This window comes from Streptomyces sp. NPDC055189 (genome assembly GCF_053606765.1).
This window is the reverse complement of record NZ_JBSGSG010000001.1, coordinates 281,282-394,945: the sequence shown is the minus strand read 5'-3', so window position 1 is coordinate 394,945 and position 113,664 is coordinate 281,282. Positions and strand designations below refer to the sequence as shown.

98 protein-coding genes and 3 pseudogenes (2 of these 101 only partly in view) are annotated in these 113,664 nt (G+C 70.2%); 47 read left to right on the top strand and 54 right to left on the bottom strand.

What is annotated here, in order from left to right:
* The 4 genes in view from ACWFR3_RS01765 to ACWFR3_RS01750 are tightly spaced (at most 29 nt apart) and all read left to right on the top strand, a layout consistent with a single transcriptional unit that may run on beyond the window.
* Positions 1-327, top strand: the 3' portion of a protein-coding gene (locus ACWFR3_RS01765; RefSeq protein ID WP_453732518.1) for a VirB4 family type IV secretion system protein. Its footprint begins 1,632 nt before the window's first position; the window shows 327 of its 1,959 coding nt (coding positions 1,633-1,959); its start codon lies beyond the left edge, outside the window; the stop codon is at positions 325-327.
* A gap of 29 nt (positions 328-356) precedes the next feature.
* Complete coding sequence (locus ACWFR3_RS01760) at positions 357-2,882, top strand: type IV secretory system conjugative DNA transfer family protein (protein ID WP_453732517.1); 2,526 nt, start codon at positions 357-359, stop codon at positions 2,880-2,882.
* Positions 2,879-3,916, top strand: a complete 1,038-nt coding sequence (locus ACWFR3_RS01755; protein ID WP_453732516.1) for a replication-relaxation family protein — start codon at positions 2,879-2,881, stop codon at positions 3,914-3,916. Before ACWFR3_RS01760 ends, ACWFR3_RS01755 begins: the two co-directional genes overlap by 4 nt.
* A 6-nt stretch (positions 3,917-3,922) precedes the next feature.
* On the top strand, positions 3,923-4,876 hold the full coding sequence (locus tag ACWFR3_RS01750; protein WP_453732515.1) for a C40 family peptidase: 954 nt from the start codon (positions 3,923-3,925) through the stop codon (positions 4,874-4,876).
* A 403-nt stretch (positions 4,877-5,279) separates the two neighbouring features.
* Here ACWFR3_RS01750 and ACWFR3_RS01745 read toward each other — a convergent pair whose 3' ends face one another.
* The 8 genes from ACWFR3_RS01745 to ACWFR3_RS01710 form a co-directional block, all read right to left on the bottom strand.
* The gene (locus ACWFR3_RS01745; protein WP_453732514.1) at positions 5,280-6,296 is read right to left on the bottom strand and encodes a DUF932 domain-containing protein; all 1,017 of its coding nucleotides are present in this window, start codon (positions 6,294-6,296) and stop codon (positions 5,280-5,282) included.
* Between the two features lie 130 nt (positions 6,297-6,426).
* On the bottom strand, positions 6,427-6,765 hold the full coding sequence (locus ACWFR3_RS01740) for a hypothetical protein (protein WP_453732513.1): 339 nt from the start codon (positions 6,763-6,765) through the stop codon (positions 6,427-6,429).
* A 171-nt stretch (positions 6,766-6,936) separates the two neighbouring features.
* Positions 6,937-7,500 carry a hypothetical protein gene (locus tag ACWFR3_RS01735; RefSeq protein ID WP_453732512.1) on the bottom strand — a complete coding sequence of 188 codons (564 nt, stop codon included), beginning with the start codon at positions 7,498-7,500 and terminating at the stop codon, positions 6,937-6,939.
* 95 nt (positions 7,501-7,595) lie between these two features.
* Positions 7,596-7,790 carry a hypothetical protein gene (locus ACWFR3_RS01730; RefSeq protein ID WP_453732511.1) on the bottom strand — a complete coding sequence of 65 codons (195 nt, stop codon included), beginning with the start codon at positions 7,788-7,790 and terminating at the stop codon, positions 7,596-7,598.
* 178 nt (positions 7,791-7,968) lie between these two features.
* Positions 7,969-8,757, bottom strand: a complete 789-nt coding sequence (locus ACWFR3_RS01725) for a hypothetical protein (protein ID WP_453732510.1) — start codon at positions 8,755-8,757, stop codon at positions 7,969-7,971.
* A 553-nt stretch (positions 8,758-9,310) separates the two neighbouring features.
* Entirely contained in the window at positions 9,311-9,799 is a 489-nt protein-coding gene (locus ACWFR3_RS01720; protein WP_453732509.1) for a hypothetical protein, read from the bottom strand.
* A gap of 281 nt (positions 9,800-10,080) precedes the next feature.
* Complete coding sequence (locus ACWFR3_RS01715; protein ID WP_453732508.1) at positions 10,081-10,278, bottom strand: hypothetical protein; 198 nt, start codon at positions 10,276-10,278, stop codon at positions 10,081-10,083.
* The gene (locus ACWFR3_RS01710) at positions 10,275-10,532 is read right to left on the bottom strand and encodes a hypothetical protein (protein ID WP_453732507.1); all 258 of its coding nucleotides are present in this window, start codon (positions 10,530-10,532) and stop codon (positions 10,275-10,277) included. Before ACWFR3_RS01710 ends, ACWFR3_RS01715 begins: the two co-directional genes overlap by 4 nt.
* A gap of 349 nt (positions 10,533-10,881) precedes the next feature.
* Here ACWFR3_RS01710 and ACWFR3_RS01705 point away from each other — a divergent pair, with 349 nt between their 5' ends.
* The gene (locus ACWFR3_RS01705) at positions 10,882-11,463 is read left to right on the top strand and encodes an XRE family transcriptional regulator (protein WP_453732506.1); all 582 of its coding nucleotides are present in this window, start codon (positions 10,882-10,884) and stop codon (positions 11,461-11,463) included.
* Between the two features lie 302 nt (positions 11,464-11,765).
* Here ACWFR3_RS01705 and ACWFR3_RS01700 read toward each other — a convergent pair whose 3' ends face one another.
* The 3 genes from ACWFR3_RS01700 to ACWFR3_RS01690 form a co-directional block, all read right to left on the bottom strand.
* Positions 11,766-14,549: a hypothetical protein gene (locus ACWFR3_RS01700; RefSeq protein ID WP_453732505.1), complete on the bottom strand. Its 2,784-nt coding sequence runs from the start codon at positions 14,547-14,549 to the stop codon at positions 11,766-11,768.
* Between the two features lie 277 nt (positions 14,550-14,826).
* Positions 14,827-16,293 (bottom strand): CpaF family protein, encoded by a 1,467-nt coding sequence (locus ACWFR3_RS01695; protein WP_453732504.1) that lies wholly within the window; start codon positions 16,291-16,293, stop codon positions 14,827-14,829.
* Positions 16,294-16,576: 283 nt separating this feature from the next.
* The gene (locus ACWFR3_RS01690; protein ID WP_453732503.1) at positions 16,577-16,969 is read right to left on the bottom strand and encodes a hypothetical protein; all 393 of its coding nucleotides are present in this window, start codon (positions 16,967-16,969) and stop codon (positions 16,577-16,579) included.
* Between the two features lie 590 nt (positions 16,970-17,559).
* Between ACWFR3_RS01690 and ACWFR3_RS01685 the strand changes: the two genes are divergently transcribed.
* Entirely contained in the window at positions 17,560-18,408 is an 849-nt protein-coding gene (locus ACWFR3_RS01685; protein WP_453732502.1) for an oxidoreductase, read from the top strand.
* On the top strand, positions 18,408-19,022 hold the full coding sequence (locus ACWFR3_RS01680; RefSeq protein ID WP_453732501.1) for a TetR/AcrR family transcriptional regulator: 615 nt from the start codon (positions 18,408-18,410) through the stop codon (positions 19,020-19,022). The genes ACWFR3_RS01685 and ACWFR3_RS01680 overlap by 1 nt, the downstream gene beginning before the upstream one ends.
* Positions 19,023-19,383: 361 nt before the next feature.
* Here the strand turns inward: ACWFR3_RS01680 and ACWFR3_RS01675 are convergent, their stop codons facing one another.
* Entirely contained in the window at positions 19,384-19,779 is a 396-nt protein-coding gene (locus ACWFR3_RS01675; protein ID WP_453732500.1) for a hypothetical protein, read from the bottom strand.
* A gap of 558 nt (positions 19,780-20,337) precedes the next feature.
* Positions 20,338-21,351 carry a phosphotransferase gene (locus ACWFR3_RS01670; RefSeq protein ID WP_453732499.1) on the bottom strand — a complete coding sequence of 338 codons (1,014 nt, stop codon included), beginning with the start codon at positions 21,349-21,351 and terminating at the stop codon, positions 20,338-20,340.
* Between the two features lie 403 nt (positions 21,352-21,754).
* On the opposite strand from ACWFR3_RS01670, the gene ACWFR3_RS01665 reads away from it, so the two are divergent.
* From ACWFR3_RS01665 to ACWFR3_RS01655, 3 genes and pseudogenes are all read left to right on the top strand, one after another.
* Positions 21,755-22,948 carry a glycosyltransferase gene (locus tag ACWFR3_RS01665; protein WP_453732498.1) on the top strand — a complete coding sequence of 398 codons (1,194 nt, stop codon included), beginning with the start codon at positions 21,755-21,757 and terminating at the stop codon, positions 22,946-22,948.
* Positions 22,949-23,045: 97 nt separating this feature from the next.
* On the top strand, positions 23,046-23,273 hold the full coding sequence (locus ACWFR3_RS01660; RefSeq protein WP_453732497.1) for a hypothetical protein: 228 nt from the start codon (positions 23,046-23,048) through the stop codon (positions 23,271-23,273).
* A 13-nt stretch (positions 23,274-23,286) separates the two neighbouring features.
* Positions 23,287-23,533 (top strand): annotated as a pseudogene (locus ACWFR3_RS01655) (VOC family protein); the annotation flags it as partial.
* Positions 23,534-23,605: 72 nt separating this feature from the next.
* On the opposite strand, the gene ACWFR3_RS01650 reads toward ACWFR3_RS01655, so the two are convergent.
* From ACWFR3_RS01650 to ACWFR3_RS01630, 5 genes are all read right to left on the bottom strand, one after another.
* The gene (locus ACWFR3_RS01650) at positions 23,606-25,861 is read right to left on the bottom strand and encodes an ABC transporter ATP-binding protein (RefSeq protein WP_453732496.1); all 2,256 of its coding nucleotides are present in this window, start codon (positions 25,859-25,861) and stop codon (positions 23,606-23,608) included.
* Between the two features lie 347 nt (positions 25,862-26,208).
* Positions 26,209-26,454, bottom strand: coding sequence for a DUF5132 domain-containing protein (locus tag ACWFR3_RS01645; protein WP_453732495.1), 246 nt, complete (start codon positions 26,452-26,454; stop codon positions 26,209-26,211).
* A gap of 362 nt (positions 26,455-26,816) precedes the next feature.
* Positions 26,817-32,120, bottom strand: a complete 5,304-nt coding sequence (locus tag ACWFR3_RS01640) for a type I polyketide synthase (RefSeq protein ID WP_453732494.1) — start codon at positions 32,118-32,120, stop codon at positions 26,817-26,819.
* A gap of 520 nt (positions 32,121-32,640) precedes the next feature.
* Positions 32,641-32,856, bottom strand: coding sequence for a hypothetical protein (locus ACWFR3_RS01635; protein WP_453732493.1), 216 nt, complete (start codon positions 32,854-32,856; stop codon positions 32,641-32,643).
* A 172-nt stretch (positions 32,857-33,028) separates the two neighbouring features.
* Positions 33,029-33,298, bottom strand: coding sequence for a hypothetical protein (locus ACWFR3_RS01630; RefSeq protein ID WP_453732492.1), 270 nt, complete (start codon positions 33,296-33,298; stop codon positions 33,029-33,031).
* A gap of 134 nt (positions 33,299-33,432) precedes the next feature.
* On the opposite strand from ACWFR3_RS01630, the gene ACWFR3_RS01625 reads away from it, so the two are divergent.
* The 7 genes from ACWFR3_RS01625 to ACWFR3_RS01595 all read left to right on the top strand — a co-directional run bounded on the left by ACWFR3_RS01625 (position 33,433) and on the right by ACWFR3_RS01595 (position 44,473).
* Entirely contained in the window at positions 33,433-34,683 is a 1,251-nt protein-coding gene (locus ACWFR3_RS01625) for a helix-turn-helix domain-containing protein (RefSeq protein WP_453732491.1), read from the top strand.
* Between the two features lie 207 nt (positions 34,684-34,890).
* Complete coding sequence (locus ACWFR3_RS01620) at positions 34,891-35,172, top strand: NUDIX domain-containing protein (protein ID WP_453732490.1); 282 nt, start codon at positions 34,891-34,893, stop codon at positions 35,170-35,172.
* A 314-nt stretch (positions 35,173-35,486) separates the two neighbouring features.
* A complete protein-coding gene (locus tag ACWFR3_RS01615) occupies positions 35,487-35,936 on the top strand; it encodes a hypothetical protein (protein ID WP_453732489.1) in 450 nt (149 codons plus the stop codon).
* Between the two features lie 648 nt (positions 35,937-36,584).
* Positions 36,585-40,268: a CHAT domain-containing protein gene (locus ACWFR3_RS01610; RefSeq protein WP_453732488.1), complete on the top strand. Its 3,684-nt coding sequence runs from the start codon at positions 36,585-36,587 to the stop codon at positions 40,266-40,268.
* A gap of 68 nt (positions 40,269-40,336) precedes the next feature.
* Positions 40,337-42,256, top strand: a complete 1,920-nt coding sequence (locus tag ACWFR3_RS01605; RefSeq protein ID WP_453732487.1) for a caspase family protein — start codon at positions 40,337-40,339, stop codon at positions 42,254-42,256.
* 93 nt (positions 42,257-42,349) lie between these two features.
* A complete protein-coding gene (locus ACWFR3_RS01600) occupies positions 42,350-43,060 on the top strand; it encodes a Crp/Fnr family transcriptional regulator (RefSeq protein ID WP_453732486.1) in 711 nt (236 codons plus the stop codon).
* A gap of 33 nt (positions 43,061-43,093) precedes the next feature.
* Positions 43,094-44,473: a hypothetical protein gene (locus tag ACWFR3_RS01595; RefSeq protein WP_453732485.1), complete on the top strand. Its 1,380-nt coding sequence runs from the start codon at positions 43,094-43,096 to the stop codon at positions 44,471-44,473.
* A gap of 108 nt (positions 44,474-44,581) precedes the next feature.
* Here the strand turns inward: ACWFR3_RS01595 and ACWFR3_RS01590 are convergent, their stop codons facing one another.
* The 3 genes from ACWFR3_RS01590 to ACWFR3_RS01580 all read right to left on the bottom strand — a co-directional run bounded on the left by ACWFR3_RS01590 (position 44,582) and on the right by ACWFR3_RS01580 (position 47,242).
* Positions 44,582-45,370, bottom strand: a complete 789-nt coding sequence (locus tag ACWFR3_RS01590; protein ID WP_453732484.1) for a hypothetical protein — start codon at positions 45,368-45,370, stop codon at positions 44,582-44,584.
* Positions 45,370-46,515, bottom strand: coding sequence for a hypothetical protein (locus ACWFR3_RS01585; RefSeq protein WP_453732483.1), 1,146 nt, complete (start codon positions 46,513-46,515; stop codon positions 45,370-45,372). Before ACWFR3_RS01585 ends, ACWFR3_RS01590 begins: the two co-directional genes overlap by 1 nt.
* Positions 46,516-46,951: 436 nt before the next feature.
* Positions 46,952-47,242, bottom strand: a complete 291-nt coding sequence (locus tag ACWFR3_RS01580; protein ID WP_453732482.1) for a hypothetical protein — start codon at positions 47,240-47,242, stop codon at positions 46,952-46,954.
* Between the two features lie 668 nt (positions 47,243-47,910).
* Between ACWFR3_RS01580 and ACWFR3_RS01575 the strand changes: the two genes are divergently transcribed.
* The gene (locus tag ACWFR3_RS01575) at positions 47,911-48,129 is read left to right on the top strand and encodes a hypothetical protein (RefSeq protein WP_453732481.1); all 219 of its coding nucleotides are present in this window, start codon (positions 47,911-47,913) and stop codon (positions 48,127-48,129) included.
* 206 nt (positions 48,130-48,335) lie between these two features.
* Here the strand turns inward: ACWFR3_RS01575 and ACWFR3_RS01570 are convergent, their stop codons facing one another.
* The gene (locus ACWFR3_RS01570) at positions 48,336-48,980 is read right to left on the bottom strand and encodes a DUF6461 domain-containing protein (RefSeq protein ID WP_453732480.1); all 645 of its coding nucleotides are present in this window, start codon (positions 48,978-48,980) and stop codon (positions 48,336-48,338) included.
* Between the two features lie 547 nt (positions 48,981-49,527).
* On the opposite strand from ACWFR3_RS01570, the gene ACWFR3_RS01565 reads away from it, so the two are divergent.
* Positions 49,528-50,739 carry a hypothetical protein gene (locus ACWFR3_RS01565; RefSeq protein ID WP_453732479.1) on the top strand — a complete coding sequence of 404 codons (1,212 nt, stop codon included), beginning with the start codon at positions 49,528-49,530 and terminating at the stop codon, positions 50,737-50,739.
* 74 nt (positions 50,740-50,813) lie between these two features.
* On the opposite strand, the gene ACWFR3_RS01560 is transcribed toward ACWFR3_RS01565, so the two are convergent.
* Positions 50,814-51,986: a serine/threonine-protein kinase gene (locus ACWFR3_RS01560; protein WP_453732478.1), complete on the bottom strand. Its 1,173-nt coding sequence runs from the start codon at positions 51,984-51,986 to the stop codon at positions 50,814-50,816.
* Between the two features lie 190 nt (positions 51,987-52,176).
* Here ACWFR3_RS01560 and ACWFR3_RS01555 point away from each other — a divergent pair, with 190 nt between their 5' ends.
* Positions 52,177-52,578 carry a hypothetical protein gene (locus ACWFR3_RS01555; protein WP_453732477.1) on the top strand — a complete coding sequence of 134 codons (402 nt, stop codon included), beginning with the start codon at positions 52,177-52,179 and terminating at the stop codon, positions 52,576-52,578.
* Positions 52,579-53,024: 446 nt separating this feature from the next.
* Here ACWFR3_RS01555 and ACWFR3_RS01550 read toward each other — a convergent pair.
* The 7 genes and pseudogenes from ACWFR3_RS01550 to ACWFR3_RS01520 all read right to left on the bottom strand — a co-directional run.
* Positions 53,025-53,171 (bottom strand): annotated as a pseudogene (locus ACWFR3_RS01550) (aldo/keto reductase); the annotation flags it as partial.
* Between the two features lie 491 nt (positions 53,172-53,662).
* Positions 53,663-54,604 carry a LysR substrate-binding domain-containing protein gene (locus ACWFR3_RS01545; protein WP_453732476.1) on the bottom strand — a complete coding sequence of 314 codons (942 nt, stop codon included), beginning with the start codon at positions 54,602-54,604 and terminating at the stop codon, positions 53,663-53,665.
* A gap of 203 nt (positions 54,605-54,807) precedes the next feature.
* Positions 54,808-55,803, bottom strand: coding sequence for an amidohydrolase family protein (locus ACWFR3_RS01540; RefSeq protein WP_453732475.1), 996 nt, complete (start codon positions 55,801-55,803; stop codon positions 54,808-54,810).
* A gap of 4 nt (positions 55,804-55,807) precedes the next feature.
* The gene (locus ACWFR3_RS01535; protein ID WP_453732474.1) at positions 55,808-56,335 is read right to left on the bottom strand and encodes a 3-hydroxyanthranilate 3,4-dioxygenase; all 528 of its coding nucleotides are present in this window, start codon (positions 56,333-56,335) and stop codon (positions 55,808-55,810) included.
* On the bottom strand, positions 56,332-56,772 hold the full coding sequence (locus tag ACWFR3_RS01530; protein WP_453732473.1) for a RidA family protein: 441 nt from the start codon (positions 56,770-56,772) through the stop codon (positions 56,332-56,334). The genes ACWFR3_RS01535 and ACWFR3_RS01530 overlap by 4 nt, the downstream gene beginning before the upstream one ends.
* Positions 56,769-57,590 (bottom strand): 2-keto-4-pentenoate hydratase, encoded by an 822-nt coding sequence (locus tag ACWFR3_RS01525; protein ID WP_453732472.1) that lies wholly within the window; start codon positions 57,588-57,590, stop codon positions 56,769-56,771. The genes ACWFR3_RS01530 and ACWFR3_RS01525 overlap by 4 nt, the downstream gene beginning before the upstream one ends.
* Positions 57,587-59,065 carry a 2-hydroxymuconic semialdehyde dehydrogenase gene (locus tag ACWFR3_RS01520; protein ID WP_453732471.1) on the bottom strand — a complete coding sequence of 493 codons (1,479 nt, stop codon included), beginning with the start codon at positions 59,063-59,065 and terminating at the stop codon, positions 57,587-57,589. Before ACWFR3_RS01520 ends, ACWFR3_RS01525 begins: the two co-directional genes overlap by 4 nt.
* A gap of 268 nt (positions 59,066-59,333) precedes the next feature.
* On the opposite strand from ACWFR3_RS01520, the gene ACWFR3_RS01515 reads away from it, so the two are divergent.
* The 3 genes from ACWFR3_RS01515 to ACWFR3_RS01505 all read left to right on the top strand — a co-directional run bounded on the left by ACWFR3_RS01515 (position 59,334) and on the right by ACWFR3_RS01505 (position 62,436).
* Positions 59,334-60,212: an alpha/beta hydrolase gene (locus ACWFR3_RS01515; protein WP_453732470.1), complete on the top strand. Its 879-nt coding sequence runs from the start codon at positions 59,334-59,336 to the stop codon at positions 60,210-60,212.
* A gap of 62 nt (positions 60,213-60,274) precedes the next feature.
* Positions 60,275-61,519: an MFS transporter gene (locus tag ACWFR3_RS01510; protein ID WP_453732469.1), complete on the top strand. Its 1,245-nt coding sequence runs from the start codon at positions 60,275-60,277 to the stop codon at positions 61,517-61,519.
* Positions 61,516-62,436, top strand: coding sequence for an MBL fold metallo-hydrolase (locus ACWFR3_RS01505; protein WP_453732468.1), 921 nt, complete (start codon positions 61,516-61,518; stop codon positions 62,434-62,436). Before ACWFR3_RS01510 ends, ACWFR3_RS01505 begins: the two co-directional genes overlap by 4 nt.
* 28 nt (positions 62,437-62,464) lie before the next feature.
* Here ACWFR3_RS01505 and ACWFR3_RS01500 read toward each other — a convergent pair whose 3' ends face one another.
* Positions 62,465-63,394 carry an NADP-dependent oxidoreductase gene (locus ACWFR3_RS01500; RefSeq protein WP_453732467.1) on the bottom strand — a complete coding sequence of 310 codons (930 nt, stop codon included), beginning with the start codon at positions 63,392-63,394 and terminating at the stop codon, positions 62,465-62,467.
* A gap of 90 nt (positions 63,395-63,484) precedes the next feature.
* Between ACWFR3_RS01500 and ACWFR3_RS01495 the strand changes: the two genes are divergently transcribed.
* Positions 63,485-63,865: a winged helix-turn-helix transcriptional regulator gene (locus ACWFR3_RS01495; RefSeq protein WP_453732466.1), complete on the top strand. Its 381-nt coding sequence runs from the start codon at positions 63,485-63,487 to the stop codon at positions 63,863-63,865.
* Positions 63,866-63,965: 100 nt separating this feature from the next.
* On the opposite strand, the gene ACWFR3_RS01490 is transcribed toward ACWFR3_RS01495, so the two are convergent.
* From ACWFR3_RS01490 to ACWFR3_RS01460, 7 genes are all read right to left on the bottom strand, one after another.
* The gene (locus ACWFR3_RS01490; RefSeq protein WP_453732465.1) at positions 63,966-65,306 is read right to left on the bottom strand and encodes an MFS transporter; all 1,341 of its coding nucleotides are present in this window, start codon (positions 65,304-65,306) and stop codon (positions 63,966-63,968) included.
* Positions 65,307-65,418: 112 nt separating this feature from the next.
* A complete protein-coding gene (locus ACWFR3_RS01485; RefSeq protein WP_453732464.1) occupies positions 65,419-65,604 on the bottom strand; it encodes a hypothetical protein in 186 nt (61 codons plus the stop codon).
* 123 nt (positions 65,605-65,727) lie between these two features.
* Positions 65,728-67,356 carry an ATP-dependent acyl-CoA ligase gene (locus ACWFR3_RS01480; protein ID WP_453732463.1) on the bottom strand — a complete coding sequence of 543 codons (1,629 nt, stop codon included), beginning with the start codon at positions 67,354-67,356 and terminating at the stop codon, positions 65,728-65,730.
* Positions 67,353-67,664, bottom strand: a complete 312-nt coding sequence (locus ACWFR3_RS01475) for a zinc ribbon domain-containing protein (RefSeq protein ID WP_453732462.1) — start codon at positions 67,662-67,664, stop codon at positions 67,353-67,355. Before ACWFR3_RS01475 ends, ACWFR3_RS01480 begins: the two co-directional genes overlap by 4 nt.
* Complete coding sequence (locus ACWFR3_RS01470; RefSeq protein ID WP_453732461.1) at positions 67,661-68,815, bottom strand: thiolase family protein; 1,155 nt, start codon at positions 68,813-68,815, stop codon at positions 67,661-67,663. The genes ACWFR3_RS01475 and ACWFR3_RS01470 overlap by 4 nt, the downstream gene beginning before the upstream one ends.
* A 55-nt stretch (positions 68,816-68,870) precedes the next feature.
* Positions 68,871-70,520, bottom strand: a complete 1,650-nt coding sequence (locus tag ACWFR3_RS01465; RefSeq protein ID WP_453732460.1) for a thiamine pyrophosphate-binding protein — start codon at positions 70,518-70,520, stop codon at positions 68,871-68,873.
* Positions 70,517-71,323: a cyclase family protein gene (locus tag ACWFR3_RS01460; RefSeq protein ID WP_453732459.1), complete on the bottom strand. Its 807-nt coding sequence runs from the start codon at positions 71,321-71,323 to the stop codon at positions 70,517-70,519. Before ACWFR3_RS01460 ends, ACWFR3_RS01465 begins: the two co-directional genes overlap by 4 nt.
* Positions 71,324-71,433: 110 nt before the next feature.
* On the opposite strand from ACWFR3_RS01460, the gene ACWFR3_RS01455 reads away from it, so the two are divergent.
* From ACWFR3_RS01455 to dmpG, 5 genes are all read left to right on the top strand, one after another.
* Positions 71,434-72,375 (top strand): LysR substrate-binding domain-containing protein, encoded by a 942-nt coding sequence (locus ACWFR3_RS01455; RefSeq protein WP_453732458.1) that lies wholly within the window; start codon positions 71,434-71,436, stop codon positions 72,373-72,375.
* Positions 72,376-72,476: 101 nt separating this feature from the next.
* Positions 72,477-73,241 carry an IclR family transcriptional regulator gene (locus ACWFR3_RS01450; protein WP_453732457.1) on the top strand — a complete coding sequence of 255 codons (765 nt, stop codon included), beginning with the start codon at positions 72,477-72,479 and terminating at the stop codon, positions 73,239-73,241.
* A gap of 115 nt (positions 73,242-73,356) precedes the next feature.
* The gene (locus tag ACWFR3_RS01445) at positions 73,357-74,181 is read left to right on the top strand and encodes a 2-keto-4-pentenoate hydratase (protein WP_453732456.1); all 825 of its coding nucleotides are present in this window, start codon (positions 73,357-73,359) and stop codon (positions 74,179-74,181) included.
* Entirely contained in the window at positions 74,178-75,125 is a 948-nt protein-coding gene (locus ACWFR3_RS01440; RefSeq protein WP_453732455.1) for an acetaldehyde dehydrogenase (acetylating), read from the top strand. The genes ACWFR3_RS01445 and ACWFR3_RS01440 overlap by 4 nt, the downstream gene beginning before the upstream one ends.
* Positions 75,122-76,135 (top strand): 4-hydroxy-2-oxovalerate aldolase, encoded by a 1,014-nt coding sequence (gene dmpG, locus ACWFR3_RS01435; RefSeq protein ID WP_453732454.1) that lies wholly within the window; start codon positions 75,122-75,124, stop codon positions 76,133-76,135. Before ACWFR3_RS01440 ends, dmpG begins: the two co-directional genes overlap by 4 nt.
* Before the next feature lie 940 nt (positions 76,136-77,075).
* Here dmpG and ACWFR3_RS01430 read toward each other — a convergent pair.
* The 3 genes from ACWFR3_RS01430 to ACWFR3_RS01420 all read right to left on the bottom strand — a co-directional run bounded on the left by ACWFR3_RS01430 (position 77,076) and on the right by ACWFR3_RS01420 (position 79,589).
* On the bottom strand, positions 77,076-78,047 hold the full coding sequence (locus ACWFR3_RS01430) for a quinone oxidoreductase family protein (RefSeq protein ID WP_453732453.1): 972 nt from the start codon (positions 78,045-78,047) through the stop codon (positions 77,076-77,078).
* Between the two features lie 230 nt (positions 78,048-78,277).
* Positions 78,278-78,511 (bottom strand): hypothetical protein, encoded by a 234-nt coding sequence (locus ACWFR3_RS01425; RefSeq protein ID WP_453732452.1) that lies wholly within the window; start codon positions 78,509-78,511, stop codon positions 78,278-78,280.
* Between the two features lie 778 nt (positions 78,512-79,289).
* Entirely contained in the window at positions 79,290-79,589 is a 300-nt protein-coding gene (locus ACWFR3_RS01420; RefSeq protein ID WP_453732526.1) for a WhiB family transcriptional regulator, read from the bottom strand.
* Positions 79,590-80,354: 765 nt separating this feature from the next.
* On the opposite strand from ACWFR3_RS01420, the gene ACWFR3_RS01415 reads away from it, so the two are divergent.
* Complete coding sequence (locus ACWFR3_RS01415) at positions 80,355-80,780, top strand: SgcJ/EcaC family oxidoreductase (RefSeq protein WP_453732451.1); 426 nt, start codon at positions 80,355-80,357, stop codon at positions 80,778-80,780.
* A gap of 90 nt (positions 80,781-80,870) precedes the next feature.
* Here the strand turns inward: ACWFR3_RS01415 and ACWFR3_RS01410 are convergent, their stop codons facing one another.
* Together ACWFR3_RS01410 and ACWFR3_RS01405 are read right to left on the bottom strand one after the other, a co-directional pair.
* The gene (locus tag ACWFR3_RS01410) at positions 80,871-81,566 is read right to left on the bottom strand and encodes a L,D-transpeptidase family protein (protein WP_453732450.1); all 696 of its coding nucleotides are present in this window, start codon (positions 81,564-81,566) and stop codon (positions 80,871-80,873) included.
* Between the two features lie 148 nt (positions 81,567-81,714).
* On the bottom strand, positions 81,715-82,893 hold the full coding sequence (locus ACWFR3_RS01405) for an acyl-CoA dehydrogenase family protein (RefSeq protein ID WP_453732449.1): 1,179 nt from the start codon (positions 82,891-82,893) through the stop codon (positions 81,715-81,717).
* Between the two features lie 351 nt (positions 82,894-83,244).
* On the opposite strand from ACWFR3_RS01405, the gene ACWFR3_RS01400 reads away from it, so the two are divergent.
* Complete coding sequence (locus tag ACWFR3_RS01400) at positions 83,245-84,714, top strand: NucA/NucB deoxyribonuclease domain-containing protein (protein WP_453732448.1); 1,470 nt, start codon at positions 83,245-83,247, stop codon at positions 84,712-84,714.
* A gap of 93 nt (positions 84,715-84,807) precedes the next feature.
* On the opposite strand, the gene ACWFR3_RS01395 is transcribed toward ACWFR3_RS01400, so the two are convergent.
* The gene (locus ACWFR3_RS01395) at positions 84,808-85,254 is read right to left on the bottom strand and encodes a hypothetical protein (RefSeq protein ID WP_453732447.1); all 447 of its coding nucleotides are present in this window, start codon (positions 85,252-85,254) and stop codon (positions 84,808-84,810) included.
* A gap of 696 nt (positions 85,255-85,950) precedes the next feature.
* Here ACWFR3_RS01395 and ACWFR3_RS01390 point away from each other — a divergent pair.
* Both ACWFR3_RS01390 and ACWFR3_RS01385 read left to right on the top strand, forming a co-directional pair.
* On the top strand, positions 85,951-86,448 hold the full coding sequence (locus ACWFR3_RS01390) for a DinB family protein (RefSeq protein WP_453732446.1): 498 nt from the start codon (positions 85,951-85,953) through the stop codon (positions 86,446-86,448).
* A gap of 334 nt (positions 86,449-86,782) precedes the next feature.
* The gene (locus ACWFR3_RS01385; RefSeq protein ID WP_453732445.1) at positions 86,783-87,520 is read left to right on the top strand and encodes a D-Ala-D-Ala carboxypeptidase family metallohydrolase; all 738 of its coding nucleotides are present in this window, start codon (positions 86,783-86,785) and stop codon (positions 87,518-87,520) included.
* Between the two features lie 216 nt (positions 87,521-87,736).
* Here ACWFR3_RS01385 and ACWFR3_RS01380 read toward each other — a convergent pair whose 3' ends face one another.
* Positions 87,737-88,606: a hypothetical protein gene (locus tag ACWFR3_RS01380; RefSeq protein ID WP_453732444.1), complete on the bottom strand. Its 870-nt coding sequence runs from the start codon at positions 88,604-88,606 to the stop codon at positions 87,737-87,739.
* 133 nt (positions 88,607-88,739) lie between these two features.
* On the opposite strand from ACWFR3_RS01380, the gene ACWFR3_RS01375 reads away from it, so the two are divergent.
* From ACWFR3_RS01375 to ACWFR3_RS01365, 3 genes are all read left to right on the top strand, one after another.
* Positions 88,740-90,377 carry an NAD-dependent malic enzyme gene (locus ACWFR3_RS01375; RefSeq protein WP_453732443.1) on the top strand — a complete coding sequence of 546 codons (1,638 nt, stop codon included), beginning with the start codon at positions 88,740-88,742 and terminating at the stop codon, positions 90,375-90,377.
* 584 nt (positions 90,378-90,961) lie between these two features.
* Positions 90,962-92,539 (top strand): MFS transporter, encoded by a 1,578-nt coding sequence (locus ACWFR3_RS01370; RefSeq protein WP_453732442.1) that lies wholly within the window; start codon positions 90,962-90,964, stop codon positions 92,537-92,539.
* Positions 92,540-92,596: 57 nt separating this feature from the next.
* Positions 92,597-93,094 (top strand): FBP domain-containing protein, encoded by a 498-nt coding sequence (locus ACWFR3_RS01365; RefSeq protein WP_453732441.1) that lies wholly within the window; start codon positions 92,597-92,599, stop codon positions 93,092-93,094.
* 63 nt (positions 93,095-93,157) lie between these two features.
* Here the strand turns inward: ACWFR3_RS01365 and ACWFR3_RS01360 are convergent, their stop codons facing one another.
* Positions 93,158-93,748, bottom strand: a complete 591-nt coding sequence (locus ACWFR3_RS01360; RefSeq protein WP_453732440.1) for a TetR/AcrR family transcriptional regulator — start codon at positions 93,746-93,748, stop codon at positions 93,158-93,160.
* Between the two features lie 135 nt (positions 93,749-93,883).
* On the opposite strand from ACWFR3_RS01360, the gene ACWFR3_RS01355 reads away from it, so the two are divergent.
* Positions 93,884-94,615 carry an SDR family oxidoreductase gene (locus ACWFR3_RS01355; RefSeq protein WP_453732439.1) on the top strand — a complete coding sequence of 244 codons (732 nt, stop codon included), beginning with the start codon at positions 93,884-93,886 and terminating at the stop codon, positions 94,613-94,615.
* A gap of 47 nt (positions 94,616-94,662) precedes the next feature.
* Positions 94,663-95,322 (top strand): annotated as a pseudogene (locus ACWFR3_RS01350) (transposase).
* Positions 95,323-95,340: 18 nt separating this feature from the next.
* On the opposite strand, the gene ACWFR3_RS01345 reads toward ACWFR3_RS01350, so the two are convergent.
* On the bottom strand, positions 95,341-95,601 hold the full coding sequence (locus tag ACWFR3_RS01345; protein ID WP_453732438.1) for a hypothetical protein: 261 nt from the start codon (positions 95,599-95,601) through the stop codon (positions 95,341-95,343).
* Positions 95,602-95,927: 326 nt separating this feature from the next.
* Here ACWFR3_RS01345 and ACWFR3_RS01340 point away from each other — a divergent pair, with 326 nt between their 5' ends.
* Complete coding sequence (locus ACWFR3_RS01340) at positions 95,928-97,031, top strand: NAD(P)/FAD-dependent oxidoreductase (RefSeq protein WP_453732437.1); 1,104 nt, start codon at positions 95,928-95,930, stop codon at positions 97,029-97,031.
* Between the two features lie 109 nt (positions 97,032-97,140).
* A complete protein-coding gene (locus ACWFR3_RS01335) occupies positions 97,141-98,367 on the top strand; it encodes an FAD-dependent monooxygenase (RefSeq protein WP_453732436.1) in 1,227 nt (408 codons plus the stop codon).
* Between the two features lie 29 nt (positions 98,368-98,396).
* Here ACWFR3_RS01335 and cynR read toward each other — a convergent pair whose 3' ends face one another.
* Positions 98,397-99,308: a transcriptional regulator CynR gene (gene cynR / locus ACWFR3_RS01330; RefSeq protein WP_453732435.1), complete on the bottom strand. Its 912-nt coding sequence runs from the start codon at positions 99,306-99,308 to the stop codon at positions 98,397-98,399.
* A 136-nt stretch (positions 99,309-99,444) separates the two neighbouring features.
* Here cynR and ACWFR3_RS01325 point away from each other — a divergent pair, with 136 nt between their 5' ends.
* Both ACWFR3_RS01325 and ACWFR3_RS01320 read left to right on the top strand, forming a co-directional pair.
* Entirely contained in the window at positions 99,445-99,954 is a 510-nt protein-coding gene (locus ACWFR3_RS01325; protein ID WP_453732434.1) for a nucleoside deaminase, read from the top strand.
* Positions 99,955-100,303: 349 nt separating this feature from the next.
* Entirely contained in the window at positions 100,304-100,774 is a 471-nt protein-coding gene (locus ACWFR3_RS01320) for an RICIN domain-containing protein (RefSeq protein ID WP_453732433.1), read from the top strand.
* Between the two features lie 122 nt (positions 100,775-100,896).
* Here the strand turns inward: ACWFR3_RS01320 and ACWFR3_RS01315 are convergent, their stop codons facing one another.
* From ACWFR3_RS01315 to ACWFR3_RS01295, 5 genes are all read right to left on the bottom strand, one after another.
* On the bottom strand, positions 100,897-101,535 hold the full coding sequence (locus ACWFR3_RS01315; protein ID WP_453732432.1) for an NAD(P)-dependent oxidoreductase: 639 nt from the start codon (positions 101,533-101,535) through the stop codon (positions 100,897-100,899).
* A 549-nt stretch (positions 101,536-102,084) separates the two neighbouring features.
* Positions 102,085-103,149, bottom strand: a complete 1,065-nt coding sequence (locus ACWFR3_RS01310; protein ID WP_453732431.1) for an amidohydrolase family protein — start codon at positions 103,147-103,149, stop codon at positions 102,085-102,087.
* Positions 103,150-103,233: 84 nt separating this feature from the next.
* Positions 103,234-104,247 (bottom strand): VOC family protein, encoded by a 1,014-nt coding sequence (locus tag ACWFR3_RS01305; protein WP_453732430.1) that lies wholly within the window; start codon positions 104,245-104,247, stop codon positions 103,234-103,236.
* Positions 104,244-105,119, bottom strand: a complete 876-nt coding sequence (locus ACWFR3_RS01300; protein WP_453732429.1) for an alpha/beta fold hydrolase — start codon at positions 105,117-105,119, stop codon at positions 104,244-104,246. Before ACWFR3_RS01300 ends, ACWFR3_RS01305 begins: the two co-directional genes overlap by 4 nt.
* Positions 105,120-105,127: 8 nt before the next feature.
* A complete protein-coding gene (locus ACWFR3_RS01295) occupies positions 105,128-106,735 on the bottom strand; it encodes a bifunctional 3-(3-hydroxy-phenyl)propionate/3-hydroxycinnamic acid hydroxylase (RefSeq protein ID WP_453732428.1) in 1,608 nt (535 codons plus the stop codon).
* 128 nt (positions 106,736-106,863) lie between these two features.
* On the opposite strand from ACWFR3_RS01295, the gene ACWFR3_RS01290 reads away from it, so the two are divergent.
* A complete protein-coding gene (locus ACWFR3_RS01290) occupies positions 106,864-107,496 on the top strand; it encodes a TetR family transcriptional regulator (RefSeq protein WP_453732427.1) in 633 nt (210 codons plus the stop codon).
* A gap of 258 nt (positions 107,497-107,754) precedes the next feature.
* Here the strand turns inward: ACWFR3_RS01290 and ACWFR3_RS01285 are convergent, their stop codons facing one another.
* Entirely contained in the window at positions 107,755-109,530 is a 1,776-nt protein-coding gene (locus ACWFR3_RS01285; protein WP_453732426.1) for a PP2C family protein-serine/threonine phosphatase, read from the bottom strand.
* 309 nt (positions 109,531-109,839) lie between these two features.
* On the opposite strand from ACWFR3_RS01285, the gene ACWFR3_RS01280 reads away from it, so the two are divergent.
* The 4 genes in view from ACWFR3_RS01280 to ACWFR3_RS01265 are tightly spaced (each overlapping or abutting the next) and all read left to right on the top strand, a layout consistent with a single transcriptional unit that may run on beyond the window.
* Positions 109,840-110,958: a PIG-L deacetylase family protein gene (locus ACWFR3_RS01280; protein WP_453732425.1), complete on the top strand. Its 1,119-nt coding sequence runs from the start codon at positions 109,840-109,842 to the stop codon at positions 110,956-110,958.
* Positions 110,951-112,039 (top strand): ATP-grasp domain-containing protein, encoded by a 1,089-nt coding sequence (locus ACWFR3_RS01275; protein WP_453732424.1) that lies wholly within the window; start codon positions 110,951-110,953, stop codon positions 112,037-112,039. The genes ACWFR3_RS01280 and ACWFR3_RS01275 overlap by 8 nt, the downstream gene beginning before the upstream one ends.
* A complete protein-coding gene (locus ACWFR3_RS01270; protein WP_453732423.1) occupies positions 112,036-112,779 on the top strand; it encodes a PHP domain-containing protein in 744 nt (247 codons plus the stop codon). The genes ACWFR3_RS01275 and ACWFR3_RS01270 overlap by 4 nt, the downstream gene beginning before the upstream one ends.
* A protein-coding gene (locus tag ACWFR3_RS01265; RefSeq protein ID WP_453732422.1) for a glycosyltransferase crosses the window boundary here: on the top strand, positions 112,767-113,664 show its 5' portion. It continues 602 nt past the right edge of the window; the window shows 898 of its 1,500 coding nt (coding positions 1-898); its start codon is at positions 112,767-112,769; its stop codon lies off the right edge, out of view. Before ACWFR3_RS01270 ends, ACWFR3_RS01265 begins: the two co-directional genes overlap by 13 nt.

Here is a 113,664-nt window from a genome sequence, read left to right as displayed (position 1 = left end):
CTGCGCCAGGCCCCCCAGGCCATCGACGAGATCACCCGCAGTTTCCACCTGTCCGACGGCGAACGCCAGTTCCTGCTGACCGCCGAGCGCGGACAGGGACTGCTGGCCGCCGGCAGCCAGCGGGTGGCCTTCCACAGCGTGGCCTCGCCCACCGAGCACCACCTGGTCACCAGCGACCCCGCCGAACTCGCCGCCTACGCCGCCCAGCAGCCCACGCCCCCAGCGGGCCCGGACGCCGACGCCCCGGGGAACCTGGATGCCCCAGAGGGCCCGGGGCCCGGCCTCGAAGTCGATGCCTACGGCCACATCTTCCTGGATCCCGTCTGACCCTTCCCCCTGCGAAAGGCGGCCCGGTGATGGTTCGCCCCCTGCGCCCGGCGCCCGGCCCGGGCCCCCAACTCGCCGCGCACCCCTCCCCGCTGGAGCACTTCGTGCAAGACCCCTACGGAGCGGCGCAGTCGGCCCTGGACCAGCTGGCGGGGCTGCTGCGCCCGTGGGCACTGCCGGCGCTGGGCGCCCTGCTCCTGGCCACCGGCCTGCTGAGGGTCCTGCGCCGCGGCTGGCGCCGCCGGTGCCACCGGATGCTGATGCACGAGGCGCGGCTCGTGCGGGTGCTGCCCCCGCCCCGGGTCGATGCCGCGGGCGCCGCCGCACTGTGGGCCAACCTGGTCGGCCTGCTGCGGCCGGCCTGGCGCCGGGTGCTGTCCGGGCAGCCGCATCTGGCCTTCGAGTACGTCCTCGACCGCGACAGCGTGCACATCCAGCTATGGGTGCCGGGCAGCATCCCGCCGGGCCTGGTCGAGCGGGCCGTCGAAGCGGCCTGGCCCGGCGCCCGCACCCACAGCCGCCCCTGCCCGCCCCGCCCCGCCGCACCACTGCAGGCAGCCACCGGGGAGTTGCGCCTGGCCCGCAGCGAGGCCCTGCCGCTGCGCACCGACTTCCCCGTCGACCCCCTGCGCGCGCTGCTGGGCGCCCCGGCCGCGCTGGCCCCCGGCGAACGGGCGGTGGTGCAGATCCTGGCCCGGCCGGTGACCGGACACCGGGTCGCCAAAGCCCGGCGCCACGCCCGGCGCACGCCCGCCGCCGCGACCACGCCGGTGCTGGGGCGGCTGCTGGACGGGCTCACCCCCGGCCCGGCCCACCGGACCCGCACGCCGGCACCCGCCGGCCGGCAAGCCGTCCTGGAGACCTCGGCCGCGGATAGGGCCACCGTCGCCAAACAGCGCGGCCCGCAGTACGAGACCCGCATCCGCTACGCCGTGACCACCCCGGCCACCGCCAAGGCGGGCCCGGGCGAGCGCAGCCGGATGCGCGCGGCCCTGCGCGGGCGCGCCCACGCGATCGCCGGCGCCTTCGCCCCCTACACCGAGCACAACTTCTACCGCCGCACCCGTCCGCGCCGCCTGCTGGACCAGCTGGTCCAACGGCGCCTGGACCGGGGCGATCTGTTGTCGGTGGCGGAACTGGCGGCCGTGGCCCACCTGCCCTGGGATCACGCCGTGCCCGGCCTGCAGCGCGCCGGGGCCCGCGCCGTACCCCCGCCGCCCGGCATCGAGGCCCCCGGCCCCGCGGCCAAACCCCTGGGACTGACCGACACCGGGCGCCCGCGGCCCATCGGCCTGCGCATCGCCGACGCCCGCCACCACACCCACATCCTGGGCGCCACCGGATCGGGCAAGTCCGAACTGCTGGGCCACATGATCCTCGCCGACGCCGCGGCCGGCCGCGGACAAGTAGTGATCGACCCCAAAGGAGACCTGGTCGCCGACGTCCTGGCCCGCCTGCCCGCCCACCTCGGCACGAGAATCGTCCTCTTCGACGCCGACAGCACGCTGCGCCCCCCGGTCCTCAACCCCCTGGAGGGCCCGGACCCCGCACGCACCGTCGACAACCTCGTCTCGATCTTCTCCCGGGTCTACGCCTCCTCCTGGGGCCCGCGCACCGATGACATCCTGCGCGCGGGCCTGCTCACCCTGCGGGCGCTGCCGAGCACCCCGACCCTGGCCGACCTGCCCCGGCTGCTGTCGGTGCCCGCCGTCCGCCGCCGCGCGGCAGGACAGATCCACGACGAGGTGCTGCGCGGCTTCTGGTCCTGGTACGAGGACTTGACCGCCCCCGGCCGCGCCCAGGTCACCGCCCCGCTGATGAACAAACTGCGCGGCTTCCTGCTGCGCCCCTTCGTCCGCCAGGCGCTGGCCGGGGGCCCCTCCACCGTCGACATGGAACACGTACTGGACCACGGCGGGATCTGCCTGGTGCGCATCGCCCGCGACACCCTGGGCGCCGAAACCGCCCACCTGGTCGGCTCGGTCATCGTCGCCCGCACCTGGCAGGCCGCCACCGGCCGGGCCCGCCTGCGCCCCAGCCGGCGCCCCGACGCCTCCCTGTATGTCGATGAGGCGCACCACTTCCTCAACCTGCCCTACCCCCTGCAGGACATGCTCGCCGAGGCGAGGGGCTATCGCCTGTCGATGACGCTGGCCCACCAGTACCTGCGCCAGCTGCCCCCGGATCTCGCCGAAGGCATCAGCACCAACGCCCGCACCAAAATCTTCTTCACCTCATCGCCCGAGGACGCCCGCCACCTCGCCCGCCACACCGAACCCCGCCTGGGCGAGCACGACCTGTCCCACCTCGACGCCTTCCACGCGGCGGTGCGCCTGGTCCTGCACGGCGCCGAAGTCCCCGCCTTCACCGCCCGCACCCAGCCGCTGCCGCCGCCCACCCCCGGCCTGGCCCGGCGCAACCGCGCCGCCGCCCACCACCACGCCCGCCCCGCACCCGCACCCCTCGCCCCGCACCTGCCGGGCCCCCGGCCCGCCGACCCGCGCCGCACCGCCCCACCCGCACCCACCCCACCTCCGGGAGGCGAACCACCGTGATCACCAGCCCCGGGCCGCAGCGCTCCCTGCGCGGCCACCGCCCCCAGCGCCCGGGCGGCCGCACCGCCGCCACCGGCGAACACCTGGCCCGCCTCGCACCCCGCCTCACCCCCCGCGACCGCTGGCTGGCGCGCCTGCTCCACGAACACCGGGTGCTGACCACCCACCAGATCACCGAACTGGCCTGGCCCTCCGCACGGGCCGCCAACCAGCGCCTGCTCCAGCTCTACAAGTGGCGTGTCCTGGACCGCTTCCAGCCCTTCCTCACCTACGGCTCCGCCCCCATGCACTACGTCCTGGACATCGCCGGAGCCGCCGTACTGGCCCGCGAAGACGGCGTAGAGATCAGCGACCTGCGCTACCGGCACGACCACAGCATCGGAGTGGCCCACTCCCTGCAGCTGGACCACCTCCTGGGCACCAACGGCTTCTTCACCGCACTGACCGCCAGCGCACGCAGCCGGCCCGGCACCGGCCGGCTGACCGCATGGTGGTCCGAGGCCCGCTGCCGCCGGCACTTCGGCGACATCGTGCGCCCCGACGCCTACGGCCGCTGGCAGGAAGAATCCCGGGAGCTCGAATGGTTTTTGGAATACGACAGCGGCAGCGAACGCCCGGCCGCCCGCGTCAGCGGCAAACTGCCCCGCTACGCCCGCCTCGCCCACCAAACCGGCATCACCACCCCCGTCCTGATCTGGACACCCAGCGCCCAGCGCGAAGCCCGCCTGCGCCCGGCCCTGGCCGCCGCGCTGATGGCCCTGGCCGACCCGGCCTGCGTGCCGCTGGCCACCGCCAGCGCCGAGCCGCTCCCGGACACCGCACCCGGCCCCGCCGGCGCACGCTGGCTGCCCCTGACCCCACCGGACCGCCCCACGCGCCGCCTGCGCCTGAGCGAACTGCCCGCCGCCTGGCCCCACCTGGCGCCGCTGTCCGCTCCCCCGGACCAGCAGGCCGCCAGCGCCCCCGCCTGCCAGATCCTGCCGCCGGCCGGCCCCGGGACCTGGAGTCCGGGGATCGACGGCCAGAAAGGGTGACCCCCCATGGGCAAGATCTTCGCCGCGGTGGGCGCGGTCCTCCTCCTGCTCATCATGGCCATCGCCGCCGGCGCCAGCAGCCTGCTCGCCCCCCTCACCCCGGGCGCCACCCACCCCAGCGCCCGCGCCCTGGCCGACATCCCCGCCGGCTACCTCACCCTCTACCGCACGTCCGCCGCCACCTGCCCCGGCCTGGACTGGTCCACCCTGGCCGCCATCGGAAAGATCGAAACCGATCACGGCCGTTCCCCGCTGCCGGGCGTGCGCAGCGGATCCAACTACGCCGGCGCGCAGGGCCCGATGCAGTTCCTGCGCCCGACGTTCGACAGCGTCATCGCCCAGCGCCCCCCGCCCCCCGGCGGTGCCACCCCGCCCTCCCCCTACAACCCCCACGACGCGATCCACACCGCCGCCGCCTACCTGTGCCAGTCCGGAGCACGCCACAACGCCGACCTCCGCAAAGCGATCTTCGCGTACAACCATGCAAACTGGTACGTCTCCCAAGTCCTGGCCCAGGCCCGCAAATACCGCAGCAGCCACCCCGTCGACGCCCGGGCCACCGCAGCCGCCGCGCCCGCCCGCCCCGCCCTGCGGGCGCTCAGCTACGCCCGCAACCAGCTCGGCCTGCCCTACATCTGGGGCGGCGACGGTCCCGCCGCCGGAGACCGCGGCTTCGACTGCTCCGGCCTGACCAAAGCCGCCTACACAGCTGCGGGCATCACCCTCCCGCGCACGGCCCAGCAGCAATACGCCGCCGGCCCGCGCCTGCCCTGGGGAGCGCCCCTGCGGCCCGGTGACCTGGTGTTCTACGGCCGCCCGGACGGCGGCATCCACCACGTCGGCCTGTACATCGGCGACCGGAAAATGATCGATGCCCCGGGGCGCTCCCGGAACATCAGAATCGCCCCCTACCGCTACCCGGGCGATGACTATGCGGGCGCCACCCGGCCCGCCACGTGATACGGACGGAGGGCCCGCGTGGTCACCACGCTAACCGGCGGCGCGGGCTGCGCTCGCGGGCCGGCCCCTCACCCCCTGATGCGGTCCTGGCGCACCCCGTAGGGCGTGACAAGTGTCCGTGATCTCGACGGAGGCGGGGCGCCCGGGTGGGACAGGTACAGCAACGTGCCTCTCCGCTCGGCCCGTTCACGCCGCCCTGCTCGCGTCGGGATCGGGTGCCGCAGCGCTGCGTCGGGTTCCCCGAGCGTGGCGAGCAGCTCCGCTGCCGTGCTCCCTGCGCAGCTCCCGCCACGCCCCCGCCCGCATCGCCGAGCGCAGACGCGAACCCAAAGTCGCAAACGGCTAAGGGGCGGTGGCCCCGGCGTGCTCGGCCACCGCCCTCTGCGTGCTGCCGTCCTGCGGCTCAGACCGCGGCGCCCGCCAGTACGTCGTCCAGCGTCCGCAGCGTGCCGAGATCGAGATCGTCGACACCGCCGGTGACGGCCCGCAGCATGTTGCGCTCCGCGCGGACGGCTCCGCGCACCGTCTGTTCGTGGTGCGTGAAGGTGTTGACGGCCTGCAGCACCCCGTAGGCCGTGTGCTGCCAGGGCGCGACCCGCATGTCGTTGCGCCACAGCCGCTCCAGGCTGTCGCGCTTGTGCTCGGCCATCGTGCGCGAGCGGCCCGGCTCCTGCGGCAGCGGGGCGTGCGCGTCGAGGAAGTCGGCCCACTGCCGCTCGCTCACGCTCGTCTCGCACAGCCGCTTGACCTCGGCCGCGAAATCGTCCGCGATCTCGTAGACGATGTTCAGCGCCTGGCGGGCCTCACCGAGCCGCAGTTGCGAGTAGCGCGAGTGGCGGATCTTGAGCTGCTGGCCGGCTTCGGCCAGTCCCGCGCACATCGAGTTATCGCACACCACGTTGGTCACGGCCCGCTTAAAGGTCGTCGCCAGCGAGCCGTCAAAGCTCGTCGCACCGAACAAGTGCGGCCTAAATTCCACCCCTTCCGGGGTGACGACGTTCTCCGGCACCTCCACCGACACCCAGGCGACCGCCCCCTGCCGCAGCAGACCGGCCGATCCGATGGCCAGGTCCGCGTCCAGCAGCTGCGCGATGGTGTCGATCAGCCACTCCTCGTAGGCGTGTGCCTGATACCCGTCGCCGAAGATGCCCAGCACATGGCCGGTGTCGCTGCGGACAAAGGCCCGGCGCTCGGGGACGGGCACCAGCCCGCCGGTGACGGGACTCTCCACGTACACAGGGCTGGCCACGGCCTGCCATCCGAACAGCCGCCGTTTGACGTCGTCCACGGGGATGGCACCGGGGTAGTGATTGGTCTCGGCGCTCTGCAGGTTCGCGCGGTAGTGCCACGCGCTGCCGCGCTGGTCGGTGAACCCGATCAGTGTGTTCGCGTTCAACCATTGCAGAGATTCCTTGGACATGGCCTTTCTCCCTTCCGGGTTGACGATGCACAGGACGCAGAGGGCGGGCGGCAGCGGGCCGCCCGCCCGCTCCGCGGAGGTCCGCACCGGGCCGTGCGCCGGCGCACCCGAGTGCTGCCGGCATCGTGGTCTACCCGGTGCACAGCAGGCAGTTGCAGGCATGTGTCTCGTGCGGGCAAGGTTCTGCTGCGCCGTTGCACGGCCGGCCGTTGTCGGCCTGGCAGGGCTCGTCTCCGTGGCACATGAGGGTGTCGCCGCTGCACGCGACGGGGTCATCCCCGTTGGCGGCCGTATAGTCGCCGCCGCCCGGATCATCGGCGCAGGGCCGCAGTGCGTAGACGGCGCCGCAGGTCATGCACCGTTCGCACGACGCACCGTCGAGGTGGCCGTCACAGCCGCCGTCGCTGGAGAAGCGGTGACCGAAGCTGGACCACACATGCGTGATCGCTGAGAGTTCGGGTGTACTCATGCGGTGCGCCTCCGTTTCCGGAGCAGGAGCCCGGGCGTCCGGCCGCGAGGATCTACCGGAACACCCGGGCGCTGGGACAGGCACCCGGCGCCGCGATCATCGCGGCACGGTGCGCGCGCCGCCGCCCACAGGGCGGGGAAACAGCCGACCGGGCGGGGCGTTCAGGGCGTTTCAGCGCTCGCAGCTGTAGGCGAGATCGGGCGCACCCAGCAGGCTGGGCGGCCCGGTGAAGCCCACTTCCGGGACAGCGTCGTCAGCCAGTGCGCTCTCGCTGCACGCGCGCGCCGCGACCTCATCCGCCGGCACGGGCCAGGGCATGTCCCGGACGTCCGGCGGCTCTCCGCAGCGCGCCACGACGCACAGATCGCGGATATAGCGCGGGTGCAGCGCGGATCCGAGATTGTGATACGCCGTGATCTGGAAGGTTTCCTCGAATCCCCGGAGGCCCCGGTACGTCGCGCAGCAGGTGCGCACGGTGGCGGCCGGGTAGGTGCAGAACAGCAGGAACAGCACGTCCCGGTAGGCGTGCCAGCAGGCGTAGGGGCCGTGCCGGCCGGATGCGGCCGTGCGCGCGCCAAAGCCTCGGCTGTCGGCCACGCGCAGGCGTGCCACGGTGGCGCAGTTGCCTGCGACGTGCGCGTCCGGGGCGACGATCACATTGGTTTCGTAGCGATCGCCGGACACGTCGGCGGTCAGTGCGCGGAAGTCGTTCGGGGAAACGCCTTGGATGTTCATGGCGTCGTGCGCCTCCTTGGCAGGCAGCGGAGGGCCCCTCCCCCGCGCGCCGGCGAGGGAGGGTGTAACTGCGGTTCGGGGCAGCGGTCGGCCTGCTAGCGGCCGGGCCGGGCTGCTGCATTCCAGTCACCGGGCAGGAAGCCGCCGCGGCTGATCCACTCGTCGAGGGCCGCGACGTGTTCCAGGACGTCGATCAGTTCGCCGCTCCAGTCCTGTGCAGGATTGGCGGCAACGGAATCGAGTCCGTCAACGGCACGCCGTAAGCTCGCCAGTGCGGCATCGGGATCCATGGGAAAACCCCTTCTCTTCGCCCTCGTTTCGGATTCGGGCGCTTTCTCGGTTTCACATACATACGGGCCGCGGACGGCCCCGATTACCGATCGCCGGAGACATTTCCCATGATTTTCGGGAATAGCAAAGGGCTCCGGAGGGGATCTGCCGTATCCTCCGGAGCCCTTTGCGCGGCTGCTATGCGGCGCGGCTCATTTGTGCGCCGCGGTAGACAAGTTCATCGCGTGCCGTATCCAGCCGCCCCCTCAAGTCACGCCATTCCAGGGCGGCGGCATCCCGTGCGCGCTGCACTTTGGACGACGAATTCCGCGGCCCCCCGTACAGCGCCTGCGCCGCTTTGCCGAACACGGCCTCCCGCCCCAGATCGTCGGCCTGGCCGGCTATTCCCAACAGCAGCGCAAGGGTCCGGTAGCCGCTTCCGCTTCCCCACGCCGCCCGGAAGATGGCCGCGCTGTGCGCGGCCAGGTAGGGCGCCACGGCCAGGGTCTGCAGCGTGTCGGCGTGCCGGATGCCGCGCATGGACTGCGCACCGGGCTGCGCGTCGGCGTCGTCGGGCCGCACATCCAGCCGGTAGCCGTTGGCTGCGGCCGCGTCCCGGACGGCCCAGTACTGGAGGGTGGCCCGGGTGACGACGATGGTGCGGCCATCGCGCTTCTCGTACTGCCAGGCGGCCGGCGCACGCGTGGCGATCCAGTGTGCGGCAACAGCGCACCGCCCGGTGATCTCCCCGAGCCGTTTGGCGAACCGCAGGACGGCATCCTGCGTGACATCGTCGCTCACATCGTCCGTTCCGTACGGCGCGAATCCGGCGCCCGATACGGTGGCGCTGCCGTCCATCCGCTTGCGGGAGCGCGTGCCGTCCACGGCGCGGCAGTACGCGCGTGACTTGCGCTGGATTTCCCTGAAATCGTCCGGCGTCACCTGCGCCATGTGTTCGGCTGTGACGCTGAGAGTCGAATTGCTCACGATCGCTCTCCGATCGTCCGCGACGTGCACCTATTGCACTACGCCTCGACAATTCAATTGTCCCGCATTCTCGCTGCAATTCAATAGGCTGCGCGAAGATGATGAATTCCCGCCGAGGCGGCCAAGCGGACAGTTAACGGAATCCGATTACCTGCCCTCGGCCCGGGAAAATGGATATCCACCCAGAGAGCGATCAGACCAGGAAAGGCCGTAAATTGCACCATGAAACAAGAAATGAGGAAAGTTATAAGAAGATGGGAGGGCAGAACTGGACCGACCGCACCAACACCGCCCCCGCCCGCCGACATGTCTGTCCAAGTGCCCCTGCGGGACATGGAGTTGCGCGCCGCGCAGGAAGACGGGACGGCCCGACGACCTGCACCAAGACCCGGAGAGGGGGCTGCTGCTCTAGCAGGCAGGCGCGCAGGCAGACCGCTCGGACCGTGGAAGCGACCGGCCGGCGGAGGCTCTGTGTTGAAGGAATGCGCGGCGAGAGACGCGACCGGGGCGGGTGGCCGCGGTCGGCAGCACGCCGTCCGCCGCCGTTCCCATCTCACCGCGGTGCGGCTAAATCACCGGCTGCCCGCCGATGGCCGGGCCACATGTCGCCGTAGGCCGCGTCAAAGAACTGTGCCTGCGGTCGGCGCAGCGTGGACGCGTCGGATATGCCGTCCCTGGCCGCCTCCGCGAGGCGGGCCGCATAGCGGTAGGCGGCGCCCCGCAAGGATTCGCTTCTGGCCGCCAGGTCGATTTCCGCGTGGGCCAGCCACAGGTCATCGACGAGGCGGCCGAGGTCGGGATCGGCTGACGCGTCACCACCGCCCGAGCGGGCAAGCGCGGTTTTCTCCGCCTGCGATGCGAGAGCCAGGAATTTCAGGACGGCGTTCTTGATTTCTGCCCGGTGCGCGGCTGACTCCTGTGCTTCGAGCTGGCGCGCGCTTTGTCGGGCCACGAGGTGCTGGCCGAACAGCGATCCGCCCGCGCCGAGCGCCACACCGGCCAAGGACAACAGCGCCGGCCCCAAGGCTCCCCAAGATCCCATGAGGAGAGTCTCTCAACACAGCGTTCGTCACCGTGCGGGAAGCCCCGCCCTCAGCGAACCGCCCCTGCCACCCCGGTGGTAGGGGCGGCTTCAGGCTCTCTCCTCTTCGTACCGGAGGCTGCCGTCGCTGCCCCGGGGGTGCTCAGAGAGCGGCACGACCCGGAGGGTGAGCCGGCACGGCGGGCAGAGGTAGACGACGCGGCCCGCGGTGCTCGCCACGTGTTCCAGGGCGACCGGGACCGGCGCGGATGTCGGTGCGTCGCACGCACGGCACACCCTGGTCACGGGCCTGAACTCCCCCGGCAGTCCGGGGCGCACGCCCACAGTTCGACGGTCTCGCCCGGCGTGTACGGATGGCGCACCGTGCCGAGCAGGCGGTCGCGGAACAGACGGGCCCCGCACAGCGCGCACGCCTGCTCGTGGAGCTGCTCGTAGTTCAGGCTCTTGGGGTCGGGCAGCGGCCCGGTCTGCACACTCACGGCGTCTGCCCCCGCACGGTGGTGCCCACTTCGGCGACGCTCGCCCGCAGCACCTCCTCCTCGCGGGCCGGCCGGACGTCCTCCGGCCTGGCGTCCCACTCGCGTCCGCCGCCCGGCGGCCGCAACTGCACATACGGACCCTCGTGCCCCATCACCCGGCCCAGCCGCATCCGCCGGGTATCGATGACGAGCTGTTGTTGCAGGGCGTCCTGGTGGGTCGTTCGCCCGGTGTCCCGGGGCTGGTTTTCGTCCATGGTGGCGGCTCCCTGTCGGTCGGCCACACCCCCGGTCTGGCTACGCCGCGGGTGCGGGGACGGTGTGCACGACGGAGCGTCGCCCGTCAGGACGGACGTATCTCCTGTCCTTTCGCGGACACTTGGGCCCGCCGGGCGCTACCGTGGAAAAGGCCCAAATGTCCTGGGGGATACCTTGAACAGGAACCTACGATCAGCTATGGATTCGGCCGGGCGGTCGCCGCGCCGGCTCGCAGCCCGCATCGGGGTAACCGGCAAGACCATCGAGCGCTGGCTCTCGGACGAAGAGCTGGTGCCCCATGCCAGGAACCGGCAAGACGCTGCACAGGCGTTAGGAGTTGACGAAGAGATGTTGTGGCCCAAGGCCGTGAAGGACCGCATCAAGGCAGGAGGAGACCTCGAGCTCGTCCAGTCGTATCCGTACCGCTCTGCGGCTCCGTCCACCGTGTGGAGCGACCTGATGGGCGCCGCCTCACAGGACATCTTCTTTGCCGGGTACACGAACTACTTTCTGTGGACCCAGCTCCCGGCCTTCTCCGATGCTTTGCGCCGCAAGACGGAGGCGGGGTGCCGCGTCAGGTTCCTGATCGGCGACCCTGAGGGCGAGGTGACGCGACAGCGCGAGATCCTCGAGGACGTCACTCTGACGGTATCCACACGCGTGCGCATGACCCTGGAGGCACTGTCCCGGCTCGGGCCCCTGGACGGCATGGAGGCGCGCTTCAGCGCCCCCGAGGACGCCCCCAACCACGTCGCCCTGAGCGTTTTCCGATTCGACCAGGACGCTCTGGTGACGCCGCACCTAGCGCGCCTGGTCGGGCATGACTCCCCCCTCCTGCACCTGCACCGCCGGAGCGAGGGAGGCATGTTCGACCGGTTCGCGGAGCATGCCGAGGAGCTCTGGAGCAGGGGCGTGCCGACCGGCTCGTAATCGTTCTGCTGCAGCAGTTCCCCGGCCCTCGTCCGTGAGGGCTGGCCGCAGTCGGCGATGCTGTGAACCTGGCCTCGCACGCGGCGATCCGCCAGGTCAGGGCCGTGACCGTCGTCCTGCCGCTGCCCTCAATCCGGGCAGGCCTGACAACGTACCAGTTGGCACCTCGACCCAGGAGCTGTTGACGGTCGTGGCGCCGGCCGCCGCGTGGGCAGAGAAACACGCCGCCCTCGTGGCACGCACGCCCCGGGACTGCAGAAGCGGGCACCCCGAGGACAGGCCTTCTGCCGGCACCCCTCTCCTCAATTACCCGGTTCTGGGGTGCGGTTGTCGGGTCTTCCTCCGGCCTCCAGCATCTCGAAGTGCGTCAGCGTCGCAGCGCCGGGCAGCTGGTCCAGCTCGGCCAGGGCCCTTTTGAGCAGCTCCAGCGTGCGCGGGATCGCGTCGTACTCCTCGAGCTGCGCCTGCACGCGTGCGATGTCGCGGTAGATGGCCTCGTTGTAGCGGTCTCGCTCCCGGGCCTGCTCCAGCAGATCAAGGGCACGGTCCGGGTCCGTTCCCCGCAGCACCCGCACCAGCGCACTGACCGCGTCGAGGTACTCACGGCGCAGATTCTCCCGCGGTGCCTCGGCCCACTCCCCCGCCACGTCATCCGCGAAGTCTCCCGCGTAGCGATCCACCACCTGGCGCAGGGCCGCCTGGCGGCCTCCCTCGCCCTCCTGTGTCCGGGCGGCCCGGAGTGCGTCTTTGAGCTCCCACAGATCGACACTGACCTGCCGCTCGTCCAGCCCGTAGCGGGTGTCGTCGCGCCAGGTGATGCCGGTGATCACCCCGTGTGTGGTCGTGCGCAGGACCCGGCGCAGCTGGCTCAAGGTGGCGTGAAACGCGTTGAACGGCCGGGTGTAGGGGGCGTCGGGCCAGATCGCCGCCGTCAGTTTCTCGCGTCGCGCCCCCTCACGCTGCAGGGCGAGGTGGGCCAGGAGTTCACGCTGTTTGGGGGGCATCATCCCCGTGACATCTGCCGGTTGTGCCCCTCCTGGTGCACGGTAGGTGACGGTCACGCGCCCCAGAACGCAGATGCGGATCAGTCGATCGCCGTCCCCGGACCGCCGGACCGGGTTGGCATCTCCCCGAAGAGCCGGCGCCCTGTCCTCCGCGGCGCCGGCTGCTCTTTGCTCGCCCGCGCCGGGCGGTGCCGGCGGCTGTCGGGAGTCGGCGGCACGCGGTGGGGGCACGGATGGCGATGCTCGGGGGTCCTGGCCGAACGGGTGCGTCGCGCTCTCTTCGGCGGCCGCCTCGAGGAGGAGGTCGAGGATCGCTGCGGCGGGCTCGGGCGGCACGGTGAACAGCCGGGCCCCCGCGAAGGCTTGGGCGTGGGCGGGGCTGGCGGCCCCCACGGTTCCATCATCCCGCACCCGCAGGGTTCCTCCCGGGCGCCACTGGCCGATCAGAATGCCGGCCATGCCGAGCGCTGCACCGCTGTCGAGGATGGCCTGCACCCGGCGTTCCTCCTCGGCCGGCACCACGGCGATAAGCACGATCTGCGGTGTGACGCGGGCGGGGCCGGCCGCGGTGGCGTCCTCGGAGCGTGCCCGGGTACGGGAGAGGATCTCGGTCTCCATCAGCTGCAGCGCCTGGGGCAGATCCGCGACGATGCGCAGCCGCCGTCCGGCGGCACCGGCGGTGCGCCGGCCCAGAAGCCGTTGTGCTTCCCCTGCCCCCATGAGGAGCTCCACCTCCGCCGCCCCTTCTCCTGGCCGCTCGGCCATCAGGCTGAGCAGGAGCGCCCGGGTCGCGTCCAGTGCGCCGGGACCCGTGAGACCCAGGCCCCGGCTTCGGGCCAGATCCCAGGCCAGGTCCTGGCCGTCTTTGACCCCCAGGACACGGGTCGTGGCCTGCGCCGCCCGCCGCGCGCGGCCGCACCCCACGGCGTCCCGGCCCGGCCTGCCGGCCCCGGCACCGGTTGCGGCCGCTGCGGCCTGCGGGGTCCGGGCCGGCCTGCCCTCGGATCCGGCGGGCTGCGCGCTCGCCCGGCGCAGGGCGCGGATGACGGGCGCGAGGCGGAGGTCCTCGCGCGCGCCGCTGCCCGGCCGGTAGCGGACCCTGCGGCGACGGCGTGCGAACAGGAGGGCCGCAGCGATGACGGCGGCGGTCCCCGCCCCGATGAAGACGCCTTCGGGCAGGTCCAGGCCGGAGCCGCCGGGGGGCTGCGGCGCCGCGGACGACGGCGTGCTGGGGGACGTCGGGGTCTCTGTTCCTCCGGAGGGCGGCGCCGGGCGGGACGGGGGCACGGGAGGATGCCCGCGCCCGGGGTCATCCCCGGGGTCCGGGCGCGGGGCGGGGAGCCGCAGCACCCATCCGGGGCGGATGAGGCCGGGATCGATCAGTGCGTGGCCGTCCGCCTGGCGGCGCCCGTAATTCAGTGCGTAGATCTCCGGCCAGCGGCCGCCGTCGTCCAGGTGCCGGTCGGCGATGCGCCAGAGACTGTCGTGGACACCGTTGAGCGGGGGGCGCACCAGAGCGGTCGTGTCCTTCTCCCAGGGTGCGGCGGGGTTGCTGCCGTCCTGCTCTGCCCGCGGCAGCCGGAGGGAGGTGCTCGGCGCGTCGGCGGTGATCTGCCGCTTCGGTGCGGCCAGGGACGCCTGGGGGACCCGGCCCGGCAGGAGCGCCAGGGCCGCTGCGCCCAGCAGGGCGGCAGCCAGCACTGTCAGCGGCCCGCCCGCGACCGCCGGGCGGTGCCCGCCTGTGGCGCGCCGCAGGCCCTCGACGGCGGTGCGCAACACCCCGCCCAGGAAGGCCAGCCAGGTCGCCCACAGCACGCACGCCAGGACCTTCAGCAGCAGCGACGCGTTCAGCGGTGCGGTCAGCGAGGCAGCGGCTTCCCGCCCGGCCGGGAGGTGATCGGGCAGCGGCCATCCGACGTACCGGCAGAGCCCCCAGGGAAGGCCCGCCACCAGCGCGACGAGAAGCAAGGCGGCCAGGGTGCCACGTACGAACAGCTCGACGCGGGCGGCGAGTTGGGCGGACAGCGTCCCGTGCTCCCGCCGGTGTCTGCGCCGTCCCGGTCTGTGCCGTCCGCGGGCCATGGCAGCGCGGCCTACGGTTCCGTGGTGTCCGCCCCGCGTACGGGGCGGGCGCGTCCGGGGGCGGTTACGGTCAGGCGCTCCGCGGCGATCAGGCCCGGCAACGGCATGCACGGTCGCATGGTGGCGCTGACCGTGACGGAGGTTGCCGTGGCGCTTACGGTGCGGGCGCTTTCGGTGGCCGAGAGGGAGGTGTGCGTGCGGATCCGGGTCTCGTCGGGGAGCAGGAGTCCTGCGCCGATTGGGGCAGCACGCCGGGCCGCCGGGGGTGGAGAGGGGTTCACCGCGGCCACCCCGGCCCGCCGTGGTGCGTCTCGAGGCCCTCGGCCGTCAGGGCGCCCAGGGTCTGGGAGCGCAGCGGCATGCCGGGCTCGGCCCGCAGGCCGGGCCCGGGGCGGTAGACCTCGTTGGAGATGATCTGCCGGCCGTCGGCACCGATGACTTCGCGCACGGAGGACACCACGCGCTGGGCGGGTTCGTCCCGTGACCGCTCCAGATGTACGACGAAGTCCAGCGCCGAGGCGACCAGGAGATTGGTGGCTTCCGGCGGCATCCGCTCGGCTCCCTGGACGGCGTAGGCGGCGAAGCGGGTGAACGCTCCGCGGCTGGTGGAGGTGTTCACGGACGCCATGGAGCCGTCGCTGCCCTGGCTCATGGCGTTGCACAGCGGGATCACTTCGGGCCCGCGGACCTCGCCGACGATGACCCGGTCCGGGGCCATCTGCAACGCCCAGCGCACCAAGTCGCTCTGGCTGACGGCTCCCTGCCCGCCGGCACGGGCCTCGCGGGCCTGCAGCGCCACCACATCGGGATGGGCCTGCGGGTCGCCGTCCAGGCCCAGCTCGAAGACGTCCTCGATGGTGATCAGGCGCTCGGCGGGCGGGATCTCGGCGGCCAGCGCGCGCAGCAAAGTGGTCTTGCCCATCGCGGTGCCCCCGGTCACCAGCATGTTCTTGCGGGCCCTGACCGCCGCGCCCAAGAACGCCTCCAGGCTGCGGTCGATGGTGCCAAGCTGGCGCAGCTCCGCCAGCGAGACGATCGGGTGGCGGTGGCGGCGGATGGACACCGAGGGCCGGGCGGACACCGCCATCACCGCAACGACCCGCTCGCCTGAGGGCAGTTGGAAGCGGACGCTGGGGCTGCCCCGGTCGAAGCAGCGCTCCTGCGCCCCCGAGCGGGCGGCCAGGCTGCGGATCAGCTGGATGAGCTCGGCGTCGGAGCCCGCGACGGACGGCAGTTGTGCGCGGCGTCCGTCGACGTAGCGCACAAAGACACAGTCGCCGTTGATGTTGATGGTCTCCAGGTCCGGGTTGTGCAGCAGCGGCTCGAGTCCGGCCAGGCCGCACACTTCGTCGAGCACCGCTGTGATCACCTGCTGCTCGGTCTCGGGCGGCAGCATCTGCTCGCCGCGGGCCAGCTGGTGGCGCGCATGTTCCTCGGCGGCCTCGGCCAGGATCGTCTCGGCCGCAGCGCGCTGCTCGGCGCCGGTCCACCGGGCCCGGCCGGCAGCCGGGGCAGGGTTGCTGCCGAGGCGCTCGGACAGCCGCTGCGAGAGCTCGCGGTGCAACTGCTCCTGGAGCTGCTCGCCCACGCCGTTGCCGGCCATCGCCGCCGGGCCTGCTTCGGGCAGGTCGGGGGGTCTGCTGACGGCCGCTCGCGGATCAGCGCGGTGCGTGCCGGTGTGCGGCAGAGGTGCTCCCGCTGCGGTGCCCGGCGGCGCCGGGTGCCAGCCCGTGGGCCCGCTCACCGCACGCTCTCCGGGCCGCCCGCCGCAGGGCCGCCGCAGGGCTCTCTGCTCGCCGGCAGGCCGGCTTGGTCACCGGGCACGGCGCCTTCGGCGGGCCGGACGGTGCTGCGCGGCGCCTGCTGCCGCCCGCCCTGGCCGTCCTTCCCGGCACCGCGCCCGCATCCCGGATGCGGATGCTGCGCGCCGCCGGCGGGCCCCCGGCCGCCGCCACCCCCGACCGGCCCCGCACCCGCAGCCGACGGCTCCACGGCCGGGCCTGCCGCGCTGCCGCACGCCCGGCTGCTCACCACGATCCGGCCCCTTGGCGTGCGAAGCGCGCAACCTGCCACTCCCCGTGCTGCTGCATGTTCACCTCGGCCTTGATCGCCTGACGTCCTCGGGTCTTGTCGGCGGCGAACGCGCCGTTCTTCTTGCGGTACTTCGGCCAGCGGGAGGGCGCCCCGCAGTCAAAGGCGATCACCGAGGCGTAGCCGGCGGGCGGGTCAGCCCGGGGCACGCGGGGCGGGCTCTGCGGATTGCGCCGGGGTGCCAGATCGCTGCGGCTGTCGGCGTACCTCTGACGGGAGAGCGCACCCCGCGCATCTTCCATGGCCTGCCGGGCCAGTTGCGGCGGCTTCCAGTCCGGGGCCCTTCCCGCCTCCGCCCCGACCCGCCGCATACCGAGGGACGCAGACATCGCCCGTAGTTGCGCTGGCTCCGGGGGAACTGCGGTACGTGCCGCCCCCGTCTGCACAGGACTTGGCGCCCGGCTCCCTCCCGGGTGCTCATCCCTCTTCGGGTCATGTCCCGAGTCGCTGCAGGCCGCCACGATCAGCAGCCCCGTTGCGCAGATTCCGGCACACGCCGCTAACCGCCGTCTGCTCCACAGCCGACGCTTCTGACACACCACGACCACCCCGCCTCACGACAGACGCAGATTCGGGCCCGGCGTACGGGAGTGCGCGGGCGCAGGTACCCATACTCCCGACTCCGGCACACATTGCAAGATGCTGATGCGAAGCAGTTTGAGACTGCACACGAGAGCGCAAGGTCATTTACGCCGTTAAATCCCGCTATATCGAGTAACTGAGACCTTCTTGCGCTCACAAGCAAAGATTAAGTATCGCAATCCTCAACGGGCGGAGTCCGTCTGCAGCAGCCCACCCGCGCTCGCCTCACCGAAATCCCGTCGCCCAATTTCGACGCAGCAACGATTAAAATCGACGCGGTGTAGACTTTCACTGCGGAGGGCGCCCCGGCTCCTCGTGAGACCTCTCTGGAGGAACTATGGACAAGCGGAACTGGCTCATCACCGGCGTCAGCACAGGCCTGGGGCGCGCTTTCGCCCAAGCCGCCCTGACGGCCGGGCACACCGTCATCGGCACCGTTCGCTCCGAGGAGGACCTGCGGGCCTTCGAAGAAGTCAGGCCCGGGCACGCTCACGGCCGCATCCTGGACGTGACGGACGGTGACGCCGTCTCCGGCGTGGTCGCGGAGGTCGAGCGGAGCGTCGGCCCCCTGGACGTCGTCGTCGCCAACGCCGGATACGGCCTGGAGGGAACCTTCGAGGAGACGCCGCTGGCCGAGGTGCGGCGGCAGTTCGAGGTCAACGTGTTCGGGGCGGTGGCCACCCTGCAGGCGGCGCTGCCCTACATGCGCGCGCGCCGCCGCGGGCACCTGATGGCCGTCACTTCCATGGGCGGCCTCATGGCCGTGCCCGGCATGTCCGCCTACTGCGGCAGCAAGTTCGCGCTGGAAGGCATCCTGGAGGCGCTGGGCAAGGAGGTGGCGCAGTTCGGAATCCACGTGACGGCGGTCGAGCCCGGCTCCTTCCGCACCGACTGGGCCGGACGGTCCATGACACGCACCGCGCGGACCGTCGACGACTACGACGAGTTGTTCACCCCCATCCGCGAAGCGCGGCAGAAGGCCAGCGGGAACCAGCTGGGCAATCCCGCCAAGGCCGGAGAAGCCCTTGTGCACATCACCTCGGTCGAGCAGCCGCCGGCTCACCTCGTCCTGGGCTCGGACGCGCTGCGGCTGGTCACCGCCGCGCGCACGGCCGTGGACGAGGACATCCGCGCGTGGGAAGCGCTCTCCCGTACGACCGACTTCGCCCAGGGCGCTCAGCTCTGATGCCCGGCCACCATTCCGCGCGCGGCCGTCGCACCACCGAGCGCAAGGGGGATGTCCGGGAGCGGGCCATCCTCGACACCTGCGAGGCCTTGCTGGCGCACAAGGGCTACGACGCCATGACCGTCGGCGACGTAGCCCAGGGCGCCGGTATCACACGTGGTGCCCTGTACTTCTACTTCGGCTCCAAACAAGAAGTGGTCACGGCACTCGTGGCCCGGACCGTCGAGCATCTGTGGGAACGGTCCCGGGTCACGGCGCAGACGGACGAGCCGCGTCAGGCCATCGCGGCGGCCATGCAGCGCACGGTCGAGCTGTGGAACGAGCACGGCCGGGTCATGCGCACGGCAATCGACCTGTCGTTGACCGTGCCGGAGATCGGCGAGCTGTGGAACCACACAGCTGACCTGTTCATCGCGGCCATCACCGCCGTCCTGGAACGCGCCGGCATCCAGGCCGGCGCCGCACCGGACCAGGCCTCGGCGATGGCACGCGCCCTGTGCTGGATGATCGAGCGGACCTTCTACCACGCCTCACAGGAATCCCGCGAGAAGCTCCAGGAGGCGTCGGCGACATGCGAACACATCTGGCTGACCAGCGCCGGCCTGACCACCTGAGGCATCTGCCGTGATCGCGGCGAGGCGCGCAACCACGAAGTTCCGGTCGGCCCTTGCCCGCGAAGGGGGCGCCTGTTCGTGTCGTTATGCGGCGAGGTAGTCGCAGACGAACGCCGTACGCACCGCCTTCCCAGCCCTGGTGGCCGTCTGGTGCTTCGCAGGCAAGTTCTTCGCCACCCGTCCCGTGATCGCCAAGGCACTCAGCCGCTGAGGCCACATCCTCCTGCCCGGTGTCCTCATCGCGATCGGCCTGCTGATCCTCATCGAAGGCGGAGACTTCAGTCTGCAGCCCACCGGGGGCCAGGAGCCCGCCCCTGGCCCCGCCGCTGGGGGCGCTCGGGGTACGGACAGGCGAACCAGCTCATGGGCAAGTGGCTGCCGTATCGATCCTGATGCCGGTCACGGTGTATGCCGAGGAAAAGTTCACGTGGTGATTCGGTGAGAGGCAGAGGTACTGCGTTGCGCCGCTGCTGTTGACGACATAGCGGAGGTACGCCCGGTCGTCGTTGCGAGTGTTGTTGACCCAGTCCGCGCCACGGCTGTTGGCGCCGAGGTTCTGGTAGGCGGTAGTGACATCTTGGTACGCGGCTGTGGGACTGGCGCTGTTCCACTGGCTGTTGGTCTGGTAGAAGCAGACCCGGGGCCATGCGCATCCGTTGTAGGAGTCGGCCGATGCGGCGGGAGCCGTAGCCAACGCCGTGGCGGCGAGCCCGGCAACTGCCGTGCAGACAACCGCGATTCGCTTCGACGAGTTCATGGCGTTCAACCTGGCAGCGGAATACCCGGTTCAGGAGAGGGCTTTCTGGCCGCATCGCTGCGACTGCCGCCGCCCGAGTGCAATACGAGCCAGGTGGCATGCCCGTTGGCGCAAGCGTCAGGTCAGCAGTACCCGCACCAGCAGAGACTCCCTGGGAACCGCGCGACTGGGCGAGGTCATCCACGCCTTCATCGACGCGAGCCCGCCCACCCGGCCTTCGGGCACAGCCGCGGGGCGGGAGCCGGGCTATGGGCAACCGTCAGCCGCGACCGTGGATCGTGTCGGCCGAACTGTGTTCGCTCATCGCGCCGTTCCTGCCGGAGCCTGCTCCGAAGCTGGCGAGGCGGACATCTACCACAGCTTCCGGGGGCCGGCGTGCACACGGGCCAGAGGTGGTTCCAGCTCGAAGGACAGGTGCAACCGTAGTTCGCTTCTCGTCTCGGCCTTCCGGCTTCCACGGTGCATGCGGTGCTCGATCGCTGCAGCCTGGACCGGCTCACCCACATCGGCGACATGGCGCGGGGGCCTGTCATCCGCGGGCAGAACCGCCCTGCGCGTTCACAGGACTGCGAGCGCGTCCCAGTCCTCGATCGCCGCTACCCATTGCCGCAAGTACGGGAGGAACGCGGCCTCCCTGTTGACACCACAGGTGATGATTTCCCGCACGTACAAGGCAAGCGGGGTGACAAGGCTCCACAACAGCGCCGCGCGGATGTCGTCCGCCGACTCCGCCGCGCTGTATCCGCTCACCCCGTGCTCGAGGAGTTGGTCGTGGTAGGAGCGCAGCAGGTCCGCACCCGCCGCCCGCCGCGTCTCGGCGGTGATACTAGTGGCCAGAAACCGCGCCACGTCGAGCATCGGATTCCCTCGCTGCACGAAATGGAAGTCGATGAAAGTGACGGTAGGCCGGGCGCCGGTCGTATCGAAGGACATGTTCTGACAGTGGAAGTCGCCGTGCACGAGAGTGCACGGCGATCGGGAGAGCCGCGCGGCGAGCGCATCGAGGTTGCGCACAAGCAGGCGAGGGATGTCGCCGAGTACAGCGGGCCATTCCCCGGTGTAGGCCCGCAACCACCGGAAGCACAGGGCAGAACCATCCGCGTCAGCAGGTGTGCCCAGCCAGGCAAGTGCGGCAGGAAACTCGCGGTTCCACCAGTGCCCGTGCAGCCGGCTGATCTCGGTCAGAGCCAATGCCGCCTGCTCAGGCGAGCAACCGTGCAACTGATCGACGAATCCCTGGTCCCCGAGATCTTCCAGCACCAACACGCAGTCCCCGGGCTGCTCGCCGATGGCGCAGTGGTAGATCTGCGGGCCTCGGATGTCGGCGGACTCCAGGGCCCGCGTCCGGTAGAAGCGGGCCTCGGCCACAGCCAGCGTCATACCTTCGGTGAACGTCGAGGACGGACGCTTGATGATGACTGAGCGCGGTGCCCCCTCGGTGTCGGGCGCATAGTCCAACCACATCCGCTCCACCTGCCCGACCCATCCGAACCCCTGGAGCTGCCCGGTCCGCAGTCCGGTGACCAGGCCGTCTGAACTGAGCAGGCCGTTGCCGCGCAGCGCTGCGGTCACGGTGTCGGGGGTGAGCGCTCCCGTTTCGGCCGGGGCGCCGACTTGGCCGTGGTCAGCTAGCACGATTATTCCTCTTGCCTGTCGACGACATCGGGCTCACCGAATTCCGAACAGAAAGGGAGGCCATCGCTCACCTTTATTTGCGCCCCGATGGTGGCTTCGGCGCTCTTCGCATGTCAAACCGATGGATAGGCGAGTCACTCACATGGCCTCACTTCTTTGCGGCCCGGGCTCGCGCATCGGTAGGGTTTCCAGCCCTGGCTCCTCGAAGGTTCATCACCCCCTCAACGCTGCCTCTGGTCACCGCAAATCCTTTCCGACGCAGGATGGGTGGGATGCATGACCAACGGTTTGCTGCCCTGAGAAGACATCGTTTCTTGCGGACACCGAAAGGCATGGCCAGTTGAGTCTGCGCATTCTCATGTCGACAGTCCCCGGCTGCGGCTATCTGTTCCCCATGCTGCCGCTGGCCCGCGCACTACGCGCGCGCGGACACGCGGTGGCTGTCCTCACAAGTGCCGACTTGGCATGGGCCCTTGAACATGAGGACGTCGAACTGCTGGCTGCTGGTCCCTCGCTCGCGGCACTGGCACGCGAGGTCGGCAGCAGCGTGGCGGACAGCGAGGTCAACTCGACCCCGGAGTTCACCGCCGAGGTGTTCGCCGGTGTGCGCGTCGACCTGACCGTCAGGGAGGCGATGGACGTCGCCCACGGGTGGGAGCCCGACCTGCTGGTCCACGATTATCTCGATCTCGTCGGCCCGATGGTCGCGAGCGCCGCACACATCCCGTTCGCGACGCTGGCCCTCGGCCCCGGGCTCCCCGCAGCCGTCACGGACGCGATCAACACACGAGCCAAAGAGTCCTACGCGTCCCTCGGCATCGAGCTGCCGCCGCAGGGCGCTGCGATGGGGAACTGGTATCTCGACCTCTGCCCGCCGGCTCTGCAGCAGGACGCGTGGCAGCCACCGGCACCACGGATCGGGCTGCGCCCCGAACCGCACAGTCAAGCGCCATCGGTGCCGGTCGTTCCCCCGGCATCCGACGACCGCCCGACGATCTTGGTCACCTTCGGTACGTTCTTCACCGACCCGATGGTGATCTCGTCGCTGCTACGCGGTCTCCAGAACCTCGACGTGAACGTGCTGGCACCGATCGGCCTGGGGCGGGACGCGGCCGAATACGACGTCGACCCAGAACAGGTACGCCTGGTGCCCTTCGCGCCGATGGCCGCCCTCCTCCCCGGTGTCTCGGCGGTCATCACTCACGGCGGTGTCGGCACCATCCTGGCAGCGTTGTCGCGCGGTATCCCGCTGATCGTCGTTCCCCAGGGGGCAGACCAGTTCCGGCAGGCCGAGCGAGTGACATCCGCAGGTGTCGCAGTCAGCCTGCTCCCCGGAAGAACCTCCGCAGATGACGTTGCCGACGCGGTACGCCAGGTGCTGGCCAGCGGGTCGGGCATCCCGGCTGCTGCGCATGGGATCGGAGCTCAGATCGCATCGATGCCCTCGCCGTCGACGGTCGCCGCACTTCTCGAAGAGGCCATCACGGGTGCTGATTTTAGAGGGACAGAGGGTCCCGGTACCGCACATCGATAGCCGCCCCGGCTCGTTGCCCATTGACGAACATCAACGGGAAGTTTCCGCACAGAACCAGGACTAGGGCGCATCCGGGCGCTGAGGGAGCTGGAAACACATGGTCAATACGGAAGACGGCTGCGTCCCGTCGTCATCGCAGCCTGAGGTGACGGCTGCGTCAGGGGCCAAACTGCTGTACACGGCGCAACTGGAGTACCAGGACGGCCAGTACACGCTCATCGTGCAGGACCAGGATCGCAACCGTGTGCACGTGAGCCCGGTCTCCAGGAAAGTCGTGGACAAGCTCCCCTTCTATCTGGCCATGCTCAAGAAGACACGGAAGTGACAGCGGTCGGCCGGGGCGTGTCCGCTCCCCGGCCGGACCTCCGCACGCCGTCGTCTTCGAGACGAAGCCGATCGCGTTCGCACCACGCGACGTCGTTCCCGGCACCGACCGGGCATCCGTCGCCCAGCCCGGCATCGGTGCCGTGATCTGGCTCCACACCCACCGACGTCCGGGCCATCCACGATGCTCTCGCCGCCGCCGGCCACACCATCGTCTCCGCACCGATCGACGGCCCCGTCGGCCGGACCTTCGCCGTCGCCGCTACCGCCTCGTCCATGAAGAGCCGGTCATTCTTCGACGGGCCGCAGAGCGCGCCCGTGGCTTGCCCCGTCTCAGCCCATAATGGGGACGGCTCCTCCTGCCTGCAGTCGCCACAGTTCGGCGTACCGCCCGCCCTTTTCCAGCAGAGCGGCGTGGGTTCCCTCTTCGGCTGCCACGCCGCCGTGGTCCATCACGTAGATCTTGTCGGCGTTGCGGACGGTGGACAGCCGGTGCGCGATGACAATCAGGGTGCGATTCGTCGAGAAGGCGTGCAGAGCCCGCTGGATGGCCGCCTCGGTCTCGTTGTCCACTGCCGAGGTGGCCTCGTCAAGGATGACGATCGGTGGGTTCCTCAAAATCGTGCGGGCCAGAGCGATGCGTTGCCGCTGGCCACCGGAGAGTGCCACGCCGCGTTCTCCGACCATGGTGTCGTAGCCGGCGGGGAGCGCTTCGATGAAGGTGTCCGCGTCGGCGCTGCGTGCGGCGTGGGCGATGTCGGACTGCTGCGCTTCGAAGGTGCCGTACCGGATGTTGTCGGCGATCGTCCCGTCGAAGAGGAACGGCTCCTGGGCGACGTATCCGATGGCGCTCCGCAGGTCGCGCAGTCTGAGGTCGCCCACGTTCACCCCGTCCAGCAGGACTTCTCCCATGTCGGCGCGCTGAAAGCGCATCAGCAGTTTTGCGATGGTGGTCTTCCCTGCGCCCGTGGCACCGACGAGGCCGGTGACCTGGCCTGCGGCGATACTCATGGACAGATCTTTCAGGGCGGGTGGCCGTTCGGGGTAGGCGAAGGTCACGTCCTTGAGTGAGATCTCGCCCGCGACTTGTTCGGGCCGCAGTGCCAGGCCTGCGCCGTCCGTCTCTGGGGGCAGCTGGTGCAGACGCTCGGCGTGCTCCAGCGTGGCCAGTGCCTCACGGTATTGATCGGCTGCCGGACCGAGCCGCCTGATGCGCCACAGGGCCTGGCCGGGGAGTTCCACCAGGAGGCTGAACGGCTCCAGTCCCAGACTGCCACCGGCCACCGCCCGCCCGCCGAACAGCAGCGTGATCGGCAGCGCGGCCATGGCGCAGAGGCGTACGGCCTGCGCTTGGAACGCGGTGCAGCGTTCGGCGCGGAAGCTGGCTGCGCTGTACTGCGCGCCCAGTTCGGCAATACGCGCCTCCTCGTGCTCCTGGGCGCAGGAGGCCTTGATGGTGGCGCCTGCCTGGAGGTTGTCGACGAGTCTGGCGTGCAGACGTGCGCGGCCCTCACCGGACTGCGCGTGATGTGCGCGCGCCCGCTCGTGGTGGCGAAAGGACAGCCAGGCGATCAGGGGAACGGGGGCAAAGACGGCCCAGGCGATCTGCGGGGCGATGAGGAGGAAGGCGGGGACGAGCACGGTGACGCTGGCCGCCAGGGCGACCAGGTCCTGCAAACCGCCCGCGACGAAGGCGCCCATCTTGCTGATGTCCTCGGTCAGTACGCGCGCGGTACGGCTGGTTCGCTCACTTTCCAGGTCGGATTGGGGAAGGCGCTGCACCGCGGCATAGGTGCTGGTACGCCAGTCGTGCTCGACCGTGTGACCCAGCTTGCGCCAGGCCACGTCGGCGGCGTAGCCCAGTCCGGTCACGGCGACACAGGCCACCGCACCCGCTGCGGCGAGGAAGGACAGCTGGCTGAGCAGGCTGCTCAGTCCCAGACTCACCAGGGCGACGCTGCCGTTGCGAGCCACGGTCATCACGGCGAAGGACACGGTGGCGAACAGCGCGGATTCGGCGGCTTGGGCGAGCACGGTCAGCAGCGCCGCACGGAAGAACAACCGCCGGTGCGGGCCGATGATCCGCGACAGCGAGTGGCGGCCGTGTGCGCTCTGTGCCGCCCCGGGAGGAACTTGGCCGCCGCCGGAACGCCGCCACGCCCGTCTGATGACGGCGGCTGTCGCGACGGTCACCACTCCCAGACTCACCACGGGGTGCAGCAACGCCGTGGCGCAGGATTTTCCGCAGCCGAGAGCCGCCGCGGCCCCCACGACGCCGGCGATCAGTGCCAGTGGTCGGCGGCTGGCGCTGTTGTCAGCAGTCTTTTGCCCGGCAGGCCTCCTCGCGCCGGGAGGACGTGTCCCTGCGGCATCCCGGGGGCTGCCGGGGCGGCTGTCGTGTAAGTCCGCGGCCCGGTCGAAGGAGTGCACCAGGGCCTGGCGGAGCGAGCGGGCGGCCTGCCCCGCATTCAGAGCGTGATCATGCAGCACCAGCACCCGGCCCGTGACCGGGCTGGCGTGCACCTTTTCGATGCCCGGCACCGCCTGCAGGGTGGTTTCGATCAGCCCGGCGAGCACCGGGCGGTTCACGACGGCAGATACCTCCCAGCGCTGGCGTCCAGGAAGCACTGAACGTGCCCGGACCACACCCTGGATCGGGGCCTGTCGAACGGGCGGAGTCGTGGCCGATGCGTTCAGCACAACGGGCATGGAGGGCAATCACCGGTTCGCAAGGATGGCGTGGGCATGGACGAGGGCTTCGGCTGCAACGTGCCGCGGCGGTAGGGCGTTCAGGCAGGCACGAGAGCTGTCGCTCGGCGCCCCGGCGTGCATGGGACGGCGGCGCGCAGTCCACGGTCATCTGTGCGCCGGTGCACGCCGTGCCGCAGGCCCACGAAGTACGTCGTGGGCTTCGTGGGCCTCGGCCGTGCCGGGTGTCATTTCGCGGCGGCTTTGCCCCTCTTGGCGGCCATGGTGTCAGTGGCCTCCTCGACGAACATCTCGGCGGCGGCTTCTGCGGCGATGTCGTGGAACTCCTCGTTCGCCCGGTGGGCGGCGCGCTTGGCATCGGCGACGATCTTCATCGAGGTCTTGACCGTCCCATGGAGGATCGGCTTGGCCACGTGCTTTGCGGCACTGGTCATGACCATTCCGGCCAGGAAGGGGAGAAGGACAGGGGCCATGGGAACTCGTTTCCTCTCGCGGCGGGGCAATACGGGTGGCGGTCACCGGGCGGCCTCACCACGTCGGGTCGGCGGCTGCCGGTACTCCGGAGAAAGCTATCGCCGCAGCCTTGGCGGCACGGCCCCTCTCACCCACGGGGCATTTCCTTGGAATGCAGAATTGAGACGTCTCAGACCTTATTCCGTCTCAAGTTAACGGCCTTCGGGAAAGTCGCAGTCGTTCACTCATACGTGTGCACGGTCCGGCGAGACCACGCAGAAGTCGCGGCCCCTTCGTCCGGCCGACGCCACGGAGGCGATGTGACCGACGAGCGCGGCCGGGGACACCTCGGGGGCTACAGCGGTTTCCACAGGCCCTTGGCTCAGGCCATCGCGTCAGCGTTTCCCTTGGAGTTGGTGTCAGGGCCGCGCTTTTCGTCGAACAGGGTGTTGAGATGCTGGGCGAGAGCGGCGCATGTGGGGTGGTCGAAGACGGTGGTGGCGGCCAGGCGCAGACCGACGGCGTCGGCCAGGCGGGTGCGGAGTACGACGAAGGCGCGGGAGTCGAAGCCGTATGCCCGCAAGGGTTGCTCCGTGTCGAGGGCTTCGGGGGTGGCGTGGCCAAGGAGGCGGGCCGCGTGCAGGCGGATGAGCTCCGTGAGTTCCTGGGTGCGCTCGTTGGGGCGCAAGCCTTGCAGACGAGCGCGGTTCGCCGCCGGCCCGGGCGTGTCCTCTGCCGGGCCGGCGGCCAAGGGGGCCGTTCGCCGGGTACGGGGGGTGGTCAGGGCGGTGAACAGCACGGCGGAGGTATCGGGCGGTGGCGGGGTCGCGGCGAGCACCGGTTCGTTCATGGTCAGCATCGCGTCGAAGGCGGCCAGGGCCTGTCGGGTGGTCAAAGGGGTCAGTCCTTGCTCGGCGAGCCGGCCCCGGTCGGCGTCGGTCAGGTTGCCGGTCAAGCCGGTGGGCTGTTCCCAGATGCCCCAGGCGATGGAGGTTGCCGACAGGCCCTGTGCGCGCCGGTGTTGAGCCAGTGCGTCCAAGAAGGCATTGGCCGCTGCGTAGTTGCCTTGTCCGCGAAGCCCGAGCAGCCCGGCCATGGAGGAGTAGCACACGAAGGCGCGCAGATCGGTGTCACGGGTGAGTTCGTGCAGGTGCAGGGCGGGCTCAGCCTTGGCCTTCAGGACGCCGGCAAGGTGTCGGGGCGTGAGGTCGGTCAACAGCGCGTCGTCGAGAATGCCCGCTGTGTGGATGACGGCGGACAAGGGGGCCTCGGACGGGATGTCCTCCAGGAGTTCGCGAAGTCGGGACCGGTCGCTGACGTCGCAGGCGGCGAGGGTGACGCAGGCGCCGCGGGCGCGCAGCTCGTCGGCCAGGTCACGGGCGCGGGGAGCCTGGTCGCCCTGGCGGCTGGCAAGGGTGAGGTGCCGGATGCCGTGTTCGGCGACCAGATGGCGGGCGAGAATACCGGCGAGGGTTCCGGTACCTCCGGTGATCAGTACGGTGCCGTGTGGATCAAGGGCGGTGGTCGGCTTCGGCGGACCGGGCCGGCGGCTGTCGGCTGCGGCTGCGGCTGCGTCGGGCTGAGCCGATCGAGCGGCATGGGCCAGGCGGGGTACGAGGGCGGTGGTCTCGCGCAGCGCCAGCTGTGGGTGGCCCGTGGCGATGCTGTCCGCGAGCGCCTGCGTGTTCAGCGTGTCGCCAGGGACATCGATGAGCTGGAAACGATCGGGATGCTCGCTTTGGGCCGAGCGCACAAGCCCTGCGCAGGAGGCTGCGATGACGTCGCTGACCGTCTCATCGTCCCGCGTGACCACCGCCCCGCTCGTGACAACAGCCATGCGTGCCCCTGCCAGGTTCTCCTTGGCCACGAAGGTTTGGAGGACCTGCAGCAGGTCGGAGGTGCGCTGGTGGAGTGGCCCGAGGATCGCGCCGTCCTCAGGTGCCCTCTGGCCGGTGGTGCGCAGATCCAGCAGGACTACGGCGGGTGCGGCCGAGCCCGCATCGATGGCTGCGCTGAGGGCTCCCAGGTGTGCGTGGGGGGTCCCTGGCAGGTCATCGCGCGTGGTGATGGTCGCCCAGTCATCGGTGGAAGCCGGGGCGGCCCGGGACACGGGGTGCCAGGTGAGCCGGTACAACAAGTCACCGACTGGCGTGAGGGCCTTGCGCAGTTGCCGGCCGGTGACGGGCATCAGCCGCAGGGCTTCGATGTCCGCCACGGGCTCTCCGGCGAAACTGGTGAGCGTGACATCGACGCTGTCGGCGCCCGCCGGAGTGATCTTGACGCGTGCTGCAGACGCGCCGTTGGCGTGAATGCGGAAGGATCCCACCGCGTAGGGCAGGCGCACCAGCGTTTCCTCGTTGCCCATGACGAGCCCGTGCAAGGCGGCGTCCAACAGGGCGGGATGCAGTCCGAAATCGCCGGCCTGCGCTAGTTGATCACCGGTGAGGCGTGCCTCGGCGTACAGGGTTTCACCGTGGCGCCACAGCGCGGTCAGGTTACGGAAGGCGGCCCCGAAGCCATAGCCGCGCCGGGCGAGCCGGGCGTAGCACGCGTGTACGTCCACCGGCTGGGCCTGCGCGGGCGGCCCTGCCTCGGCGCCCGGCTCGCCCGGCGCGCCGCTGCCGCCCGGGGCAGAAGTGACTGCTTCGGCATGGCAGATCCACTGGCCGGGAGGTTGTTGGTGGCGCGCGTACAGGGCCACCCGGCGGCGGCCCTCCTTGTCCGAAGCCCGGCAGTGCACCTGCAGTTCGACCGCGGCGTCCGGCGTGAGGACGAGCGGCGCGTGCAGAGCGATGTCGTCCAGGCCCGTGCTCCCCGCGTACCGGGCGGCCCAGGACATGGCGTCGAGCATGCCGGTGGCGGGCATCAGCGTGGTGCCGTTGAGGCTGTGGCCGGCCAGCCACGGGTGATCGGCCAGGGAGACCCGCCCGGTCAGGGCAACGCTGGTGTCGGGCATGTCGGCGGCAGCAACCAGCAGCGGGTGGCCGGCCGGTGCCAGGCCGGCCGCGGGCAGATCGGGCCGTGCAGGCTGCGGGGGCAGCCAGTACCGGGTGCGTTGCAACTGGTAGGTCGGCAGGTCCACTTCGTGCGCGTCGGGGTAGAGGCGGGTCCAGTCGATGGGCAGGCCGCCGGTATGGGCATCTGCCAGCGCCGTGGCGAAGTCGGTCAGATCCCCCTGATCGCGATGCAACGTTGCGCTGACGTGTGCGTAGACATTGGCTTCTGCCAGCGTGTCGGCCATGGCTGCGGTGAGCACCGGATGCGGAGAGACCTCGATGAAGTGCCGGTGACCGCCGGCCAGGGCGGTACGGATCGCCCGGTCGAAGCGCACGGTGCGGCGCAGATTGCCGTACCAGTACTGGGCATCCAGGGCGGTGGTGTCGATGGTGCGGCCCGTGGTCGAGGAAATCATGGGGATGAGAGCCGGGCGCGGTGCCAGTGCGGCCAAGTCGCCGAGCACCCGCTCGCGAACGCTTTCCATGTGCCGCGTGTGGGAGGCGTAGTCGACCGGCAGGCGCCGTGCGTGGATGCCTTCGGCCGCGCAGTGGGCCAGGAACGCGCTGGCGGCAGGGGCATCGCCGGCAATGACGGTGGCCGAAGGGCCGTTGACCACCGCCACTTCCAACTGCCCCTCCCACGGCGCCAGCAGCCGCTCCACGTCCCCGGCGGGTCCGGCCACCGACACCATCGCCCCCGGTGCGCTGACCAGGCGCAGCGCACGGCTGCGGAGCGCGACCACACGGGCCGCATCCGCCAGCGTCAACGCACCGGCAATGTGTGCGGCGGCAATCTCGCCCTGGCTGTGGCCGATGACCGCACGCGGCACCACACCGTGCGCCTTCCACAGCTCGGCGAGAGAGACATAGACGGAAAACAGCACCGGCTGCACCACCTCAGCCCGCTCCGCGAGCTCCGCATCCAGGTGGCACGCGGCCTGCAGCACGTCAAAGTCCACCAGCGGGTCCAGGGCCGCAGCACACCGGCGCATCGCCGCTGCGAAGACCGGGGACGTCTGCATCAGACGCGCCGCCATCGAGGCCCACTGCGCGCCCTGCCCGGGAAAGACAAACACCGCTCCTTTGCCCGTGCGGGACGTTGCCCGCACGGCACTTGCTCCCGGCTCGCCACCGGCAGCCAGCTCGTCCAGACCGGCCAGCAGCGTGCCCGGGTCATCGCCGATCACCGCAGCGCGATGTGCCAGGGGGGATCGGGTCGTGGCCAAGGACCAGCCCACATCCCGCACGTCCGCCCCCTTCTTTGTGCGGACCCAGTCGGCGAGGGCCGCTGCCTGAGCCGTCAGCGCCTCGGGATGCGCCCCATAGAGGGGCCACACCACCGGGACACCGGGGCTGCTGAGGCTCTGTGGTGCAGGCGCCGGAGCCACCCCGGGGGATGCAGGTGCTTCTTCCAGCAGCACGTGCGCATTGGTACCGGTGATTCCATAGCCCAGCACGCCGGCCCGCCTCGGCTGCGCGCCGCGAGGCCAGGCGCGCGGGTGGTGCAGCAGCCGCAGACTGCCCGACCAGTCCACCGCCGGGGTGGGCACCTCGGCGTGCAAGGTGGCCGGCAGCACCTCGTTCTGCAGCGCCAGCACCATCTTGACCACGCCGGCCAGCCCGGCAGCCGTCTGGGCGTGCCCGATGTTGGACTTCAAGGAGCCGACCCATACGGGATCGTCGCTGGTGTGGAAACGGGCGTAGGCAGCCTGCAGGCTCCTCGCCTCGATCGGATCGCCCGTCGGCGTTCCCGTTCCGTGTGCCTCGATCGCGCCCACCTGAGCAGGTGCCAAACCCGCGTCCTGCAGCGCGGCAGCGATCACTGCCTCCTGGGCCGGACCACTGGGCACGGTCATGGCGTCGGCGGCACCGTCATTGTTCACGGCGCTGCCACGGATGACGGCAAGCACGGGGCGACCAGAAGCCTGAGCCTGAGCCAGTGGCATCAACACGAGCGTGACCACCCCCTCTGCGGGAGAGAAGCCGCTCGCTCCTGCGCTGAACGCCCGACAGAAACCATCGGCGGAATGCGCCCCCAACCCCGACAGCTGCGTCAGCATCGTCGGCCCCGCCATCACACAGGCTCCAGAGACAATGGCCCTCTCACACTGCCCGGTCCGCAGCGACTGCACCGCCAGGTGCAGGGCAACCAGGGAGGACGAGCAAGCTGTGTCCACGGTCAGCGTCGGACCTCGCAGCCCCAACGTGTAGGCCACCCTCCCCGACGCGGCACTGCTCGTGGTCCCCAGCGTCAGATGACTCTCCAGACCGGGTACTCCCCCGCGAGACTGCAGGTAGTAGCCGCTGTCCATCAGCCCCACATACACACCGGTGACGGTGTCGCGCAGCGCATGCGGAGCGATCCGCGCCCGTTCCAGAGCCAGCCACGAGCTCTCCAGCACAAGCCGGTGCTGCGGATCCATCCCCGCTGCTTCGTTGGGACCGATTCCGAAAAGCCCGGCGTCGAAGTCCGCCACACCGTCAAGGAACCCCCCGGCACGCACATATGTGGCGCCCTCGACACCCGGCTCAGGATCGTAGATGCGTCGCAGATCCCAGCCCCGGTCCTCGGGCAGGGCGGCGGCCACGTGCTGACCTGCCGCCACCAGCCGCCACAGCCCCTCGGGGGACGTCACACCCCCGGGAAGGCGACAGTCCATCCCTACGATCGCAATCGGCACCTTCGACATGACCGCCGCTCCCTCACTGCCTGGATAGGCGGCACCTGAACGCCCGCACACACGCTGCTAACGACGTCCGCGCCATCGGGGGACTACGGCAACCGGGGGAAAAAGATCACACAGCACAGGACTCCGCCACAGACCATCCCATCAACCACGCGACCAGCACGAAGCGTTGCAGCTTGCCCAGTTGGCTGCGCGCGCTTGGCCACCGGAGCAGCGGAGTCTGGGTGTCGTCGAGCGTCGATTCGAGCTTTCGCACTCCCCCGCATATCTACAAGAGGCCCGTCTGCCTGCGTATGCGGTCAGCAAGACCCCGGACATGCACACCTGACCATGCGTAATGCGTGCGATGCGGTTGTCAGTCAGCTGAGCGTCGGGGCCGTCCCGATGCTGCACACTCTTCACCGCAGCAACAACTGCATCGTGTGCACCGGCCAGCGTGAAGCCCCCGACCGACAGCACGAGGGACAGGGGCTTCGCTGCGAGCGGCGGCGGGGGCAACAGGGTCGAGCCGGCCCCGCCCGGTTCAGGGGGCCGGCTCCTCGTACAGCACGCGCCCCAGGGAGCCTTCGGGGTGCTGTGGCAGGGGCACGATCCCGAGGTCCGACCGGCACGGCGGGCACAGGTAGATGACGCGTCCGCCGCAGGAGACCGTGGGCTCGAGGCCGACGGGGATCGGCTCGGCCGTGTCCTCGCGGCACTCCCGGCTGGTTCTGATCACCGCGGACACGCCGGCGCGCACGCCCACAACTCCGCAGTGATCGTCCTGCCGAAGCAGTCCCGGTACGTGACGCAGCCGAGCAACCGATCACGAAACAGGCGCCGGCCGCACAACGCGCACGCCTGCTCGGAGAGTTGCAGATTGCTCAGTGTCTTCGGATCGGGAAGCACGCCAGGGCGGACCACGCTCACCTTCACGGCGTCCGCTCCTGAGCCGGGCGGCTCACCTCGTGCACGGTGGCACGAAGGATCTCATCCCCCATGGCCTCGCGGATGCGGGCCGGGTCAGCGTCCCATTCACGGCCCCCGCCCGGCGGGCGCAGCTGCAGGTAGGGGCCTTCGTGCCCCATCACACAGCCCATCCTCATCCGCGCGGTGTCGACGACCAGGGCGCCGACGGGGAACCCTTCGACGATGTCGTGCGCCGTATCCTCAGTGCCTGTCTGGTCGCTGTCGTTCGGCATGTTCGCCTGCTCTCCAGGTGGATCATGCCCCCGGCCTGTCCACGCAGGTGCGGGGGTCCTTCCGTGAAGACCCTTGCGTGGGATACCTGCCGCTCCCATCCCATGGCCCTATGGGGGCGCCCTATATTCGAGACATGGGAAGGGAAGCCCCCCTCGATCTGTGGTCTCACCCGCAGTTGATCGCCGCGCTCGCCGATCAGGACTGGGGGGCGGTCCTCCGTACCTACCGGAAGCTCACCGGTCTCAGCCAGACGAAGGTCGGGGAACGCGTGGGCCTTGCCCAGTCCGACGTCTCGGACATCGAGCGCGGGCGGCGACAGGTGACCTCAAGCGAATTGCAGCAGCGCATTGTTGCCGGGCTCGGGGCGCCCCCGGGCCGCCAGGGCGACACTGCCCGGCTCGCCCCTTCCGGCGCCCCCAGTCTCGCCCTTCCCGGGCCGGGCCCGGACGAAGACCTCCTGGCCCGCGTCGCGAGCGCGGTCAACTCCCGCACCCGCGTCGACGGCCCCACTCTCGACTGGCTGGACCGGCTGCTGGCCGAACACCGCCGTGCCGAAGACGTGATCGGTTCACGGCCGCTCGTGGACGTGATGCGCCAACAGCTCCGCAGCGTCGTCGACCTGTACAGCAGCGCCCGCGGCCCTCTCGCCAAACGGGTCGTACGACTGGCCTCTGAGCACGCGCAATTTCTCGCCTGGATGGCCCAGGACCAGGACCAGACCGCCGCGGCACTCGCCTGGTACGACAGAAGCCACGAATGGGCGCTGGAGGCGGGGGACTCCAACATGGCCGCCACGACACTCAACATGAAAGCCCATCAGGCTTGGAGCAAGGGACACGCCACCCGATGCGTGCGCCTCGCGGAGGCGTCCCGCTGGTCCTCTCCGGGCACGTCCCTCGGAGTTCAGGGCATGGCCACGCAGATGGCAGCCCGCGGACACGCGCTCAACGGAGAAGCTGATGAAGCCCACCGCCTTCTCGACGAAGCGCAGGAGACCATGAGCCGGGCAGCCGAGCACCCCGAGTGCGAACCGCCGTGGATGTACTTCTACTCGCCCAACTGGTTCACGCTGCAACGCGGGATGGCAACGCTGCACCTGCGAGACTGGCAGTCAGCCATCGATCAGCTCACCATGGGACTCGCAGCGATGCCGGACGCCTACCGGCGCGACAAGACCTGGTATCGCTCCTGCCTCGCCCACGCGCTGGCCGGAGCCGGCGAATCGCCCCAAGCCGTGGCCGTGGCCACAGCGAGCATCCCCGATGCCGCGGCCATCGGACGACCTCACGCATGGAACGAGCTGCACACCACGGCAAGCATCCTCATGCGCAGGTCGCCGACGCATGGCCGTCAACTGGTCTCTGCTTTACGGGCGTTCGCCTGATCTCCTCCTGCGCAGCGCCGATCCGGACGTCTGCCTCTCCTTCGAGCGAGTATGGGGATCGGCAGGCCTGGTGACGTGGAGGGGCGGGCATCGTGAGCAAAGCAACCCGCAGGATTGATTACTGGAGGGACCCGAACGCGCCCAAGCCGACCAGCCGGAAGACGTCAGCGTCGGCGTTCGTACGCGAACGGACGAGGGAACCTTCTCTTGCTGCACCGGGTGGACAACGGCTTCTGGACCATCCCGACTGGAGGGGTGAAGAAGGGTGAGACGGTTGGGCAAGCCGCGGTGCGGGAGTGCCGTGAGGAGACCGGCCTCGACGTCGAAATCACCGGTCTGGTCGGCGTCTTCTCCACACCGGCGCATGTGATCGCCTATATGCACGGCGAGCGGCTGGACGAAGTGCGTCAACCTATCAACATCTGCCTGCGCGCCCGCATGGTGGGCGGGGTTATCTCAGCGGAGCCCTCCGAAGCCTCGAAGGTCTGATGGGTAGACCCGGAAGACCTTGATGCCTATCCGATCCACCCGGCACTGCGGGCACGGATAGATCACGGGCTGACATCTGAGACTCCCTACATCAGCTGACTATCCGGCGCCGCGCGTCCTCAACAGCGGGAGTCTCCGTTGTCTGGCTTTGGCCCGGCCGTTGCGGCCATATACCCCCGCCGTAGCGAAGCGCAGGCCGTGGCCTTCGAAGTGGGTGGCATAAAGCAGGCTTTCGATGTCCACACGGCAATGATCTCAACGGAAGCGGCGGGTCGAGGCCAGGCGTTACGGCCTACGCCAGGGAGTTGATATTGATGCGCACGGTAGCGATCACCGGCACCCGAAGCACTGACCATCGAGGCCTCGACGAGTACACGTCCCTATTCGGCTGTTATCTCGGCCCCTTCGTCGACGATGCGCACTTTTACATCGGTGGGGCGAAGGGGGTCGACTCCCTCTCCCTGCTGTGGCTGGCCGGCACCTCCGACGCGCAGATCACGATCGTGACGCCGGGCACCGTCGCCGAGCAGCCGGCCGAGGCGCGACAGGCGATCGTCCGGTCCCGCGACCGGATCAAGGAAGTCGTCGAGCTCGGGTCCGTTGAGCTCACGTCAGCCGCGTATCACGCACGGAACCGGTGGATGGTCGACCGTTCGCAGTTGACGATCGGTTTCCCGCATCACCGCGAGCCGAGCAGCGGAACGTGGCAGACCCTCAACTACGCCGCAGATATGGGGAAACCCCGGCTGATCGTGCCCGTGTAGTACGGTTTTGCGCCACCATGGCGAGCATGGATGGCTGGGCTGCGAGGGCGGAAGCGCTGAGGGCACGTCGTCACAGGCGCGGCCTGTCGCTGTCCAGCGCGGCGCGCGCCCGGCTCAGCATCGCCGCAGAACTCCAACAGCCCTGGGACGCGTTCCCCTCTGTGGCCGGCGTGCAGCGGCCCGTCGCCCGCCGGCGCCGGGAAAGCCGAACGCCCCGTCCTGCCGGACACGCGCTGCCAGCTCTTGCTCGCCCACCTCTACACCCGCAGTCCCGCCGGCGAGGTGGTCCTCGGGGCGGGCTTCGCCTTCGCCGAGTTCCTCCAGGTCCTCGCCGGCTTCGGGGAGGGCAGACGGCGCATCGCCGTGCTGCGCAGCCTGATGGTGCACGCCGCGGCCGACTGTCGGGTGCGAGCGCCCGTCCCAGGCCGCGCTGGGGCTGGGGCTGGCCTGGTAAGCCCTCGACGCCGACCACACGGAAACCCTTCACCCGCCCCGTTCCCGCCCGGGCGCCTGCGCGGTTTCCAGGGAGTCACGGATCGCCCCAGGAAGCGGCGTACGGCCAAACCAGCACCCCTGCGGGATCCGTTGCGCAGTCCCCGCGTAGACAGAGAAATGAACGCCAGCTCCAGGAAGACCAAGGGGAACGGTATGGATCGACTCACTGATCTGTTGATGGCCGTGCGGCGCGGCGCCGATCCGTGCGCTGCTGGAGCAGGGGTCCAGTACGAGGTGGAGGCCCGGCCGACCGCTGAGAGTGTCCCCGGCTCCGACACGCGGGAGCGCTGGTGGTGCGAGGTGGCGAGCGCGCTCGCGGCCGGTGAGAGCAAGCGGGGGCTCGCGCTGTTGGAGGGCCCGCTTGCCTCCTGCGAGATGCCGCACGACCACCGCATCCTGGTCCAGTCACTCCATGCTGCCGCCTTGCACGTGGAACACAACTGGTGGCCGGTAGCGGGGTCTTCGTTTCTGCCGCCCGAGGTGTCCGCCCGCCTGGCTTTCGCGACGGCGAACCTGAACGCAGCCATTGCCTCCGTCGGCGACGAACGGCTGCGCCGGTGTGCCGAGTTGGCCGGAGACGTCTGGCCCGCCGTGCTGACCACTCGGGCCATGCTGGGGCACCTCGCCAGCACGCGCGTCGCGCAGCGGGAGGCCCTGCTGCACGGGGCGGACGAGCCGTGGGTGCACGAGGACCTGAGCGCGGACACCGCGCTGGTCCTGCAATCCTTCGACATCGCCGGCGACACTACGGCGCCCTCTGCGTACCGCATGCTGCTCGCGGCTGATCTGTGCATGCGCGCCGCCGACCCCGTCCGCGCACGGGACCTGCACGGGCGAGCGCAGCAGTTAGCCGACACCGTCGCGGGCGGGCCCGCCTACGAGGGCTTCGCCGAACTGCTCGCCGGGGACTGGCAGCTGGGGGCACCGGACGCGGCGCAGCGGGCCTTGGAGACACCCGAAGGGGCAACCGCCGACCCTGCTGCCGCGGCCGAGCACTTCGCCCGAGCCGAAGCCGCCTACCTCCGGGCCGGGTCGCGGCGCGGCCAGGCCGCGGCGGCCCTGCGACTCGCGCACGCGGCCCGGCTGAGCGGTCGGCGCCGGGAGTGCCGGGTCTTACTCGGCCGGGCTCTGGATCTGGCGCTGCGCGCGGGTGATGGCGCCTGCGCCGCACTTGTACGGATGCAGGCCGGGCTGGATGCCGTAGCGCGCGGGGAGGCAGCCGACCCGGCCGCGGCGGACACCATCCGGGCCTGGGGCTCTGGTGTGGGCAGCGGCTCGTGGATGCGAGGGCTCCGCTTGATCGCCCTGGAGCACGCCGCCGCATGGATCCGCGTGGGCGATCTCGTACGCGGCCGGGGTGCCCTGCTGTTCGCGGACCGCCTGTCGGACGAGGTCGAGATCCCGGACCGCGCCGATGCGTGGGCCAGGTTGTACCAGTCAGCCGGGCACCGGCCGGCCGCACTCCTGCTCACCGATATCCGGATGGCAGCGCTCCGTGCCCGCGTACAGGCACGTCCGCCCGCGGATTGCTTCGGGGACCTGTTGGGCCTCGTACACGGTGCCCAGCTCTTCCACCACCACGCCCTCACTCTGGGCGACCCGGGGCTGCTCACCGCGTCAGGTGTCCGTCTTCGGCACGCGCTGGAGGCCATGGGCGAACTGTCGGCCGCGGATGCGCGACTGGCCGGGACGCGGCAATTGCTGAGCACCGATCTCGAGGAACTGCCGATGTGGCGAGCTCTGCACAGGGCTCGTCGTGATCGCGCCGCCGGGCTGCCCGACGAGGCAGACCGGCACGCCGAGTTGGCCCTGCGCGAGGCGGATCGGCTCGGAAACATGTACGGCGCATGCTCGGCCCTGGTCGAACTGCGCCGCGTGAAGGAAGCCGGCACACGTGCACGGCGGGCCGATGCCACGCCGATGAGCGCCGTGCAGTCCGCCGCCCTGTGGCTGCGGTTGAACGACCCCGTCACGGCGGCCCGATCCATCGGGGACATCGGCCACCGTGGCCCCGACACCGCCGACGCATGGGGCCTTGCTGCTCTGCAGGCCGAGTTGCAGCTCAAACTCGGTGACCTCGACGCGGCCCACTCATACGCCCGGCAGGGGGTGCGCGCATACGAGCAGCACCGGGCCCGGCTGGCCCGGGACGCCCTGCGCTCTGCTGCCGCCGACTCTCCGGTGGTGGCCGGGCTCTACCACTGCGCGGTGCTCTCGCGCCTGCCCCGGGAGTCGTGCACAGGCGCGTCGGCGGCCGCCGCGTTCGACTGGGCGGAGCGTGCCCGCTCCGGCTTTCTCGATGCGATGCGGGCCCTGGACTCCGCGACGGGGTATCCCGGAACGCGCACCGCGGTGCGCGCCTGGCTGTCGGCCGGGACTCGGTGGTCGGCACGGTACGAGGAGGAGCTGGTGGGCCTCCGCGACGCGGCGGCCGGTCCCGGCGCAGCGGAGGATACGGCGGATCTCTCGGTCGGCCCGCCGCGCCACGACGGGCCGGGGGCACCCGAGCGGGTCCGGTCAGCGCCCCCTCGCGATGGGGAGTGGCGGCCCGCCCCGGTGGCGGACACCTCGGATCCGGGAGCCGCCGTCGGCGCCGGCGCCGCGGCGCATGGCCAGCTGGCACGCATCGAAGCCGCCGAGGCGGAGCTGGACGCTGCCGAAGCCACCGTGCGGCGGCTCGCGCCCACGGCGCTGACCGCAGCACGCGGCGGTGAGCTGCCGGGCGCGGCGGCCATCGCTGCCGCGCTGCCGCCGGACACGCTGTTGCTCACCTACCAGGTTTTCGACGAAGACCTGGTGGGCTGGGCCGTGTCCCGCGACGCGGTGCGGGCCGAGCGGCGAGGCCGCTGGGCGGGTGAGGTGACCGCGACAGCGCGCCGGTTCCACGCGGAGTGCGCGCACGGGGACAGCGACGGGCCGATGGCAGCCCGGGAGCTGGCCGCCTGGCTACTGGAGCCGTTCGCCGACGAACTCGACGCCCACTCCAGGGTCGTGGTGGTGCCCGCGCCCCGTCTGTCGCTGCTGCCCTTCCACCTGCTGCCCTGGGACGGTGACACCCTGGGCGCCCGGCACGTCGTCTCGTACCTGCCGGCCGCCTCCCTGTTGACCCGGCCCCGCCCTCCAGACACCTCGTGGCGGCGTGCTCGGGCGCTGCTGGTCGGGGCCCCGCACCTGTCCTCGGAGACCGGACTGGACCCGCTGCCGGGGACCGGCGTCGAGGTCGCCTCGATCGCCCGGCTCCTGCCCGGCGCCGAGCTCCTGAGCGGCAGGCAGGCCACCCGTGATCGGGTGATGACGTCCGCCCCGGGGTGCGAGGTGCTCCACCTGGCCACCCACGGTCAGGTCGACGACCTCTCGCCGAGCCGCAGCAGGCTGGCCCTGGCCGGTACGGACGCCCTGGATATGGCCGATCTCATCGGCTGTGCGAGGGCGCCCCGGCTGCTGGTGCTCTCCGCCTGCAACTCGGGCCGGGGCACCGCCACGGCCGGCGGGGACGTGCTGGGGCTGACCCGGTCAGCAATGATCACTGGGGCGCATGGGGCTGTCGTATCCCTGTGGCCGGTGGGAGACCTCACGGGCTGCCTGGTGATGACGGCGATGTACGAGCGGCTCACCGACGGGACGGCGGCCGACGTGCCGACGGCCCTGCACGGGGCACAGCAGGAGGTGCGGGCCATGAACAGCGCCGAACGCGATGCGGTGTACGGCCAGTTGGCCGTGGCGGCCCAGGCATCACCGTCGGCTCCCGGCACCCGCGACAGCGAAGCGCTGCACTCACAGGCCGCCGCCGACCGGGCACCGCGCCACTGGGCGCCGTTCATCTACGTCGGCGTATAGATCCACCACCGGGCGGCGTCGGGCGGGCATGCCCCTCACCGCCGTACCACCTTTGTCTAGGAGGCGATATGACCCGGCGTGCCCTGCTCCTTGGCGCCGCGACCGGCGGTCTGCAGGGCGTGGACAACGACATCGATCTGATGGCGGACGTCCTCGCCGCTCGCGGCTTCGAACAGATCACCACGTGTACGGGAAAGGAGGCCACCTATCAGGGCATGCTCAATGCCCTGCAACAGCTGTGCAGGGACGCCCGGCACGACGACGCGGTCGTCGTGTACTACTCGGGACACGGCGCGCTCGCCGACGGCCTGCAATACCTGGTGCCCGTCGACATGGAGGAGAGCACGCCGGACGACTTCAGGGGCTTGCTCGGCGCGGAACTCACCGAGATGTTCCGCGGCCTGACCGCAGTCGCCCGCAACACCACCTGCGTGCTGGACTGCTGTCACGCCGGCGCCCTGGTGCGCGGCCCTGCCCGGTTACGCCTCAAGTCCCGCTCGCTGTCCGGCATTCCGCTGGACGCGGCACGGGAGCGAGCCTCCCGGATCGGCGGTGCGGGCCGTGAACTCGTACCGGACCTGGTACGGCTGACAGCCTGCCAGCAGAGCGGGTCCGCGTTCGAGGACCGGCTGCCCGAGGGGAATCGCGTGCAGGGACTGTTCACGGATGCCCTGGCCTCACTGCTGCGTGATCCCCGGACCGGCGGTCTGCCCTGGGCGGTGCTGATGCGGCGCGTGCGGGATCGGGTGAAGCAGGTCAGCGGCCAGTGGCCGGACGCGGGCGGGGAGTCGGGGCGGCTGCCGTTCTCGCTGGACGTACCGCGCCAGCCGGAACTGCTTCCTCTGGAGCGGGTCAACGAGCGCTTCCGTGTCCCGGGCGGAGAGGTGCTCGGACTGGGTACGGGCGACGTACTGGACCTGGTGTTTCCCGACGATACGCCCCAGGTCCATCAGAGCCAGCAGGCCCAGCAGGCCCAGCAGGCCCAGCAGGCCCAGCAGGCCCAGCAGGAGGATCTCACCTTGACCGTACGCGGTGAGGTGGGAGGGCTGGACGGCGGGGACGCGCTGGTGGATGTGGAGCCCGAACCGGCCGAACTGCTCACGGCGCAGCTGCCTCCCGGAGCGTACGCCGTCCCGGTCCTGCTGCATGACCGGCGCCTGGTGCACCTTGGCGCGGGACTGCCCCGGGACTTCACCGCGGTGCTGCGGGAGCGCCTGGCGTCCTGTCCGCGCCTCGGCCTCGCGCACAGCGCGCGCCGGGCGTTCGCGACGCTCGGGCCGGCGCCGCAGGGTGGAGTCGAGGTCTGCCTGCCCGACGGGCTGCCCGCGCGCGCCCCGCACCCGGCCACTGCGGACGGGGCACAGGAGGCCGTTGAACTGCTGGAGACGCTGGCCCGGGGCGAACGGCTGCGCGCCCTGGGCGATCCACCTGACGGCGAACGCCTCGAGGCGCCCGTCGAAGTGCACGCCGAACGGCTGCCCGCCGGCAGCGGCGGCTGGGAGCCGCTGTCCTCCCGGGGTGCGACCCTTTACCCCGGCGACCGCTACCGCCTGACGGTGACCCATCTCGGCGATGAGGTGCTGTACGCCTGGATCGTCGCCGTGGGGCTGAGCGGCCGGTCGGGCCTGATCACCAACGACCAGCCCAGCGGGGTGCGGCTGCGCCCGCGCAGCGGGGAGCGTGGCGGCACGCTGCGGCTGGGCCCGGTACGTGTGTTCTGGCCGCAGGACGTGCCGGCACGAGGGCCACGCCCCGAGACCATTCACCTGCTCCTGGGGAACCGGCCGGTGGACCTGACCCCGCTCGTCTCACGCAGCGCCCGCGATCGCGCGCGCCGCGATGAACGACACCCGCTGAGGTACCTGCTCGACAAAGTGTGGAAAGGGTCCCAGGAACGCCGCCGCGACCAAGAGGCGGCGCGGGAGCGGGAGTTGCACTACCGCGTGCTCACCACGCACGCCCTGATGTGCCCCACGGCTGCCGTGTGAGTCTGCGGCGTTCATGCGCGGCCGAGCGTAGTATGCGCTGTCTGGGGGACAGGTCAGGGGGCGGCCATGGCGGGCGGGAGCACGCGCAATCGCTTGGCTGCCGGGCCGTGGCCGCACGGCAGTTTCCTGGCGGGCCTTGCCGCGGCATCGGCTCCGGACACCGTGACGACGGCCCTGCTGTCGGCCAGCACCCCGCGTGTCTATGAGCCGCATGAGATTCTCCTCGCGGAGGGTCACACGGGCACCTTCGTGCTGCTGCTCCTGACCGGCGTCACCAAGGTGACGGCCGCGGCGCCGGGCGGTGAGACCGCGTTGCTCGCGGTCCGCCTCGGTGGCGACCTGGTCGGCGAGTTCGCCGCCTTCGACAACCAGCCCCGCTCCGCCACGGTGACCGCCGCGAGCCGGGTACGCGCCCGGCGTCTTTCCCAACAGGCCTTCCTGCACTGGCTGAAAGGCCATCCGTCGGTGGCCCTGGCGGTCAGCCAGAGCCTGGTCCGCAAGAACCGCTGGTCGGTGCGGCGGCGCAGCGACTTCAGCAGTTGCCCCGTGGCCACCCGGGTCGCCCGGGTGCTGGCAGATCTCGCCGACGACTACGGGCACCAGCGCGAAGACGGCACGCTGAGCATTCCGCGCCTCACCCAGGCCGAGCTTGCGGGGTTGGTGGGCGCACGCGAGCGCAGTGTCCACGACGTGCTGGGCGCGCTGGCGGCAGAAGGAGTGATCGATGTCGGATACCGCCGGGTGACCGTGCGCTCGCTGCACGGGCTGCACACCGCCACCGAACCACCCCGTACTCCCACCTGAACCCGGCCCCCGCATGCGTAACAGGAGGTAGAGATGGGCCGTTGGAGCGCAGACCTTCCCGACGACGTGCTGGCCGCCGTCGACCTCTTCGACGAGAACACCTCTGCGCCGAAGGGCGAGGAGCCCCGGCCCGCGTTCACCCGGGCCAGCGGCGCCCAGTTGGGCAACCCGCTCATGTACGCGCTGCCTCCCGGGCCCGGCGACACCGACCGCAGTCCTCGTGAGCTGCTCCTGTGCTTCCCCTTTGACCTGGAAGAGCTGCCCTGCGGGCGCCGATACCGCCAGGCAGAACTGACCGCCGTCCTGGACGACGGCCTGCGGGCGCTGGTCCTGCACCCGACTTCGGCGCCTCCCACGCCGTCCATGCCGCCCGCCCCGCATGACGTCGCTGTGAGGGCCTTCGGGCTCGGAGGCAGCAGGCTCCGCTGGGTCTTCCAGGCCCCCGACGGCTCCGGCGAACTGCGCCCGGACGGCCGCTGGGCGCAGGCCCTGGTGCGGCTGCCTCCGGGCACCGTGCAGGTGTCGGGGCTGATCGGGTTGAGCACGGTGATCGAACGCCCGAAGCTCTTCGGGGTGTGGCCGCGGACCCCGGCGCGACTGCCGCAGGACGTTCCCTTCCGGCTGGCGGTCGAGGATGCCTGGACGACTGCCGGGACCCTCGCTGGCCACGGCACTCTGCCCGGCGCCTGGGCCCTCCCGCCGTATGAGGAGGGCAACATCGGCGACGCGGGAGCGGCTCGTGGGCCGATGCGGGACTCCGGGGCGGGCGAGGACCTGCCGCCGGGACTGCGCAGGCTGTGCCTCGCGGTGGACATCGAGAAATACAGTGCCCGCGACAACGCGGACATGGTCCGTCTGCAACGCGTCCTGCTGCGCACCCTGCGCGCCGCCTGTGCGCACGCGGGGGTGCGCTGGGAAGCATGTGGCAGGCAGGCCCAGGGCGACGGCTACCTGCTGGTCATGGCCCCCGGCGTCGACGAGACGCGGGTGGTGCCCGCCCTGCTGGTGGGGCTGGCCGACGGATTGGCCGCGGCCAACGGCGCCCTGCCCGACCCGCCCCCCGATCACGTCCCCGAAGAACCGGTCTCCCGCGCGGCCGAGAACGGCGCACCTCGGTTGCTGCGCATGCGGGCGAGTCTGCACCAGGGCATTGTCCACGAGGCGGACAGTGGCTGGGCCGGCTCTGCCGTGGTCGCGCTCTTTCGCGTGCTGGACTCCGGCCCGCTGCGCAAGGCCCTGGCGTCGGACACATCGGCCGTCCTTGCGGTCGCCTTCTCCGACGGCCTCTACCAGGACCTCGTCGCCAACGGATACGCCGGGCTGTCGCCCGACGGATTCCACCACGTCGACGTACACAATGCGGCCAAGGGCTTTTCCGCCAGTGCCTGGATCCGCCTGGGCCCCGGCATCTGAACGCCCCCACCCCAACCGACGCGCAGCGGGCGCCGCGCAGGGCGGGAAGGGAGCCTTTCGCCTCCCGGATCCCTGATGGCCGGATGGGCATCCGGTTTTGCCCGTGGCTCAGCGCAGCAGAGCGACGATCAGGGCCGTGGCGAGTCCGAGGGCCGCAACTGTGGCCGCGAGGGCCAAGCGCCGGGCCTGTCGCAGGCGCTGCGCGCATCGAGCATCTGTGCAGCAGCCAGCGTCCACTCGCCCGTCGCGACCAGGGCCCGCCCCAGGATCCGCAACGTCTTCGCTGCGGCCGGAAGGTATGCGCTCCGTGCTCCCGTGCGCGGGCCGGGAAGGCGGTGGGCGGTGGCCCGTGAGGGCCACCTGCAAGTTCCTCTCCGAGTGGTAGGGGCCTGCCTCGATCATGTGCAGAGCCGTGCCCGTGGCAGGCGGCTCGGCACCTGCGCTGGGGCACACGGGATGGGTGTCGGAATCGGCGGTGAAGAACGCCCTGACGGGCTCGGCGCAGATGCCGTGGACCCAGTCGAAGAGGTCATCGGTGGGCGGGCCCGGGCGTTCGACGCACACGATGCCTTCCACCAGCGGGGTACGGCGGCCCCCGTGCAGGACGTAGTCGGCGTCGGAGCCGAGGTGGCTACCGCGCAGATAGCCGACCCGGTAGAGCACCCACAGTCCCCGGTGCCCCCGGTCCTGGTATTCCCGAAGGTAGGCCGTGGCTTCGGCCGCCTCTCCCGACGCCACGTCGGACAGCAGATGGTGCAGGTTGCAGGCGATCAGGAAGTCGGGGGCCACGACGATGTGGAATCCCGTGTCGACCGACCGGGTGATCGCAAAAGGCCAGGCGGAACCCTTGGTGGCGAGAGCAAGGGTGGACGGGCCTCGGGAGCCGGGACGAGACATCACCGCACCTCCCCCGACACAAGTGCCCCTGGGTGAACGGCCTCGAACTCCGCCAGGACGGAGTCAAACAGCTTGATCATGGAACTCATCGCCTCCTGCCGTGATCGTGCCTGGAGCATGTGTGCGCGCAGTTGCTTGCTGTCCTCGGCCGTTTTCTCCTCGTACCGCCGGTGGCGTTCCTCCACGAACTCGATGAAGGCGTCCACCATCGTCTCCTGGATCGCGGCCAGGGCGGGCGAGGGAGCGGCATTGGCCAGGACGCCGCGCAGCATCGGGAGCTTCTTCGTGGCTTCCCGAAACAGCCGGGGCCAGAGTCCCGTCTGCTGCGGTCCCGCCGCGGAGGTGTTGCCCTGTTCCTGCATACGGTTGAGCTCGCGGGTGAACAGGTCCACGAGTACGGCCATGAGCGGCACTTCGACGTTCACGGGATGCGGGAAACGGCCCTGCTTCACCATCGTCTGCCCGTCGGGACCCAGCGTGGCGAAACCCCGGCCCAGGGAGCTGACGGGGATGAACCGCAGCGCACCGCCGTCCGTGCGGCGCAGCCTGTTCTTGTAGAAGTCACGGAAGTCGGGGTTCTCGACCAGGCGGTCGAGAATGTTCTGCACGGTGTGGCCGGCCGCCTCCAGCAGGTCCCACTTGGTGACGAGGAAGTGAACCACCGCCTTGCTCGCGCCCAGCGCACCGAAGACGGGGATCAGCTCATGGATCAGGCGCCCGTCGCCCTCCAGGTAGCGCATCACCTTCAGGCCGTCCAACAGCACCAGCAGGAACTCGGACTCCTCCACCCGCCGCCAGACGGCGGCCCCATACTCTGTCTCTGTCGCCGCCGAGTTGGTCAGGTGATCACCGGCGAAGTCGAGATAGTCGAGGGTGAAAGGGCTGTACACCTCGTCCTGTTCGGTGCGGATCGAGCAGGTGAAGCGCCATTCCGACGTGTGGGCAAGGAGGTTGGGGTCGGGCCAGCCGTCCGGGCTGACGACCTGCGAGTAGACCTGGTTGAGCTTCGTCGCCTCGTTCGGCGGGAGTTGAACGAAGAACCCGACGTCGTCCCGCTGGATCGCAAGACGGCGGAACAGGCTGGCCAGATAAACAGTCTTCCCGGAGCCCTGCGGCCCCAGAACGGTGACGGGAATGGATGACATCGCCCTTGGTCTCCTCGGTGACACGGACCTGTCGAAGGAAACGGGGAGGCGCAGGGTTCGCGCCTCCCCTCCCCCGTGACCCCTCAGTAGAGACCCGGCAGCGCGGCGGGATTCCGTAGTGGTGCGGGATCTCGGGAATCGGTCGCCTTGGATACCGTCTTCGCAGCCCGGGCCATCTCGGTGCCGCTCACTCCGGTCCGTGCCCCGCGCGCGAAGGCTTGCATCGAGCGCTGGTTCGGCGGATGGCGACGGGAACTCCCCGACACCGCGCACTGATCGTCGGCGAACGGCACCTGCGCAACGTCCGGGCCGCATACGACGACCGGGGGCCGGATGCCTGCGCGCAGGCTGCGCGGCTATGCAGGTGGGTGTCTGCGGCACGCCCGCAACGCGCTGCGGCCCGGCGGCGTGAGGACTTCGCCGCCGTCCTCGACGATCACGTCATGGATGTTCTCGGCAGCTGACTGCCGGGGCAGGTCAGGCGCTCTTCTCCGACAGCCCCGGGAGGCTCGTCGACGTGCACGTCTGCGGGGGCAGCTGGCTTCCTGTCATGCAGGATCCGCCGCTCAGCGCGGGTCGGCCACTCGGCGCCCCAAGGCTGCGCGGCCTCGACCGCGGTGGGCATGCCGTCGTCGTCCCAGCCGCCGAAGCGGCACGGGCCCAGAAGTTCGAGCCACAGGATCGTTGCCCAAAAGGGGTCTTTGCCGTGGCCCTTCTTGCGACGCATGGTCCCGGACCGGTAAAACGAACTCTCCGTTGTCGTCGATCTCCTACCAGCGGGCAATAACGCGCTTCTGCTCGCCCGTTTACTCCCACTCCGCACGGAAGTGCTCCTTGGCCTACGCGATGAGCTGAGGGGCAAGCGTGCGATTCTTGGGGGGTACGTAGTCCGGCATCGTCCGGACCGCTTTGTAAGTGATCGCCATGGCGCTCCTCTCCTTCCGTCACCCGCGAGGGAAAAGAGCCCCGGCAAACAAGATTCACTTCGCGGATTGATCCGCCTCAGTGGCCTGAACAGGCACTTTAAAAAAGTCGTTGCGCACACACAGCTACACCGTGTAATGTCCTTCCTCGACAGCACGGATGCTAGCGGCGATGCGCGACGCGAAGCGAAGCGGTCCTCCTAATGGGGCTGCAACGCCACGCAACGCAAATCAACGCCACGCTAGCGTGATGTCATTGGGTCTAGCCAGTTTCCTAGATCCAAAGTCCGCACACTAGTAGTGCAACGTTCGGTTAACCCCGATCTCAACGCAGGAAACGACGAAATGCGTTTCCGTCATGGTCAGCGGACGCCATGAAGCTTAGACAGGGAATGAACTCTGTCTTTCGTTGGGATCGGCGTCTCCTCCTGGAGTCGCCTTTCTCTAAGGCTATGACTCGGAGGAGAAAGAAATGGAAACCAGCAACATCATAAAGACGCTCGTTGAGAGCGCATCTGAGAACCCGCAAGCATTCGGAATGGTTGCAGCCGTGGCTATGGCCGTACTGCTAGTCGGAGCCTTCGTCGGCACCTTCCTCATCGCAATCCGTGGCACGAAGCGGACCGAAGACCGAATTGCCTTGATGAAGGCAAACCGAGAAATGTGGAAGTTCCCACCCCGAAAGAAGTAAGTGCCCGACCGCGTAGGGCCCGATTTCGGTCGGGCCTTACGGGCGCTTCGCATGCCGCCCTCGGTACTCGGGATTGAAGTAGGCGAGAACCGGGCGTGCCCCAAGCAATCTTTGCCGCGCCCCTTCCGTGCGACCAATACCGACGAAGCCGGTTCGTGACCTCCACGTCCTTTGCCGAGTTCTGCATGACCTCGGGTGCCACCGCATCACTCATACGGTGTCACCAACAGAGGCGCGCGGCGCAGGTCCTGGACGGTCCAGATCAGGCCGGCGAGGGCGCAGGCGGCCCGCATGCAGATCTCGTAGTCGGCCTGACCCACGGAGAGGTAGTCCTGCTTGACAGTCCCCGCTGCCCGAAATGCCGTGCGCAGTTCGTCGGGCATGTGCGGCAGGTCGCGTTCGAGGTCCAGGTCGTCGACGTTCACGTGGTGGGCCATCGCCCCGTCGACGGCGTAGGACAGGCTCACATCGGCATTGATGGAAAACGAGGTGGAGGCTGTGGCGCGCCCCCCGGAGGACAGCTCCGCCAGCTGCTCCTCATCGACGCACGCGGCGTCGTCGTACACAAAGGTCCAGGACCCGTTCGTACCTGCCATCAGGGTGCCGGTGTCACCGTGCTCGGCCACAAGGAACGCGGCAGGCAGGGAGGTGTACGGTCCGGCCCCGGCGGCAGGCAGTACGCAGCTCGTGATGTTCCGGGGATCGGCGTCCAGGGCCTCCAGCATCTCCCGGGGCTCGCGACCGCGGACGACGTGCAGGGCGTGGTGCCGCTCGGTCGCAGCCACCTCATGGATCCAGATCGGCAGGCCGTCGTCAGCGAGGGTGCCGGGCGGGAATCCGGGTGTGTGCATGGGCAAGCGAGTCCTCCGGGGCGGCGGGCGGCTGACGGCGGGTGGCGGGTCGCGGTGCCGGACGCGGGGCCCGCACCCCCGTACCCCATGCGTGGCTGTCCGGGCCGGGGCTGCTGCCCGACTCTCTACTTTTGCGGGTACAGCATCGCGACGACGTCCGTGAAGGTCAACTTCCCTTACGGGCACCGCTGTCCGCCTCGCAACCGACCGTGCCGGATCCGCCCGCAGGGCGAACCAGTCTTTTCCCTGCCCGGCTCACGCGACAGCTTCGCTTACGCCCCCCGGTCTGCAGGCGGGCAGCATCCACGAAGGACGACCGATGACAGCCGCTCTACCGATCAGTTCACGACCAGCCGCCAGGATGGCCGGACAATCAGGCACCGCAGACGGCAGGATATCGCTCACGCGAACGAGCCGCTCCTGGCGTCGAGTTGAGGGCGCGGGGCGTTGCGGGGCACGCTGCAGCATGGTGATCGGGAGGGGCTCGGTGGGGGCACGGAACAGGCACTGGTCACGGGTTGTCGTAGGCGTCGTGATCCTTACCGGCTTGCTGGCGCCTCCGTCGGCGAACGCGGCACCGGGGTCGGACTCCTACGGCTACGATCCCGACGCACGCACCGTCCGCGGTAGTTCCAGCATGCTCAGCGCCCCCGAGCTGGCCCAAGGGACGCCATATCGCAGCACGCTCCCGGGCAGCGAACCGCTCTACTTCCGCGTCGCACTCGACGCGAAGTCACACACGTATGTGTCGGTGGTGGGCATCCCCGGCGCGGAGACCGAGCCCACGCCCACGAACTCACTGCAGGTCAAGCTCGTCGACGCCGACGGCAACCGCTGTGATCGTCAAGGTGCGGGGTTCGCGATCGGATTCGCGCAGCCGCTCGCCGCCTCCGCGAGCCGCATGATCGCCCCGGCCGGGGGTGCGGCGGAGGCGAAGTGCCAGGATGCCGGCACGTATTTCGTGGCCGTCTCCCGCTACCGTCAACGCGCCGGGGCCGCCCCGTGGGGGCTTGATCTGCGTGTCGACGCCGAGCCCCCGCTGAAGGAATCGGCAGCCGGCGGCCCGGCTGCGCGCAGCCCCCGTCCCTCCGCGCCGGACAGCACCCCGGCCGCAGTGGACGGCGGGGCAGGATTCGCGGTCGCGGCGCGGGTGCGGAGTGGCGCCGCGGCCGGTGAGATCGCCGCGGGGCAGTCGCGGTTCTACAGGGTTCCGGTCGACTGGGGGCAGCGGCTGACGGTCGCCGTAGAGCTCGCCGGGCAGAAGCAGGGGCCGTACGTGGCCAACGGATTGTCGGTCACCGTGTACAACCCGGCACGCATGAAGGTGAAAGGCACCTCGACGAGCTACCACGGCCAGCCGGCCACCGCCGACCTGGACGCACTGCCGGCCGTGGCGTACGAGCACAGGACCGACCAAGAACGCAGCACGGCAGCGATGCGGTTTCCCGGCTGGTACTTCGTACAAGTGACCGCCTCCCCCGAGTTGGCCCCCACGTGGGGCAGGACGCCGCTGCCCATGACGGTGCGCCTCGGCCTCAAGGGCTCGGCCCGCCAACGGCCCGTCTACGCCGGCGACCCGGGCGTCTTCCAGGTGCCGGGTGCGCAACCGCCCCGACAGCCGAGCAAACGCCCCGCAGCGACCGGGACGGCCGACGAGGGTGGCATGAAGACGCTGGCGATCGGCTCACTCACCACTGGTGTGCTGCTCCTTGCCGTCTCGGCCGGCCGCGTACTGCGCGCACGGCGCCGGCCGGTGTAGCCACCTGCGCCACGGAGCCCGCCGACTCGCGGCACCCAACCACCCCACGGGCCTACTCGCTCACGAAGCCCAGTTCAAGCAAACCAGGCCCAGATACCCAGACCGATCAGGAGCAGACCGAGCACGGTGAGCATGCCCGTGCCCGATGGCACGCCAACGGGGCGGAGCGCTTGGCCCGCGTCGGGTGCGAGGGGCGGAGGCGGGGGCGGGGGCGGTGGAGTGGTTGCGGAGGCCGGCGGGTGTGCCGGGGCGGGCACGGACTCCGGCAGCGGGGCGATCGGCGCGGGTGCATACCGGCGTAGTTGCATAGTGGGGGCGGTCGGCTGCGGCGTCGAGACCAAGGGCGGCGCGGGCTCGGCGATGAGCGGGCCGGTGGGGCCGAAGCCATCGGGCAGCGGCGGAAGTTGGTCGAAGACCTCGATCGCGCTGTCGCTGTCCGGCTCAGGCAGCTGCGGTGCGATCGCGGCGAGGGCCTCGCGGGCCCTGGCCGCGCTGGCGAGCCGCCGCCGCGGATCTGGGTGCAGCAGCAGGGACAGCACCTGCCACCACGGATCGGGAACCTGCTCGGGGGCAGCAGGCGGCGTGCCGTCGTCGTCGAAGGCCTGCGCGAGGGCGGCGGCGTCCAGGTCTTCTCCCTGGAGCAGATAGAGGGCGACCACGCCCACGGCGAAGAGATCGAACTGCGGTTCCGGCTCGGCGCCTTCGTACTGTTCGGGGGCGATATAGCCGGGGGTACCGATGATCTGGTCGACGTGGGTGATGCGGATATCGCCACCCTGGTACGCGAGGCCGAAGTCGCCGATACGCACCCGCGGTGTCTCCAACCCGGTGGCCTCCAACAGGAGGTTGCCCGGTTTGATGTCCCGGTGCACGATCCGCTGCGCGTGCACGGTCTCGAGTCCGGCGAGCACCTGGTCGACGAGCATGAGCACATAGCGAGGCGGCAGCGGACCGTAGTCACCGAGCAGACTCGCCAGCGTGCCGCCACCCACGAGGTCCATGGCGATCAAGACCTTGTCGTCGGCTGCGGCCCATCCGGACGGCGCCACGACATGGGGGTGCTCGATGCGCGTGGCGCCCTCGCGGACAAACCGGAGCAGATTATGGGCCTGGGACTGCTGCAGCATCTTGGCCGCGACATACCGCTGTTCACGAATGTCCCAGGCGCGATGGACGACCCCGAACGCGCCCCGTCCGAGCTCATCGACCAGCACATACCGTCCCGCGAACAATGTGCTCCCGCTCATCGTCTCCCCCAACTCCCCTGCGCCCGCTGCTCGGTCATCCGCGTGTCACCACTGGAGATGCAACTCGGCTGAATCCTGCGCCCGGTTCCCCACCTAACCACTTGAGTTTGCTTACGTAAACACCTACGCTGTCGATCTGCTCCGCGGACGACGCCAACCAACCTACACTTTTGACGATCTGGGATGCCGTATGTCTAGACGATGCAGTGATGTTTCCATTCGCAATCTCTCGCCCGACCCCGATGACGCCCGGCAAACCGCCCGCGAGGGACGCTGGCCCGCCCGTACGCGCAGGCTCACCCGCCGCGCAGGTCTCATCCGATTAGAGGGCCCCTTCGACGACAGCGACCTGCAACACGTACGGGCCACAGCGCCGGCACGCCAGGTGACCCGTGACGGAGAAGTGATCCTGATCTGGCCGCCGGGAACTGCGAAGGTCACGCTGCATCGCACCGGTGTGATCACAGCGACCGGGTACTTCGAGGGCAACGAGATCGCGGCACTCCAGGAGTTCCTTCCGGGCCAGACCGTCACGCACACACGAGATCAACTCACCGTCTGGCCCACCGCAGTCCCCTCGGAGCACGGGTGACGCGGCGTCTCGCAGCTTCCCGTGGGTGCGCAGCCCCGGCCTGGATCGCCCTGCTTGACGCGATCACCGCGGCCGCCCGCCGCGCCGGTCACCCCGCGTATCGGACACACGCCCCACCTGGGCCAGGGCGGTCGACAACCGCACGCTTCTCGACGGCGCGGCCATCGCCCGGCTCACCGTCGACCGTCAACCGGCCGGAGCAGTCCTGCTGCGCGATCCCTGGCGCCGCGGCGGCCGGGCGACCGGAACAGAGTGGAACCGGCCCGAATTCGATGGATCGGAGAGCGCTGATGCACCACACCCACCTGCGCGACCTGAAGGTTTCTCGGATCGGTCTCGGCGACGGGCATGTCCCGGGCCTACACCGGCGCCGGGACCCACGAGGCGGGATCGATCCGCACCGTGCACCGCACCCTGGAGCTGGGCGTCGGCTTCATCACCTCGCCTTCGAGGGAGCCCTCGACGGCGGCGCGGATGTTGATGGGTGTCGAGTCGAGGTTGCCTGATCCGCCGCCGGAGTGCGAGACAAGGCCGAATCTGGTCGCCAAGACCACCTCGTCACGTCACCCCTTCCGGGCCCGTCCGAGCAGCTGAAGTGTTCCGGCTTGCGCTCGTAGCGTCGATGGAGCCGTCGGCAGCCTGACAACCAGGACGTTGGGTCGGCCGCGCGGCGAGGTGCCTGCCGTGGCAGGTCCTTTGTGGCGCGGTTACTGATCGAGCCTTCAAGTCCCGGTCCGGGAGGCAGTGAGCGCACCTGCCGAGCTACGGCCGGCTCATCCAACCCGCTGGGCCCCTCAAGCGCCGACAGGCTTCCATCGCGACGCTCAGACACCGATGCCGAGCCACGCGGCCTGGCGGTGCCCGGCTTCACCACATTCCGCGAACTCGCCGACGCGCTCATCAGCGCCACCCCCGGCTGGTGCCACGCCGTCACCCTCGCCGACTACCCTCAACGGCATCTGCCACCTCGTCCCCGGGCATCCCACCGCATCGGTGACCGGCGGCCGACCCATCATCGGCAATGATCTTCGGTTGGCCGACTCGGGGAGAAACGTGCTCCACACCCCCTTCGCGCGGCCGGAACTCAGTCGGATTGAGCCGGCCGCGGGTGCACGGAGTCCGCGATGGTGACGAGCGACTGCATCATGGCCTCCGAGGCCGGGCTCAGGCGGCGTCCGGCCGCACGGGTGATCCCGACGCGGGCGCCGACGAGGTCGAGCGAGATCGGCAGTGCGGTGAGCCGAGGGTCGCTCGCGCCGATGAGCTCCGGTAGCGCGGCCACCATGTCGGTCTCCACGAGGAGCTGGCGGATGGTGAGGAAGGCGGTCGTCTCCACGCGGTTGGAGGGCAGCGAGCAGTCGTTGCGGTGGAAGAACTCCTCGAGCTCCGTGCGCAGCGCCGTCTCCACCCCCGGCAGGATCCACGGGTAGGCGATCAACTCGTCGAGTGGGATGTGGGTGCGTGCCGCGAGCGGGTGCCCGCTGCGGGCGATCACGCGGATGGTCTCCGCGTGCAGCGTCTGCTGGATCGTCCCCTCCGGAGGGACCGTGGCCAGGCGGCCGATGATGAAGTCGATCTTGCCTGCGACGAGGTCTTCGAGCAGCGCCTCCGGTGTCGCTTCACGCACGACGATCCTCAGGGCGGGACGGTCTTGCTTGATCCGGGCGATGGCCCGTGGCAGCAGGAGGTTGGAGCCCGCGAGATGGGTGCCGATGACCACGTGGCCGCGTGTGGCGTCGGCTATCTCCTGAAGGTGGCGGCTCGCCTGGTTCATCTGGGCCAGTGCCGAACGCGCGTACTGGGTGAAGGCCTCACCGAACTCGGTGGGCTCGATCCCCCGCGGGCCGCGTTCGTAGAGGGTGACGCCGAGGATGCGTTCGAGATCCTGGAGGCTGCGGGTGACCACGGGCTGGGTGACGTGGAGCGCGGCCGCGGCGCCGACCACGCTCCCCTGACCGGAGAGCGCCTCGACGAGGAGGAGATGGCGGAACTTCAGCCGCCCGTCCAACATCCGCGGTATTTCCATACGAGAACGGTAGACCGCCTTCCGTTGTCAGGCATAGCCGCACGGCTGTGTGCATCCCCATGGACATACCTGCTGGTGGAGCCTGGTCCGCATACCCGGCGTCGGGCTTGGGCGAGCAGCGCAATGGCGGACCCTGGCCGTGCCGGCACGGATATCAGGGTCCGCCAACGCTGGAGTTTCACCTTCGCAGGCCGCTTCGCGCGTCAGCGATCGACGGGCACGCGCCCGATCCAGCGCTGCGCGTTGCCGCCGGCGATCGCCTCGCGCTCCGCGGCGCTGAGGAAGTCGGCCCTCCGGAGTACCTCGCCGACGGGCCGTTCACCCAGGGGGTAGGGGTAGTCGCTGCCCAGCATCACGTGGTCCGCGCCGAGGGTGTCGACCAGCGTGCGCAGAGCCACCGGGTCGAAGACGACGCTGTCCACGCTGAACCGGCCGAGGTAGGCCGAGGGCGGCAGCTGCGAGGTGGCGATGAGGTCCGAGCGGCGATGCCAGGCGTTCTCCAGGCGCCCCAGCCAGAACGCGAACGATCCGCCGCCGTGCGCGAAACAGATCCGCAGCGACTCCGGCACCTCGTCGAACACTCCACCGAGGATCATGGCGAGCACGGAGAGGTGGGTCTCCGCCGGCATTCCGGTCAGCCACCGCGCCATCCAGCGGTCCAACCGCGGGGAAGTGGGCATGTCCCAGGGGTGCACGAAGACCGGCGCGCCCCGCGAGGCCGCGTGCTGGAGGAAGGTGACGACGCCTTCCGCGTCGAGGTCCTGGTCGCCCACGTGGTTGCCGATCTCCACCCCGACATGCCCGGCGTCCAGGCAGCGGTCGAGTTCGCGGCAGGCCGCGTCGGGGTCCTGCAACGGCACCTGGGCGAACGGAATGAACCGCTCCCTGTCGGGTGCGCAGATCTCCAGGGCGAGATCGTTGAAGATCCGGCAGACCTTGACCGCCTCGGCACCGCTCAGGTCGTACCCGAAGAACAGCGGTGTGGGAGAGACCACCTGGGCCTGCACCCCGTCGGCCGCCATGTCGGCCAGTCGGACCGACGCGTCCCAACAGTTCGATTCGATGGCGCGGAACTCGGTCTCCCCCACCATGATCATCGCCTGACGTTCGGACTCCACCCGCAGCCAGGGCTGACCGGGACCGAGGTCCGGCCAGGCGGCGGGGACGTAGTGGGTGTGTATGTCGATGACATCGGACACCGGATCAGCCCTTACCGGGGTGCAGCGCGCCGCAGTTACCGCACGTGCGCTGCTCGACGGACGCGTGGAAGGCCTCGAACACCGGCGGCAGGTCGGCGACGATGTCCCGCACCTGCAACTCCACCGAGTGCACCTTCATGCCGCACTCCAGACAGAACCAGCCGAACTGTTCCGTCGTCCCCTCGGGCCGGACGCGCTCCACCACGATGCCGATGGAACCTTCCTCCGGACGCTGCGGCGAGTGCCAGGTGTTGCCGGGCAGCAGCCACATGTCGCCTTCGCGGATGTCCACGCGCTGCGGACCGTCCTCGGTGATCACGTTGACGTGCATATTGCCCTTGACCTGGTAGAAGTACTCCTCGAACGGCTCGAAGTGGAAGTCGTAGCGCTGGTTGGGGCCGCCGACGATCTGCACGATGAAGTCACCGCTGGTGTCCCACATCGCCTTGTTGTTGACCGGAGGCTTCAGCAGGTGCTCGTACTCGGCGAGCCACTGCGGGAAGTTGAAGACCGGAGGCAGTGACGACGTCATGAGTTCTCCTTGGCGACAGGACCGGGCCGGCGCACGGCGATGGCCTGGATCTCGATGAGCAGATGCGGGTGGGGAAGCTGGTGGACCGCGACGGTGGTCCGCGTGGGTCCGGTGGTGTCGAAGTACTCGGCCCATACGCGGTTGTAGCCGCCGAAGTCGTTCATGCTGACCAGATAGGCGGTGACCTGGACCAGGTCGTCGAGCGTGCAGTCCACGGCGGCGAGCACGTCACGGATGTTCTCGATCACGGCCCGGGTCTGGGCCTCGATGTCGAGGTTGGTCACGCCCATCGCGTCGGCGCTCGCCCCGGCGAAGGTGTTGTCGGGCCGGCGGCTGCTGGTCCCGGAGACGAACACCAGGTCACCGGCGACCTTGACGTGTGGGAATCGGCCGCGAGGGGTGGCTTTCCCCTCGACGACGAGGGACTCGTCGTTCATCGCTCCCCCGCGGGTGTGCCGGTGGTGGTGACGTGGACGGAGCCGAGACCTGGGACGGTCGCGCTGACCGTGACGCCGCCCGGAAGGGCGACCGCGGCGGTCGCCGCCCCGGCCAGCAGCACGGAACCGGCGGGCAGGACGACTCCCTGGGCCGCGGCCATGCGTGCGATCGCCGGCAGGGCGAGGACCGGGTCCCCGAGGATGTCGCTGGTGCTCCCGGTCGCCGCGACCGCTCCGTCGATCTCCAGCGTCACCGGCCGGTCGTCGAACCGGACGTCGGTGGCGGTGAGGTCGGTCGGCTGCCAGGCCCCGGTCACGAAGGCGGCCGCCGAGGTGTTGTCGGCGACGACGTCGGTGAGGGAGAACTTGAAGTTCGCGTAGCGGCTGTCGATGATCTCCAAGCCGGGGGCGACCGCGTCGACGGCGGCTCGCAGGTCGGCCTCGGGGTCGGCCGCGGCGCGCGCGTCGAACCGCGCACCGAGGCGGAAGGCCACCTCCGGCTCGACGCGCGGGTGGATGAAGTCCTCCATGGCCACGCTGCCGCCGTCGGCGTACTCGCCGCTCGCGTACAGCCGACCGAAGATGACGTCGGAGACGCCCATCTGCAGCGCCTTGGCCTTGCTGGTGAACCCCAGCTTCACACCGACGACACGGTCACCGCGGGTCTCCCGCAGTTCGGAGCCGAGCGCCTGCACTTGGTAGGCGTCGTCCAGGGTGAGGGAGGCGGTCCCGCTCAGCTGCGCGATCGCCTGCCTGGAGGTGACGGCCTCGTCGAGAGCCGTGGCGTACGGGGAGAGAGGGGAGGTCGATGCAGTCACAGTGCCACGCACACATTCGTCGTCTCGGTGTAGAAGTGCAGTGAGTGCTTGCCGCCCTCGCGTCCGATTCCGGAGCGGCCCGTGCCGCCGAAGGGGGCGCGCAGGTCGCGCAGATACCAGGTGTTGACCCAGGAGAGGCCGACGTTCATCGCCTGCGCCACCCGATGGGCCCGGGTCAGGTTGCTGGTCCACACCGAGGCGGCAAGACCGTATTCGGTGTCGTTCGCCAGGCCGATGGCCTCCTCCTCGGTGTCGAAGGGGATCAGCGCGGCGACCGGGCCGAAGACCTCCTCGCGCACGGTACGACAGGAGTTGTCCAGGCCGGTCCACACCGTCGGTTCGATCCAGGCTCCGCGTGCCAGGTCCTCGCCGAGATCGGGTATGCCGCCCCCGGCGAGGACCTGGGCGCCTTCCTGCACGGCGAGGTCGAGATACGACATCACCTTGGCCCGGTGCTTCTGGGAGATCAGCGGGCCGGTCGTCGTGCCGGGGTCGTGCGGGCGGCCAAGGCTCAGTCCCCGGGCCCGCTCGGCGAGCCCGGCCGCCAGTTCGTCGAAGAGACCGCGCTGGACGTAGACCCGCTCGGTGCACAGGCAGACCTGGCCGGTGTTCAGGAACAGCGACCGGGTCAGCCCGTCGAGGGTCTGCTCCAGCGGGGAGTCGTCGAAGACGACGGCCGCGTTCTTGCCGCCCAGTTCGAAGGAGACGGGCACCACGCGCGGCGCGACCTCCTTCATGATGGTCGCCCCCGTCGAGGACTCACCGGTGAAGGTGACCCCGTCGATCCCCGGGTGCCGGGTGAGGAACTCACCCGCCGAGCCCGGGCCGAAGCCGTGGACGACGTTGTACACGCCGTTCGGCGCGCCCGCCTCGGCGATGACCTCCGCCAGCAGGGTCGCCGTCGACGGAGTCTCCTCGGACGGCTTGACCACCACGGCGTTGCCGCAGGCCAGAGCCGGTGCCACCTTCCATGTGAGCAGCAGCAGCGGAAGGTTCCACGGGACGATGACGGCCACGACTCCAAGCGGCTTGCGCACCGCGTAGTTGAGGGCGCTGCGCCCCTCGGCCGTGTCGGTCAGATACGAGTCGAGACCGGCGGAGGAGATCGTGTCGGCGAAGGACCGGAAGTTCGCCGCCGCACGGGCCACGTCCAGGTCGCGGGCCAGCGCCACCGGTTTGCCGGTGTCACGGATCTCGGCGTCCACGAACTCTTCGAAACGCGCCTCGATCCCGTCGGCGATACGCCTCAGCAAGGCGGCTCTGTCCCGGTCGGTGGAAAGGCCCCAGCGGCCGTCGAACGCCCGGCGCGCGGCCCGTACGGCGGCGTCCACCGTCTCCTGCCCGGCCTCGTGCACCACGGCGACACGGGCCCCGTCGACCGGGCTGATTTTGTCGAACGTGTCCGCGCCTTCGACGAAGTTTCCGTCGACGAAGTTGCGGAGCTGAACGACCTCGGTTGGCGAATCGTCACTCATGAGGCGACCGTACGAGCGCCTTTCCATACCCGTCCAATACCGATCCGGGCTCCGGGCATAGCCGATCAGGCATAGCGGGACCGGGCGGCGACGACGGTCAGGCACATGCGCCGCGCGGGCCCGGACAAGGGGTGCACACCCCCGGTATGACCGGATGGCGATAGGTGCGGACGAAGTAGGCATTACCCGAGGTGCCGCAAGCCTGGTGATGATACGGACCACTGCACAACCGGAGCCGCCAGGGCGCCGGCGATGACGAGGAGGACCCATGGCCGCAGGCCAAGCAGTCCGTCCGGCGGACACCAGTGAGTTCTTCACCTGTCGCCGCCCGGAGGACTATCACCCCGACTGGCCGGGCTTCTATCGGCAGGCCGCACAGCGCCGCCAGGAGCTGCGCTCGCGGGTGCCCCATGAGGTCGACCTCACGTACGGTCCCGACGCCCACCAGCTGGTGAACGTCTACCACCCCGGGCCGCCCGCCGCCCCCACCGGCGCCGGATCCGGCGACCGCCCGGTCATCGTGTATTTCCACGGCGGCCGCTGGCGCGAAGGCCACCCGGCCTACTATGACCACCTCGCCGGCCCCTGGGTGGACGCCGGTGCGGTCTTCCTGTCCTGCGGCTACCGGCTCGAACCACGCCACACCATCGCCGACGCGGTCGCGGACGCCGCCCAGGCGGTGGAGTGGGCGCGCGCGAACGCCGCTCGTTTCGGGGGCGACCCGGAACGCATCACCGTGGCCGGGCACTCCGCGGGCGGTCATCTCGCCGCGATGGTCACGCTGACCGACAGCTCCCCGGGCCCGGTGGCGGGCACCGTGTGCATGAGCGCGCCCACCGATCTGCGTGGCATGGTCGAGGACCCGGCGCAGGCCCTGCGGTTCAGCCCCGCCCTGCGGGTGAGCCGCAGCCCCCAGCGGGTGGTGGTCTCCTTCGGCGATCCGGAGCCCAACCGCAAGACGGACGACGACTTGTGGCTGACCCGTCAGGGACAGCTGCTCGCCGACGCCCTGACCGCCGCGGGCAGGCCGCCGGTGACCGTGGCGCTGACCGGGACCGACCACATCGGCACCGCCACCGCCTTCGCCGAACCGAAGTCGGAGCTGTTCGAGGCCGCACGCCAGGTAGTTTTCGGAGGCACCCGATGAGACACGACGAGAGCACGACGACGGGGAGTGGGCAGGCAAGCGTCCTGGCGAGTTTTCGCGGGATGCGCTTCAAAGTGGTGGGGCTTGCCTTCCTCGCGGTGCTGCTCGACGGTTTCGACTCCGCGTCGCTCTCCTTCGTCCTGCCCTCCCTGGCGGAGCAGTGGGGCGTCGCCTCGGCCGACTTCACCCCGGCGGTGGTGCTGACCAACATCGGTGTGGTGCTCGGCTACCTCGCTTCCGGCCGGCTCGCGGTGCGGCTGGGGCTGCGGCGGATGCTGATCGCGGGGACCGTGCTGTTCGCCGCGGGCTCGCTGGCCACCGCCCTGGTGCTTCCCCTGGAGTCACTGACCGCCCTGAGCACGGTCCGGCTCAGCACAGGCCTTGGCCTGGGCGTGGTACTGCCCGGCGCCGTCTCCCTCGCGGCCGCACACCACCCGGACGAGCAACGGCAGACGGTCTCCGTCACGGTCACCCTCGGACTCGCCTTCGGCGGAACGGTCGCCGGGGTCTTCGGCAGCAGCATGCTGGCGTCGGTCGGGGCCACGGGGGTGTTCTGGATCGGTGGCGCACTGCCGCTGCTCCTTGCCGTACTGATGGTCCGGTGGCTGCCGGCCGCACCGGCGTCCGTGACCACGGACAGCACAGTGGCCGCGCGCGAGGCGCGAGTCGGCGCGCTGTTCGCACCCGGACTGCGCGCCGCCACCGTGCTGCTGTGGATCTTCGCCTTCCTGGTCTTCATCGCCAGCTACACCCTTCAGTCCTGGGTACCGACCTTGCTGACCGGGTACGGCTTCTCCGCCTCGCAGGCCCCGATCGGCCTGGCCTTCCTGAGCTTCGGCGGGGTCGTCGGCGGCATCGTGCTCCTGCTGCTCGCCGCCCGTAAGGGGATCACGTTCGCCCTGATGGTGATGCCGGTGATCGGCGCGGTGTCGATGGTCGGCGCGGCCACCGTCGGGACCGACCACACCGCGCTGCTGCTCGCACTCGCCGGTGCCGGTGCGGGTGTCACGGCCAGCCAGATCGGTCAGCTGACCCTCGCGGTGGCCATGTACCCACCGGCCACCAGGACCGCGGGAGTGGGGTGGGCCGCTGCCCTGGGCCGGGTCGGCTCGATCGTGGGTCCGGCCGCGGCGGGTATTTTGCTCGCGCTCTCGCTCCCCGGCGACGACATCGTGCTGCTGACCGCCATTCCGGTGGTGGTGGCGGCCGTGAGCGCGGCGGTGCTGTGGCGCCTGCCCCGCGCGACCGACCGGACGGACGAGGCTGAGGACGCGGAGCGGAAAGAGCAGGAAGTGGCGGCACGATGAGTGGTTGGTTCGATCTCGGTGACGTCGCGGTGGTTCCCATCGTGGAGACGCCGCGGCTGCTCATCGATCCGGTGGAGTTCTTCCCCGGACACCCCGGCGTGCCCTCCGGCTGGGCCGCCGAGGAGCCCTGGTCCGCACCCGTGCAAGGACAGCTGGTCTTCACCATGCAGGCCTTCCTGGTCGTCACCCCGTACGAGCGGATCCTGGTCGACGCCTGCGTCGGCGACGGGAAACACCGGGGCAGGCCGGAGTTCGACCGCCAGGACAGCGGCTGGTGGCAGCGGTTTACGGCGACCGGACTGTCCGCCGACGAGGTGTCCACGGTCGTCCTCAGCCATCTGCACGTGGACCATGTCGGCTGGGCGACGCGGTGGTCGGACGGGCGATGGCGACCGGCCTTCGCGAAGGCCCGGCACGTGCTGACCGCGCCGGAGTACGACTACTGGCGCTCGGACGCGGGAGCCGCGGCTATGACCCGGACCGGCGACTACCTGGCCGACAGCATCGAACCGGTCGCCGAGGCGGGACTGCTGGATCTGACGCCCCCGGACGCCGAGCTCGGCGCGCACGTGCGGCTGTGCCCGGCACCGGGTCACACTCCGGGCAACACGGCCGTCCTGGTCACCGGCTCCCGGGCACGACTGCTGCTCACCGGCGACATCCTGCACCACCCCCTCCAGCTGATGGACCCGGACGCCAGCACCCGCTACTGCGTCGACCCCGAACTCTCGGCGCGCACCCGCAGGCGGACGCTGGAGTGGCTGGCCGACACCGGGACCGCGATGATCCCCGCGCACTTCGCCGCCCCTTCCGCAGGCCGTGTCGCCCGGCACGGCTCCGGGTTCACCTTCGCCCCTGCCGCCGATCTCCATCGCCCGGGCCGGTACGTGGTGGCGGGCGAGTCCGCCGCCGGGTGACGCGCCGGCCCCGTGCGTGACGAAGACATCAGACGGTGAGGACGAGCTTGCCCCGGAGGTGACCGCCGTCGAGCAGCCGGTGCGCGTCGGCGACGCGCTCGAAGGGGAACGTCTCCTGCACGTGGACCCGGAGCCTGCCCTGTTCGACGAGCTGGACGAGGCTGCGCAGGGCGACCGGATCGGGGCCGACAGCAATACCCCTGAAGCGCATGCCGGCCGCCTCGTACTTGGCGGCGAGCTCCAGATCCTGCTCGGCGACCGCGGTCACCAGATGGCCGCCCGGCCGGAGCACGTGAAGTGACCGCTCGACGGTGTCGCCGCCGATCGTGTCGAGCACGACGTCGATGTCGCGGGCCGCCTCGGTGAAGTCGACCGCCGTGTAGTCGATCACCTCATCGGCGCCGACCTCCTCGACGAACTTCCGCTTGCTCCCGCCGGCGGTCGCGATCACGTGCGCGCCGAGCGCTTTCGCGATCTGGATCGCGACGTGGCCGACCCCGCCGCCACCGCCGTGGACCAGGACGCGGTCGCCCTCACTCACGCCGCCGATGTCGACCAGGCCCTGCCATGCCGTCAGCCCGACGACCGGCAGCGCCGCCGCCTCGATGTGCGAGAGCGACTCCGGCTTGTGTGCCAGATGCAACGCCGGCGCCGACACGAGCTCGGCGTACGCGCTCGCGGCCCGCGGGAACAGCGGCATCCCGAACACCTCGTCGCCGGGCCGGAACCGACACGTCTGCGGCGCCTCCTCGACCACGCCACTGACGTCCCAGCCGAGGATGAACGGCGGCCGGCCGAGCAGCGGGAACTCGCCTGCGCGCAGGCGCGCCTCCAGGGGGTTCAGCCCGATCGCCTTGACGCGGACGAGAACCTCGGCCGGGAGGGGTTGGGGCTCGGGCGCGTCCACGATGGTGAGCACCTCGGGCCCGCCGAGCGTCTGCTGGGTGATGACTCGCATGACTCTCCTGTTTTTGGGACGGGGAGAGAACCCAAGCTAGATCTCCTACAGGAACCAGCAGGTACCTGCGGCGCAGGTACCTTTGGCGCCATGAGCGGTTTCGGTCCCTGTGATTTCTTTCTCGCCGACTGCCCGGCGCGTCTGGCGGTCGAGCTCATCGCCGACAAGTGGACGGTCGTCGTCCTTGCCGGCCTCAGCAAGGGCCCGGTGCGCCACGGCGAGCTGATCAAGCTGATCGGCGGCATCTCCCGCAAGGTGCTCACCCAGACGCTCCGACGGCTCGAGGCGCACGGACTCATCCGCCGCCACGCCTACGCCGAGGTCCCGCCCCGTGTCGAGTACGAGCTCACCCCTCTCGGGGTGACGCTGATCGAACCGATCCGCACGCTGACCGAGTGGGCGAGGGCGAACGGCGACGCGGTGCTCGATGCCCTCGACGGCCATCCGGAGCGGGTCGCCCACGGCGACTGACACTCCCCGCCAGGGCAGTGAGCACCCTCTCGGCCGCTATTCGTTGGGCGGGCCGCTCGTCGGCCCGCCCAAGAGATGTCCGACGAGCGTCGGCTACGCGCTATTCGCGTGTTACGGCGGGCTGCAGCTCCGGAGCCGGCGTGGGCGGAGCGTCGCGCTGCACCGTCTCGCGGGCGAAGTAGACCGAGACGAGCGTGATACAGCCGAGCACGACGATGTACAGGGAGATGGGCCAGGAGGCGTCGGTGGCCGCCAGGAGCGCGGTCGCGATGAGCGGCGAGAGGCCACCGGCGAACACCGAGGCGAGCTCGTGGCCGAGCGAGATGGCGCTGTAGCGCGAGGTCTTGCCGAACAGCTCGGTGAAGAAGCTCGGTTGGGTGCCGATCATGGCTCCGTGGCCGATGCCGATGGCGATGATGAAGGCGAGCCAGACGAGCACGGGGGTGCCGGTGTCCAGCAGCCAGAAGAAGGGGAACGCGAAGACGATGAGGGTGGCCGCTCCGGCCATGTAGACCGGGCGGCGGCCGATGCGGTCGGAGAGGGCGCCGAATCCCACCATCGAGGCGCCTTCCACGACGTTCGCGACGATGATCCCGGTCAGCAGCAGGCCGTTGCTGACCCCTATGTGCTTGCCGTAGGCGAGGGAGAAGACCAGGAAGATGTACGACGCGCCGTTCTCCGCCATGCGGGCGCCGACCGTGATCAGGATGGAACGCGGATGGGTCTTCAGGGCGTGCAGGATCGGCAGCCGCTGCTTCTCGCCCTTGTGCTGGACGCTCTGGAATTCAGGGGTTTCCTCGATCTTCAGCCGGATGACGAGTCCGACCAGCGCGGGGATGGCTCCCAGGAGGAAGGGGATACGCCAGCCCCAGGACAGGAACGCCTCGTCGGACAGGGTCTGGACCGCGGCGAAGACTCCGGCGGACGTGATGAAGCCGAGGTTGATGCCGACCTGGCTCCAGGCCGAGTAGAAGCCGCGCCGTCCCGGCGGGGCGTGCTCGGTGATCATGAGGACGCTGCCGCCCCATTCGCCGCCGACCGCGATGCCCTGAAGGACGCGCAGCAGGGTGAGCAGGATCGGTGCCCACACGCCGATCTGCGCGTAGGTGGGCAGGGCGCCGATGAGGAAGGTCGTGAAGCCCATGACAAGGAGGGTGATCACGAGCATGGGTTTGCGGCCAAGGCGGTCTCCGAAGTGACCGAAGATGATTCCGCCGAGGGGGCGGGCCGCGAAGCCGACGGCGAAGGTGCCGAAGGAGGCCAGGGTGCCGGCGAGGGGGCTGGCGTCGGGGAAGAAGAGGGTGCCGAGCACCAGGGCGGAGGCGGTGCCGTAGAGGAAGAAGTCGTACCACTCGAGTGCGGTTCCGGTCAGGCTGGCGATGGCGACCTTGCGGATCGACTGCGGTTCGACTGCCGGTTTGTGCGGGGCGGTGGGGCTCATCTCGTCACCTCTGGATGAGGACGGTGGCCATCGGGACGTCGAGGGTTGCGTGGGATCGCCCCGATGGCCGGGAAGGGGGATGTGCCGGGGCGGGGTCCGCCCGAAGGGAGGTTCAGTGGCCGCCGCTGACGGTCAGGACCTGCCCGGTGACGGCCACCGCCTTTGCGGTGGCGGTGGCCGCGATCTTGGAGGCGGAGGTCAACTGCCGCCTAGGGGTGGCCTCGACGAGGCAAACGCTCGCCGCTTCGGGCAGGACGGCAGCCTTCTCCGAGGCGGGCCCGGCAACGGCGAGGTCCACGGGCGGTACGCGCGGGCCGGCTGCCGGGAGTATGCGCGGGCCGGCTCCCGGCCGACGATGTGATGGCGTTGAACTGCGATGAGCCGTCGAGGAGGCGACCACCGCCGGAGTCGCGGTATTCGGTCATGTACAAGCTCCTTCCGGGCGGGCAGTGCTGGGCTGGTCGCGCTGCGGCACGACACCGGCCGCCTCGCGGTCCCAGTCGGCGCGGTCGGCTCCCCACTCCCTCAGCACGGTCTTGCGAACCTTGCCGTTCTCGGTCAGCGGCAGTTCCGGGCACAGCGCCACGAAGCGGGGAATGGCGTAGTAGGCCAGCCGGGGCTCGCAGAAGGACACAAGCTCGACGAAGTCGATCTTCTGCCCCTCGACCGGGACCACGGCAGCCATCACCTCGTCCTCACCGAGTTCGGAGTCCACCGCGTACACCGCGACGTCACGGACACCCGGGTGCTGTGCGAGGACGCTTTCGACTTCGACGGAGGAGATGTTCTCGCCGCGACGGCGGATCACGTCCTTGATGCGGTCGACGAACCTGATCCACCCGTCCGCTTCGATCACCATCCGGTCGCCGGTGTGGAACCACAGGTCCTGCCACGCGGCGACGGTGGCGTCATGCATGCGGTGGTACCCGGAGGCGAAGGCGAAGGGTTGCTCGCTGCGCAGCAGCAGTTCGCCCGGTGTGCCAGGGGGAACGTCAAGTCCGTTCTCGTCGACGATCCGGGCGGAGAACCCCTCCTGGAGGAGTCCGACGAATCCCGGCCGCTGTTCGGTCCGGCTCGCGGAGATCACCGCGTTGGTCTCGGTCGAGCCGTAACCGTCGATGAGGACGACACCGAACCGCTCCTCGAACTCCCGGAGCAGCCCGGCGGGGGTGGCCGGCGCCAGTGCCGCGGTCACCCGGTGCGTTCGATCGTGCTCTCCGGGCGGCCGGCCCGCCAGGATGCTGATCATGGCGCCCAGCAGATAGGTGCAGGTCGCTCCACTGGCCGTCACGTCCGACCAGAACCGGGAGGCCGAGAAGCGCGGGCCGATGACGTACTGGGCACCGCTGACCAGTGCCTGACTGAAGGCGTTGAGCGCGTTCGTGTGGAACAGCGGCAGGCAGGTGTGCAGAACGTCGGCCGAGGTGATGCCGAGCTGGGCCGTGACGTTACGGCCCCACCAGTAGAACTGGGCGTGCGGGCAGACGACTCCCTTGGAGACCCCGGTGGTGCCCGAGGTGTAGAGGATCACCGCGGGATGGCCGGGGCCGACCGCCACCGGCTCCACGGCGTGGCCGTCGTCCGGGATCAGGTCGACGGGAACCGGCAGCACCGAGACGACCTTGTCCTCGTCGAGGAGCCAGATCTGGCGCAGCTCGGCGGTGCTCGGCAGCGCCTCCACCTGGGCGAGGAAGGGGTGTTCGAGAACCAGCAGCTCCGCTTGCGAGTTGGTCAGGATGTGATGGAGCTGCTCACCCCGCGCGGCGGTGTTGATCGGCACCGCGACGGCACCGATCCACGCGCAGCCCAGGATCAGGTCCAGCAACTCGACCCGGTTGGACGCCATCAGCGCCACCCGGTCGCCCTGCTCCACCCCGTGTTGGCGCAGCAGGCCTCCCGCGACGGCGACCCGTTCGAGCATCTGGGTGGCGGTCCTCTGTGTCTCGCCGCAGCGCAGCAGGAGGCTGTCCGGGGTGACTTCCGCGCGCCATTGCAGCAGTCCGGGGACGCTCGCACGGGTGAGGTCGGGCACGGCGGTGACGTCGCTCATGACAACTCCTCTCGGGATCGGCCGATCGGCGGTACGAAGGCGACGGGACGGCCGGACGTGTCGGGGCGATCGGTGAGTTCCACGACGTCACCGGCCTTGACCGGGCCGTGCAGCCTGGCCACGAGCAGCGGCTCGGGGTCGCAGGCCACCGACGCGATGACGACCTCGCCGAGGTGGGTCAGCTGCTCGACCACCCCGCGCTCGACGCTGATGGGCGCCAGATCGTCGCCCCCGCAGCGGGGACACATCAGCCGGGCGGGGAACCACTGGCCACCGCACGTCCGGCAGTTCTGCACGATCACACTCATTCGGCTGCCTCCAGGAGCCCGGCGGTGGCACACGCGCCGTAGCGATAGAGCACCATCCCGTATCCGCTGAACAGGCCGAGACGGGCATCGACCTGCCGCTGCCCAGCCTGGCCGCGCAACTGCCGGACGACCTCCACGAGTCCGTGCATGCCTCCCGCGGAACCCGGCTGGCCGGCCGAGAGCTGTCCGCCGGAGGTGTTGACGGCGAGCTTGCGGGTGGCGAGACGGTCGGCGATGAAGGCCGGCATCTCACCACCGGCGACCAGGCCGAGGTCCTTGAGCTGGGCGAGCGCCATGGCCGGGTAGTCGTCGTACACGCTGACCACGTCGATGTCGGCGGGCCCGTGGCCTGCGGTGTCCCACAGCTCGGGCGCGCAGTCGGCCAGGCCGGTGACCAGGCCGTCGCCCGTCTGGTCGTCGCTGTTGTAGCGGGCCGAGACGGCCAGCACCCTGGCTCGTCGGGTGCCCGCGGCCCGTTCGTCGGCCGCGACCACCACGGCGTCGGCGCCCGTGACGGGCGGTACGCAGTCATAGCGGCCGAGGGGTTCGGCGACCATGGGGGCGTTCAGGTACTCGTCGAGCGTCAGCGGCTTGCGGTACACGGCCCCGGGGTTGAGGGACGCCCAGGCACGTTGCGCCACCGCGAGCCGCCCATAATCCGTACGGGTGAGTCCCTCGGCCTCCATCTGACGCTGGGTCAGCAGAGCGAAGAGGGCGTTCGGTCCGAGCATGTCCAGCGGGACCAACTGCTCGGCGGTCGCCCGGTTGTACTCGGCCACCATCTTGAGGTGCACCTGCTGGCCCATCAGGTCGCCGGCCACGAGCACCACGACCGAGGCGTCGCCGGACTCCACGGCCCGCACGGCGTGCTGGAGCATCGTGCCGGCGCTCGCCCCGCCGTTGGTGTCCTGCATCAGCCAACGCAGCCGCAGTCCGAGCCGCCAGGCCAGGTCGACGGCGTGGTCAGGACCGAGGGTGAAACTGCACGCACCGAAGCCGTCGACCTCGGAGGCTTGGAGGTTCGCGTCGGCGAGTGCGCGGCGTACGGCGTCGGCGAGCACCCCTTGCGTGGTCGTGCCGGACGCCGGATGCCGGGTGTAGGGCGACTCACCGGCGCCGATGACGGAGACGCCGCTTGTCGTCTTTCCCATCAGAGCTCGCTCTCCCATGTCGTGACGTGGTCGGGGGGATTCATGCCGGGGTGCCTCAGTGCCCGAAAGCTTCCTGCAGCCACCAGGAACCCCCGTCCGAGGTGATCTTGGCGTCCAGCACCAAGGGGCGGACGGGTCCGGCCGACAGCCACTCCTTCACGGCGTGCATGTCCTCTGGCCCTCGGACGGTGAGCGCCTCGCAGCCATGTCCCCGTGCGAGCGCCGCAATGTCCACGTCGGGGAAGGTCACCGTGTCCAGGCCGCTCGCGCCGGCCCCGAAGTGATGTACCTCGGCGCCGTACATGGCGTCGTTGTAGACGACGATCACCATGGGCAGACCAAGGCGTACGACAGTCTCGAGCTCCGAAAGGCCCATCAGGAAGCCGCCGTCACCGCAGCCGGCCACGGGCAGCCGGTCGGGCTGCGCCAGCGCGGCACCGATCGCGGTCGCCAGGCCCAGGCCGACGGACTGGAACGCCTGGGTGAAACAGAACCCGTACTCGTCGGGCACGTCGAGGTACATGCTCGGGTAGCCGAGGAAGTTGCCCGAGTCCACGGAGACGATCCGCTCGGTGGGCAGGATGTCGTTGAGCGCGGTGGTCAGACTGCGCGGGTCGACCCGTCCGTCCCCCGACGCGTCCTCGAATGCGACCTGGTTCCAGCGCAGGCCGGACCGGATCCGCTCGGCCACGTCCGGCGTGCGGTAACCCGTGCGCCCGCCGGGTGAGTTCGCCCGCAGCCACGCGGCCGTGGCCCGGGCCGTTCCCGCGACACCGCCCCACAGACCGAGGTCCACGTCACGGTGTACGCCGATGGCCCCCGGTTCGATGTCGACCTGGACGACGGTCGCGTCCGACGCGATGAGCCTGCCGTGCCGCATGGTCCACATGTTCAGGGCGCAGCCGAATCCCACCAGCAGGTCGGCTCCGGCTACGAGTTCGGCCGTCAGCGGCGAGGAGAAGCCACCGGAGACGTCGATGTTCCATTCGTCGCCGTTGAACATCCCGCGGGAGACGGCGGAGGTGGCGAGGAGTGCGCCCGCCTCGGCCGCCAGTTCGCGGACGGCGTCCCTGGAGCCGGGGGAACGGCCGCCGCGTCCGACGACGAAGACCGGCCGCTCGGCGCGTTCGAGGAGCTGGGCGAACGTGGCTATCTCGCTGTCGTCGGGCCGCGGCTCGGCAACCCGGTGGTACTCCCGGGCCGGGCCCTGCGCGTCCAGGAGCGCGTCCTGAACGTCGATCGGAACGTTGAGGACGACCGTGCGCCGCTGGTGGCTGCAGATCGCGAAGGCCCGTGCCACGTCATCGAGGGCGGTTCGGGAAGAGCGCACGCGCAGGGCAACCGCCCCGACGCCGACCGCGATCGCCGCCTGGTCGAGCGCGAAGTTCGAGCTGGGATCGGCGGCTTCGGCGGTCAGCACAAGGAGTGGCGTCCTGCTCTTCGCGGCCTCGGTGATACCGGTGAGGGCGTTCGTGTAGCCGCAGCCCTGGTGCAGGGAGAGCACGGCGACCTCGTCGGACATCCGGGCGTACGCGTCCGCCATGGTGGCCGCGCCGCCCTCGTGACGGGCGGCGACGAACCGCGCGCCGCCGCGCACCATCGCGTCGGTGAAGTGGAAGTTGCCACTGCCGACCACACCGAAGACCGCGCGGACGCCGAGGTCGGTGAGCTGCCTGCCGATGGCCTCGTGGACAAGCTCGGTCACTGGCCTTCTCCGTTCTCTATGAATGCCAGAACCCGCGCCGGACTGCCGGACCCTCCGGCGATGCGGAGCGGAGCGACGATCAGGACGGCGCCGGTGGCGGGCAGCCGGTCGAGGTTCTGCAACTGGGTGACTCCGTACTTGCCCGCGCCCAACAGGTAGTGGTGCGCAGGGAACTGCGGAGTGAAGGTGAACGCCTGACCGGCGTCGGTGCCGACCGTCTCCACGCCGAGTCCGACGATGGGTGCCTCTTCGGCCAGCCAACGGGCGCATTCGGCCGTGATGCCGGGCGTGTGCGGCCCGCTCTCGTCGGCGTTGAGGAACAGGTGCTGGTCGTGCGAGCGCGCGGCCCAGCCGGTCCGGTAGAGCAACCAACCGCCTGCCGGAAGCGGGCCGTTGTGCTGCTGCCACTCCTCCAAATGCTCGACCGTCAGCAGGAAGTCCGGGTCGGCGGCGCACTCGGCGGTCTTGTCGATGACGACAGCGGGCGCGGCCAGGCGCCGGACCGGTACGTGAGCGACATCCCCCTTGTCGGCGCCGGTGACCCAGTGGCACGGCGCGTCGAAGTGCGTGCCCACGTGCTCACCGGTGTGAATGCCGTTCTGGTAGGACGTGCGCCCCCGCTCGTCGTACCGAGCGAGCTCCTCCAGCTCGAAGTGTGGGATCGGTGCCATATCTGGCGGAAGGTCGAGCACGGGCGTCGACGGCGACAGGAGGGCGGTCAGGTCGACCACCTCGACGCCGCCGGACGCCAGAGCGGCCGTCAGGCCGCCCAGCGGGCCCTCTGGGGAGAGTGTCCTAGACATGGCCTCATCATTTGGCAGAGATTCGGCCTTGACTAATGCTTCTCCGGTCGGCGTTATGCGTGTTTGGCTATACCGAAGACCAACGCCATGTTACGGAGAGATGTCGAGGCATGAACGTGGATCACTTTCTGGACGGCCGACTGAAACTGCGCCACCTAGTACTCGTCACCGTCGTGGCCGATGAGGGCACCCTGGTCGGTGCCGCCAAGGCCATGCACGTCACCCAGCCGGTCGTGACCCGGAGCCTGCAGGAGATCGAGACGATCATCGGGGTCGAACTCTTCGCCAGGGGCCCGCGCGGCGTCCGCCCGACCCCGTACGGCGACATCCTCATCGAGCACGCCCGCGCGGTCGTCGGCAATGTGCAGGCCGCGGCCGGACGCATCCACGAACTCCAGCGTCTGGGCATGGAACCCGTACGGGTGGGGACCATTCTCGCCGCCGCGCACTCCCTGCTGCCGCAGACCCTGATCCGGCTCAAAAGGGCCCACCCGCATCTCACCGTCTCGGTCGTCGAGGCGATGCCCGAAGAACTCGGCCTGCAACTCTCCCGAGGCGAAGTGGACGTCCTGGTCGGCCGACTCCAGCCGTCGAGCCTGCGCGCCACGCTGCGTCACGTACGGCTCTACGAGGAACCGGTTCGCCTCGTGGTTCGGCATGAGCACCCCTGCCTCTCCGCACCCACCAGCGGCATCGAGGACCTCATGGATCTGCCGTGGATCCTGCCGGGCCGCAACAGCCAGCTACGCCAGGAAATCGACGAACTCTTCGACCGCCGGGGCCTGCCCCTTCCCTCGAACATCATCGAGTGCTCGACGATCCTCACGCTGAGGACCGTCCTGTTGGAGACAGACGCCGTCGCTCCACTACCCATGCTGATCGGCGCACGGGATCCGCTGCTCGCCGTGCTGCCCTTGGGGCTCGACACCGTGCCGCGCGAGATCGGGATCACCACGCTCGCCGACCGGCAGCCGTCCGCGAGTACCAGGCTCCTGATCAAGGAGATCGTCGCGGTCGCCCGGGAGACCGACCCCGTGCTGCTGGAATCATGACGATGAGAGGAGCCATCTGTTCCAGGCCTCCGCCTCGGGTCCACACCGCTCATGGTCCCGTACAGTCAAAACGCTGCGATGCCCCGGAAAGAAGACCCCCCTTGAGCAACGACGCGCCAAGCGGCGTCCTGAGCAAAGCCCTCGCCGTGCTGCAGGCATTCACCGTCGAGGACACCACCCTGGACTTCACCGAACTGCGGCAACGTACGGGGTTCGCGAAGAGCACCCTGCACCGGGTGCTCGGCGACCTGGTGGCGGCCCGGCTCCTTGACCGTGTCCAGGAGCGTTACCGCCTGTCGGGACTCGTCTTCGAGCTGGGGATGCGTGCGTCGGTCGAGCGCGGGCTGCTCGAAGTGGCCACTCCTTTCCTCGAGGACCTTTACGAGCGCACGCACGAACTCGTCCACCTGGGCACCCGTGAGGGCACCGAGGTCGTCTACGTCGCCAAGATGGGCGGCCACCAACAGGCCCACTCCCCGTCGAGGCTCGGCGGGCGCATGCCGCTGCACGCGACGGCGATCGGGAAGGTGCTGCTGAGCCACGCCCCGGCCGACGTGCGGGAGGCCGCGCTGCGCGGGCCCCTGGAGCGCAAGGCGCCCCGGACGATCACCAACGTCGACGTGCTGACGCGCCAGCTGTCCGACGTCGTCACCAAGGGGGTGGCCTTCGAGTACGAGGAGTCGGCGGTCGGCATCGTCTGCGTGGCCGCCGGGATCTTCGGCCCCTCGGACGAGATCGTGGCGGCAGTCAGTGTGACGGGTCCGGTGCACCGGTTCCAGCCCGCCCGGCACGCCACCGGTGTGCGGGCCGCCGCGGCGGGGATCTCCGCGACGCTCGGCCGCCGGGCGGAGCTGCGCAACCACTGATCGGCGGCCGCGTAGCCACTGATCAGCGGCCGCTCAGCCACTGTTCGACGGACGAGTTCCGCGAGGCGGAACTCATTGCTGGGCGTGGGACGTCCCCCGTGTTCAAGCTGTGGGCATGAACGAGTTCTCTCCCGGCGACGACGCCGTGGCGCAGGCGGTCGATCGTCTGCTGCGTGCCACCGCCGACGGTGTCCCCTGTCCCCCGGTCCGCGATCTGATCGGCAGCGACGACGTGCAGGCGGCCTACGCTGTCCAAGAGCTGCTGACCGCGCGCCGCCTCGAAGCGGGCGGCAGCATCACCGGCCGCAAGATCGGCCTCACCTCCCCCGCCGTGCAGCAGCAACTGGGCGTGGACCAACCGGACTTCGGGGTGCTGTTCGCGGACATGAGCGTCGCGGACGGGGCGTCCGTACCGGTCGGCGAGCTGCTGCAGCCGAAGATCGAGGCGGAGATCGCGTTCGTCCTGGGCGCCGACCTCGCCGAGGGACCGCTCGACTCCGCGCAGATCCGGGCCGCAGTGGCGCACGCCGTCCCCGCCCTGGAGATCGTGGACAGCCGGATCGCCGACTGGGACATCACCTTCGGCGACACCGTCGCCGACAACGGATCCTCCGCGCTCTACGTCCTCGGCACCCCGGCCAAGCCACTCACCGAGTTCGAGCCGGTGAAGGCCTCCATGACGCTCGACCGGAGCGGGGAAACCGTCTCCACGGGTAACGGGGCGGCCTGCCTGGGCGATCCGCTGACCGCCCTGGCCTGGCTCGCCCGCACCGCGCGCGACGTCGGCGATCCGCTGCGCGCGGGCCAGGTCGTCCTGTCCGGCGCGCTCGGCCCAATGGTGCCCGCCGCGGCCGGAGACGTGTTCAGCGCCGAGATCACCGGCCTTGGCTCCGTCTCCGTCCGCTTCCACGCTTCCGGCGACGAAGGAGCCTCCGCATGAAGACCAAGGTTGCCGTCATCGGCTCGGGCAACATCGGCACCGACCTGATGATCAAGGTGCTCCGCCTGTCGGACACCCTGGAGATGGGCGCGATGGTCGGCATCGACCCCGCCTCCGACGGGCTCGCCCGCGCCAAGCGGCTCGGGGTCCCCGTGACCGCCGAGGGCGTCCAGGGCCTGATCGCGATGAACGGCTTCGAGGACATCAGGATCGTCTTCGACGCCACATCCGCGAAGGCGCACCTTGCCAACGCCCACGCGCTCGCCCCGTACCGCAAGCAGCTCATCGACCTCACCCCCGCCACCATCGGGCCGATGGTGATCCCTGCGGTGAACCTCCACGACCACGTCGGGGCGGACGACGTGAACATGGTGACGTGCGGCGGCCAGGCCACCATTCCGATAGTCGCCGCGATCTCCTCGGTGGCACCGGTCCCCTACGCAGAGATCGTCGCCTCGATCGCCTCGAAGAGCGCGGGTCCCGGCACACGCGCCAACATCGACGAGTTCACCGAGACGACCAGCCACGCCATCGAGACGGTCGGTGGCGCCGAGCGCGGCAAGGCGGTCATCATCCTCAATCCGGCCGAACCGCCGCTGATCATGCGCGACACCGTGCTCGCGCTCGTGGACGCGCCCGACGAGGCGACCCACGATGCGATCCGCGCGGCCGTCGCGCGGCGGGTGGACGAGGTGTCGGCGTACGTGCCGGGCTACCGCCTCAAGCAGCAGGTACAGATCACCCCCGTGCCCGCGGACCAGCCGGTGCACACCCTCACCCGGGCCGCGGCCACCCATCAGGTGTCCGTGTTCCTGGAGGTCGAGGGTGCGGCCCACTATCTCCCCGCCTATGCCGGGAACCTCGACATCATGACCAGCGCGGCCCTGCGGATGGCCGAGGCCATGGCCGCCCGCGCCATCGAACTCCAGGGAGCCGACGCATGACCGTCGACAAGCTGTTCATCCAGGACGTCACCCTGCGGGACGGCATGCACGCCATCCGGCACCGCATCGAGCCGGAGCAGGTGGGCCGGATCGTGGCCGCGCTCGATGCGGCAGGGGTTGACGGCATCGAGGTGTCCCACGGCGACGGCCTCGCCGGCGGCTCGCTCAACTACGGCCCCGGCAGCCACACCGACTGGGAGTGGATCGAGGCGGCGGCCGCTCATATCAAGCACGCCCGCCTCACCACTCTCCTGCTGCCCGGCATCGGCACCATCGAGGAGCTCAAGCAGGCGTACGCGCTCGGGGTGCGCTCGGTGCGGGTCGCCACGCACTGCACCGAGGCCGACGTCTCGGCCCAGCACATCGCCACCGCCCGCGAGTTGGGCATGGACGTGTCCGGCTTCCTGATGATGAGCCACATGGCCGATGCCAAGACGCTCGCAGGGCAGGCCAAGCTCATGGAGTCGTACGGCGCCCACTGCGTCTACGTCACCGACTCAGGCGGCCGGCTGATGATGGACGGCGTGCGCGAGCGGATGCGCGCCTACCGCGACGTGCTGGACCCCGCCACCGAGATCGGCATCCACGCCCACGAGAACCTCTCCCTCTCGGTCGCCAACTCCATGATCGCGGTCGAGGAGGGCGTGACCCGGGTGGACGCCTCCCTGGCCGGTCAGGGCGCGGGCGCCGGCAACTGCCCCATCGAGCCGTTCATCGCCGTCGCCGACCTCAACGGCTGGAACCACGGCTGCGACCTCTTCGCGCTTCAGGACGCTGCCGAGGATCTCGTACGCCCGTTGCAGGACCGGCCGGTCCGTGTCGACCGTGAGACGCTCACGCTCGGCTACGCCGGGGTCTACGGCTCCTTCCTGCGCCACGCCGAGGCGGCTGCCGAGCGCTATGGCGTCGACGTCCGCACGGTCCTCGTCGAGGTCGGCAAGCGCGGGCTCGTCGGCGGCCAGGAGGACATGATCGTCGACGTGGCGCTGGGGCTCACGCAGGCGAGCTGACATCCCGCACAGGGCAGGGCCGGGAAGGCGGTGACTTCCCGGCCCTGCTCGGTGTGCCCGCGTTCACCGCTTCGTTGCTGGTCCGAGGGTCACCCCGCCTCACAGGATCGAGGGCCTCGCCCACGGCGCGCCCATCCCGGTCAGGGTGGACCGTGACAAGATGCCCGGCATCACGACGCCGACGATGCTGATCCACGGTGCGGACGACCGGTCCTGCACTACGAGACCAGATTGTGGCCGCTCGCCGACAACCCGGACGCACGCCTCGTGCTTCCCAGCCGAAGCGGGCACTGGGCGATGATCGAGCGCGCCGCCGCCCCGAGTTCGACCGGCTTGTCATCGACTTCCTTTCGCACAGCTGGATCGATCGGATCCACCCACGAGCACCTTCGACACCGATGTCGTCCTCATCGATCCGGGCCTGTCGGCCTCACTCTCGCCAACTTGATCGGCGTGTATGGCTGCGATCGACTACCCGCGCGGCGTCGGTTTCGACGAGAGTCGATCCGCACGCTGCACACATCGGCCTGTGGCAGCGGATCGAGGCGTTCACGGTCCCGGACCAAGTGGTGCGCTTGGTCACCGGCCCGACCGAACAGCGCTTCGGCCGCCGCCGGCCTCGGCCGTTGAGAACGCTCCGGTCCGTGGAGCGGAACGGAGACGTGGCACATCTGCCGCACGAGTCGGAGCATGACGCGCCCATCGCCCCGACTCTCAGGAGAATAGCCGGGCGGTGAGAGCCGGGCGCTCAAGACCGGCGTGTACGAGGCGCACCGTCAGTGCGCCTTCTGGAACTCCGTCGACTACGACTGATTCCCCCGTCGACCCGGACCAACTCGCCGCGCAGGCAGGCGTTTCCCCGTCCTGACCCGGCAAGCGCGAAGGGCCCCTTCTGTGGGAGCGGGGCCTTTGAGTCTCCGCGGCGCAACGGCACCCAGGTTCAGCTACCGGGATGCTCCATGTCGAGCACGATCTTGCCCACCGCCGTGCCCGAGCGCAGTCGCTCCACCGCCTCGCCGAGCGCGTCCATCCCGTAACTCTCGTAGGGCAGCGTCAGCGCGCCGGAGGACAGGTCCGGCAGCAGGCGCAGCACCTCGGGGGCGACCTCCGGACCGCGGCTCATCATGTTCACGGGCAGGAGCGTGACGTCCGCGAGGAAGAAGTCCGCGAGGTCCAGGTTGAGTTCGCGGCCGGCCGTGTAGCCGAGGAGCGCGGCCCGGCCGCGAGGGCGGACCAGGGTGAGGGCATTGCGCAGGATCTGGCCGCCGACCGAGTCGATCAGGACGTCGACCTTGCCGCCGATCGCCTCATCGGAGAGGTCGGAGGCGAGCAGCGCCTTGGCGACGCCGGGTACGTGCGGCAGCTTCGCCGGGCGGCTGACCACGCCGACCACCTCCGCGCCGGCCCTCGCCGCGAGCTGCACGGCCATTGCCCCGACCGCGCCGGACGCACCGGTGACAAGCACCCGCTCCCCCGGCCGCACCTGGGCGATCGCGTGGACGGTCGCCCAGGCGGTGCCGACCGGGGAGAAGTAGATGCAGGCCATAGCGGGGTCGGTGCCCTCCGGCATGGTCTCCGCGGCGGCGTCCGGCACGAGCACGTGCTCGGCCCAGGCGCCGTCGTGGCTGAGGCCGAGCCCCTCGCCGCGCAGCCGCACCAGGGCACCCTCGGGGTGCATGTCCGAGGCGACGACGTAGCCGCTGCCCTGGGTGCCGGGGATGAACGGCAGCTCGGGCAGGATGCCGAACTGTCCGTCGAGGATGTTGAGGTCCAGATGGGCGGCGGTGGCCGCCGCCACCCGGACGAGGGTGTGCCCGGGGCGCGGCTCGGGCACGGCCCGTTCCCCGAGCTTCGGCAGGGTGCCGAACTCCTCAAGGAACAGGGCGCGCGACGTGGTCGAAGTGGTGCACACGTACGGTGTTCTCCATTCTTCCCCCGTCGGACACGACGCTTCCCCCCGTAGATCACTACGGCCCCCGTTTACACCCTATCTCTATACTTGCACAGTACACGCATCGCGATGACGCGCAGGATCCGGTCGCAGACGAGGCCCGGGATACCGAGCGTGATGATGCCGACGAAGACACGAGGTCGGCGACGCGCCCACCGCACCCAAACGGTCCTCCACACCCAGGAGTTCGGCTAACGTGTGGCTCCGGCCACGATGGCGGCCATCGGATCCATGCCCAGGTCGACCAGGTAGAACAACTCCATGAGGTTCACGCCGTGCGGGCCGACCGCGGCGTCCGTGCCGAGCGCGATCCGCGAGCCGCGCTCGCTGGACCGCGCGATGTTCCCCTTGGTCAGCCCGGACCAGCGCGTCTTCTTCTGGTAGTGGTAATCCGGCATAGCATCCTTGTTGATGCCCGCGTACACGGTGGACAGCGTCGGTACGACGAAGATGCCGCGGATCGCGTTCAGGATGCCCGCATTGCCCTGGGGGTGCGCGGGCGACCCGACGCCCGCCGTGCGTCAGTGTCAAGCTGTGGGCCGACGGCACCCCGTGGCAGGCCAGCATCGCCACCGCGTTCCCCTACCTCGATACCGAGGCGGCGCGCAGGACCGGCGCCGCCCCGTGCGGCGGCCACGGCGTCATGAACTACGCGCCCGGCGAACTCTCCAACCTGGTGCGCCGGTTCACCGAGGCCGACGCACCCATGGCCTGTCGCATGCACGGCGACGTGCCTTTCGCGGCCGTCGCATCGTTCGGGCCCGAGCATCCGGGCGCAGCATCTTGAGCAGACGCCATCCAGCGTTGATTGATGCGGGGCCACGGAACCAGTTCCCCGCGCCCGGCGTCGTGTCATGTACTCGTTGATGCCGTAGGGGGCGCTGTGCAAGCTGATCCGCCGTGGTGGGCCATCATCGTGATTTCAGCCGGGGCGACGGTGGTCCTTGGGGCGATCCTGCTGTCTGTGGTCACCGCAGTTGCTCTCGGAACGGGCTGGGTCCGCAAGAGGTACCGGCGCTGACTCGGCGCCCCGACGCGGTCCCTAGCCGGGTATCTGAGGTCAAAGGTCAAGCTGAGCCGAGATTGCTGAAGACCCAGTGCAGGACAACCCCGTTCGGCACCGACGGTGCGCCACGCAGGACACCACGATTTGAGGAACTCAGCCGTAGCACGGTCAGACACCCCGAGACGGAGAAATCCGGGTCAGCCGGCCGCCTGCCTGCCCGCACCGCCTCCGGTGCCGCCTTGCCTCTCATGCTCCACCCGCGCCGCCGCCAGCAGACGCCGCCAGGACGTCACCGTGGGACGCCGACGCAGCAGCGCACGCCGCTCCCGCTCCGTCATCCCGCCCCAGACGCCGTACTCGATACGGGAATCGAGCGCATAGACGAGGCACTCGGTCCGCACCGGACAGCCCGAACAGACCGCCTTGGCCTGGTGCTGCGCCGCGCCCTGGACGAACAGCTCGTCCGGGTCCGCCGCCCGGCACACCGCCCGCGCCATCCAGGATTTCTCAGCTTCCGAGCCCACCGGCCGTCCTCTCCCCGATCCGCCCCGCCGCGTCCAGGCCGCTTACAGCCCCGGCAGGATCCGATCCTCGAACGTTATGCCGCTCGCGCAGACGCCGGGGCATCGAGACCGGCAGCAACCCCTACGAGTGACGGGCCCCTTGACGTACCAGGCAGTACACCCCATGGCCGCAGCACGGAAGTTAGCGCCCCGGGGCTTCCGACGTCGCCCGGGCGCGGGCCCGCTTCCGATCAACGCGGGTTTCCTTCTACCCTCAGACCAGGTGACACCGGGCTCCGGCCCGCACCGCAGGCTCCCTGCCCCCGAGCCGTGACAGACACGCAGGCCTTTCACGAGACCGGCTGGAGCCGCATCGCCGACGACACGGCTCCAGCTGCCGCCCTCCCGGGCGTGACAGACGGGGCTCAATTCCGCAGCCCTGCCGCCCGGAGGGCACCTCGCGCGAGGACCGATCGAGGGGGAGCCTCGGTCCCTCGCGCTCCCGGCCGCCGTCGCACCCGCGCGGCGGCGGCCGGCCACTCCCAGCGTCCCACCAGCGGCCGGGCCTGTCCCCGAACCGGACATATTCACCGGCCGGATTCCCCCACCGCTCACCCAGATACCCCTCCTAGGCGCCAGGCCATCTGCGACACCAGCCTGCACCCGCATCACACTGCCTGCCGACTGCGCGGCCCTTCCTGAAAGAAGCGAATCAGTTCGCTTGACCTCAAGCTTGATTGAGGTCCCATGCTGAGGTGCATGAACACAACGACAGGCACAGCAGATGCACTCGCACAGTCCGCTGACCTCCAGGCGATCGAGCGGGTCATCGCCACCATCGAGCACTCACAGGTAAATGAGCTCCCGGACGAGTTCCTGAGCCTCTTCCGGTCCGATGCCATCTGGACGACGGGACACGGAAAGCTGCTGACCGGGCTCGAGGAGATCGCAGCATTCACGCACAAGGCGCTACCCGGTTCGATGGCAGCCGGTTCGGTCCGCTACGAACTGGTGGATGTGCTCTTCATCCGCCCCGATGTCGCGGCAGTCAAGGCGCGCGGCCAGTACCTGACGCTGGACGGCGAGCCGACCGGCAACCCGACCTCGCCGCTGTACGTGATGGCCAAGGAGGACGGGCGCTGGCTGCTCACGGCCAACCAGAACACGGAACAGCTTCCCGAATAAGCGGCTGCCCCCACGTGGCCACAGGTGCCCGCACCGATCCCCGGGCACGGGCACCTGTGGCCACCATCCAATCCGCCACACACCGGCCGATCAGGTGCCCGGCTTGCGGCCGTAGACGAAGACGTCGTCGCCCTTGTGCAGCATGTTCCAGTACTTCACGGCGTCCTTCTTCGTCATGTTGACGCAGCCGTGGGAGCCCGGCGGGGACCAGACGCTGATGCCGACCGAGTGGAAGGCCTGGCCTCCGTCGAAGAACTGGCTGTACGGCATCGGCACGTGGTAGATGCTCGACACGTGGTCGATGTCGCGCCAGTAGACCTTCTTCAGGCCCGTGCGGGTCTCGTGGCCGTTGCGGCCGGTGCGCACCGGGACCGGGCCGTACTTGAGGGTCTTGCCGTCCTGGATCCAGCTGAGCTGGAGCGTCAGGTCGACACAGGCGATGCGTCCCTTGTTGGTCGGGCACTTCCCCGCTTTGTTGGGGTTGTCGCCCACCGCTTTCTGCTTGTTCATGAGGTTCATGACGCCCCAGGTGACGCTGCCCGCGTACCCGGCGTTCGGGGTGATGCTGTGCTTGGTCTGGAAGGCCTTGATGGCCTTGCAGTCGGCTGCCGACTGCCTGCCGTCCACCGGGCGGCCGAGGAACTTCTCGACCTGCTTCTGGTACGGCCCGGTCTGCGTCGAGCACGAGGCGGCCTGAGCGCTACCCGTGCCGAGCGCCACCGTAAGCGGGGCCACCAGCACGGTGATCCCCAGAGCCACGGCTCCTCGTCTGCGTATGTCCCCCACTGCTGGCACCCCTTGTTCGTCGTTCGTCATTCGTCCGCGGGTCGATCCCACCTGCTAGACGACACGACCCCGGCGATCGTTGTAGGGCGAATTGGCACAGATGTGTAACAGGGTGCGACTTGTCGCCGGGCGGCTGGGGGCAAGCCGGTCAGGTCAGGTCGAGGAAGCTCCACCGGGCGTCCGGCCGGGCACCGCTCAGGTACTTGCCGCAGTTCTGGAGGACGACCGGGCTCGACGTGATGTGCTGCGCGCCCGTCCCCAGGTCGCGCAGGAAGCGGTCGACCGGGCCGCGGCGGATCGCCGCCGAGCCGGCCCAGCGGTGGACGGTGCGGCCCACCTCGCTCACGGTTGAGGTCGTGTGGTTCAGGGCGAGGCGGATCAGCGTGTCCTGCTCCGTTCCCGGAACCTCCCCACGGTCCAGGGTCTGCTCGACGTCCTGCCAGGTGTCGTACACCCAGGCCCTGGCGGCCCGGAGCCCGGCCTCCGCCGTGGCGTACTCGGCGTGGAACTGGGAGGTGTCGACCGGGGCGCTCCGCGAGCCGGTCCGCGCCGCGGCGACCCGCTTCAGTTCGTCCAGGAGCCGGCGGCCGACGCCCAGGGCCCAGCCCGTGTGCCCGATCGCCGACATGTTGACCAGGCCCAGGCGGTAGACGGCGCCGCCGTTGACCGGCGTGCTGGTGGTCGCGTCGTAGGTGTACGCATGCGGCACGTACACATCGGTGCAGTGGTAGTCGATGCTGTGGGTCGCTCGCAGCCCGAGCACGTCCCAGTTGCCGTCCAGGGTCACCTGCGACTTCGGCATCGCCAGGACCCGCAGTTCACCGGTGGGCTCGACCTGGATCGCGCTGTGGATGTGGGTGGCGTGCGCCATCCCGGAGGCGAACTGCCACTGGCCGCTGACCTGGTAGCCGCCTTCCACCGGGACGGCCTGCCCTGGGCGTGTGCCGTGTCCCGAGAGCAGCGCGTACTTCCCGTTCGGCACGTCGGGGAACAGTGCGGCCGCCGCGTCCTCGGCCAGGTACGCCGCGGTGGTCCCGGTCATCAGCTGCAGCGCGAACATGGTCCATCCGGCCGCGGCGTCGTGGTAGCTCGCCCGTTCCACCGTCTCGATCAGCTGCCGCGGCGCGAACTCGTACCCGCCGAGGCCCAGCGGGAGCGCCGCCCGTACGATCCCGGTGTCCAGCAGCGCCCGCGCTGTGTCTTCCGGAAGTCTTCCCAACTCCTCGGCGGCCGGGGCCCGTTCGTCGAGGAGTCCGCCGAGCGCGTCGATCCGCTCGAGCACCGCCGCCCGTTCCGCACTGACATGCAGCCGACCCCTGTCCCCCATGACGTTCCTTTCCCTGCGGCCTGGTTGTCGATCGTCTCACGCGCTCGCCCCGCGATCCCGGCCCCGTCCGAGGGGCCCTGGCGACAGTCCGCCACCCGGCCTCGCGGGCGCGATCGCCATGCCGCCGACTACTCGTGGAGGACTCGGCGGTGCCCGAGGGCGGCAGGTCTGTGAATCTTCAACAGGGCCTCGCTTTCGGCCACTTGGGCACGCAGCACGTAAGACGTTGAGCTGGATCCCAGGGTGGCCCGGCACGCCGGAAGGTTGGCGTTTCTTGACCTGTACACGACCAATCCTTGGGTCTGCAATGACATAACGCACGTCTACTGCACGCACAGGGGGAACAGCACAGTGAGATCGTTACGCATCAAGGCGGCCGTCACAGGTCTGGCCGCCGCGGCTCTGCTGCTGGTCGGCGCCTTACCGGCCCAGGCGCAGAGCCAGCAGGAAGCCAGAAAGACCACCTACAAGGTCACCCCGTACGTCATCTCTGACCCGGCACTCATCGCCGACCCGGAGAAGCTCGTTGAGGAAGTCAAGAAGCACGGCGACCTGGACCGGCTGGGCATCAAGCCCTCGACATCCAACGGTCCCTCGAAGATGACGAAGAAGTCGGCCCTCGCGGCAGACCCGGCGAGCTACGTGGTGGACTCCTCACGGTTCCCGAGCGGCCGCATCCCCGACGACATCTACGACTACACCAACTGGGACGAGTGCGGCACCAACTCCGGGGCCGCGTCACAGGACGCCGGGTGGATCAAGAACCGCTACTCGTACTGCCAAAAGCACCTGTTGTTCATGCCGGCCTTCGAATGCGGACTCTTCCCTCCGCGGTGCAAGCTCGTCGGCACCTACTCCTCGTCGAACACGCTGATCGGCTACGGCAAGGCCGGCGGTCACGAGGATCACCCCAACTTCCGCTGGGCCGACTTCCGGCTCAAGGTGGAGAACATCGTCACCACCGGCCCGTTCGCCCGCTCCGGAGCGGACATGAGCGCCGCCATGGAGTGTGAGGGCGACTACAAGGACGAGGAGCCCAACCACAACGACGAGCACGCCTGTTACGCACACGAGAACGAGGAGACCGAGAAGTCCATCAACGAGTGGCGCGTGAACAACGAGGCGTACTTCGACATCGCTTCCCAGGCGGTCAGCTCGGACCCGTTGTGGGGCGAGCAGATCGCCACCGGCGTGTTCCACATCGAGTATGAGTTTGATCTGCCGTGGTACTTCCAGTTCATCGACACCGAGGGCCCCGAAGGGGGCATGCGGTTCGACTCGGCGTGGTATCTGCAGTCGCACAAGCTCGGGTCCGTGTTCGACCGGGCGGTGCCCGGCATGTCGTACACGAAGTCCGAAGCAGCCGTCGGCGGCGTCGCCACACACCTGGAAGAGGCCCGGGCCAACCCGGGAGCCACGATGCCCACCCAGGCCGACAAGCACCTGGCCGGCGGCACACCCGGCGACCCGATTCACCGCCTCGCACAGGCCAAGGGGGACAAGCAGAGCTTCCGGTACGACGAGAACCGGCGCATCGTCCGCAACTTCTGCGCCACCAAGGCGATGCAGGATCTCAAGGCGACCCTGCCGGCGGACCAGGGGCCATACGACTGCGACGAATACCCCATGGCCTCGACCTACGAGGGCGCGGGACGCCATCTGTTCCCCGACGACCCTTACGGCGGCGCCCAGTACGAGCGCCACTACTCGGCACGATGGGTCAACAGTGAGGTCAACCAGGAGGCCGGGCGCCGCCTCGGCCGCTGGTACGACGTCGACCGGCTACTCGATCAGGACGCGTTCTACATGCCCATCCGCTGAGCGGCCAGGCTCCCCGTTGAGGGAACCGAGCCAACTCTGATCACCCATCGTGCGGGGCCCTGTCGGCAGACCGGGCCCCGCACACATGTCTGTTCAGTCCGCCTCCGGCCAGAACTGCACCAGAGCCCAGCCCCCCGGCTCGGCGAACCCGCCTTCCGGGGCAGGGCCGTTCTCCCGCCACGCCACACGCGCCCGCCACTTGCCGGCATGCGGGAGCCGGAACACGTCCGGCTTGCCCCCGGCCGTGATCTCGTCCACCAGGAACCGCCCCGAGGGGAGGTCCAGCGACACCAGCTCCGTCGACGGCCACGCCTCCGCAAGGGCTGCCGCCGGGCCGTCCCAGGCCTCCAGCCGCACCCGCGCGTTCAGAATGTCCTCGTCCGACCCGATGTAGAGCATGGTGGCGTTGGAGCTGACGAAACTGCCCGCCGACCGCGGTGACGCCGGCCGCTCACCATCCTGGCCCTCCTCGTCGACCAGGCCGAACATTCGGTGGTCCACGACCACTTTCAGCTCGCGGGACGCCACGAGTCGGGGCATACGACACCTCCTGCGACTGCTGTCAGAGGTGACACTCTGCCGCAGGACCCGCCCTACGCGCCACGGTCGGCCAGGCCATGTTGCGCGTACGGTGCACCTACGCCTCCGGCCTTGAACTCGAAGGTCACCGGCTGCATCCCGCGGCCGCGCAGTCGGTGGAAGCAGCCCACCCGAAGCCTCCGAAATCAATGTGCGTGCGGCGTGGTGGGCGGACCGGGCGCCACGAGCCGCCGCGTCGAGGGCTTGTCCGGCCACGGCCCTCGTGGCATGCTCCGCGTCATGATCAAGAGAATCGAGTCCTCCGTCCGCCGATGAGCGAGACGACCGGGACAGGACTGCCCGGATCACCGACCACACTGTTCGACCACGCGCTCCGGCTACATCAACTGACACCGGGGAAGCCGCTACCGCGCGAAGAAGGGCTCGCGGCCGACGACTGGGGGATGCGGTGGCTGGCTGACTGCCGGGCGCCCCAGTTGAGGCTGCGCGCGTTCCCCGATCGAGAGCCAGATGCCGAGGACTAGCGCAGGCCAAGAACGAGCCGTCCCCGCCGGCGCGCAAGAACCCGGTCAATAGGTCGGGGGACTCTGCGGCGATGAGCGCACATGCGTCGGCGGCAAGGCGGGCCCGGAGCGTCCGGGGCCGGTGCCCGCCGGACGGCAGCCGGTGTCAGTGGGGCCGCATAGGGTCCGGTCCATGGCTGACACTGAACTCACGACGCTACTCGGCGTCTTGAACAGCAAGCGCAAGCACGTCCTGGGCATCTTGGAGGGCCTGGACGAGGAGGCGCTGCGGCGCCCGGTTCTACCGTCCGGCTGGACATGCCTCGGGCTGGTGCACCATCTCGCCCTGGACGACGAGAAGTTCTGGTTCCGCGCGGTTGCCGCCGGGGAGCGAGCAGCGATCGAAGAGATCCTCGGGTCCGGGGAGAACGCGTGGCAGCCCGCCCCGGAGAAGACAGCCGAGGAGGTCTTCGCTCTCTACCGCAAGGAAGGGGAGCTCGCCGACGCCTTCCTTGCCGGCGCCGACCTGAAGGCGGCCCCGCGCTGGTGGCCGGACTTCTTCGGTGACTGGCGCCTCGACAACCTGCGCGAGGTCATCCTGCATGTGATCACCGAGACCGCCACCCATGCCGGCCACTTGGACGCCGTGCGCGAACTCATTGACGGCAGGCAGAGGTTGGTTCTCCCTTGACGGGCAAGCCACTCCGCTGCGCCCACCGAGATCGTCGGGGGCGAGGTCCAGAGCTCAACTCATTCTGGAACGACCAGTTATTCCGCCCGCGCGTGGCAGCAACTGCCCCGGCCGTCATGTGATGCAGGTCCCGGACACGCATGCCCTCCCAGTGGTGGTCAGGCGTGTCCGGACGGGTCCTCCGCCGCGCAGGCGTGTCTCACCAGGACCATCGGTCGCCAAAGGTTTGGACAAATGACGGCCGTTGACGTCCCGTTGACGTGCGCCGCCTGTCCCGCCAGGCTCGGATCGCACGTGCCTCTCTCCTATCCCCCGCCCCCCATGGAGTGCTCTGATGACCAGACGCACCGCACGACTCGTCCTATCGATTGTCATGCTCATTGCCGCCACCCTGGGCGGTGTCGTGGCAACCGCCGGAACCGCTCAAGCCGACGGCTGCTACACATGGTCGCGCACCCTGTCCCAAGGGGCCTCCGGCGCCGACGTGACCAACTTGCAGATACGGGTAGCAGGCCATGCCGGCAGCGGCGGCGCGCTCGCCATCGACGGCGCCTACGGTCCGGCGACCACTGCCGCGGTCAAACGGTTCCAGACGGCCTACGGACTGGCCGCCGACGGCGTTGCCGGCCCGGCGACCTTCAGCAAGATCTACGCCCTCCAGGACAACGACTGCACCCCCATCCACTTCACCTACGCCGAACTCAACACCTGCAACTCCACCTGGGCCGGCGGCGCAGTCAGCGCCAGCACCGCGAAAGCGAACGCATTGCGCACCATGTGGAAACTCGAGGCACTGCGCCATGCCCTGGGCGATCAGCCCCTCCGCGTGACCAGCGGCTTCCGCTCGCATGCCTGCAACGACGCGGTCGGCGGAGCAGCTAGCAGCCGCCACCTGTACGGCGACGCGGCCGACCTCGGCTCGGGCCCGCACTCGCTGTGCCGCCTCGCCCAGCAGGCCCGCAACCACGGCTTCAACGGAATCCTCGGCCCCGGCTACCCGGGCCACAGCGACCACACCCACGTCGACCACCGCGCGAGCCGCTTCTGGTCGGCGTCGTCCTGCGGCATCTGAACGCACCGGCGGGCGCCTCCGCCCCGCCCCGAGGGCCCGTTCCGCAGCACATCGATCGCGGCCCCGCTGCCTCTCGCCCCGTCCCTTCGTCGCAGTGCTTATCTCGGGCTCTGCGACGAAGGTATGGGGGCGGCTCCAGTTCCTCGTGACGCGAGCCCGCCGCACGGTCGGCTCACGTTCGTCTCCGCGAGCCATGAACCCCGTGTCGGCGCGGGTTCAGGTCCCGCTCACGCGGGCCGAACGAGGCCGGGCGCGCAGGGCAGGCAGGCGGGCACAGTCTTCCGCTCCGGCCAGACTGTCGCCCAGGGCCAGGAGCGAGAGGATGTGCACCGGCCGCCCGGCCGTGGCAGCGGCCTCCAGTTTGTGGTGGCCGTCCAGGAGGAAGTGCGTCAGGCCCCAGTGCTGGTAGTGGTCGTCCGGCATCCCGGCGGCGGGCTCGCACACGTCCAGCGTGGAGATCGCCACCGCCGTGGGGACCGTTCCCCGCCTCATGAGCGCGACGTACTCCTCGACGCGCTCTCGTTCGTTCCAGGTCGGGGGAACCATGGGCACGACGAACTCGTACAGGTGGGCGTCCGAGTCGACGGCGGTCTCGAAGGTGCGGTAGTACGGGGTGTGCGGGTACTCCGGGAGGCCCCAGAACTGGTCGATCCCCCACGTCGTGACCTGCTCGCCGCTGAAGTAGTCGCCTTCCTGGCCGGGGACGACCAGCCGGGGCTCCACCCTCAAGAGCAGCGGAAGGTACTCGCCCTCCGGCAGCAACACACCGAAGGCATCGAGCACTTGACCGTCGTCCGGATCGTCCAGCGCACCGGCGAGCCGTTCCTGCACCCCCTCCAGGGACACCTTCGTCCTCGCCGTCTCCAACCGGCGGAACAGGAACGGGCACGTTCCGCAGTAGAAGCTGAGCTCGAAGGCGGGCTCGTCGTCGACCATGAGCAAGCGGCGCCGCGGCCCGCCGCCGCTCTCCTGCCATTCCGTGCCGAAGCGCAACCGCGCCCCGGCCGCAGGAACGCCGAGGTTACGCGGGGCACTCGATGTGATCAGCACGGACCGACCGTACGGGATCTTGTGGACCGGCTCCATCCGGCGTGGACCGGCTCCACCCGGCCACGGAACACACCGCCGGCCAATCAGGCCCGCTGCAGCGCTCAGTGTGCGGCACGAAGGTGGCGTGTCGAGGGTGCGATGGCCGGCATTTGCCCATAAGCATGACTTCATGAGCGATCTCACCGGTCCCGGCCTGCTGTCCGATCCGCTGCGTACGAAGGGAACCGCGTTCACCGAGGACGAGCGCGCCGAACACGCACTGCGCGGGCTGCTTCCCTACGCGGTGACCAGCCTGAACGAGCAGGTCCGCCGCTCCTGGGGGCAAATCAACCAGCAGCCTGACGACCTCCAGCGATATGTGTACCTGCGCTCCCTGCAGGACCGCAACGAGGCCCTCTTCTATGCCGTACTCGCCCATGACGTAGCGACCGCGCTGCCCCTCGTATACACCCCGACCGTCGCCGAGGGATGCAAGAACTTCTCCGAGCTGTGGCAACGTCCGCGCGGGCTCTACCTGTCCTGGCCGCACCGGGAAAACCTGGTGGAGATGGTGCGCAACCGCCCCCGCAAGGACGTCGACGTCATCGTCGTCACCGACGGGCAGCGCATCCTCGGCATCGGTGACCAGGGGGTCGGCGGGATGGGTATCCCGGTCGGCAAGCTCTCGCTCTACACACTGATCGGAGGCATCGACCCGGCGCGCACCCTTCCGGTCCTGCTCGACGTCGGCACCGACAACGCCGATCTGCTCGACGACCCCTTCTACCTGGGGTGGCGGCACCGCCGCATCAGCGACGACGACTACTTCGCCTTCGTGGACGCGTTCGTGGAGGCTGTGCAGGCCGAACTCCCCGAAGTGCTGCTGCAGTGGGAGGACTTCGCCACCCCGCACGCGGCACCGATCCTGGAACGTTACCGGGAGCGGCTGCTCACCTTCAACGACGACATCCAGGGCACGGCCGCCGTGGCGCTCGGCGCGTTGCACGGGGCGAGCAAGGTCGTCGGCATCCCGCTGAAGGAGCAGCACGTGGTGATGGTCGGCGCGGGGTCCGCGGGCATCGGCGTCATGGACATGGTTCGTCAGGAGATGGTCGACGAGGGCCTGTCGGACGCGCAGGCCCGTGCCCGCTGCTGGATCCTCGACGTCCATGGCCTGCTCACCACCGACCGCGACGACCTCGCCGAGGACCAGCGTGCCTTCGCGCACGATCCCGCCGACGTCGAAGGCTGGGGTGCCGACGGGACCCCGCAGTTGGCGGATGTCGTCGAGAACCTGCAGGTAGGGGTCCTGCTCGGGCTCTCCACGGCCAAGGGCGCGTTCACCGAGCAGATCGTGCGGACCATGGTCGCGAAGGTGGACCGGCCGATCATCTTCCCCTTGTCCAACCCCACAGCGAACGCGGAGGCCCGGCCCGCAGATCTGGATGCGTGGACCGACGGCAAAGTCCTGGTGGCGACGGGGTCGCCCTTTTCGCCGCTGCACCGGGACGGCGTCGACATCCCGGTCGCCCAGTGCAACAACGTCTACGTGTTCCCGGCCGTGGGACTGGCGGTGACCGCGGCGCGGGCGAACCGCGTGACCAACGCGATGATGCGGGCTGCGGCCCGCGCGCTGGGTGATGCCTCTCCGGCTCTCTCCGACGCGAAGGCTCCCCTCCTCCCGGCGTGGGAGGACATCCGGGACGTCGCCGATGGCATCGCACTGGCTGTGGCACGACAGGCCGTCACCGACGGCGTCGCCCCGGGCGCCTCCGACGACGAACTGCGCACCGCCATCCGGGACACACGATGGACGCCCGGTTACTGAGCGAGCCCGCCGCCGCGGGCGGTCGGTAATTCCGGTCGCGTGGTGGCGTCGATGGGATAGCCTGTCCGGGATTTCGCGCGGCAGGTTGGCTGTCGCCCCGCTCGGCGCGCTCGGCGTCGACACGCACCGCGTGCCCTGCCCGGAAGGAGGCGAGAGACATGGACCGTGCTGAATGCGTTGCGGCCATAGTTGCCTCCGGCCGTGTGCCCTCCCTCCTCTGCGGCGCGCGGTAGCTCTTCCCCCTTCTTGTTTCTTGTCTTCGGCATCTTCCTGATGCCGCGTCACGAGACGTCCTGGCCTGTGCGGTTCGTTACCGCGCGGGTCGCGGGGGCGCGCGCCCGAAGACGGGCCCTTCTCTTGCTGGTCACCGTGGTCTCGGCGCTCTGCGCCCCTCACGACCGGCAAGAGCGCCGGCGTGAGTGACACGCAGCTGGTGAGGCAGGCCCCGGGTGCTGTCCGCCGTTCCCGCTGCCTCGCCGCCCTGTCGTGTCCCCGTGCTGCCTGCACCGGCCCGTCGTCACCACTGCGACCCTCCCTGGCCGGCTGTCTCGACAGCACTTCGACACGAAACGTGCGTGATCGTCATGAGCAAGAAACATCCCGAACGTCCCGAACGTCCCGAACGTTCCGGAGGGGAATCCCTCCCGTCCGCCCCTTCCACGGCCACCGGCCGCCGTTCCCCGGACCGCGAGTTTCCCGCCGCAACTCCGGATCCCGCACCGGCACCTGATCCGAAGCGCTGGTGGGCGCTGGCCGTCATCGCCCTCGCCCAGCTGATGGTGATCCTTGACGGCACCGTCGTGAACATCGCCCTGCCCTCCGCCCAGCACGCTCTCGGCATGTCGGACGCCGACCGGCAGTGGGTGATCACCGCCTACACGCTGGCCTTCGGCGGGCTGCTGCTGCTCGGCGGCCGGATCGCCGATCTGGTGGGCCGCAAGCGCACCTTCGTCATCGGCCTGGCCGGGTTCGCCGCGGCCTCCGCGCTGGGCGGCGCGGCGGCCGGTCCCGGCATGCTGTTCGCGGCGCGGGCCCTGCAGGGTGCGTTCGCAGCGGTCCTTGCGCCCTCGGCCCTGTCGCTGCTGACCACGACGTTCACCGATCCCAAGGAGCGGGCCAGGGCGTTCGGGGCCTACGGTGCGCTGGCCGGCGGTGGCAGCGCGGTCGGGCTGATCGTGGGCGGACTGCTGACCGAGTACCTGAACTGGCGCTGGTCCCTGTACGTCAACGTGCCCATCGCGCTGGCCGCCCTGCTCGGCGCACCGGCCTTCCTGCGCGACCGCTCCGGCCGCCGGGGCGGGCATCTGGACGTGCCGGGCGCGCTGCTGGGCTGCGGCGGGCTCGTCGCCCTCGTGTACGGCTTCAGCGAGGCCGAACCCCGCGGCTGGAGCAGCCCGTTGGTGCTCACGCTGCTCGCGGCCGGCGTCATGTTGCTCGGCACCTTCGTGTGGTGGCAGAGCCGCGCGGCGAGCCCGCTGCTGCCGCTGCGCATCGTCAAGGACCGTGTCCGGGCCGGGTCGCTCGCGACGATGGGCTTGGCCACCATCGGCATGTTCGGTGTTTTCCTGTTCCTGACGTATTACCTGCAGGTCGTCCTCGGCTACCCGCCGGTGCGCACGGGCCTGGCCTTCGTGCCGATTTCGGCCGGCATCGTCATCGGCGCGACCCAGATCGCGGCCCGCCTGCTGCCACGCACGGCGCCGCGCACCCTGATGTCGTCCGGCATGGTGCTTGCCGCCGTCGGCATGGTGCTGCTCAGCGGCCTGACGGTGCATGCGCAGTACGTCTCGCATGTGCTGCCCGCCCTGCTGCTGCTCGGTCTGGGCATGGGCCTGACCTTCATGCCGGTCTACGCGACGGCCACCGTCGGCGTGCCCGCGCAGGACGCCGGTGTGGCCTCGGCTGTCCTCAACACCGTTCAGCAGATGGGCGCTTCGCTGGGCACCGTACTGCTCAACACCATCGCCACCGGCGCCACCAGCCGCTACGTCCACGCGCACGGTCCGTCCCGCGGCGGCGCGCCCCTCGACGAAGGCATGGTGCACGGCTTCTCCGTCGCCTACTGGTGCTCGGCGGGCGTCCTGCTGCTCGCCGCCCTGGTGGCGGGCCTGACCGTACGGCTCAAGACGCCGAAGCGCGCCGGAAACGACGCACCGGCCTAGCGGGCCGGGGCCGCCCGTGTCCCGCCGCCGTCCGCCTCACCTCTCGAAGGATTTTTCATGAAACCCCTGACCGAGCACGACATCCGTACCTCGTTCGTCAACTGCTCGAAGGGCGAGGCCAAACGCCTGCCCCTGCCCAAGAACCTGGCGGACCTCGACCACTGGGACGCCCTGGACTTCCTGGGCTGGTTCGATCTCTCCGCGCCCGATCGCAAGTATCTGGTCGTCGAACGCTCCGGCGAACTCGTCGGCCTGTCCCTGCGCTCGGCTTCCGGCAACCGCGGCTTTTTGCGCCGCAGCCTGTGCTCGCTGTGCCTGACCACGCATCCCGGCAGCGGCGTCTCCCTCATGACCGCCCCCAAGGCGGGCCGGGCCGGCCGCGAGGGCAACTCGGTGGGCCTCTACGTCTGCTCCGACCTGGACTGCTCGTTGTACGTACGGGGCAAGAAGAAGGCGGCACCGGGCGCGCGCATGGAGGAGTCCCTCACCCTCGAGCAGCAGATCGAGCGTCTGCGCGGCAACCTCGACGCGTTCGTGGAGCGGGTCTTCCACTGAGGCCGAGAGGCCGGCAAGGGGCTCGGCGGCCACCGTCGCCGAGCCCCGGTCCAGGTGCTGCCGTCAGCTTGCGGGCAGCTGCGGCGGCACACACTTCAGGCCGTCCAGGGTGAGGTCGAGGAGGCGTTCGGCCTGCTCTCGCTGCTCGGGCCTGCCCGAGGTGAGGGCGATGCCGGCGAGGGCGGCGAACATGTCGGTCGGACTGATGTCGGACCGGATCGTTCCGGCGGCGGTACCGGCGTCCATGAGGGAGGAGAGGGCGGCCTGGATCATCTCGTGGCTGTCGGCGTAGGGGTTGGTCCCCGAAGCGACGACGGCTCGCAGAGCTTCGGCCATGCCGAGTTTGGCGGTGGCGTAGTCGAGGAAGCGGCGAGTCCACGCCCGCAGGGCCTCAGAGGGCGGCACCGCTGCCAGCAGGCCGGGGACGGCGTCGCACAGCCGGGCCACTTCGTTGCGGTAGGCCGCCTCGATCAGGGCCTCCCGGTTGGGGAAGTTGCGGTAGAGGGTGCCGGTTCCCACGCCCGCCTCCCTGGCGATGCGCTCGAAGTGCGCGTCCAGTCCCTCCTCGGTGAACACGCGCACCGCGGCAGCCAGGATCTTGTCCCGGTTGCGTTGTGCGTCAGCCCTCAGCGGGCGCCCTGCATCTCGGGCCATCGGAGGTCCTTCCCTGTCCGTACTTGCTAAGTGGAGGAGCCTCCGCTTACTCTCGCTGAAGTGGCGGCGCCTCCACTTTCACTTTAGGGCATGCCCATGGGCTGCCCTCCCCCTCTCCTGGAAGGACCGTCCATCGTGCCGGGAATCGAAGGCAAAGTCGTGGCGATCACGGGCGCCAGCAGCGGCATAGGCGAGGCGACCGCGCTTCTGCTCGCCGAGCGTGGCGCCAAGGTCGTCCTCGGGGCACGCCGCCCGGAGCGCCTCGAGGCTCTCGCCATCCGCATCGAGCAGGCCGGCGGGGATGCCGCCTGGGCCCGCACGGACGTGACACGCCGCGAGGACCTCTCCGGCCTCGTCACACTGGCACGCGACCGGTACGGCAAGCTCGACGCCCTCGTCAGCAATGCCGGGATCGGCCGGATTTCCCCTCTCGATGACCTGCGCGTCGAGGACTGGGAGGAGATGATCGACGTCAACCTCAAAGGCGTCCTGTACGGGATCGCCGCAGCCCTCCCCGTCTTCCGGGAGCAGGGTTTCGGGCATTTCGTCAACACTGTGTCCACCGCCGGACTGCGCATCGTGCCGCTCCAGTCGGTATACGCCGGCACCAAGAACGCCGTGCGCACCATCTCCGAGGGCCTGCGCCAAGAGGCCGGCGACAGCCTGCGTGTCACCGTCGTCTCACCCGGCGCCGTCCGCACGGACTTCGCCGAGCACATGGATCCGGCCGCGAAGGCCCAGATCGACAAGTTGATGGAGATTGCTCTGCCGCCGGACGCGGTGGCGCGCACCATCGCCTTCGCCATCGAGCAGCCGGACGGTGTCGACGTAGGGGACATCGTCGTTCGCCCCACCGCCCAGGGATAAGACGTCGTTGCATTTGGCGTGCTGAGGAGTGTTCGGGCGTGACGATCGTGGAGCGTCCGGGCCCGGACGGGCTGTGGGGGCTGTTCCAGCGGGTGGTGCCGGTGGCACCTACACGGCCTCAAGGCGGTGGACGACGGCGCTTTGGTGACCGGGAGGTGCTGGCCGCCGTCTTGTTCGCGGCCACCTCCGGCTGCACCTGGCGGCAGACCTCCGAGGTATTCGATCCGTCGTGGTCAACGGTGTACCGGCGCTTCACCGAGTGGAGCCAGGCCCGAGTGTGGGCGAAGCTGCACCACCTGGTCCTGGATGTACTGGGTGCCCGCGGGGACTTGGACTGGTCACGGTGCGCGATCGACTCGGCCTCCACGACAGCCGGCGCTTGGGCCGCTTGTGCGCGGCATACCGCCGATCCGGTCCCGCCGCGGACCGCGTCGACGCCGACCCGCCAAGCTCCCTGCGGACAAGGCCTACGACAACCGCCCCCTGCGGCAATGGCTCCGGTCCCGGAACATCCACCCCGCGTCGCCCGCAAAGGCATTGAGTCCTCCGAACGACTCGGGCGCCACCGCTGGACGATCGAACGCACGATGTCCTGGTTTGCCGGGTGCCGCCGCCTGCACCGCCGCTACGAGCGCAAGGCCGAACACTTCCCCGCCTTCGCCGGCATCGCCGCAGCCCTGATCTGCTACCGCCGACTCACCTCGTAGATTCGCCGGCCACCTGGACTAGCGACAGTGGGGCGGGATGTTGCCCAGCTGCTTCAGCAGGTCCCAGCCAGTTGGCCGGTCCTTCGGCCGGTCCCACTGGGCACCGTGGCCGACCCAGTAGCCGCGCAGCTCACGCACCTGCGTCACTGTGTCGTCACCGATCCCGGACTCGTTTCCGCAGCACTCGCAGATGACATACCGAGGAAAGCCGTGCGCGAACAGTGCCTCACCGTCATCCAATCCGCAGATCCGACACGCGGTCTCGACCATGTTCTCCATGGCCACAGGCTACTGACGTCGCCAAATGCAACGACGTCTACAACTGCGCAGCCGCGCAAGCACACGGCCGCGTGACCCACGGCCCGCTGTCCACACGCTCTCGCCTCGTCGGGCGATGGTGCGGGAAGCATTCCGGTCGGCGTGGGCGGCCACGCGGTTCCCGGCACCGTGATGCCCCGTCCCTCACAAACCGACGGCCTGCCTCGTCGTACTACACGGGACCGCAACTGCCACCCCGCGACCAGCCCCGGCAGCAGCGGAACCCGCGCATCACCCCCGTACGGCGGACCACCCGGGCCGCCCCATGTCGACGCAGGAGGCAGCCAGTGAGAATCGTCGTGGCAGGTGCCGGATACGCCGGAACCCTGGCGGCGAACCGCCTGGCGAAGAAGGTGCCGGAGGCGGAGATCACCGTCATCAATCCCCGCCCGGACTTCATCGAACGTGTGCGGCTGCACCAGCAGATCGCCGCTACCGGCAAGGTCGCGACCCCGCTCACCGAGATGCTGCGGCACGGCATCACAACGCGGCTGGCGGCCGTGACGAAGATAGGTGACGGCAGCCTGGTCCTGGACACGGGAGAGTTTGCCGAGTTCGACCACCTGGTCCTGGCCGTGGGGAGCACACTCTCACCGCTGCCGGGCACGGTCCCGGTGGGCACATGGGAGGGAGCGCAAAGGGCCCGTGCGAGGCTGTCGAGTCTTCCCGCGGGCTCCACGGTGACCGTCATCGGCACGGGCCCCACCGGCATCGAGACCGCCGCCGAGGTCGCCGATGCACGGCCCGACCTGCACGTACGGCTGGTAGGCAGCCGGCTCGCGGCCTCCTTCTCCGACGGAGCCCGCCGCAGAGTGCGCGCCGGCCTGCAGCGCTTGAAGGTGTCGGTGGTGGAGGACACCGTGACGGACGTACTGCCTTGCGAAGAGGCGCCGGGGAGCGAACGTGTGCGGCTGCGGTCGGCCCCCGACCAGCCCTTGGGTTCCGATCTGACGCTCTGGGCCGTCCTGGGCACCATTCCCGACCTCGCACGACGAAGCGGCTTGGTGGTCGACGACCGCGGACGCGCCCTCGTCGACCCGTATCTGCGCAGCGTGAGCGATCCGCGGATCTTCGTCGTGGGTGATTGTGCCGCCGTCCCCGGCTCCCGCGCGGCCTGTCAGACAGCGGGCCCGCAGGGTGCCCACGCCGCCGACACCCTGGCCCGGTTGGTCCGGGACCGCGAGCCGCGGCCGTACTCCATGGGCTACTTCGGGACCGGGCTCACCCTGGGCCGACACGACGGTGTGATCCAGCTGTCCCGGCGCGATGACAGCGCGCGGCGGCAATACCTCGCGGGCCGCCCCGCGATCGTCCTCAAGGAGGCCGCCACGCTGGGCGCCAAGTACGGCTCTCGCACCGCCACCATCACCTGGCTGTCCGGCGCGAAGTAGGCGCTGCACAGCCCGCTTTGACGCTCTGATGGCGCGGCACATGCGGCACAGCGCGCACCCCGTATGAGCCAAGCCGACGTTCCGCACATGCCGATGAAAAGGAACTGTCATGTCGAATGCAGTAAGGGGAGGCCGGGCACTGGTGGTCGGCCTGGGGATATCGGGCATCGCCACCGCAGTACGCCTTCGGCAGATCGGTTGGGAGCCGGTCATCATCGAGCGGGCACCCGCCCGGCGCGAAGGCGGTTACTACATCGCACTGTTCGGTTCGGGAATCGCCTCGGCCCGGCGGCTGGGCGTGCTGGAGAAGATCGGTGACCGCGGAGGCCCGGAGATCGCCCTGTACGACGTGGACCGGGGCGGGAGCCGTCGTCCCCGCGTGAACCTCGGCTCGCTGGCCGGAGGACCTCGCCCGCTGCTGCGCGGCGATGTGGAACAGGGGCTGTACTCGGCGCTACCGGATGACGTGGAGATCCGCTACACAACCGTGCCCACCCGCATTGTCCAAGACGCGTCCGGCGCACAGGTCTCGCTGCGCGACACCGCGGCCGACACGTCGGTCGACGAACGCTTCGACCTCGTCGTGGGCGCCGACGGCATGCGCTCCACCGTGCGGAGACTGGCCTTTGCCCATCAGTACGATCTCCACCCCCTCAACTACATGATCGGCGTCACTCTCCTGGACAGGCCGGTCGACGGATTCGGCCCGGCCGAAGGGCTCATCCTGGCCGAGCCGGGCCGTTCGGCCTGGGCTTTCCCCTTCGCCGATCGGCCACCGAGCCTGCTGTTCTCCTACCGCACCCGGGATGTCGACGCCGAGTTCGGCCGTCCGCCCATCGAGTCCATCCGCGCCGCGTTCGGGCCCGAACCCACCGGCCCGCTCCTGGAGGGCCTGCTGAACCGCTACGAGCAGGCCCCTGACGCCTTGTTCGACTCGGTGCAGCAGGTGAAGATGCCCCGCTGGCACAGCGGCCGGGTCGTCCTGATCGGTGATGCCGCCTGGTGCATGACGCTGTACTCGGGCATGGGAGTGTCCAGTGGAATCGCGGGCGGGGAACTGCTGGGCACCATGCTGCAACGCCACCGCGGCGAGGTGACCGGGGCGCTGCGGGCCTGGGAGTCAAGGATGCGGCCCTTCATCCGGGCCCAGCAGGACAATGCGCTGGTCGCCGGGCGGCGGATGTTCACCCCGCTGGATCGCAAGGAGCTGGCCGTTCGCGCCGGGATGAGACACCTGATGCGCATGCCCGGCCTGGGCAAGACCGTCTGCAGGAAGCTGCTCGACAGCAAGGACATGCGGGCGAAGAACATGGATGTCGCCGCTCCCCGGGCGTAATCCGCACGGCGCCCGACCGGAGGACGGTCTCAGTCCTCCCCCGGTGCGGCGGGCGGCAGCCCCCGCTCGCTCACGTGCGCACGCAGCAGGTCGTCGAAGGCCCGCACGGCCGCCGAGCGGTGGCCGCCGGAGCGGGTCAGCAGTGCTGCCGTGCGGTGCGGCAGCGGCGGCCGCAGCGGCACCTGCGAGAGCCCCGGCCGGTCCAGCGCCACGGCGGTCGGCAGCACGGTGGCCAGCGCTCCGCCCCGCACGATCTCAAGGAGCGCCAGCGCGGAGTCGGCCTCGACGGCCACGCGCGCCGTGACACCCTGCGCGGCGAAGTAGGCGTCGATGCGGGCGCGGGTCGCGAAGTCGCCGGCGAGCAGCGCCAGGTCGCGTCCGGCCAGTTCGGCGACCGGCAGCGGCGCGGCCTCCAGCCCGCCGCCGGCGACCACGCCGAGCGTTTCGGTGAACAGCGGCTCGGCCGCTACGCCGGGCTCGGAATCACCGGTGAAGCCGATGCCCGCGTCCAGTTCGCCGGCGAGCAGCGCTGCCCCGATGCGCTCCTGCGTCGCTTCGCGGACGGTCAGGTCGAGCCCGGGGTACCGGGCGTGCAGGGCGTGCAGGAGCGGTCCGACGAGGTAGGCGGTGAAGGTGGGTGTGACGCCGAGGCGCAGCTGCCCGCGCGAGAGGTCCGCCACGTCCCGTACGGCCCGGTCGGCTGCGGCGATCTCGCGCAGGGCGCTGCGCGCGTGGTCGACGTAGACCGCGCCCGCGTCGGTGGGGCGCACGGTGCGCCCGGTCCGGTCGAGCAGCGGCAGGCCGACGGCCCGCTCCAGCGCGCGGATCTGCTGCGACAGGGTCGGCTGGGAGACGTGCAGCGCCTCGGCAGCGCCGGTGAAGGTGCCGTGCTCGACGACGGCGAGAAGGTAGCGCAGGTGGCGCAGTTCCACGGGAGCCATACCGCGAGCGTAACGCCGGGCATAGGTCCCATCTATAGCTGGCATGGTCAGTGCGTCTTGGACGCTATAGCGCCAGGTCCGCCACACTGGGGGAAGATCCGACAGCAGCCGAAATGATCTGATCCGGAGGCTCCTCATGGACTTCGTCCAGCGCACGATCGACCTGGCCCGCACCAATGTCCAGGAGGGCGGCCGCCCCTTCGCCACCGTCATCGTCAGGGACGGCGAGATCATCGCCGAGCGCGCCAACCAGGTCGCCCAGAGCCACGACCCCACCGCGCACGCCGAGGTGCTGGCCATCCGGGACGCGTGCGTCAAGCTCGGCACCGAACACCTGACGGGCACCACGATCTACGTGCTGGCGCAGCCGTGCCCCATGTGCCTGGGCGCGCTGTACTACTGCTCGCCCGACGAGGTCGTGTTCGTCACGACCCGCAAGGCCTACGAGCCGCACTACGTCGACGACCGCAAGTACTTCGAACTGAGCACGTTCTACGACGAGTTCGCCAAGCCCTGGCAGGAGCGCCGGCTGCCGATGCGGCATGAGCCGCGCGAGAGCGCCGTGGACGTGTACCGCCTGTGGCAGGACCGAAATGGCGGCGATCGCCGCGTGCCGGGCGCGCCGGGGGCTGATGACGCCGACTGAAACGGGAGCCCTGCCCGCCGGGACGGCCGCGGCTGCCGCGCACCCGATCCTGACACCACGGGCGTTGGAGGCCGGCCTTGCCGACGCCTGCCGCGAAGAGCGGCCACCCCGTCCCTCGGGCGGCAGACCAGGGGCGGCACCAGGCCCGCACGAACACCGTGTGCCGGACGGATCATGGGCCGCTGGACGACGTACTTCCAGTCATCACGACAGACGCGGCCCGGGAGTTGGGCGCTCCCCCGTTCACGCCCCCCGCTCGAGGGCGCACCACCTACCGTTGAGGTGAGTGGGCCGGGGCCGACGGGGGCGCCACCATCCCACCGGCGCGAGGGCGTGTTACGAACCCTTCATGCGTACAGCCAAGCCCGCTCTCGCAGTGGCCTTCAGCGCGGCCCTTCTCTTCAGCCTCGCCTCTTCACCCGCCCCGGCAGCCGACTACGTGCAGATCACGGACACCCGCGACGGCGGATGTCTCTCCGCGGGCGGAGGCAACGACATCAACCGGCTCCCGGTTGTCATCGACGTCTGCACACCGGACATGCCCGACGACAAGTGGCGGCGGCCGAACACCACAACCACCACCTACCGCAACAAATTCAACGACGCCTGCCTGGTCACCAACGGACACGACACCCAGCCCAACACCTCGCCCTGCGACGGCGGGCCGGCACAGAAGTGGATCCGGAGGAATGCCACCACCGGTGTGCGACTGGAAAGTGCCCGCTACCGGGGCTGGTGCATCGGCCGGATCTCCGGCGGCGCCGGCGTCAAAGGCGACGTCAGCCTCGTCCCCTGCGCCCGCGCCACCATCTGGCGGTAGGACAGGACCACGTTCACCTCGTAATCCGCTGTGAGAAGACCGCTGCCTCATATGCCTCATACGAAGCAGCGGTCAGTCGCCCTCGCATCGTTCCTGCTCTGGGCCGCCCCCGTGATGGGTGCTCAGGTCACGGCCAGATGGCTCCGGCGGTGGCGGGGCGCCTCGATTTCGTCCAGCAGGGCGACGGCGAAGTCGTCGTAGGAAATGCGCTCCGCCATGTCGCCGAACTCCCGCCTGCCGTAGCCGCCCCGGCGCTCTCCCCCGTGGTCGAAGTCGCCGGCCGGGCTCACATACAGCCAGTCCAGCGCTCCGCCCTCGGTGCGCAGCACCTCCAGACCGGCGGCGTGGGCCAGACAGAAGGGCCGGAACTGCACGGGGAAATCCGGCACGTCCATCAGGCGCGTGCCGTTGGGGCCCGGCAGCAGCGCGGAGAGCCCGACCAGGACCAGCCTGCCCACCGCCGCCTGCCCCAGACCGCGCACCAGGGCGTGCGCCGCGCTTGTGAAGAATGCGTCCGGATCGGTGCCCTCGCCGTACACCGCTGCCGCACTGACCGCGGCGTCGTGGCCCTTCGCGAGGGCGGCGACGTCCACGGCGTCCGTGACATCACCGGCAACGACCTTGGCACCGCTGTCCGCCAGGCCGCCGTGGCGCGCGGGGTCGCGGACCACCGCCGTGACCTGGTGGCCACGCCCGCTTGCCTCGGCGACGGCGCTGCGCCCCGCCCGGCCGCCCGCGCCGAACACAATGATGTTGCTCATCTCCGGAGTACCTCCTGTCGGATCGGTGCTCCGGAAGGTATCGGTGAGGGCGGTTACCAGTTGGATACCGCCGATCACCGGATGCTGCTCCCGAACCACCGGAAGCTGGAAGGCGCATGACGGACCTTGTCGATGAGTTGGTCCTCGACGACATCCCCAACTACGGCCGGTCCGTCCGGGCGATCTTTCTGCGGGCGGAAATGCTCAGGCTCCTGCCAGAGCCGCGCGAACCGGACCGTCCTCGACGGTCACGAACGTCACGGACCACGCGCCGCGTCCGGGCGCCCCAGGTGATGACACCGAGGGCCTGCCGGCAGTGAGGCTCCTGGTTCACAGCGAAGACGAAGGTCACCTGCGAGCCCTGCTCATCCTTCAAGCCTGCGCCAATCGGGCATGGCCTCGCCTACTCTGCGCCGCCCTGTGTCCGAGCACTTGACGGCCCCTGGGCAGGAGAGGCTGTTCGAGCTCCGGCGAGCCACGTATACGCAGTGAAGCCGGCAGCCATGCCAAGTACGGCGATCACGACTGGCTTCTCACGGTGAACCTGTCTTAGTTGGGGCCTGGTTGGAGGAGTTTGAAGATCAGACGTGCGGCGGTGCGCTGGGCCGCCTGACGTAGACGGACCGGGGCCGGGCGGCGGCGGGGCGGCCGTGGTGCAGCGGTGGCGAGGCGGGGGAAGAGCGCTTCGGCGTTGGTGTGGTTGATGGCTGTGAGTGTGTCCGTGCCGACGGTGCCGTCGAGGCCGCTGGTGAAGTACTGCCCGGCGCGGGTGGGCGCGAAAGGCCAGTCGCTGCCGAAGAGGATGCGGTCGGGGCGGGCAAAAGCGAGGAGCGTGGGCAGGGCTGTGGGGCTGGAGGACATGGCCGTGTCGAAGTAGAAGGTCTGGAAGTCGTCCAGTACGTCCAGGGGGCTGCGGTTGGTGTCGTTGGCGAGGGTGAGGGCCATGCGGTGGGAGGCGTAGGGGAGGAAGCCGCCGGCGTGGCTGAGGATGAACCGGATGTGGGGGTAGCGGCGGGTAACGCCGTTGCGGACGAGAAGGTAGGCGGCCCGGGCGGTGTCGAGGAGGAAGTCAGCGGCGAAGGGCGGGATGCCGTCCACGGGGGGTGCGGGGAGCTGGGCGGGGTGGATGAAGGCCACGGCGCGGCGGTCGTCCAGGGTTTGCCACAGTGCTTCCTGGCCAGGGGTTCCGAGGTAGGTGCCGCGGTTGTTGGCGAGCAGGGTGACACCGTCGGCTCCGAGGGTGTCCAGTGCCCGTGCGGCCTCGGCCGCCGAGGCGGCGGTGTAGGGCATGGGGAGGGTGGCGAAGAAGCCGAAACGCCCTGGATGGTCGGCGCTCACGGTCGCACAGTGATCATTCAGTCGTTGTGCCAGGGTGGTGGCCTCTGCCGGGTCGGCGAGGAAGCCGGTTCCGGGCGTGGAGACGGACAGGATGGCCGCCCGGGTGTCCAGTAGGTCCATCAGCTCCAACGCTGAGGCGGCGCTCCAGTCGGGCAGGGCCCGGCCGCCGGCCTCGGCGATGCCTGCCTTGGTGAGCGCGTCGCGGTAGAACGTGGGCACGATGTGCTGGTGGACGTCGATGCGCTGTGCCGGTTGGGTCACGAAGCGGCCTTTCATGAGCGTTGAGTGTGCAGAAGCGGCGTGGGAGAAGCCGGAAACCTGGTAACGGTCACTCCCCGATGAGGTGACCACGTTCCTGTGTCAGCTGTCGGGGATGCCTGCTCCGCTCAGTGCCGGCACGGTGTTCTCGGGGCGGGTCAGGGAGCGGGCGCCCGCGCGGAACTGGGCGAGCTTGTCGACGATGGTCTGACCGACGGGGAGGTGGCCCCAGATGCTGATGCCCTGGTGGGTGGTGGGTTCCCAGGTGCTCTCGTCGATGACGAGGGGGTTCCATCCGACTTCCCACTCGAAGCCGGATGGGGTCCGCGCGTAGTACGAGAGTTCACGGTCGTTCGTGTGCTGGCCGACGGACAGGGCCATGTCGAAGCCGAGTTCGTGGACGCGTTGGTAGCTCTGGGCGACGTCGTCGAGTGTGGCGGCCTGGATGTTGAGGTGTTGAACTCGCGTGGGGATGGGGTCGATCGGCAGACCCCGGGTGGCGGCCACGGCGATCGAGTGGTGGCGTTCGTTGACGCGCAGGAAGCGGATCTTGAGTTTGACGCCGCTGATGGTCTCGTCGATGTAGTCCGTCAGGCGTGCGTCGAAGACGGTGTTGAAGTACCCCCGGACCCGGGCCGGTTTGGTGGAGGTCAGTGCGATGTGGCCCATGCCGGGGTCGCCGGTGACGAAGGCGGAGGCGAGCATGCGCAGCGGTGCGGCGGATTTCACCGGGCTGGTGTAGATCTCCTGGGTGATTCCTTTGGGGCCCGGGAAGCGCAGCAGGCGTTCGACGCCTCGCAGGGCGGCTTCCTCGTCGGTGCCTGCGGCTAGGGGGACGCCGTGGGCGCGGATGCGGGCTTCTATCTGTTCGAAGGCGGCGTGGTCGTCGATGTGCCAGCCGGTGGTGACGATGTCTTCGGCGGGGCCGCGGCGAAGCAGGAAGCGGCATTCCTGGTCGTCGAGCCGGAACCGCATCAGGTCGCGGGAGAGGGGGTCGTGGTGCATGCCGATGGCGTCGGTCCCGAAGCGCTGCCAGTCGGCGAAGCGGTTGGTCTCGATGATGATGTAGCCGAGGTGGACGGCTCCGAAGACGGACGGGGCGTGGGGTGTGGTCATCGTCGGCCTGCCAGGAAGTCGGCGCTGAGGCGGTTGAAGAGTTCGGCGCGCTCGAACTGCACCCAGTGCCCGGTGTTGGCGACCATGTACAGGTCGCAGTTGGGCATGCGGTCGGCGAGCATGGGGCCGCCGGAGGGGCGGTTGACTTTGTCTTTGGCGCCCCAGAGCACGAGGGTGGGCACGGGGAGTCGGTTCAGGCGGCGGTCGCGGGTGAAGTCCATCTTCACGAGCGTGCGCAGTGCCTGTGGCCCGGAGGGGCGGCGCAGCGGGGGTGCGGCGATCACTTCGGGGTCGATGCTGGCCCGGTAGCGCTCGTCGATGGCTGTGTCGGGGACGTCTGCGGCGTTGAAGACGAGATAGTTGCGGATGAACTTCTCCAGTTTCAGCCGGGAGGGTCCGTCACCGGTGTAGTAGTTGAGCAGACTGTTGAGGCCGGGTGTGGGCAGGGCGCGCGTGGTGCCGATGCCGCCGGGTCCCATCAGCACCATGCGGTCGACCCGGTCGGGGGTGTCCAGGGCGAGGCGCAGGGCGCAGGCGCCTCCGTAGGAGTTGCCGACCAGGTGGGCCTTGTCCAGGTCGAGTGCGTTCATCAGGCCGCGGATGCCGTCGGCGAGGTGGCCGAAGGGATCGGTGGGGTCGATGCCCTTGGTGCTGCGGCCGTAGCCGGGCAGGTCCGGGACGACGACGCGGTACTCCTTGGCGAGTTCGGTGATGTTCCGGGCGTAGTTGGAGACGCCCGAGGCGCCGGGGCCGCCTCCGTGCAGGAGCAGAACCGGCGGGCCGTCGCCCGTCTCGGCGGCGAAGATCTTTCTGCTGCCGCCGATGTCGTACGTCGTCGCCTGCATCGCGGGCAGACCGGTCGGTGTGTGCATGCTGTTCCTCACTGGGTGGTGGCCGGGGTCGGACGAGAGGCTGTGGCGGTGAGGCCCGGGGGTGGTGACGGGAGCAGCGCGCCGTGGGAAGCAGCGGCGTAGACGTAGGCGTCCGGGCGCAGGGCGAGAACGGTCACGCGGCGGGCGGTCATCCAGGGCAACAGGACGTTGTCGCAGTCGACGAGGGTGCCTTCGGCCGGCGGTGAGCCCGCGGGGGTGACGGCAAGCGAGACCGATCCCGTCCGGTCCCAGCCCGGCTGAGCAGTCGTCTTGCGCGCGTGAAGCAACAGCCACCGGCCCGCGAGCGCGTCGTCCAGGCGGACCCGGGTGCCATCGGCGTTGGTCACCCGGGGTTGGGGGATCTGATGGCCGGACGCTCTGGTCCGGGGGCGCGCCTGGAGGCCGGCGTCGTAGTGGGCGACCGGGATCCAGTTGGAGTCCTGCATCCAGTTGCTGAAGCCGGGCACCCGATCCAGCATGCGCAGCGTGCGGTCGCGGGCGCGGGTCACCGGCAGGCGCCGTTCGGTGATCATCCGGCCGACGAACACCGCCCGTTTGGTGACCTCCTGCACGTGCGGTTTGCGTTCGCTCTCGTAGGTGTCGAGGACTGCTTCGGGAAGCTCTCCTCGCAGCACGGCGTCGAGTTTCCAGGAGAGGTTGGCTACGTCGCGCACCCCTGCGGCCATGCCTTGGCCGATCCACGGCGGCATGGCGTGTGCCGCGTCGCCGGCCAGGAAGATGCGGCCGGAGCGGAAGCGGGAAGCGAAGCGGACGTGGTGGCTGTAGACGGTGGCTCGCAGGACCTTGATGCTGTCGCGGCTGATTCCGTACCGGGCGACGAGCCGGTATACGGCGTCTTCGGTGGTGAGCTTCTTCTCGTCGTCGCCGGGAAGGATCGGGAACTCCCAGCGGTGGTGCCCGAGCGGGGTCGGGCAGTCCACGGCCGGGCGGGCCGGGTCGCAGTGGAAGCGCAGCTTGTCGTGATCTGGCCATGGCTTGAGCATCTTCGTGTCGATGACCACCCAGCGGTCCTCGTACGTGCTGCCTTCGTAGCCGATGTTGAGCTGGGCGCGCGTGAGGCTGGAACCGCCGTCGGCCGCGATCACGTAGGAGGCGCGCAGCCGGCGGACGGAATCGTCGGCCGTGCCGACGAGCGTCAGCTCCACCCCCTCGGCGTCCTGGCGCACCCGCAGGCATTCGTGCCCCAGCAGCACCCGTACGTTCGGAAAGCGGTCGACGCCTTCGCGGAGCACCTGCTCCAGGGCCGGCTGGTAGATGAACATCTGCGGCGGATGACCGTGGCCGCGGGGTGTGGGCCGTGCGCTGACGAACGGGCGGCCGTGGGCGTCGACGAAGTCGACGGGCCGCTCGGCCAGCATGTCCTGCTTGAGCCGCTCGGCCAGCCCGGCGCGCTGCCAGATCCGCAGAACCTCCTCGTCGGTGGAGATGGCCCGAGCGCGCGCGAAGACCTCGCCGTCTCGGTCCAGGGCCACGACCTTCAGGCCCATCCCGCCCAGCAGGTTCGCGGCCGTCACCCCCGTGGGCCCGTAACCGATCACCGCCACGTCGTACGCGTCGTCCCCGGCCCCCAGGTCTCGAGCACCAATCGCTGCCACCGGGCCACCTCGCTCTCTCTCGCTCGCCACACGCCTTGATGTAGCGCTCACTCCAATTGGAGTGAGCGCTACGGTAAACTCGACGCGAGATACGGTCAAGGGTCGGCGCAACACGAGGGGAGACCCCATTGACCAGGACCCAGGCGGCACGCAAGAAGCGGGCGAACGGGGTGGAGTCACGACAGCGCATCCTTGACGCCGCCGCCGAGATCGCCGGCGAACGCGGGTACGAGGGCACGTCCATCGCGGCCGTCAGCGCCAAGTGCGGACTGCCCGCCAGCTCGATCTACTGGCACTTCAAGCACAAGGACGACCTGATCGCCGCCGTCATCGAGCGCAGCTTCGAGACGTGGCTGGCAGCGGTCGAACTGCCGGACGAACAGACGGGAAGTCCGCTGGAACGGGTCACCGTGATGGCCGCGAACGTGGCGAAGTCGCTGCTCGACGCACCCGACTTCCTGCGCCTGGGCCTGATGCTCGCACTGGAGCGCCGCCCCGACGCGCCCCGGGGACGGACCGTGTTCCTCCAGGTGAGAGAGACCGCCAGCCAGAAGATGGTCGAGATGGGTCGAACCCTTTTCCCCGACTTGGACGAGAAGGGGATCCGTACGCTGGCGACCTACGCCGTGGCTGGTGCGGACGGCCTGTTCGTGCAACGAGAACTCAACGGGGAGGCGGTCGACCTGGTGGCGATGTTCGAGTTGCACGCCCGACTGGTCCACGACGCGGCCCGTCGCTTGGCCGCCGGGACCTCAGGCTGACCGCAGTCGTCACTGCTCCGGCGAGAGCGGTCTGTCTCCCGCACGAACGGCAGGGCCTGTTACCGGTCCGCACCGGAGCGCAACACGCGGGACAAGCCCAGGGCCGCCGTTGGAGGTGGAACGCGCCGCCCACTACCTGCCCGCCTACGCCGGCAACCTCGACATCATGGCCTCGGCCGTCCTGGCCACCGGCAGGCAGAACTGACGGTACGTGTAGCGGGAAGTGGGTCGGAGCACTCGGCAGACGGTGGTCCGCGCCTATCCCCCGCCCTGGCCTTCGGCGCTGCCGATCCGGCGCAGGGCCAGGAGCGTGGCGTCGTCGGTGCGGTGCGGGCCGTCCAGGCGGGCCACGAGCCGTTCGACGTAAGCCTGGAGTTCGGCGTGGCCGGCGCCCGGGGCCGCTTCCTGGAAGCAGTCTTGCGCTGCGTCCAGGAAGCGGCGGGTGTCCTGGTCCGGGTCGGCCGGACGGCGTTCGGTCAGGCCGTCCGAGTACATCAGGACAATGTCGCCGACCTCCAGCGGTGTCTCGGTGGCGCCGTAGTGGGTGGCGGGCAGGACGCCCAGCGGGAGTGCGGGGCCGCCGTCGGGCGTCGGCAGTTGGGTGGCGCGGCCGTCGCGGACCAGGGCGGGGCGCGGATGTCCGGCGCAGGCCCAGCGCAGCAGGGAACGTTCGGGATGGTAGCGGGCGATGATCGCGGTGGCGGTGGACTCGTCGCCGTCGGCACAGGCCACCTCGTTGAGCCACTGGGTCAGGCGCTCGACGGGTTGCTCGGTGTAGGCAAGACCGGCGAGCGCGTATCTGAGTTTGGCCATCAGGGTGGCCGCGTCGAGACCGTGTCCGCGGGCGTCGCCCAGCGCGATCAGGAGGCGGCCATCGGGCAGCTTGCGGGCCTTGTACCAGTCGCCGCCGATTCCCGCTTCCCGGGCGTCGGGGCGGTAGACGGCCGCGGCCTCCAGGCCGTAGGCGTCCAGTTCGTCCTGGAACTGGGGCAGTACCGCGTCGCGCAGGACGCCGGCGATCTCCGCGACGGCTTCGGCGCGCTCGTGTGCGCGGCGGGCCTTGCCCTCGGCGCGTGCGGCGGCCTCGCGTCGGCGCCGGTCGGTGGTGACGTCGATGAGGACGGCCCGCACGGCCCACACCAGGCTGCCGGGAGCGATGCGCACCGGTTCGGCGACCATGCGGAAGACGCGCTCGCCGCTGTCCCGCAGGCGCACTTCGCACTCGGCGGTGCGCTTGCGCAGGATGACGTCGTACAGCATCCGGTACAGGGCGGGCAGGCTGTCGGGCGTGACCGCGGTCGCCAGGTCGGACAGGCCGGGTACGGGGGCATCGTCGGCCAGGCCGAGCACCTGGCGGAAGCCGCGGGAGGGTTCGACACCGTGGTCGCCGAGATTCCACTCCGCCCAGCATGTGCGCACCAGCCGCTGGGCGGCAGCGGCCATCCGGTGCCGGTCGCCCCGTTCCCAGGTGAGCAGGAAGTGCTCCCCGCAGGGCGCGACGCGGACCTCGTCGTGCATCCGCACTGCCCCCGAGGGCGTGCACACCACCCACTCCACCATTTCGGGCCCCTGCGGCCTGCCCAGGCGCAACGCGTCGGCCAGCATGCGGGAGATCGCCGTACGGGTCAGGGACGGGAAGCGGTCGAACAGCGACACCGGGCCGGCCTGCGGGGTCACGGAGGCCTGAGGGGTGCCAGATGCCGGGGGGATCCGCGAGGCCGCGTCGGCCCGGGCCGCGGCGTTCTGGCTCAGGTAGAGGGCGTCCTCAAGTTCGCCGTTCTCGCCGAAGACGGCACTGACCAGCAGAGCCGGCACCGCGAGCGCGTCGAGCACCTGCTGCCCCGAGGGCGGGGGCGTGGGCGAGGGCGCCCCGGGCGGTGCGGGCGCCTGCGTGGAGGCGGCGGGGACGGCGGGGGCGGTCCGGTGGAGCTCGGCATAGGCCGTGATCCGGCGCCGCTGGGCCTCCAACAGCTCCTGTACCGCCTGCAGTTCCAGACGTGAGCGCACGCCGCCCGCCGAAGAGGGGTCGTCCATGGGCATAGCGGCCCTTCGCGGTACGGGAGGTGTGCCGACAGTGCCGCAACAGCATCGAGGCGACCGGTCAGGGCCGCCAGTCGGCGTGGGCCGGGTGGCGGTCACGTTCACCACCACGGCGCCGGGCGGCCGGTGCGTCCGGGTGCGGGTGCGCGGGGCCGGCCGCGGGGCCGGGGCTGGGGACGGCCTGCCCGCGACGAACCGCGCCCAACGTCCTGTCCGTGCGGGCATTTCGCCTCGCGGGGCCAGGGCAGTAAGGGGACTTGTGCCCTGGTGGGGTGTGGGGCAGGCCACGGTAAGGTGGCCTTTATGTCTGAAATGCCCGATGAGCGTGACGACGGGAGAGGCTACTGGAGCCCTCCCGCTCACGACGCCCCGTCCCTGCTGTCCGGGACCCGCATCCTGCTGGGGGATCGCGACGACCGGGCGGCATCGGCCGCCGCCGGCGTGCTGCGGGCCCACGGGGCCGCGCAGGTGGTCACCGTCGGGTCCGCGGAAGAGTTCCTGCGGGCGGCTCTCAGGCCCCCCGCCGGCGTACCGGACTGGGACGCGGCCGTCTGGGACACCGGGCTGAGCGGGCAGGACGACGCCCTCACCGCCTTTCTGGAGGGCTGGCACGCGCGGCATCCGGCGGTGCCGGTCGTCGTGGCGGAGGACGCGCCGAGCACCCGCCGTGCCGTCGCGGCCCTGCGCGGCCATGCCGCCGACATGGTCGAGCGCGGGGATCCGGCCGTGCTGGTGGCGGCCGTGGTCCGGGTCCTGCACAGCCGGCCCGCCGCGGTGCCGCAGGAGCAGGTGAGCATGCTGGTCGTCGGTGCGCACCCGGACGACGTGGAGATCGGCGCCGGGGGCACCATCCGCCGGCGGGCCGACGAGGGCTGGGACGTCACCATCCTGACGCTCTCGCAGGGCGCCGGGGGCGGCGACCCCGAGCGGCGCCGCGCCGAAGCCCACAGCGCCGCCGAGGTCATGGGCGCTCGTCTGGTGATGGAGGACCTGCCCGACGGCAGCATGACCGACAACAGCAGCACGGTCAGGACCATCGAGCGGACGGTGGCCGAGACCCGGCCCGACGTCGTGCTCGTGCACTCCGACAGCGACACCCACCAGGACCACCGGGCCGTGCACCGCGCCACGCTCGTGGCCTGCCGCCAGGTGCAGCGCCTGGCCTGCTACCAGTCGCCGTCGGCCACCGTCTCCTACCAGCCCAACCGCTTCATCGGACTGCGCGAGTCCCACGTGGCCGCGAAGCTCTCGGCCATCCGCGCCCACCGCTCCCAGGCCGCCAGCCGCTGGTACCTGGAGGAGGACCTGCTGCGCTCCACCGTCCGCTACTGGGGCCGCTTCTCCCGGGCCCGCTTCGCAGAACCCCTGGAGGTCATCCGTGACGCCGCGCCCCTCGGGCACTTCCCCGCAGACCATGTCTGAGCCCCGCCAGGACCCTCCCGGCCCCGACCTTTCGGCGCCGCTGGGACGGCCCCCCAGAGTCCTGGTCACCGGCGCCGGCGGCCCGTCGGGGGTGTGCTTCCTGCGGGCCCTGGAGGGCAGAGCGGAGCGCTACGCGGCGGACATCGACCCCAACGGCGCGGGCCTGTACCTGGTCCCGCGCGCCTACCGGCTGCTGCTGCCGCCCGGCGACGCCCCGCACTTCGCGCAGGCCGTCCTGGCCCTGTGCCGCCGCTACGCCGTCGACGTCCTCGTCCCGACCGTGGACGTCGAACTGGTGGTCCTGTCCCGCGCCGCCGACGCCTTCGCGGAGGCGGGCGTGCGCGTCCTGGTCCCCTCCATGCCCGCGCTGCAGAGCTGTCTGGACAAGTGGCGTCTTGCCGAGGCGTGCGAGGGGGCGGTACGCCTGCCGGTCACCCGGCTGCTGGCCCCCGGCCGGGACCAGGCGGGCATCGACGGCGGCTTCGCGGGCGGTTTCCCCGCCATGGCCAAACCCCGTACCGGCTCCGGCTCCCGCGGTATCACCCTGGTCGAGGGCGAGGGCGACCTGGCCCGGCTCCCGCAGGACGGCTCCTACCTCCTGCAGGAGCTGCTGCCGGGCACCGAGTACTCCGTGGACGTGCTCACCGACACGGCCGGACGCGTGGTGGCCGCGGTCCCCCGGGCCCGCGACAAGACCGACTCGGGGATCGTCGTCGCGGGCCGCATCCTGCACGCGCCCCACCTGTCCGCGCTCGCCGAGGACACCGTGCGCGCCCTGGGCCTGCGCGGCGTCCTGAACGTCCAGGTCCGCGAGGACCGGGACGGCAAGCCCGCGCTCCTGGAGGTCAACCCCCGCCCGCCCGGCGGACTCTCGCTCACCGTCGCCGCGGGAGTGGACATGCCCGGCTGGGCGGTGGCCTCGCTCCTGGGCGCCGAACTGCCCCAGCGCATCGAGCACCGCCAGGCCGCCGTCGTACGCCACTGGCAGGACGTCGTCCTGCATCCGGCGGAACTGGGCGACATGGGCGACGTGCGCGAAGCCGGGCCACAGGAGGGGGCCGGGCCGGGAGGACCGGCATGAGCCGGCGGCTCCCCCACCCCGCCCTGCGCACGGACCTGCACACCCACACCGACTTCTCCGACGGCCGCGACCCGCTGAACCGTGTCGTCGCCGCCGCCGAGTCGGCCGGCCTGCACACCCTGGTCCTCACCGACCACGTACGCGCCGACACCACCTACCTGCCGCACTACGTGGCCGCCGTGCAGCATGCCCGCACCACCACTGCCCTGCGCCTGGTCTGCGGCGTCGAAGCGAAAATCATGGACACCGCAGGGCACATCGACCTGCCGGACGACCTGACCGGCATCGACCACATCGCCGTCGCCGATCACCGGTTTCCGCTGCCGGACGGGCCGGCCCACCCCGAGGCGGTCCGCGCACGTCTGGCGGCGGGCACCATGGAGCGCGCCGAGGCCCTCGAACTGCTGGTGCGGGCCACCACGCGGGCGGTGGCCAGGATTCCGGCGGGCCGCTCCGCGCACCTGGCCCACCTTTTCAGCGTCCTGCCCAAGGCGGGGCTGGAGGAGGCGGAGGTCGACGCCGCCCTGCTCGCCCCGCTGGCCCGCGCCTGCCGCACCCACGGGGTCGCGGTCGAACTCAACGAGAAGTGGCGCTGCCCCAGCCCGCGGACCGCTGCCCTGCTGGCCCGCGCCGGAGTCCGCATCGCCGCGGGCAGCGACGCGCACCACGCCGCCGCCGTCGGCGTCTTCCCCTGGGTGGCCACGGCGCTCGCCGGGACGGAGGAACGGTGCACACCCTGAAGGAGATCCTGCACACCGCCGCCGAAGTGATCGTCTTCGTGGGCGCGGTGCCGCTGGTCACCGCCGTGTTCCAGTTCCTCCTCATCGGCCTGCAGCGCTTCCGGCATCTGTACGAGGACCCGGACACGCTGCCCCTGCCGCACACCGCCGTCCTCATTCCCGCCTGGAACGAGGCCCCCGTCCTGACCGCCTCCGTCGAGGGACTGCTGGCGCTGCGCTACCCGCCCGACCGGCTGCGCGTGATCGTCATCGACGACGCCAGCACCGACGAGACGCCCGCGGTCATGCGGGAACTGACCAGCCGGCACCCCGGCCGGGTGGTGCACCTGCGCCGCCAGAACGGCGGCCAGGGCAAGGCCCACACCCTCAACCACGGTCTGGACCACGTGCTGGGCGACGACTGGGCGGAAACCGTCCTGATCATGGATGCCGACGTCGTGCTCGACCGCGACGCCCTGTGGCGCATGACCCGCCACCTCGCCGATCCGGACGTGGGCGCGGTGACCGCCTACATCAAGGAGGGCAGCGGCAAGCAGGGCAACTACCTCACCCGCTACATCGCCTACGAGTACATCACCGCCCAAGCCGCCGCCCGCCGCGCGCAGAACGTGCTCGGCGTCGTCGCCTGCCTGGCCGGCGGGGCGCAACTGCACACCCGGCGCAACCTGGAAGCCATCGGCGGACGGATCGACACGAGCACACTCGCCGAGGACACCGTCACCACCTTTGAGACCCAACTGGCCGGACGCCGCGTGATCTTCGACGGTTTCGCCACCGTGCTCGCCGAGGAACCCGCCGACCTGGCCGGGCTGTGGAAACAGCGGCTTCGCTGGGCGCGCGGCAACGTGCAGGTCACCCGGCGGTACAAGAGCATCTGGTTCCGGG

Excerpts from the sequence above, each read along its gene's own strand:
- ACWFR3_RS01315 (WP_453732432.1), bottom strand. The coding sequence starts at position 101,535 with ATGAGCAACATCATTGTGTTCGGCGCGGGCGGCCGGGCGGGGCGCAGC.
- ACWFR3_RS01580 (WP_453732482.1), bottom strand. The coding sequence starts at position 47,242 with ATGCGTCGCAAGAAGGGCCACGGCAAAGACCCCTTTTGGGCAACGATC.
- ACWFR3_RS01510 (WP_453732469.1), top strand. The coding sequence starts at position 60,275 with ATGCGCTTCAAAGTGGTGGGGCTTGCCTTCCTCGCGGTGCTGCTCGAC.
- ACWFR3_RS01375 (WP_453732443.1), top strand. The coding sequence starts at position 88,740 with ATGAGCGATCTCACCGGTCCCGGCCTGCTGTCCGATCCGCTGCGTACG.
- ACWFR3_RS01640 (WP_453732494.1), bottom strand. The coding sequence starts at position 32,120 with ATGTCGAAGGTGCCGATTGCGATCGTAGGGATGGACTGTCGCCTTCCC.
- ACWFR3_RS01680 (WP_453732501.1), top strand. The coding sequence starts at position 18,408 with ATGCCCGGCCACCATTCCGCGCGCGGCCGTCGCACCACCGAGCGCAAG.
- ACWFR3_RS01305 (WP_453732430.1), bottom strand. The coding sequence starts at position 104,247 with ATGACCACACCCCACGCCCCGTCCGTCTTCGGAGCCGTCCACCTCGGC.
- ACWFR3_RS01605 (WP_453732487.1), top strand. The coding sequence starts at position 40,337 with ATGACCCGGCGTGCCCTGCTCCTTGGCGCCGCGACCGGCGGTCTGCAG.
- ACWFR3_RS01365 (WP_453732441.1), top strand. The coding sequence starts at position 92,597 with ATGAAACCCCTGACCGAGCACGACATCCGTACCTCGTTCGTCAACTGC.
- ACWFR3_RS01280 (WP_453732425.1), top strand. The coding sequence starts at position 109,840 with ATGTCTGAAATGCCCGATGAGCGTGACGACGGGAGAGGCTACTGGAGC.
- ACWFR3_RS01325 (WP_453732434.1), top strand. The coding sequence starts at position 99,445 with ATGGACTTCGTCCAGCGCACGATCGACCTGGCCCGCACCAATGTCCAG.
- ACWFR3_RS01575 (WP_453732481.1), top strand. The coding sequence starts at position 47,911 with ATGGAAACCAGCAACATCATAAAGACGCTCGTTGAGAGCGCATCTGAG.
- ACWFR3_RS01495 (WP_453732466.1), top strand. The coding sequence starts at position 63,485 with ATGAGCGGTTTCGGTCCCTGTGATTTCTTTCTCGCCGACTGCCCGGCG.
- ACWFR3_RS01760 (WP_453732517.1), top strand. The coding sequence starts at position 357 with ATGGTTCGCCCCCTGCGCCCGGCGCCCGGCCCGGGCCCCCAACTCGCC.
- ACWFR3_RS01740 (WP_453732513.1), bottom strand. The coding sequence starts at position 6,765 with ATGAGTACACCCGAACTCTCAGCGATCACGCATGTGTGGTCCAGCTTC.
- ACWFR3_RS01310 (WP_453732431.1), bottom strand. The coding sequence starts at position 103,149 with ATGAAAGGCCGCTTCGTGACCCAACCGGCACAGCGCATCGACGTCCAC.
- ACWFR3_RS01395 (WP_453732447.1), bottom strand. The coding sequence starts at position 85,254 with ATGCCCCGACTCGTGGCGTCCCGCGAGCTGAAAGTGGTCGTGGACCAC.
- ACWFR3_RS01570 (WP_453732480.1), bottom strand. The coding sequence starts at position 48,980 with ATGCACACACCCGGATTCCCGCCCGGCACCCTCGCTGACGACGGCCTG.
- ACWFR3_RS01480 (WP_453732463.1), bottom strand. The coding sequence starts at position 67,356 with ATGAGCGACGTCACCGCCGTGCCCGACCTCACCCGTGCGAGCGTCCCC.
- ACWFR3_RS01415 (WP_453732451.1), top strand. The coding sequence starts at position 80,355 with ATGAACACAACGACAGGCACAGCAGATGCACTCGCACAGTCCGCTGAC.
- ACWFR3_RS01610 (WP_453732488.1), top strand. The coding sequence starts at position 36,585 with ATGGATCGACTCACTGATCTGTTGATGGCCGTGCGGCGCGGCGCCGAT.
- cynR (WP_453732435.1), bottom strand. The coding sequence starts at position 99,308 with ATGGCTCCCGTGGAACTGCGCCACCTGCGCTACCTTCTCGCCGTCGTC.
- ACWFR3_RS01320 (WP_453732433.1), top strand. The coding sequence starts at position 100,304 with ATGCGTACAGCCAAGCCCGCTCTCGCAGTGGCCTTCAGCGCGGCCCTT.
- ACWFR3_RS01380 (WP_453732444.1), bottom strand. The coding sequence starts at position 88,606 with ATGGAGCCGGTCCACAAGATCCCGTACGGTCGGTCCGTGCTGATCACA.
- ACWFR3_RS01275 (WP_453732424.1), top strand. The coding sequence starts at position 110,951 with ATGTCTGAGCCCCGCCAGGACCCTCCCGGCCCCGACCTTTCGGCGCCG.
- ACWFR3_RS01270 (WP_453732423.1), top strand. The coding sequence starts at position 112,036 with ATGAGCCGGCGGCTCCCCCACCCCGCCCTGCGCACGGACCTGCACACC.
- ACWFR3_RS01505 (WP_453732468.1), top strand. The coding sequence starts at position 61,516 with ATGAGTGGTTGGTTCGATCTCGGTGACGTCGCGGTGGTTCCCATCGTG.
- ACWFR3_RS01710 (WP_453732507.1), bottom strand. The coding sequence starts at position 10,532 with ATGGACGAAAACCAGCCCCGGGACACCGGGCGAACGACCCACCAGGAC.
- ACWFR3_RS01735 (WP_453732512.1), bottom strand. The coding sequence starts at position 7,500 with ATGAACATCCAAGGCGTTTCCCCGAACGACTTCCGCGCACTGACCGCC.
- ACWFR3_RS01675 (WP_453732500.1), bottom strand. The coding sequence starts at position 19,779 with ATGAACTCGTCGAAGCGAATCGCGGTTGTCTGCACGGCAGTTGCCGGG.
- ACWFR3_RS01460 (WP_453732459.1), bottom strand. The coding sequence starts at position 71,323 with ATGTCTAGGACACTCTCCCCAGAGGGCCCGCTGGGCGGCCTGACGGCC.
- ACWFR3_RS01440 (WP_453732455.1), top strand. The coding sequence starts at position 74,178 with ATGAAGACCAAGGTTGCCGTCATCGGCTCGGGCAACATCGGCACCGAC.
- ACWFR3_RS01345 (WP_453732438.1), bottom strand. The coding sequence starts at position 95,601 with ATGGAGAACATGGTCGAGACCGCGTGTCGGATCTGCGGATTGGATGAC.
- ACWFR3_RS01445 (WP_453732456.1), top strand. The coding sequence starts at position 73,357 with ATGAACGAGTTCTCTCCCGGCGACGACGCCGTGGCGCAGGCGGTCGAT.
- ACWFR3_RS01390 (WP_453732446.1), top strand. The coding sequence starts at position 85,951 with ATGGCTGACACTGAACTCACGACGCTACTCGGCGTCTTGAACAGCAAG.
- ACWFR3_RS01625 (WP_453732491.1), top strand. The coding sequence starts at position 33,433 with ATGGGAAGGGAAGCCCCCCTCGATCTGTGGTCTCACCCGCAGTTGATC.
- ACWFR3_RS01555 (WP_453732477.1), top strand. The coding sequence starts at position 52,177 with ATGTCTAGACGATGCAGTGATGTTTCCATTCGCAATCTCTCGCCCGAC.
- ACWFR3_RS01560 (WP_453732478.1), bottom strand. The coding sequence starts at position 51,986 with ATGAGCGGGAGCACATTGTTCGCGGGACGGTATGTGCTGGTCGATGAG.
- ACWFR3_RS01750 (WP_453732515.1), top strand. The coding sequence starts at position 3,923 with ATGGGCAAGATCTTCGCCGCGGTGGGCGCGGTCCTCCTCCTGCTCATC.
- ACWFR3_RS01730 (WP_453732511.1), bottom strand. The coding sequence starts at position 7,790 with ATGGATCCCGATGCCGCACTGGCGAGCTTACGGCGTGCCGTTGACGGA.
- ACWFR3_RS01360 (WP_453732440.1), bottom strand. The coding sequence starts at position 93,748 with ATGGCCCGAGATGCAGGGCGCCCGCTGAGGGCTGACGCACAACGCAAC.
- ACWFR3_RS01520 (WP_453732471.1), bottom strand. The coding sequence starts at position 59,065 with ATGAGTGACGATTCGCCAACCGAGGTCGTTCAGCTCCGCAACTTCGTC.
- ACWFR3_RS01500 (WP_453732467.1), bottom strand. The coding sequence starts at position 63,394 with ATGCGAGTCATCACCCAGCAGACGCTCGGCGGGCCCGAGGTGCTCACC.
- ACWFR3_RS01615 (WP_453732489.1), top strand. The coding sequence starts at position 35,487 with ATGCGCACGGTAGCGATCACCGGCACCCGAAGCACTGACCATCGAGGC.
- dmpG (WP_453732454.1), top strand. The coding sequence starts at position 75,122 with ATGACCGTCGACAAGCTGTTCATCCAGGACGTCACCCTGCGGGACGGC.
- ACWFR3_RS01700 (WP_453732505.1), bottom strand. The coding sequence starts at position 14,549 with ATGGCCCGCGGACGGCACAGACCGGGACGGCGCAGACACCGGCGGGAG.
- ACWFR3_RS01420 (WP_453732526.1), bottom strand. The coding sequence starts at position 79,589 with ATGGCGCGGGCGGTGTGCCGGGCGGCGGACCCGGACGAGCTGTTCGTC.
- ACWFR3_RS01370 (WP_453732442.1), top strand. The coding sequence starts at position 90,962 with ATGAGCAAGAAACATCCCGAACGTCCCGAACGTCCCGAACGTTCCGGA.
- ACWFR3_RS01475 (WP_453732462.1), bottom strand. The coding sequence starts at position 67,664 with ATGAGTGTGATCGTGCAGAACTGCCGGACGTGCGGTGGCCAGTGGTTC.
- ACWFR3_RS01470 (WP_453732461.1), bottom strand. The coding sequence starts at position 68,815 with ATGGGAAAGACGACAAGCGGCGTCTCCGTCATCGGCGCCGGTGAGTCG.
- ACWFR3_RS01630 (WP_453732492.1), bottom strand. The coding sequence starts at position 33,298 with ATGCCGAACGACAGCGACCAGACAGGCACTGAGGATACGGCGCACGAC.
- ACWFR3_RS01530 (WP_453732473.1), bottom strand. The coding sequence starts at position 56,772 with ATGAACGACGAGTCCCTCGTCGTCGAGGGGAAAGCCACCCCTCGCGGC.
- ACWFR3_RS01405 (WP_453732449.1), bottom strand. The coding sequence starts at position 82,893 with ATGGGGGACAGGGGTCGGCTGCATGTCAGTGCGGAACGGGCGGCGGTG.
- ACWFR3_RS01335 (WP_453732436.1), top strand. The coding sequence starts at position 97,141 with ATGTCGAATGCAGTAAGGGGAGGCCGGGCACTGGTGGTCGGCCTGGGG.
- ACWFR3_RS01545 (WP_453732476.1), bottom strand. The coding sequence starts at position 54,604 with ATGGAAATACCGCGGATGTTGGACGGGCGGCTGAAGTTCCGCCATCTC.
- ACWFR3_RS01595 (WP_453732485.1), top strand. The coding sequence starts at position 43,094 with ATGGGCCGTTGGAGCGCAGACCTTCCCGACGACGTGCTGGCCGCCGTC.
- ACWFR3_RS01285 (WP_453732426.1), bottom strand. The coding sequence starts at position 109,530 with ATGGACGACCCCTCTTCGGCGGGCGGCGTGCGCTCACGTCTGGAACTG.
- ACWFR3_RS01720 (WP_453732509.1), bottom strand. The coding sequence starts at position 9,799 with ATGGGATCTTGGGGAGCCTTGGGGCCGGCGCTGTTGTCCTTGGCCGGT.
- ACWFR3_RS01585 (WP_453732483.1), bottom strand. The coding sequence starts at position 46,515 with ATGTCATCCATTCCCGTCACCGTTCTGGGGCCGCAGGGCTCCGGGAAG.
- ACWFR3_RS01645 (WP_453732495.1), bottom strand. The coding sequence starts at position 26,454 with ATGGCCCCTGTCCTTCTCCCCTTCCTGGCCGGAATGGTCATGACCAGT.
- ACWFR3_RS01690 (WP_453732503.1), bottom strand. The coding sequence starts at position 16,969 with ATGTCTGCGTCCCTCGGTATGCGGCGGGTCGGGGCGGAGGCGGGAAGG.
- ACWFR3_RS01660 (WP_453732497.1), top strand. The coding sequence starts at position 23,046 with ATGGTCAATACGGAAGACGGCTGCGTCCCGTCGTCATCGCAGCCTGAG.
- ACWFR3_RS01515 (WP_453732470.1), top strand. The coding sequence starts at position 59,334 with ATGGCCGCAGGCCAAGCAGTCCGTCCGGCGGACACCAGTGAGTTCTTC.
- ACWFR3_RS01535 (WP_453732474.1), bottom strand. The coding sequence starts at position 56,335 with ATGACGTCGTCACTGCCTCCGGTCTTCAACTTCCCGCAGTGGCTCGCC.
- ACWFR3_RS01705 (WP_453732506.1), top strand. The coding sequence starts at position 10,882 with ATGTTGTGGCCCAAGGCCGTGAAGGACCGCATCAAGGCAGGAGGAGAC.
- ACWFR3_RS01745 (WP_453732514.1), bottom strand. The coding sequence starts at position 6,296 with ATGTCCAAGGAATCTCTGCAATGGTTGAACGCGAACACACTGATCGGG.
- ACWFR3_RS01455 (WP_453732458.1), top strand. The coding sequence starts at position 71,434 with ATGAACGTGGATCACTTTCTGGACGGCCGACTGAAACTGCGCCACCTA.
- ACWFR3_RS01590 (WP_453732484.1), bottom strand. The coding sequence starts at position 45,370 with ATGTCTCGTCCCGGCTCCCGAGGCCCGTCCACCCTTGCTCTCGCCACC.
- ACWFR3_RS01385 (WP_453732445.1), top strand. The coding sequence starts at position 86,783 with ATGACCAGACGCACCGCACGACTCGTCCTATCGATTGTCATGCTCATT.
- ACWFR3_RS01490 (WP_453732465.1), bottom strand. The coding sequence starts at position 65,306 with ATGAGCCCCACCGCCCCGCACAAACCGGCAGTCGAACCGCAGTCGATC.
- ACWFR3_RS01300 (WP_453732429.1), bottom strand. The coding sequence starts at position 105,119 with ATGCACACACCGACCGGTCTGCCCGCGATGCAGGCGACGACGTACGAC.
- ACWFR3_RS01685 (WP_453732502.1), top strand. The coding sequence starts at position 17,560 with ATGGACAAGCGGAACTGGCTCATCACCGGCGTCAGCACAGGCCTGGGG.